This is a genomic window from Shouchella lonarensis (assembly GCF_900096965.1).
In the GTDB taxonomy this organism is placed as follows: Bacteria; Bacillota; Bacilli; order Bacillales; family Bacillaceae_D; genus Shouchella; species Shouchella lonarensis.
The window spans coordinates 1-112,374 of sequence record NZ_FMYM01000005.1; the positions used below are offsets into that span (position 1 = coordinate 1).

Annotated in this window: 128 protein-coding genes, 17 tRNA genes, 1 rRNA gene, 2 pseudogenes and 1 riboswitch (1 of these 149 only partly in view); of the genes and pseudogenes, 129 read left to right on the forward strand and 19 right to left on the reverse strand. The window is 42.7% G+C overall.

What is annotated here, in order from left to right; all coding sequences use genetic code 11:
* The 17 genes from rrf to BLT29_RS05855 form a co-directional block, all read left to right on the forward strand.
* Window positions 1-95: ribosomal RNA gene (gene rrf, locus BLT29_RS05775) — 5S ribosomal RNA — on the forward strand; the annotation flags it as partial.
* A gap of 9 nt (window positions 96-104) precedes the next feature.
* A tRNA-Ser gene (locus tag BLT29_RS05780) sits at window positions 105-198 on the forward strand.
* Window positions 199-233: 35 nt separating this feature from the next.
* Window positions 234-305: transfer RNA gene (locus tag BLT29_RS05785), tRNA-Glu, on the forward strand.
* 23 nt (window positions 306-328) lie between these two features.
* Window positions 329-404: transfer RNA gene (locus BLT29_RS05790), tRNA-Val, on the forward strand.
* 8 nt (window positions 405-412) lie between these two features.
* Window positions 413-489 (forward strand) — tRNA-Met (locus tag BLT29_RS05795).
* Window positions 490-519: 30 nt separating this feature from the next.
* Window positions 520-596: transfer RNA gene (locus BLT29_RS05800), tRNA-Asp, on the forward strand.
* A 19-nt stretch (window positions 597-615) separates the two neighbouring features.
* Window positions 616-691: transfer RNA gene (locus tag BLT29_RS05805), tRNA-Phe, on the forward strand.
* Between the two features lie 6 nt (window positions 692-697).
* Window positions 698-773: transfer RNA gene (locus tag BLT29_RS05810), tRNA-Thr, on the forward strand.
* 70 nt (window positions 774-843) lie between these two features.
* Window positions 844-928: transfer RNA gene (locus BLT29_RS05815), tRNA-Tyr, on the forward strand.
* Window positions 929-937: 9 nt separating this feature from the next.
* A tRNA-Trp gene (locus tag BLT29_RS05820) sits at window positions 938-1,011 on the forward strand.
* A 10-nt stretch (window positions 1,012-1,021) separates the two neighbouring features.
* Window positions 1,022-1,098: transfer RNA gene (locus tag BLT29_RS05825), tRNA-His, on the forward strand.
* A 4-nt stretch (window positions 1,099-1,102) separates the two neighbouring features.
* Window positions 1,103-1,178, forward strand: a tRNA-Gln gene (locus tag BLT29_RS05830).
* 5 nt (window positions 1,179-1,183) lie between these two features.
* Window positions 1,184-1,255, forward strand: a tRNA-Gly gene (locus BLT29_RS05835).
* Window positions 1,256-1,261: 6 nt separating this feature from the next.
* Window positions 1,262-1,335: transfer RNA gene (locus tag BLT29_RS05840), tRNA-Cys, on the forward strand.
* 20 nt (window positions 1,336-1,355) lie between these two features.
* Window positions 1,356-1,444 (forward strand) — tRNA-Leu (locus BLT29_RS05845).
* Between the two features lie 9 nt (window positions 1,445-1,453).
* Window positions 1,454-1,527, forward strand: a tRNA-Arg gene (locus tag BLT29_RS05850).
* 65 nt (window positions 1,528-1,592) lie between these two features.
* On the forward strand, window positions 1,593-2,147 hold the full coding sequence (locus BLT29_RS05855) for a hypothetical protein (protein WP_090775389.1): 555 nt from the start codon (window positions 1,593-1,595) through the stop codon (window positions 2,145-2,147).
* A gap of 54 nt (window positions 2,148-2,201) precedes the next feature.
* Here the strand turns inward: BLT29_RS05855 and BLT29_RS05860 are convergent, their stop codons facing one another.
* A complete protein-coding gene (locus BLT29_RS05860) occupies window positions 2,202-2,729 on the reverse strand; it encodes a shikimate kinase (RefSeq protein ID WP_090775390.1) in 528 nt (175 codons plus the stop codon).
* Window positions 2,730-2,961: 232 nt separating this feature from the next.
* On the opposite strand from BLT29_RS05860, the gene BLT29_RS05865 reads away from it, so the two are divergent.
* The 9 genes from BLT29_RS05865 to BLT29_RS05905 are packed head-to-tail and all read left to right on the forward strand — an operon-like array spanning window position 2,962 to window position 8,490.
* A complete protein-coding gene (locus BLT29_RS05865; protein ID WP_367576283.1) occupies window positions 2,962-3,240 on the forward strand; it encodes a YqhV family protein in 279 nt (92 codons plus the stop codon).
* A gap of 13 nt (window positions 3,241-3,253) precedes the next feature.
* Window positions 3,254-4,192, forward strand: coding sequence for a stage III sporulation protein AA (gene spoIIIAA / locus BLT29_RS05870; RefSeq protein ID WP_090775391.1), 939 nt, complete (start codon window positions 3,254-3,256; stop codon window positions 4,190-4,192).
* On the forward strand, window positions 4,189-4,701 hold the full coding sequence (spoIIIAB, locus tag BLT29_RS05875) for a stage III sporulation protein SpoIIIAB (protein ID WP_090775392.1): 513 nt from the start codon (window positions 4,189-4,191) through the stop codon (window positions 4,699-4,701). Before spoIIIAA ends, spoIIIAB begins: the two co-directional genes overlap by 4 nt.
* 38 nt (window positions 4,702-4,739) lie before the next feature.
* The gene (gene spoIIIAC, locus BLT29_RS05880) at window positions 4,740-4,946 is read left to right on the forward strand and encodes a stage III sporulation protein AC (RefSeq protein ID WP_090775393.1); all 207 of its coding nucleotides are present in this window, start codon (window positions 4,740-4,742) and stop codon (window positions 4,944-4,946) included.
* 25 nt (window positions 4,947-4,971) lie between these two features.
* Window positions 4,972-5,361: a stage III sporulation protein AD gene (spoIIIAD, locus tag BLT29_RS05885; protein ID WP_245701137.1), complete on the forward strand. Its 390-nt coding sequence runs from the start codon at window positions 4,972-4,974 to the stop codon at window positions 5,359-5,361.
* 23 nt (window positions 5,362-5,384) lie between these two features.
* Window positions 5,385-6,590, forward strand: coding sequence for a stage III sporulation protein AE (gene spoIIIAE, locus BLT29_RS05890; RefSeq protein ID WP_090775395.1), 1,206 nt, complete (start codon window positions 5,385-5,387; stop codon window positions 6,588-6,590).
* Between the two features lie 4 nt (window positions 6,591-6,594).
* Entirely contained in the window at window positions 6,595-7,236 is a 642-nt protein-coding gene (gene spoIIIAF / locus BLT29_RS05895) for a stage III sporulation protein AF (RefSeq protein ID WP_090775396.1), read from the forward strand.
* A gap of 15 nt (window positions 7,237-7,251) precedes the next feature.
* Window positions 7,252-7,911, forward strand: coding sequence for a stage III sporulation protein AG (spoIIIAG, locus tag BLT29_RS05900; RefSeq protein ID WP_090775397.1), 660 nt, complete (start codon window positions 7,252-7,254; stop codon window positions 7,909-7,911).
* Window positions 7,912-7,914: 3 nt separating this feature from the next.
* Entirely contained in the window at window positions 7,915-8,490 is a 576-nt protein-coding gene (locus BLT29_RS05905) for a SpoIIIAH-like family protein (protein ID WP_090775398.1), read from the forward strand.
* Window positions 8,491-8,645: 155 nt separating this feature from the next.
* Here the strand turns inward: BLT29_RS05905 and BLT29_RS05910 are convergent, their stop codons facing one another.
* The gene (locus BLT29_RS05910; protein WP_245701139.1) at window positions 8,646-9,107 is read right to left on the reverse strand and encodes a cupin domain-containing protein; all 462 of its coding nucleotides are present in this window, start codon (window positions 9,105-9,107) and stop codon (window positions 8,646-8,648) included.
* Between the two features lie 267 nt (window positions 9,108-9,374).
* Between BLT29_RS05910 and BLT29_RS05915 the strand changes: the two genes are divergently transcribed.
* The 15 genes from BLT29_RS05915 (at window position 9,375) to BLT29_RS05985 (ending at window position 23,869) form a co-directional block, all read left to right on the forward strand.
* Window positions 9,375-9,752 carry a hypothetical protein gene (locus BLT29_RS05915; RefSeq protein ID WP_245701122.1) on the forward strand — a complete coding sequence of 126 codons (378 nt, stop codon included), beginning with the start codon at window positions 9,375-9,377 and terminating at the stop codon, window positions 9,750-9,752.
* A gap of 74 nt (window positions 9,753-9,826) precedes the next feature.
* The gene (gene accB, locus BLT29_RS05920; RefSeq protein ID WP_090775400.1) at window positions 9,827-10,321 is read left to right on the forward strand and encodes an acetyl-CoA carboxylase biotin carboxyl carrier protein; all 495 of its coding nucleotides are present in this window, start codon (window positions 9,827-9,829) and stop codon (window positions 10,319-10,321) included.
* 16 nt (window positions 10,322-10,337) lie between these two features.
* On the forward strand, window positions 10,338-11,684 hold the full coding sequence (gene accC / locus BLT29_RS05925) for an acetyl-CoA carboxylase biotin carboxylase subunit (protein ID WP_090775401.1): 1,347 nt from the start codon (window positions 10,338-10,340) through the stop codon (window positions 11,682-11,684).
* 30 nt (window positions 11,685-11,714) lie between these two features.
* A complete protein-coding gene (locus tag BLT29_RS05930; protein WP_090775402.1) occupies window positions 11,715-12,107 on the forward strand; it encodes an Asp23/Gls24 family envelope stress response protein in 393 nt (130 codons plus the stop codon).
* 109 nt (window positions 12,108-12,216) lie between these two features.
* Entirely contained in the window at window positions 12,217-12,624 is a 408-nt protein-coding gene (gene nusB, locus BLT29_RS05935) for a transcription antitermination factor NusB (RefSeq protein ID WP_090775403.1), read from the forward strand.
* Window positions 12,625-12,643: 19 nt separating this feature from the next.
* Window positions 12,644-13,501 (forward strand): bifunctional methylenetetrahydrofolate dehydrogenase/methenyltetrahydrofolate cyclohydrolase FolD, encoded by an 858-nt coding sequence (folD, locus tag BLT29_RS05940; RefSeq protein ID WP_090775404.1) that lies wholly within the window; start codon window positions 12,644-12,646, stop codon window positions 13,499-13,501.
* Between the two features lie 41 nt (window positions 13,502-13,542).
* Entirely contained in the window at window positions 13,543-14,889 is a 1,347-nt protein-coding gene (gene xseA, locus BLT29_RS05945) for an exodeoxyribonuclease VII large subunit (protein WP_090775405.1), read from the forward strand.
* Entirely contained in the window at window positions 14,886-15,131 is a 246-nt protein-coding gene (locus tag BLT29_RS05950; RefSeq protein ID WP_437182626.1) for an exodeoxyribonuclease VII small subunit, read from the forward strand. The genes xseA and BLT29_RS05950 overlap by 4 nt, the downstream gene beginning before the upstream one ends.
* The gene (locus BLT29_RS05955; RefSeq protein WP_090775406.1) at window positions 15,128-16,006 is read left to right on the forward strand and encodes a polyprenyl synthetase family protein; all 879 of its coding nucleotides are present in this window, start codon (window positions 15,128-15,130) and stop codon (window positions 16,004-16,006) included. The genes BLT29_RS05950 and BLT29_RS05955 overlap by 4 nt, the downstream gene beginning before the upstream one ends.
* 145 nt (window positions 16,007-16,151) lie before the next feature.
* Window positions 16,152-18,038: a 1-deoxy-D-xylulose-5-phosphate synthase gene (gene dxs / locus BLT29_RS05960; RefSeq protein WP_090775407.1), complete on the forward strand. Its 1,887-nt coding sequence runs from the start codon at window positions 16,152-16,154 to the stop codon at window positions 18,036-18,038.
* Window positions 18,038-18,850: a TlyA family RNA methyltransferase gene (locus BLT29_RS05965; protein ID WP_218123998.1), complete on the forward strand. Its 813-nt coding sequence runs from the start codon at window positions 18,038-18,040 to the stop codon at window positions 18,848-18,850. Before dxs ends, BLT29_RS05965 begins: the two co-directional genes overlap by 1 nt.
* Window positions 18,851-18,861: 11 nt before the next feature.
* On the forward strand, window positions 18,862-20,568 hold the full coding sequence (gene recN, locus BLT29_RS05970) for a DNA repair protein RecN (RefSeq protein WP_367576284.1): 1,707 nt from the start codon (window positions 18,862-18,864) through the stop codon (window positions 20,566-20,568).
* 113 nt (window positions 20,569-20,681) lie between these two features.
* On the forward strand, window positions 20,682-21,968 hold the full coding sequence (spoIVB, locus tag BLT29_RS05975) for a SpoIVB peptidase (RefSeq protein WP_090775409.1): 1,287 nt from the start codon (window positions 20,682-20,684) through the stop codon (window positions 21,966-21,968).
* A 194-nt stretch (window positions 21,969-22,162) separates the two neighbouring features.
* Window positions 22,163-22,954, forward strand: a complete 792-nt coding sequence (spo0A, locus tag BLT29_RS05980) for a sporulation transcription factor Spo0A (protein ID WP_090775410.1) — start codon at window positions 22,163-22,165, stop codon at window positions 22,952-22,954.
* A 135-nt stretch (window positions 22,955-23,089) separates the two neighbouring features.
* Window positions 23,090-23,869 carry a hypothetical protein gene (locus tag BLT29_RS05985; protein ID WP_090775411.1) on the forward strand — a complete coding sequence of 260 codons (780 nt, stop codon included), beginning with the start codon at window positions 23,090-23,092 and terminating at the stop codon, window positions 23,867-23,869.
* Between the two features lie 22 nt (window positions 23,870-23,891).
* On the opposite strand, the gene BLT29_RS05990 is transcribed toward BLT29_RS05985, so the two are convergent.
* On the reverse strand, window positions 23,892-24,134 hold the full coding sequence (locus tag BLT29_RS05990; protein ID WP_090775412.1) for a DUF2627 domain-containing protein: 243 nt from the start codon (window positions 24,132-24,134) through the stop codon (window positions 23,892-23,894).
* 203 nt (window positions 24,135-24,337) lie between these two features.
* On the opposite strand from BLT29_RS05990, the gene BLT29_RS05995 reads away from it, so the two are divergent.
* From BLT29_RS05995 to BLT29_RS06045, 11 genes are all read left to right on the forward strand, one after another.
* Window positions 24,338-26,320 carry a sigma-54 interaction domain-containing protein gene (locus BLT29_RS05995; protein WP_245701124.1) on the forward strand — a complete coding sequence of 661 codons (1,983 nt, stop codon included), beginning with the start codon at window positions 24,338-24,340 and terminating at the stop codon, window positions 26,318-26,320.
* 185 nt (window positions 26,321-26,505) lie between these two features.
* A complete protein-coding gene (locus BLT29_RS06000; protein WP_090775413.1) occupies window positions 26,506-27,600 on the forward strand; it encodes a Glu/Leu/Phe/Val family dehydrogenase in 1,095 nt (364 codons plus the stop codon).
* Window positions 27,601-27,605: 5 nt separating this feature from the next.
* Window positions 27,606-29,027: a dihydrolipoyl dehydrogenase gene (gene lpdA / locus BLT29_RS06005; protein WP_090775414.1), complete on the forward strand. Its 1,422-nt coding sequence runs from the start codon at window positions 27,606-27,608 to the stop codon at window positions 29,025-29,027.
* A 59-nt stretch (window positions 29,028-29,086) separates the two neighbouring features.
* Window positions 29,087-30,046, forward strand: coding sequence for a thiamine pyrophosphate-dependent dehydrogenase E1 component subunit alpha (locus tag BLT29_RS06010; protein WP_090775619.1), 960 nt, complete (start codon window positions 29,087-29,089; stop codon window positions 30,044-30,046).
* The gene (locus tag BLT29_RS06015) at window positions 30,047-31,030 is read left to right on the forward strand and encodes an alpha-ketoacid dehydrogenase subunit beta (protein WP_090775415.1); all 984 of its coding nucleotides are present in this window, start codon (window positions 30,047-30,049) and stop codon (window positions 31,028-31,030) included.
* Window positions 31,031-31,041: 11 nt separating this feature from the next.
* The gene (locus tag BLT29_RS06020; protein WP_437182627.1) at window positions 31,042-32,310 is read left to right on the forward strand and encodes a dihydrolipoamide acetyltransferase family protein; all 1,269 of its coding nucleotides are present in this window, start codon (window positions 31,042-31,044) and stop codon (window positions 32,308-32,310) included.
* A gap of 145 nt (window positions 32,311-32,455) precedes the next feature.
* A complete protein-coding gene (locus BLT29_RS06025) occupies window positions 32,456-33,430 on the forward strand; it encodes a metal ABC transporter solute-binding protein, Zn/Mn family (protein WP_090775417.1) in 975 nt (324 codons plus the stop codon).
* 90 nt (window positions 33,431-33,520) lie between these two features.
* Complete coding sequence (locus BLT29_RS06030; RefSeq protein WP_090775418.1) at window positions 33,521-35,032, forward strand: coproporphyrinogen III oxidase; 1,512 nt, start codon at window positions 33,521-33,523, stop codon at window positions 35,030-35,032.
* A 33-nt stretch (window positions 35,033-35,065) separates the two neighbouring features.
* Window positions 35,066-35,494, forward strand: a complete 429-nt coding sequence (locus tag BLT29_RS06035) for a BrxA/BrxB family bacilliredoxin (protein ID WP_090775419.1) — start codon at window positions 35,066-35,068, stop codon at window positions 35,492-35,494.
* A 65-nt stretch (window positions 35,495-35,559) separates the two neighbouring features.
* Window positions 35,560-35,925 carry a hypothetical protein gene (locus tag BLT29_RS06040; protein ID WP_090775420.1) on the forward strand — a complete coding sequence of 122 codons (366 nt, stop codon included), beginning with the start codon at window positions 35,560-35,562 and terminating at the stop codon, window positions 35,923-35,925.
* Between the two features lie 88 nt (window positions 35,926-36,013).
* Window positions 36,014-36,086: transfer RNA gene (locus BLT29_RS06045), tRNA-Arg, on the forward strand.
* Window positions 36,087-36,136: 50 nt separating this feature from the next.
* On the opposite strand, the gene BLT29_RS06050 is transcribed toward BLT29_RS06045, so the two are convergent.
* Window positions 36,137-36,913 carry a Cof-type HAD-IIB family hydrolase gene (locus BLT29_RS06050; RefSeq protein ID WP_090775421.1) on the reverse strand — a complete coding sequence of 259 codons (777 nt, stop codon included), beginning with the start codon at window positions 36,911-36,913 and terminating at the stop codon, window positions 36,137-36,139.
* Window positions 36,914-37,100: 187 nt separating this feature from the next.
* Here BLT29_RS06050 and BLT29_RS06055 point away from each other — a divergent pair, with 187 nt between their 5' ends.
* From BLT29_RS06055 to BLT29_RS06065, 3 genes are all read left to right on the forward strand, one after another.
* Window positions 37,101-37,397 (forward strand): metal-sensitive transcriptional regulator, encoded by a 297-nt coding sequence (locus BLT29_RS06055; RefSeq protein ID WP_090775422.1) that lies wholly within the window; start codon window positions 37,101-37,103, stop codon window positions 37,395-37,397.
* Window positions 37,398-37,467: 70 nt separating this feature from the next.
* Window positions 37,468-37,698 (forward strand): copper chaperone CopZ, encoded by a 231-nt coding sequence (gene copZ, locus BLT29_RS06060; RefSeq protein ID WP_090775423.1) that lies wholly within the window; start codon window positions 37,468-37,470, stop codon window positions 37,696-37,698.
* A 180-nt stretch (window positions 37,699-37,878) separates the two neighbouring features.
* A tRNA-Val gene (locus BLT29_RS06065) sits at window positions 37,879-37,951 on the forward strand.
* A gap of 111 nt (window positions 37,952-38,062) precedes the next feature.
* On the opposite strand, the gene BLT29_RS06070 is transcribed toward BLT29_RS06065, so the two are convergent.
* Both BLT29_RS06070 and BLT29_RS06075 read right to left on the reverse strand, forming a co-directional pair.
* Window positions 38,063-39,244 carry a tyrosine-type recombinase/integrase gene (locus BLT29_RS06070; RefSeq protein ID WP_090775424.1) on the reverse strand — a complete coding sequence of 394 codons (1,182 nt, stop codon included), beginning with the start codon at window positions 39,242-39,244 and terminating at the stop codon, window positions 38,063-38,065.
* Window positions 39,245-39,258: 14 nt separating this feature from the next.
* Window positions 39,259-39,639, reverse strand: coding sequence for a helix-turn-helix domain-containing protein (locus BLT29_RS06075; protein WP_090775425.1), 381 nt, complete (start codon window positions 39,637-39,639; stop codon window positions 39,259-39,261).
* Between the two features lie 133 nt (window positions 39,640-39,772).
* Between BLT29_RS06075 and BLT29_RS06080 the strand changes: the two genes are divergently transcribed.
* From BLT29_RS06080 to BLT29_RS06230, 31 genes are all read left to right on the forward strand, one after another.
* Window positions 39,773-39,946 carry a helix-turn-helix domain-containing protein gene (locus BLT29_RS06080; protein WP_090775426.1) on the forward strand — a complete coding sequence of 58 codons (174 nt, stop codon included), beginning with the start codon at window positions 39,773-39,775 and terminating at the stop codon, window positions 39,944-39,946.
* Between the two features lie 389 nt (window positions 39,947-40,335).
* Window positions 40,336-40,518 (forward strand): hypothetical protein, encoded by a 183-nt coding sequence (locus BLT29_RS06085; RefSeq protein ID WP_090775427.1) that lies wholly within the window; start codon window positions 40,336-40,338, stop codon window positions 40,516-40,518.
* 3 nt (window positions 40,519-40,521) lie between these two features.
* Window positions 40,522-40,824 (forward strand): HNH endonuclease, encoded by a 303-nt coding sequence (locus tag BLT29_RS06090; RefSeq protein ID WP_090775428.1) that lies wholly within the window; start codon window positions 40,522-40,524, stop codon window positions 40,822-40,824.
* A gap of 112 nt (window positions 40,825-40,936) precedes the next feature.
* Window positions 40,937-41,275, forward strand: a complete 339-nt coding sequence (locus BLT29_RS06095; RefSeq protein ID WP_090775429.1) for a P27 family phage terminase small subunit — start codon at window positions 40,937-40,939, stop codon at window positions 41,273-41,275.
* Window positions 41,272-42,999 (forward strand): terminase large subunit, encoded by a 1,728-nt coding sequence (locus BLT29_RS06100; protein WP_090775430.1) that lies wholly within the window; start codon window positions 41,272-41,274, stop codon window positions 42,997-42,999. Before BLT29_RS06095 ends, BLT29_RS06100 begins: the two co-directional genes overlap by 4 nt.
* Window positions 42,996-44,222, forward strand: coding sequence for a phage portal protein (locus BLT29_RS06105; protein WP_218123999.1), 1,227 nt, complete (start codon window positions 42,996-42,998; stop codon window positions 44,220-44,222). Before BLT29_RS06100 ends, BLT29_RS06105 begins: the two co-directional genes overlap by 4 nt.
* A complete protein-coding gene (locus BLT29_RS06110) occupies window positions 44,185-44,763 on the forward strand; it encodes an HK97 family phage prohead protease (RefSeq protein WP_090775431.1) in 579 nt (192 codons plus the stop codon). The genes BLT29_RS06105 and BLT29_RS06110 overlap by 38 nt, the downstream gene beginning before the upstream one ends.
* A complete protein-coding gene (locus BLT29_RS06115; protein ID WP_090775432.1) occupies window positions 44,757-46,040 on the forward strand; it encodes a phage major capsid protein in 1,284 nt (427 codons plus the stop codon). Before BLT29_RS06110 ends, BLT29_RS06115 begins: the two co-directional genes overlap by 7 nt.
* Window positions 46,040-46,588, forward strand: a complete 549-nt coding sequence (locus BLT29_RS06120; RefSeq protein WP_090775433.1) for a hypothetical protein — start codon at window positions 46,040-46,042, stop codon at window positions 46,586-46,588. The genes BLT29_RS06115 and BLT29_RS06120 overlap by 1 nt, the downstream gene beginning before the upstream one ends.
* The gene (locus tag BLT29_RS06125; RefSeq protein ID WP_090775434.1) at window positions 46,578-46,856 is read left to right on the forward strand and encodes a hypothetical protein; all 279 of its coding nucleotides are present in this window, start codon (window positions 46,578-46,580) and stop codon (window positions 46,854-46,856) included. Before BLT29_RS06120 ends, BLT29_RS06125 begins: the two co-directional genes overlap by 11 nt.
* Window positions 46,843-47,175, forward strand: a complete 333-nt coding sequence (locus BLT29_RS06130; RefSeq protein WP_090775435.1) for a phage head closure protein — start codon at window positions 46,843-46,845, stop codon at window positions 47,173-47,175. Before BLT29_RS06125 ends, BLT29_RS06130 begins: the two co-directional genes overlap by 14 nt.
* Window positions 47,168-47,515 carry an HK97 gp10 family phage protein gene (locus BLT29_RS06135; RefSeq protein ID WP_218124000.1) on the forward strand — a complete coding sequence of 116 codons (348 nt, stop codon included), beginning with the start codon at window positions 47,168-47,170 and terminating at the stop codon, window positions 47,513-47,515. The genes BLT29_RS06130 and BLT29_RS06135 overlap by 8 nt, the downstream gene beginning before the upstream one ends.
* Entirely contained in the window at window positions 47,512-47,826 is a 315-nt protein-coding gene (locus BLT29_RS06140; protein ID WP_090775437.1) for a hypothetical protein, read from the forward strand. The genes BLT29_RS06135 and BLT29_RS06140 overlap by 4 nt, the downstream gene beginning before the upstream one ends.
* Window positions 47,826-48,413, forward strand: a complete 588-nt coding sequence (locus BLT29_RS06145) for a major tail protein (RefSeq protein WP_090775438.1) — start codon at window positions 47,826-47,828, stop codon at window positions 48,411-48,413. The genes BLT29_RS06140 and BLT29_RS06145 overlap by 1 nt, the downstream gene beginning before the upstream one ends.
* A complete protein-coding gene (locus tag BLT29_RS06150; protein WP_090775439.1) occupies window positions 48,413-48,769 on the forward strand; it encodes a hypothetical protein in 357 nt (118 codons plus the stop codon). The genes BLT29_RS06145 and BLT29_RS06150 overlap by 1 nt, the downstream gene beginning before the upstream one ends.
* Before the next feature lie 217 nt (window positions 48,770-48,986).
* Window positions 48,987-51,350 (forward strand): phage tail tape measure protein, encoded by a 2,364-nt coding sequence (locus tag BLT29_RS06155; protein ID WP_090775440.1) that lies wholly within the window; start codon window positions 48,987-48,989, stop codon window positions 51,348-51,350.
* The gene (locus BLT29_RS06160; protein WP_176763833.1) at window positions 51,343-52,047 is read left to right on the forward strand and encodes a distal tail protein Dit; all 705 of its coding nucleotides are present in this window, start codon (window positions 51,343-51,345) and stop codon (window positions 52,045-52,047) included. The genes BLT29_RS06155 and BLT29_RS06160 overlap by 8 nt, the downstream gene beginning before the upstream one ends.
* An 18-nt stretch (window positions 52,048-52,065) precedes the next feature.
* Complete coding sequence (locus tag BLT29_RS06165; RefSeq protein ID WP_090775442.1) at window positions 52,066-55,605, forward strand: phage tail protein; 3,540 nt, start codon at window positions 52,066-52,068, stop codon at window positions 55,603-55,605.
* Complete coding sequence (locus BLT29_RS06170; protein ID WP_090775443.1) at window positions 55,598-55,828, forward strand: hypothetical protein; 231 nt, start codon at window positions 55,598-55,600, stop codon at window positions 55,826-55,828. The genes BLT29_RS06165 and BLT29_RS06170 overlap by 8 nt, the downstream gene beginning before the upstream one ends.
* 76 nt (window positions 55,829-55,904) lie before the next feature.
* The gene (locus tag BLT29_RS06175) at window positions 55,905-56,318 is read left to right on the forward strand and encodes a phage holin family protein (RefSeq protein ID WP_090775444.1); all 414 of its coding nucleotides are present in this window, start codon (window positions 55,905-55,907) and stop codon (window positions 56,316-56,318) included.
* Window positions 56,318-57,346 (forward strand): N-acetylmuramoyl-L-alanine amidase, encoded by a 1,029-nt coding sequence (locus BLT29_RS13860; protein ID WP_281241404.1) that lies wholly within the window; start codon window positions 56,318-56,320, stop codon window positions 57,344-57,346. The genes BLT29_RS06175 and BLT29_RS13860 overlap by 1 nt, the downstream gene beginning before the upstream one ends.
* 151 nt (window positions 57,347-57,497) lie before the next feature.
* Complete coding sequence (locus BLT29_RS06185; protein ID WP_090775445.1) at window positions 57,498-58,001, forward strand: YqxI family protein; 504 nt, start codon at window positions 57,498-57,500, stop codon at window positions 57,999-58,001.
* Window positions 58,002-58,044: 43 nt separating this feature from the next.
* Window positions 58,045-58,449 (forward strand): hypothetical protein, encoded by a 405-nt coding sequence (locus BLT29_RS06190; RefSeq protein WP_090775446.1) that lies wholly within the window; start codon window positions 58,045-58,047, stop codon window positions 58,447-58,449.
* Between the two features lie 277 nt (window positions 58,450-58,726).
* Complete coding sequence (locus BLT29_RS06195) at window positions 58,727-59,206, forward strand: DUF1433 domain-containing protein (RefSeq protein WP_090775447.1); 480 nt, start codon at window positions 58,727-58,729, stop codon at window positions 59,204-59,206.
* 2 nt (window positions 59,207-59,208) lie between these two features.
* Complete coding sequence (locus BLT29_RS06200; RefSeq protein WP_090775448.1) at window positions 59,209-60,636, forward strand: hypothetical protein; 1,428 nt, start codon at window positions 59,209-59,211, stop codon at window positions 60,634-60,636.
* 5 nt (window positions 60,637-60,641) lie between these two features.
* Window positions 60,642-61,214 carry a T7SS effector LXG polymorphic toxin gene (locus tag BLT29_RS06205; protein ID WP_090775449.1) on the forward strand — a complete coding sequence of 191 codons (573 nt, stop codon included), beginning with the start codon at window positions 60,642-60,644 and terminating at the stop codon, window positions 61,212-61,214.
* The gene (locus BLT29_RS06210; RefSeq protein WP_090775450.1) at window positions 61,214-61,615 is read left to right on the forward strand and encodes a DUF5082 family protein; all 402 of its coding nucleotides are present in this window, start codon (window positions 61,214-61,216) and stop codon (window positions 61,613-61,615) included. The genes BLT29_RS06205 and BLT29_RS06210 overlap by 1 nt, the downstream gene beginning before the upstream one ends.
* 2 nt (window positions 61,616-61,617) lie before the next feature.
* Window positions 61,618-61,902, forward strand: coding sequence for a hypothetical protein (locus BLT29_RS06215; protein WP_090775451.1), 285 nt, complete (start codon window positions 61,618-61,620; stop codon window positions 61,900-61,902).
* A 91-nt stretch (window positions 61,903-61,993) separates the two neighbouring features.
* Window positions 61,994-62,845, forward strand: coding sequence for a hypothetical protein (locus BLT29_RS06220; RefSeq protein ID WP_090775452.1), 852 nt, complete (start codon window positions 61,994-61,996; stop codon window positions 62,843-62,845).
* A 713-nt stretch (window positions 62,846-63,558) separates the two neighbouring features.
* Window positions 63,559-63,966, forward strand: a complete 408-nt coding sequence (locus BLT29_RS06225) for a YqxI family protein (protein WP_090775453.1) — start codon at window positions 63,559-63,561, stop codon at window positions 63,964-63,966.
* Window positions 63,967-64,049: 83 nt separating this feature from the next.
* On the forward strand, window positions 64,050-64,514 hold the full coding sequence (locus BLT29_RS06230; protein ID WP_090775454.1) for a hypothetical protein: 465 nt from the start codon (window positions 64,050-64,052) through the stop codon (window positions 64,512-64,514).
* Between the two features lie 66 nt (window positions 64,515-64,580).
* Here the strand turns inward: BLT29_RS06230 and BLT29_RS06235 are convergent, their stop codons facing one another.
* Window positions 64,581-64,871, reverse strand: a complete 291-nt coding sequence (locus BLT29_RS06235; RefSeq protein WP_090775455.1) for a helix-turn-helix domain-containing protein — start codon at window positions 64,869-64,871, stop codon at window positions 64,581-64,583.
* 237 nt (window positions 64,872-65,108) lie between these two features.
* Here BLT29_RS06235 and BLT29_RS06240 point away from each other — a divergent pair, with 237 nt between their 5' ends.
* Window positions 65,109-66,290 carry an AimR family lysis-lysogeny pheromone receptor gene (locus BLT29_RS06240; RefSeq protein ID WP_090775456.1) on the forward strand — a complete coding sequence of 394 codons (1,182 nt, stop codon included), beginning with the start codon at window positions 65,109-65,111 and terminating at the stop codon, window positions 66,288-66,290.
* Window positions 66,287-66,460 carry a hypothetical protein gene (locus BLT29_RS13325; protein ID WP_176763834.1) on the forward strand — a complete coding sequence of 58 codons (174 nt, stop codon included), beginning with the start codon at window positions 66,287-66,289 and terminating at the stop codon, window positions 66,458-66,460. Before BLT29_RS06240 ends, BLT29_RS13325 begins: the two co-directional genes overlap by 4 nt.
* Before the next feature lie 545 nt (window positions 66,461-67,005).
* On the opposite strand, the gene BLT29_RS06245 is transcribed toward BLT29_RS13325, so the two are convergent.
* A complete protein-coding gene (locus BLT29_RS06245; RefSeq protein WP_090775457.1) occupies window positions 67,006-67,440 on the reverse strand; it encodes a helix-turn-helix domain-containing protein in 435 nt (144 codons plus the stop codon).
* Between the two features lie 373 nt (window positions 67,441-67,813).
* Here BLT29_RS06245 and BLT29_RS06250 point away from each other — a divergent pair, with 373 nt between their 5' ends.
* The 13 genes from BLT29_RS06250 to BLT29_RS14020 all read left to right on the forward strand — a co-directional run bounded on the left by BLT29_RS06250 (window position 67,814) and on the right by BLT29_RS14020 (window position 76,476).
* Window positions 67,814-68,086 carry a helix-turn-helix domain-containing protein gene (locus BLT29_RS06250; protein ID WP_090775458.1) on the forward strand — a complete coding sequence of 91 codons (273 nt, stop codon included), beginning with the start codon at window positions 67,814-67,816 and terminating at the stop codon, window positions 68,084-68,086.
* Window positions 68,087-68,144: 58 nt separating this feature from the next.
* A complete protein-coding gene (locus tag BLT29_RS06255) occupies window positions 68,145-68,717 on the forward strand; it encodes a host-nuclease inhibitor Gam family protein (protein WP_090775459.1) in 573 nt (190 codons plus the stop codon).
* A gap of 6 nt (window positions 68,718-68,723) precedes the next feature.
* Window positions 68,724-69,632, forward strand: a complete 909-nt coding sequence (locus tag BLT29_RS06260) for an AAA family ATPase (protein ID WP_090775460.1) — start codon at window positions 68,724-68,726, stop codon at window positions 69,630-69,632.
* Between the two features lie 22 nt (window positions 69,633-69,654).
* Window positions 69,655-70,092, forward strand: coding sequence for a DUF669 domain-containing protein (locus BLT29_RS06265; RefSeq protein WP_176763835.1), 438 nt, complete (start codon window positions 69,655-69,657; stop codon window positions 70,090-70,092).
* Window positions 70,093-70,190: 98 nt separating this feature from the next.
* The gene (locus tag BLT29_RS06270) at window positions 70,191-70,931 is read left to right on the forward strand and encodes a Rha family transcriptional regulator (RefSeq protein WP_245701143.1); all 741 of its coding nucleotides are present in this window, start codon (window positions 70,191-70,193) and stop codon (window positions 70,929-70,931) included.
* 70 nt (window positions 70,932-71,001) lie between these two features.
* Window positions 71,002-73,422 (forward strand): phage/plasmid primase, P4 family, encoded by a 2,421-nt coding sequence (locus BLT29_RS06275; protein WP_090775462.1) that lies wholly within the window; start codon window positions 71,002-71,004, stop codon window positions 73,420-73,422.
* Window positions 73,423-73,781: 359 nt separating this feature from the next.
* A complete protein-coding gene (locus BLT29_RS06280) occupies window positions 73,782-74,225 on the forward strand; it encodes a hypothetical protein (RefSeq protein WP_090775463.1) in 444 nt (147 codons plus the stop codon).
* Window positions 74,222-74,758 carry an ERCC4 domain-containing protein gene (locus BLT29_RS06285; protein WP_090775464.1) on the forward strand — a complete coding sequence of 179 codons (537 nt, stop codon included), beginning with the start codon at window positions 74,222-74,224 and terminating at the stop codon, window positions 74,756-74,758. The genes BLT29_RS06280 and BLT29_RS06285 overlap by 4 nt, the downstream gene beginning before the upstream one ends.
* Before the next feature lie 22 nt (window positions 74,759-74,780).
* Complete coding sequence (locus tag BLT29_RS06290; RefSeq protein ID WP_090775465.1) at window positions 74,781-74,972, forward strand: hypothetical protein; 192 nt, start codon at window positions 74,781-74,783, stop codon at window positions 74,970-74,972.
* The gene (locus tag BLT29_RS06295) at window positions 74,969-75,373 is read left to right on the forward strand and encodes a DUF3310 domain-containing protein (RefSeq protein ID WP_090775466.1); all 405 of its coding nucleotides are present in this window, start codon (window positions 74,969-74,971) and stop codon (window positions 75,371-75,373) included. The genes BLT29_RS06290 and BLT29_RS06295 overlap by 4 nt, the downstream gene beginning before the upstream one ends.
* Window positions 75,370-75,597: a hypothetical protein gene (locus BLT29_RS06300; RefSeq protein WP_090775467.1), complete on the forward strand. Its 228-nt coding sequence runs from the start codon at window positions 75,370-75,372 to the stop codon at window positions 75,595-75,597. Before BLT29_RS06295 ends, BLT29_RS06300 begins: the two co-directional genes overlap by 4 nt.
* Window positions 75,598-75,608: 11 nt before the next feature.
* Window positions 75,609-76,073 (forward strand): ArpU family phage packaging/lysis transcriptional regulator, encoded by a 465-nt coding sequence (locus tag BLT29_RS06305; protein ID WP_090775468.1) that lies wholly within the window; start codon window positions 75,609-75,611, stop codon window positions 76,071-76,073.
* A gap of 322 nt (window positions 76,074-76,395) precedes the next feature.
* Window positions 76,396-76,476 (forward strand): putative holin-like toxin, encoded by an 81-nt coding sequence (locus tag BLT29_RS14020; protein ID WP_367576287.1) that lies wholly within the window; start codon window positions 76,396-76,398, stop codon window positions 76,474-76,476.
* Between the two features lie 262 nt (window positions 76,477-76,738).
* On the opposite strand, the gene BLT29_RS06310 is transcribed toward BLT29_RS14020, so the two are convergent.
* Window positions 76,739-77,323, reverse strand: coding sequence for a hypothetical protein (locus BLT29_RS06310; protein ID WP_141769861.1), 585 nt, complete (start codon window positions 77,321-77,323; stop codon window positions 76,739-76,741).
* Window positions 77,324-77,823: 500 nt separating this feature from the next.
* Between BLT29_RS06310 and BLT29_RS06315 the strand changes: the two genes are divergently transcribed.
* From BLT29_RS06315 to BLT29_RS06340, 6 genes are all read left to right on the forward strand, one after another.
* Complete coding sequence (locus BLT29_RS06315; protein WP_141769862.1) at window positions 77,824-78,222, forward strand: hypothetical protein; 399 nt, start codon at window positions 77,824-77,826, stop codon at window positions 78,220-78,222.
* Between the two features lie 63 nt (window positions 78,223-78,285).
* Window positions 78,286-78,630 carry a hypothetical protein gene (locus BLT29_RS06320; protein WP_090775471.1) on the forward strand — a complete coding sequence of 115 codons (345 nt, stop codon included), beginning with the start codon at window positions 78,286-78,288 and terminating at the stop codon, window positions 78,628-78,630.
* A gap of 59 nt (window positions 78,631-78,689) precedes the next feature.
* Window positions 78,690-79,352, forward strand: a complete 663-nt coding sequence (locus BLT29_RS06325) for a DUF5819 family protein (protein ID WP_090775472.1) — start codon at window positions 78,690-78,692, stop codon at window positions 79,350-79,352.
* A gap of 26 nt (window positions 79,353-79,378) precedes the next feature.
* Window positions 79,379-80,773, forward strand: coding sequence for a DCC1-like thiol-disulfide oxidoreductase family protein (locus BLT29_RS06330; protein ID WP_176763836.1), 1,395 nt, complete (start codon window positions 79,379-79,381; stop codon window positions 80,771-80,773).
* A gap of 91 nt (window positions 80,774-80,864) precedes the next feature.
* Entirely contained in the window at window positions 80,865-82,073 is a 1,209-nt protein-coding gene (locus BLT29_RS06335; protein WP_090775474.1) for a transglutaminase-like domain-containing protein, read from the forward strand.
* 38 nt (window positions 82,074-82,111) lie between these two features.
* The gene (locus BLT29_RS06340; protein WP_090775475.1) at window positions 82,112-82,288 is read left to right on the forward strand and encodes a DUF4177 domain-containing protein; all 177 of its coding nucleotides are present in this window, start codon (window positions 82,112-82,114) and stop codon (window positions 82,286-82,288) included.
* Window positions 82,289-82,297: 9 nt separating this feature from the next.
* Here BLT29_RS06340 and BLT29_RS06345 read toward each other — a convergent pair whose 3' ends face one another.
* A complete protein-coding gene (locus tag BLT29_RS06345; RefSeq protein ID WP_090775476.1) occupies window positions 82,298-82,900 on the reverse strand; it encodes a CPBP family intramembrane glutamic endopeptidase in 603 nt (200 codons plus the stop codon).
* 110 nt (window positions 82,901-83,010) lie between these two features.
* Here BLT29_RS06345 and BLT29_RS06350 point away from each other — a divergent pair, with 110 nt between their 5' ends.
* The 4 genes from BLT29_RS06350 (at window position 83,011) to pabB (ending at window position 87,458) form a co-directional block, all read left to right on the forward strand.
* Window positions 83,011-83,517, forward strand: a complete 507-nt coding sequence (locus BLT29_RS06350; RefSeq protein ID WP_090775477.1) for an SdpI family protein — start codon at window positions 83,011-83,013, stop codon at window positions 83,515-83,517.
* A 14-nt stretch (window positions 83,518-83,531) separates the two neighbouring features.
* Complete coding sequence (locus BLT29_RS06355; RefSeq protein WP_090775478.1) at window positions 83,532-84,248, forward strand: nucleotidyltransferase domain-containing protein; 717 nt, start codon at window positions 83,532-83,534, stop codon at window positions 84,246-84,248.
* Window positions 84,249-84,267: 19 nt separating this feature from the next.
* Entirely contained in the window at window positions 84,268-84,885 is a 618-nt protein-coding gene (locus BLT29_RS06360) for an NUDIX hydrolase (protein WP_090775479.1), read from the forward strand.
* A gap of 515 nt (window positions 84,886-85,400) precedes the next feature.
* Entirely contained in the window at window positions 85,401-87,458 is a 2,058-nt protein-coding gene (gene pabB / locus BLT29_RS06365) for an aminodeoxychorismate synthase (protein WP_090775480.1), read from the forward strand.
* Between the two features lie 19 nt (window positions 87,459-87,477).
* Here pabB and BLT29_RS06370 read toward each other — a convergent pair whose 3' ends face one another.
* Both BLT29_RS06370 and BLT29_RS06375 read right to left on the reverse strand, forming a co-directional pair.
* Window positions 87,478-87,816, reverse strand: a complete 339-nt coding sequence (locus BLT29_RS06370; RefSeq protein ID WP_090775481.1) for a DUF3147 family protein — start codon at window positions 87,814-87,816, stop codon at window positions 87,478-87,480.
* Complete coding sequence (locus tag BLT29_RS06375; RefSeq protein WP_090775482.1) at window positions 87,801-88,211, reverse strand: MarR family winged helix-turn-helix transcriptional regulator; 411 nt, start codon at window positions 88,209-88,211, stop codon at window positions 87,801-87,803. Before BLT29_RS06375 ends, BLT29_RS06370 begins: the two co-directional genes overlap by 16 nt.
* A gap of 88 nt (window positions 88,212-88,299) precedes the next feature.
* Here BLT29_RS06375 and BLT29_RS06380 point away from each other — a divergent pair, with 88 nt between their 5' ends.
* From BLT29_RS06380 to BLT29_RS06405, 5 genes are all read left to right on the forward strand, one after another.
* The gene (locus BLT29_RS06380) at window positions 88,300-88,743 is read left to right on the forward strand and encodes a hypothetical protein (RefSeq protein WP_090775483.1); all 444 of its coding nucleotides are present in this window, start codon (window positions 88,300-88,302) and stop codon (window positions 88,741-88,743) included.
* A 161-nt stretch (window positions 88,744-88,904) separates the two neighbouring features.
* Window positions 88,905-89,636, forward strand: a complete 732-nt coding sequence (gene cas6 / locus BLT29_RS06385; RefSeq protein WP_176763837.1) for a CRISPR-associated endoribonuclease Cas6 — start codon at window positions 88,905-88,907, stop codon at window positions 89,634-89,636.
* 341 nt (window positions 89,637-89,977) lie between these two features.
* Entirely contained in the window at window positions 89,978-90,652 is a 675-nt protein-coding gene (locus BLT29_RS06395) for a response regulator transcription factor (protein ID WP_090775486.1), read from the forward strand.
* Entirely contained in the window at window positions 90,652-92,034 is a 1,383-nt protein-coding gene (locus BLT29_RS06400; RefSeq protein ID WP_090775487.1) for a sensor histidine kinase, read from the forward strand. The genes BLT29_RS06395 and BLT29_RS06400 overlap by 1 nt, the downstream gene beginning before the upstream one ends.
* 82 nt (window positions 92,035-92,116) lie before the next feature.
* Window positions 92,117-94,273, forward strand: a complete 2,157-nt coding sequence (locus BLT29_RS06405; protein ID WP_176763838.1) for an MMPL family transporter — start codon at window positions 92,117-92,119, stop codon at window positions 94,271-94,273.
* Window positions 94,274-94,578: 305 nt separating this feature from the next.
* On the opposite strand, the gene BLT29_RS06415 is transcribed toward BLT29_RS06405, so the two are convergent.
* The 5 genes from BLT29_RS06415 to BLT29_RS06435 all read right to left on the reverse strand — a co-directional run bounded on the left by BLT29_RS06415 (window position 94,579) and on the right by BLT29_RS06435 (window position 98,129).
* Window positions 94,579-94,950, reverse strand: a complete 372-nt coding sequence (locus BLT29_RS06415) for an iron chaperone (protein ID WP_090775490.1) — start codon at window positions 94,948-94,950, stop codon at window positions 94,579-94,581.
* 157 nt (window positions 94,951-95,107) lie between these two features.
* A complete protein-coding gene (locus BLT29_RS06420; RefSeq protein ID WP_090775491.1) occupies window positions 95,108-95,785 on the reverse strand; it encodes a hypothetical protein in 678 nt (225 codons plus the stop codon).
* Window positions 95,782-96,654, reverse strand: coding sequence for an ATP-binding cassette domain-containing protein (locus BLT29_RS06425; RefSeq protein ID WP_090775492.1), 873 nt, complete (start codon window positions 96,652-96,654; stop codon window positions 95,782-95,784). The genes BLT29_RS06420 and BLT29_RS06425 overlap by 4 nt, the downstream gene beginning before the upstream one ends.
* A complete protein-coding gene (locus tag BLT29_RS06430; protein WP_090775493.1) occupies window positions 96,651-97,028 on the reverse strand; it encodes a GntR family transcriptional regulator in 378 nt (125 codons plus the stop codon). The genes BLT29_RS06425 and BLT29_RS06430 overlap by 4 nt, the downstream gene beginning before the upstream one ends.
* Window positions 97,029-97,169: 141 nt before the next feature.
* The gene (locus tag BLT29_RS06435) at window positions 97,170-98,129 is read right to left on the reverse strand and encodes a phosphotransferase enzyme family protein (RefSeq protein WP_176763840.1); all 960 of its coding nucleotides are present in this window, start codon (window positions 98,127-98,129) and stop codon (window positions 97,170-97,172) included.
* 309 nt (window positions 98,130-98,438) lie between these two features.
* On the opposite strand from BLT29_RS06435, the gene BLT29_RS06440 reads away from it, so the two are divergent.
* The 4 genes and pseudogenes from BLT29_RS06440 to BLT29_RS13655 all read left to right on the forward strand — a co-directional run bounded on the left by BLT29_RS06440 (window position 98,439) and on the right by BLT29_RS13655 (window position 101,906).
* Window positions 98,439-99,905, forward strand: coding sequence for a SulP family inorganic anion transporter (locus tag BLT29_RS06440; protein ID WP_090775495.1), 1,467 nt, complete (start codon window positions 98,439-98,441; stop codon window positions 99,903-99,905).
* A 56-nt stretch (window positions 99,906-99,961) separates the two neighbouring features.
* Window positions 99,962-100,336 (forward strand): universal stress protein, encoded by a 375-nt coding sequence (locus tag BLT29_RS06445; RefSeq protein ID WP_090775496.1) that lies wholly within the window; start codon window positions 99,962-99,964, stop codon window positions 100,334-100,336.
* 229 nt (window positions 100,337-100,565) lie between these two features.
* Window positions 100,566-101,339, forward strand: a pseudogene (locus BLT29_RS13650) (peptidoglycan recognition protein family protein); the annotation flags it as partial.
* Entirely contained in the window at window positions 101,322-101,906 is a 585-nt protein-coding gene (locus tag BLT29_RS13655; protein ID WP_437182629.1) for a peptidoglycan-binding domain-containing protein, read from the forward strand. The pseudogene BLT29_RS13650 and the gene BLT29_RS13655, both read left to right, overlap by 18 nt.
* Window positions 101,907-102,042: 136 nt before the next feature.
* On the opposite strand, the gene BLT29_RS06455 is transcribed toward BLT29_RS13655, so the two are convergent.
* Window positions 102,043-102,597 carry a copper resistance protein CopC gene (locus BLT29_RS06455; protein ID WP_090775498.1) on the reverse strand — a complete coding sequence of 185 codons (555 nt, stop codon included), beginning with the start codon at window positions 102,595-102,597 and terminating at the stop codon, window positions 102,043-102,045.
* 203 nt (window positions 102,598-102,800) lie between these two features.
* Between BLT29_RS06455 and BLT29_RS06460 the strand changes: the two genes are divergently transcribed.
* From BLT29_RS06460 to BLT29_RS06495, 9 genes are all read left to right on the forward strand, one after another.
* Window positions 102,801-102,992, forward strand: a complete 192-nt coding sequence (locus BLT29_RS06460; RefSeq protein ID WP_090775499.1) for a hypothetical protein — start codon at window positions 102,801-102,803, stop codon at window positions 102,990-102,992.
* 78 nt (window positions 102,993-103,070) lie between these two features.
* Window positions 103,071-104,147 (forward strand): mechanosensitive ion channel family protein, encoded by a 1,077-nt coding sequence (locus BLT29_RS06465; RefSeq protein ID WP_090775500.1) that lies wholly within the window; start codon window positions 103,071-103,073, stop codon window positions 104,145-104,147.
* An 82-nt stretch (window positions 104,148-104,229) separates the two neighbouring features.
* Window positions 104,230-104,946 carry a 2,3,4,5-tetrahydropyridine-2,6-dicarboxylate N-acetyltransferase gene (dapD, locus tag BLT29_RS06470; RefSeq protein ID WP_245701127.1) on the forward strand — a complete coding sequence of 239 codons (717 nt, stop codon included), beginning with the start codon at window positions 104,230-104,232 and terminating at the stop codon, window positions 104,944-104,946.
* Window positions 104,947-105,012: 66 nt separating this feature from the next.
* Window positions 105,013-106,125 (forward strand): N-acetyldiaminopimelate deacetylase, encoded by a 1,113-nt coding sequence (locus tag BLT29_RS06475; protein ID WP_090775501.1) that lies wholly within the window; start codon window positions 105,013-105,015, stop codon window positions 106,123-106,125.
* 200 nt (window positions 106,126-106,325) lie between these two features.
* Entirely contained in the window at window positions 106,326-106,448 is a 123-nt protein-coding gene (locus BLT29_RS13100; protein ID WP_141769863.1) for a DUF3221 domain-containing protein, read from the forward strand.
* A 74-nt stretch (window positions 106,449-106,522) separates the two neighbouring features.
* A riboswitch (TPP riboswitch) is annotated at window positions 106,523-106,636 on the forward strand.
* A gap of 171 nt (window positions 106,637-106,807) precedes the next feature.
* Window positions 106,808-108,595, forward strand: coding sequence for a phosphomethylpyrimidine synthase ThiC (thiC, locus tag BLT29_RS06480; protein ID WP_090775502.1), 1,788 nt, complete (start codon window positions 106,808-106,810; stop codon window positions 108,593-108,595).
* 314 nt (window positions 108,596-108,909) lie between these two features.
* Entirely contained in the window at window positions 108,910-109,455 is a 546-nt protein-coding gene (locus BLT29_RS06485; protein ID WP_090775503.1) for a peroxiredoxin, read from the forward strand.
* Between the two features lie 73 nt (window positions 109,456-109,528).
* On the forward strand, window positions 109,529-109,987 hold the full coding sequence (locus BLT29_RS06490; RefSeq protein WP_090775504.1) for a TlpA disulfide reductase family protein: 459 nt from the start codon (window positions 109,529-109,531) through the stop codon (window positions 109,985-109,987).
* Window positions 109,988-110,039: 52 nt separating this feature from the next.
* Window positions 110,040-110,711 (forward strand): potassium channel family protein, encoded by a 672-nt coding sequence (locus BLT29_RS06495; protein ID WP_090775505.1) that lies wholly within the window; start codon window positions 110,040-110,042, stop codon window positions 110,709-110,711.
* A 23-nt stretch (window positions 110,712-110,734) separates the two neighbouring features.
* Here the strand turns inward: BLT29_RS06495 and rnjA are convergent.
* Window positions 110,735-112,374 (reverse strand): annotated as a pseudogene (rnjA, locus tag BLT29_RS06500) (ribonuclease J1); it runs 27 nt beyond the window's last position.

Consider the following 112,374-nt stretch of genomic DNA (forward strand, 5'->3'; position numbering starts at 1 on the left):
GTCACACCCGTTCCCATGCCGAACACGGTCGTTAAGCTCTTTTGCGTCGATAGTAGTTGGGGGCTTCCCCCTGCGAGCGTAGATCGGTGCCGGGTCATATTTATGGAGAGCTGTCCGAGCTGGCCGAAGGAGCACGATTGGAAATCGTGTAGGCGGTTTGAAACCGTCTCGAGGGTTCGAATCCCTCGCTCTCCGCCAGATAGTTTATACATAATAAGTCAATTTTTTATCGTGGCCCGTTGGTCAAGCGGTTAAGACACCGCCCTTTCACGGCGGTAACACGGGTTCGAATCCCGTACGGGTCACTTTGATTGTTTTATATGAATATGGAGGATTAGCTCAGCTGGGAGAGCACCTGCCTTACAAGCAGGGGGTCGGCGGTTCGATCCCGTCATCCTCCACCATATAGCGGCGCGGGGTGGAGCAGTCTGGTAGCTCGTCGGGCTCATAACCCGAAGGTCGGTGGTTCAAATCCGCCCCCCGCAACCAATTAAATCTTTCAATAGTAGTACTAATTATGGTCCGGTAGTTCAGTTGGTTAGAATGCCTGCCTGTCACGCAGGAGGTCGCGGGTTCGAGTCCCGTCCGGACCGCCATTTTTATAAAGAATTTATTGGCTCGGTAGCTCAGTCGGTAGAGCAATGGACTGAAAATCCATGTGTCGGCGGTTCGATTCCGTCCCGAGCCACCATGTGATGCCGGCCTAGCTCAACTGGTAGAGCAACTGACTTGTAATCAGTAGGTTGGGGGTTCAAGTCCTCTGGCCGGCACCATTTGCAATTACCTAGAAACGTATTGACTTTGGCATGAAAAGCATATACAATAGGTATTGTCTTTCCAAGTGGAGGGGTAGCGAAGTGGCTAAACGCGGCGGACTGTAAATCCGCTCCCTCCGGGTTCGGCGGTTCGAATCCGTCCCCCTCCACCATATGTTAATAGGGGCATAGTTTAACGGTAGAACTGAGGTCTCCAAAACCTCCAGTGTGGGTTCGATTCCTACTGCCCCTGCCAATTTTACGTGGCGGTTGTGGCGAAGTGGTTAACGCACCGGATTGTGGTTCCGGCATTTCGTGGGTTCGATTCCCATCAGCCGCCCCATTTTTGGGCCATAGCCAAGTGGTAAGGCAACGGATTTTGATTCCGTCATTCCCCTGGTTCGAATCCAGGTGGCCCAGCCATATATGCGGAAGTAGTTCAGCGGTAGAATACCACCTTGCCAAGGTGGGGGTCGCGGGTTCGAATCCCGTCTTCCGCTTTAGGTGGCGGCATAGCCAAGTGGTAAGGCACGGGTCTGCAAAACCCTTATCACCGGTTCAAATCCGGTTGCCGCCTCCAAATATTTTTGTCCTACATATGCCGGGGTGGTGGAATTGGCAGACACACAGGACTTAAAATCCTGCGGTAGGTGACTACCGTGCCGGTTCAAGTCCGGCCCTCGGCACCAACTTTATATGCGCCCGTAGCTCAATTGGATAGAGTGTCTGACTACGGATCAGAAGGTTAGGGGTTCGACTCCTCTCGGGCGCGCTGTTAGAACACCACTTTCTGTACAAGGTAAGTGGTGTTTTTACTATCATTAAGGAGAATATATAATGAACTATGTTGACCTGCATAAACGTTTCATGGATACGAACGTAATGACATTAAATCGTGAGCAATTGGAACATGTGTTGGAAACAAAGTTTCATGCACAAGAAATTCCTTTGTATAGCATTGATGAAATAGATTATTTAAATGATGAAGAAGTCAATGAAAAAGATATTTACAAACTATATACCATTACGGATAGAGCAGTGTTGGATGAAATTTATAGTTCAGAAGAGAAGCGGATGATGGCAGAGGATCTGCTCAAAGACAAGATCGTTGCAGTGTTCAATGATGTGAAATACGCTATTCATAAGTGGCAGAAAAAAGAAGTAACGTACGATCAATTAATTGATGAGCATAATCGGGGTAAACGCACTTCTATTGTGCTAGAAAGCAATGCAGAAAACGTCATTTCAAACTTCAAAGTATATGGCTTCTCGCGGTATTTGGTTGACTATTTAGTTGCACGCGTAGGTATACCAGAGATAAAATTTGGTGATTTAGATGATCGAAATTACCAATTCTACCTCGAATGCTTGAAGAAAAATAAGTTAATATAGTTTCATCAAGAAAAACCCGTATTGAATCGCGAAAAACGCTGTTCAATACGGGTTTTATATTTTTCCTCGACCCTCATATGCACGTCCAATCTCCATAACAGCTTCATTAATTGTAAGCTCATCTACACATAGTTGAAAATGACAATCACGATAAATCAGTTGCCTCTCCTCATATAAATTTCTCAACTCAAACAACGTTTTCTGTTGTAACAGGGGGCGGCTATCCATAAATGGTGTCATTCGTGCATACCATTTTTCAAACGACATATGTAAAGAGACAACAAAAGTATGCGCAAAACAATGCGCCCGCGCTTTTTCACTAAGAAATGCCCCTCCCCCAAGAGAGAGAATGGCTCGTTGCTGCTGATTGCATGCAGTAATGACTGTTTTTTCTTCTAACTCACGAAAAAAAGATTCCCCGTGTATCGAAAAAATGTCAGTAATTGGCATGATCATTTGAGACGAAATTTCCTCATCTGTATCAATAAAAGGGCGATGCATTTGCAATGCAAGCTGTTTGCCAATACTCGTTTTGCCGACGCCCATAAAACCGTTGAGTGCAATATGTTGATGTCCTTCCATCACGATGACCTCTCTTTCCCTCTTCAATAGTATACCAAATTAGATTGTTGAAAGGAGCGCTAAATGGTTCTGAACATGTCCCAAGACACATAAAGTGTAGAAAATCGGTCTTTTAGATCGCGTATACAAGGAATGAAGTATACTTCATTCACGTTTGCTTGTGCACTTCACAGCGCTACGCAAGCAAATGTGTTTCAACTCATTATACAGAAAGAAATTGAGGTGCATCTTGTTGGATACGTTTGTTGCAATCAAGTGGACATTAATCGTGATGGTATGCTTACGTTTATTATCTGGTTTCATTGAAGTGACGGCAGCTTTCCTCATGTTGCGCCTTAATAGTGTGGAAAAAGCGATTGCAATCAATGCAACACTCGCGTTAGTTGGACCGACGGTATTACTATTATCGCTTGGAATTGGACTAGCTGGGATTACTGGGAAATTGTCTTTAGCAAAATTTCTCCTCATTGGAGCAGGTGTGTTACTCATTTTCATTGGTATTCGGAAATAAAGGGGCTGACACGATGTTTAAAGATTTATTACGCATATTACCAGCACACATACATGGTCTAATTGAGACACTGTCAAAACCAGAGTTAAATTTGTTAGAAGAGATTCGTATACGTGTTCATCGTCCATTAGAGTTATTAATTGCGGGAAAGCCAGTTTATCCTAAGAAAAACAACAATCATTATGAAGTGACACTAGAAGATGCACAAATTGTGTTAAATCAGTTAAGCGAGTATTCGTTATATGCCTTTGAAGAAGAGTTAAGAAGAGGTTATATTACAATTCAAGGTGGGCATCGGGTTGGAATAACAGGAAAAGTTGTGTTAGAAAAAGGCGCGGTGCAAACGATGCGCTCAATTAGTTCATTTAACATTCGCATCGCGCGACAAAAAAAAGGGGCAGCAAAACATTTAATTTCAGATGTGTACGATCAGCGTATGGGTTGGCAAAACACATTGCTTGTGGGTCCCCCGCAAACTGGAAAAACGACGCTCTTAAGAGATCTTTCTCGGCATATTAGCGAAGGAGTGAAGGAAAGAAGAATTGCTTCGAGAAAAGTCGGAATTGTGGATGAGCGTTCAGAAATCGCCGCGTGTGTAAATGGCATTCCCCAACACGATCTTGGTTACCGGGCAGATGTGTTAGATCGTTGCCCAAAGGCAGAAGGGATGATGATGATGATTCGATCAATGTCACCAGATGTGCTAATTGTGGATGAAATTGGTCGTCAAGAAGATGTCGAAGCAATTTTGGAGGCGATGCATGCTGGTGTGGTGTTGATGGCGACTGCACACGGTGACTCTTATGAATCATTAATGAAGCGCCCGACATTTTCAGCGTTATTTCAGGCACAAGCATTCACGCGAATCATTGAATTAGGAAGAGATCCACACCCAGGTACGGTGAAGCGTGTGCGTCTACCGAAACAAGTAAAAGAGAGAATAAAACAATGAAATGGCTAGGCGCATGCTTCATTGTGCTTTGCACAACATTGTATGGTTTTCATAAAGCAAAAGCATTACGAGAACGACCGCAACAATTACGGCAATTACAAGTAGCTTTACGGTCGCTAGAAGCAGAAATTATGTTCGGACAAACACCGTTAGCTGAGGCAAGTGAACGTATTGCAGCGCAGTTATCTGAACCACTGTCTCAGTTTTTCCTCCAATTTTCATGTAAACTGCAGGAAAAGCACGTGACTGTTGCGACAGCATGGATGGAAAGTTTAGATGAAACGTTAAGAGAGACAGCGTTAAAACAAAGTGAGCGGGAGGTGTTGCGCCAATTTGGAACAACACTTGGAACAACTGATCGTACGCAACAACAAAAGCAATTAAAACTGGCACAAGTGCACTTGGAACGCGATGAGTTGGAGGCAAAAGATTTACAAGTACGTTATGAAAAAATGACAAAGATGCTCGGAATACTCGCCGGCTTATTGCTTGTTATTTTATTTTTATAGAAAGAATGGTTTGTTTATTGTGAGAGGGGGCGCAGGTGGTGATTTACGATGCAAATACGATTTTTCAAATTGCTGGAATAGGGATCGTTGTTGCCATGCTCCATACAGTCTTAAAGCAAATGGGGAAAGAGGATTGGGCTCATTGGGTCACTGTGATTGGTTTTGTTGTAGTGTTGTATATGGTAGCGACCATCGTGGATGATTTGTTTCAAAAAATACGTAGCATCTTTTTATTTCACCAATGAATACAAGTCGGGGAGGGGAGTTGCGATTGAAATTGTACAATTAGTCGGGTTAGGGCTGATCGCAACGTTCTTGGCCCTTGTTGTGAAAGAGAAACAACCAGTTTTTGCGTTAATGTTAACGATGTTTGCTGGCGCGTTGATTTTTTTATTTCTAATGGATGAAATTACGGCGATGATCGAACTGATCCAACAGTTAGCAGAAAACGCCGATATTCATATGGTTTATTTACAAACGATCTTGAAGATGATTGGCATTGCTTATATCACAGAGTTTGGTGCGCAAATTTCACGAGACGCGGGTCAAGGAGTCATTGCAACAAAAATCGAATTAGCTGGGAAAATATTCATCCTTGTGTTAGCCATTCCAATTATTAAGGCAGTCATTGAAATGATTTTAGCGCTGCTACCAACATAAGCGATGGAGAGAGGTGAAAAACAATGGAGAAACAAAAAGGTGTCATAATTGGTTTATTTCTTGCGCTCTTCTTATGTTTCTCCGGAAATGGTGTTGTTAACGCTGAGCCGTCGGTAGAAGGTGAAATTGAAGAAATGAGCCAAACAGAATTAGTAGACACACAAATCTCTCACTTGAAAATAGATGATATTCAGCAATATTGGGCAAAGGTTTCTAGTGAATATGGAGGTTTCTTACCAGAAAGCCAGAAAGGAAACTTTCTTGATTTTTTAAAAGGAGACAAGCAGTTCGAAATAAAGGCTTGGGTACTCGGGTTAGTCAAATTTTTATTGCATGAACTGGTTGTAAATGGAAAACTACTTGGAATGTTATTGTTGCTAACAGTTTTTGCTCATATTTTACAATCTTTTCAAAATGCATTTGAACGTCATACAGTGAGTAAAGCCGCTTATTTTGTGACGTTGCTCGTGCTAGCAATGCTTGCAATGAATGGTTTTCATGTTGCAATGACGTATGCAAAAGAAGCGGTGGATGCAATGGTTCATTTTACAATTGCTATGCTGCCTCTTTTACTTGCAATGATGGCTGCGCTTGGTGGATTGACTGCCTCTTCATTGTTTCACCCTGTCATCATTTTTCTCGTTCATACAAGTGGGCTACTTGTCAGTACACTCGTCCTCCCGCTCTTGTTCTTTTCCGCTGTTCTCGGTATTGTTAGCACGTTAAATGAGAGTTATAAAGTGACAAGGTTAGCAACACTTTTTCGTACAGCGGCAATTGGTTTGTTAGGGGTATTTATGACGGTATTTTTAGGTGTCGTATCTGTACAAGGGACAACGGCAGCGTCGGTTGACGGGCTCACCATTCGGACAGCCAAATTTATTGCTGGAAATTTTGTCCCTGTCATTGGTCGTATGTTTACAGATGCAACAGATACGGTCATGAGTGCATCGTTGCTCGTGAAAAATACAATTGGGATGGCGGGACTCGTCATTTTGCTAGCTATTTGTGCTTTTCCGGCAATGAAAATATTATCTATTGCACTTGTATTTAACTTTGCAGCTGCGGTGCTACAACCTTTGGGTGGTGGTGCAGTCATTGAATGTTTGTCTATTATTGGCAAGTCTATTTTATACGTGTTTGCTGCAATGGTGCTCATTGGTTTTATGTTCTTCTTGGCAGTGACATTAATGATTGCTGCGAGCAATATTGCATTTATGATGAGGTGAAAATATGGCGTTTATAAAAGAGTGGATCACCGCGATCATTTTAATTATTATGCTAGCCGCGATTTTAGAAATGATGCTTCCGAATACGGCGTTAAAAAACTATGTCAAACTTGTTGTTAGCTTAATGCTACTGTTGTTGTTGTTACAACCCGTTTTAGTGTTGTTTCAACGTGACATAGAAGAATGGCTGCCGTCTTTTATTGATGACACAGCCGAGCAACAAGCTTCTGTTGGTGAAAAAATAAATTCACAAAAAAAAGAGATAGAACAGTTTTATGATGCATATACATCTGAACAAGTGGCTGTCCAATTAAAAGAACAAGTCGCTCAAAAATTAGCCGAAACATATCAACTAGAAATTGACAATGTCATCATTGAGACAGAAGGAGAACAAGAAGAATGGAAAAGGATGGTGGTGACTGTTGGAACGGTACAAACCGAAGATGAGCCAGTAAACAAATCTTTTGTAGAACCGGTCAAAACGGTAACGATTGATGTTTCCAGTGAAAAGGATGTAACTGTAAGTGAGCGTGAAAAAGGTCTAGAAGATGAAGAAGTGAAAAAGTTTCTTGCAAAAGAATGGGACGTTCCTGAGACATTCATCACACTTGTTCAAAAAGATACCGCTCTGTCGTCGCATAGGTAAGGAGGGAAAAGATGAATGAAACATGAACGCAAAGATGATGATTGGTTCAAGAAATGGCTTGAGAAACAACCCCAGAAAAAAAAACGGACATTTTCACCTAAATATATTTTATTACTAGGGTGCGGAGGTGTATTTCTCATGATTGCTAGTCAGTTTTTTCAGCCAGAACAAGAAAAGACATTGCCAGTTATTCATGAAGAAGGAACAACTTCAAAAGAAGTTGAATCAGCACCTACGTTTGGACGTGAAGTTGAGAGCAATTCTATGACTGATTACGAGATGCGCTACGAAAATCAGTTACGAGAAATGTTAGAAGAGATGGTCGGTGTTGATGATGTCTCTGTATTTATCAATGTGGCAGATACAGAGAAACATATATATCAAAATAATGTGAATCGCAGCAGGCAAGATACGAAAGAAACCGATCGTGAAGGCGGCAGCCGTCAGGTAGAGGATGTCAAAGAAGAAGAAGCAGTTGTGATTTTAAGAGAGGGAGATAAAGAGAAACCTCTTGTGGTCGCGACAGAAAAACCAGATGTTGCGGGTGTTCTTGTTGTGGCGAATGGTGTGGAGAATGTGCAAGTAAAGGCGTGGGTGGTGGAGGCGGTAAGTCGTGTACTTGATGTCCCTGTGCATCGCGTCTCGGTTATGCCAAAAAAATTAAAGGAGGAATAAGCAATGGTGTTAAAGAAGCAAACGGTGTGGTTATTAACAATGTTAAGCTTGATGTTGGTGCTGGGGGCTTATTATGTTCTCCAAGAGCGTGGACCGAATTCTAGTTTAGTTGGTTCTTTAGAAGAGCAAAAGGAAAATGGAGAGGACACCGACGTAACCATTAATGTCGATGAAGAAGGAAACATTGCAGAGAATGATGCAGATATCATCTCGGATATTTCTGGGCACGTCAACTTTACAGAAGCAAGGTTAAAGATGGACGAGGCACGTTCCAAAAAAGCGGAGGAATACTCGCGTAAAGCCTCTGATGACCAAGCTTCTGCTGAGGAAAAAGTTGATGCTTATAACAAGTCGCTAGAGATATTGGCGATTAGTACCAACGAGGAAATGCTTGAATCACTTATTCGGGCAGAAGGATACCATGATGCGCTCGTCATGTCGCAAGAAGATAAGGTGAAAGTAATGGTGCAAGCAGAATCGCTTACACCGGCACAAGCACTTGATATTATGCAACTTGCGGAAGAACAATTACAAACGACGAGTGCAGTCTCAGTTCAATTTGAACCGATGTCGAAGTGACGACGGGAGTCGGAGATTAGAAAGAAAGTTTCATGGGACTTTGGTGACTGAATACGATGTATAGAACCAAGCCTTTATAGTGACCGGCTTGGTTCTTCTTTGTGTTGTTAAAATCACATTAATCATCAATAGAATAGGTAGAGCAAACGAAATAACTATTCTTCGGCTTCAATCGCAATCGCTTTTGTTTCATGGATAGTACCATACGGGTGTTCGGGTGGGGCATAGATTGCATAAATTTTGAGAGGATCGTCCCCCGTGTTGGTAATATTGTGCCACTTTCCGGCAGGGACCATAATTGCATAATCATCACGAGCATCCACTTGAAAATCTAAGTTTTCCTCACTGTCTCCCATTTGAACCAAACCCTGGCCTTCTTCTATACGGAGAAACTGATCCGTTGTTGGATGGACTTCTAAGCCAATGCTGTCACCAACATCAATACTCATCAGTGTTACTTGAAGGTAGGTTCCTGTCCATAATGCAGTACGATAAGTTTGATTTTTCTTTGTGGCTTCATCAATATTGACGACGAGTGGCATTTGTCCATAATCTCTGATGGTAATTCTGCCATGAAAATCACCATCACTTTGTTTTTCGTTCTGTTCAGAACCCATTCGGTACAATGAATCCCGCTGTTTGTTAAAGTATTCTTGGTACATATCTCTTCTCCTTTTAGTGTTTATTTTTACCCTATGCATCATTTTATAAAGCGTGATGATTTTAAACATTAGATTGGATGAGTGGTTTACAAAAGTGAAACACGCGTTAATGGTTGCATTATTGCTCTTTATTATTAAAAAATACTCGTTTGTTGCATATGCAATTAGACATGTTACATGGTATAATACAGCAGTGAAGATTGAAGTGAGGAGAGATATTTAATGGAATGGACGGATTTAACTGAAGGAGCGAAAGCAGTCCTTGAACAAACGAGAAATATTAAAAATGACCACATTCAAATCGTTGAATTTGAGGTGGGGTTTGCAGAAGAAGTAGAGGATGACGATGGTGATAAAGTGCGTGTATCCATTCAAGAAGAAGACTACGCATCTTTGAAGCGATATACGCTTGAAAATGAGTATGGTGAAAAGTATCATATGGCGCGTAATAAAAATATTGTTAAGATCATTTTACTTGAAGATGGGAAGATTCCTGAAAATTTATCAGAGTTCCCTGTGTTCCGCCAGTACCGCAATGTAGAACCTAAGAATGAGGCCATTGATCAGGAAATGGACGATTTAGGGATGGAAAACAAATAGCAGTGAGCTGCTAGAAGAAATCTCACTTTCACTTTTTTAACAAGAAAGTTTTAAAAGGAGTTGTCATATAACCAATGAAAATTGAAGATGTAAAGGACTTACTTACAGCGTTTGATGCTTCGTCTATAGACGAGTTGTCATTTGAGCAAGATAATATGAAGATTTCGTTGAAAAAACATGCACCAATTAGCGGACAAGCGGTGTCATCCATCATACCAATGTCGCCACAAGCAGCATCTCCCCCTGTGGCAACGCAAGAAGCACCACTTGCCTCGTCGGTGCAAAATACAGCAGACACTTCGGCGACAGAAGAAACAGACAACCGTCATTTGTTTACGGTTACTTCTCCTATGGTAGGGACATTTTATGCAGCGCCTTCTCCTGGGGCAGACCCATATGTGAAAGTGGGAGACACGGTCGATGAGGAAACGGTCGTTTGTATCGTGGAGGCAATGAAACTAATGAACCCAATTGTAGCCGATGTAAAAGGACGTATTACAAAGATCGTCGTTGAAAACGGTGAGTTAGTTGAATATGGACAACCGTTAATGATTGTAGAACGGACATAGTTGGAGGCGGGAACCGATGATGAAACGCATTTTAATAGCTAATCGTGGAGAAATCGCCGTGCGTATCATTCGCGCATGCAAAGAACTTGGGATTGAAACGGTTGCCGTGTATTCAGAAGCAGATGCAGAAGCACTTCACGTTCAGTTAGCAGATGAGGCTTTTTGTATTGGTCCGACCCCGTCAGCTAAAAGTTACTTAAATTTCACGAATTTGATGAGTGTGGCCACATTAACCGAAACCGATGCCATCCATCCAGGGTATGGCTTTTTAGCAGAGAACGCGGATTTTGCTGAGATTTGTGGAGATTGTAACGTTACGTTCATTGGTCCAAGTCCGTCTGCAATTAATCGAATGGGTACAAAAGATGTCGCACGTGATACGATGGAAGCTGCAGGTGTTCCCATTGTACCCGGCTCTAAAGGGATCATCGGGTCTATAGAAGAAGGCGCGCGTATTGCAGTAGAAATCGGTTATCCTGTGATTATAAAAGCAACTGCAGGCGGTGGTGGAAAAGGCATTCGGGTTGCCCGGAATGAAAAAGAATTACGGGCAGGAATTGAAGTAACTCAGCAAGAAGCTGAAACGGCTTTTGGAAATCCTGGGGTATATTTAGAGAAATATATCGAGGATTTCCGTCATGTTGAAATTCAAGTATTAGCGGATAACCACGGAAACGTGATCCATTTAGGGGAACGTGATTGCACGATCCAACGTCGTTTACAGAAGTTGTTAGAAGAAACCCCTTCACCAGCGATTTCTGAAGCAAAGCGGCAAGAAATGGGCGCGGCTGCTGTAGCGGCTGCCAGGGCAGTAGAGTATTCAGGCGCAGGAACAGTTGAATTCATTTATGACCATCATACAGGCGATTTTTATTTCATGGAGATGAATACCCGTATTCAAGTTGAGCACCCTGTGACAGAAATGGTGACGGGGATTGATTTAATAAAAGAACAAATTCGCGTTGCCGCTGGAGAAGTGTTATCCTTTACACAAGAGGATGTGACTTTTTCAGGTTGGGCAATCGAATGCCGCATCAATGCAGAAAACCCACTGAAGAACTTCATGCCATCTCCAGGGAAAGTTGTTGATTATTTAGCACCAGGTGGTTTTGGTGTTCGTGTTGATTCGGCTGTTTACCCAGGCTATGTGATTTCCCCGTTTTATGATTCCATGATTGCTAAAGTGATCACACATGGTGCGACACGTGAAGAAGCGATTGCCCGTATGAAGCGAGCGTTAGCCGAATTTGGGATTGAAGGCGTAGAAACAACGATTCCTTTTCATTTAGGCTTACTGAATCATGACGTATTTGTCTCAGGTAAGTTTAATACAAAATTTGTGGAAGAGCATGATGTGATTTGATCAGAAAATCGTAGTGGAGGGATGTTGACGATGGAAGAGCAATTGCTAGGATTAGAAGAAGAAAAAAGTGGTCTTGGTAAAGTAGAGATTTCTCCAGAGGTTATTGAAGTGATTGCCGGTATTGCGGCGCAGGAAGTAGAAGGTGTAGCCGGTTTGCGCGGGAACTTTGCTGCGGATGTTGCGGAACGCTTTGGGCGCAAAAATCACGGTAAAGGTGTGAAAGTAGAACTAGGTGATGATGGGATTACAATTGATGTTGCGCTAATTATTCACTATGGTGCAACAGTTCCGGAAGTAGCAAATCTTGTGCAGCTTAATATACAGCAAGCGTTAGAAACGATGACAGCACTTGAGCTAAAGGCCATTCACATACACGTTGTAGATGTACATTTTGAGCCAAAAGAAACAGCGGGCGAAGTCTGAATCGGAAGCAGCCGGCATTTGCCGGCTTTTTTCATGATCGGTCGAGTGTACATGACGGTCGAATGGTTTTACGCTATACTGAAGATAGAATTTGTTAAAGGAGTTCATTATGAATCGACGGGTAGCCCGATTGCGGGCCGTACAAACATTATATCAAGTGAATTTAATTCAAACGGACGTAGATCGTGCGATGAAAAATACACTCAGTCCAGAAGATGAGCCAAGTGCGTTTTTTGAAGAACTTGTCAATGGCACATTGGCGCATACAACGCAACTTGATGCATGGTTGAGCAAGAATATTAAAGGATATACACTTGATCGTCTAGGCTATGTTGATCGTGCGATTGCTCGTATGGCGTTATTTGAGATGCTGTACATTGAAGACATTCCATTCAACGTGACATTAAATGAGGCGATAGAACTTGCAAAGGCGTTCGGTGGAGAGGATGCTGGACGTTTTATGAACGGTGTATTGCATCATTCATATGAAATGGCTACACAAAAAAAGAATAATTGAAAAAGGGAGCGACCTACACATGTCAGCGACAATCATTGACGGGAAACAACTTGCACAAAAAAAAGGTGAGATGATTAAGACTGCACTCGAACGCTTAAAGACACAAGGGATCACGCCGGGACTTGCTGTCATGTTAGTAGGAGAAGACCCAGCAAGCGAAACGTACGTACGCAATAAACAACGAGCATGTGAACGGATGGGTATTCATTCTCGTCTTATTCGGTTACCGACGACAGCGACTGAACAACACTTACTTGATCATGTGGTACAACTGAACGAAGATCCACATATTGATGGCATTCTTGTCCAACTACCGTTGCCGGTGCACATTTCAACAGAGACAGTCATCCGTGCGATCTCACCTGAAAAAGATGTAGACTGTTTTCATCCGCTAAATGTTGGAAAGATGATTTTGGGGGAAACAGGATTTTTGCCGTGTACGCCACATGGCATACTCGTCATGTTAAAAGAAATCGGTGTAACATTGTCTGGAAAACACGTTGTTGTTGTTGGTCGTAGTCACATTGTTGGCAAACCGGTAGGACAACTTTTATTGAATGAAGATGCAACGGTCACATATTGTCACTCACGGACGGAAAACCTGTCTTCTTTTACGAAACAAGCGGATATATTGATTGTTGCAGTCGGTCGGGCGAACTTGATTACAGAAGCAGACGTCAAAGAAGGGGCAATTGTCATTGATGTTGGCATGAATCGTGTGAATAACAAGCTTGTTGGTGACGTGGAGTTTGCATCTGTCCGTGATAAAGCCGCGTTTTTAACACCAGTACCAGGTGGCGTCGGACCGATGACGATCACAATGCTGCTCGAAAATACGGTTTATGCAGCGACGAAAGCACGCGCAGTAATGGCCTAGACAATTTGTGTGGGCGTCCTAAGGGAGAGAGGACGGGAAAAATGAATCAGACATGGACAGTAAGTGACGTGTCTCGTTATATGAAAGAGTTGATTGAAGCAGATGCGTTCTTGCCCGAATTATGGATACGAGGGGAAGTCTCTAATTTAAAGCAGCATGCACGTGGACATATGTATTTCACATTAAAAGATAAACATTCTCGTCTACAATCCGTCATGTTTGCTGGTTACAATCGTTACTTACGTTTTACCCCAGAGAATGGGATGCACGTGCTTATTCGTGGTGAAATCAATGTATACGAGCCGTATGGACAATATCAATTGTACGCAAAAGAAATGCAACCAGATGGCGTTGGTGATTTACATGTCGCTTATGAGCAACTGAAAGGTAAATTAGAAGCAGAGGGTTTATTTTCAGAAGCACGAAAACGCCCTTTACCACGTTTTCCTTGCCATATTGCGATTGTCACCTCACGGACTGGTGCAGCATTGCAAGACATGTTGACAACGTTAAAACGGCGTTTCCCCCAAGTGAAGGTGACATTGTTTCCCACGCTTGTTCAAGGAACAGGGGCGCCTGCCTCTATTTGTCGCGCGATTATGCAGGCGAGTGTAGCAAATATATTTGATTGTATGATCGTCGGTCGAGGTGGCGGATCTATCGAGGAGTTATGGGCATTTAATGACGAGACAGTTGTGCGGGCGATTGCGGAAGCGAGCATTCCGGTTATTTCTGCGGTTGGACATGAAACCGATTTTACGTTAAGTGACTTTGTTGCTGATAAACGCGCAGCAACACCAACAGCTGCAGCAACACTGGCTGTACCAGATGTTGCCGAGCTCAAAGGGCAATTAGCAAGCTTGACTGATCGGTTATGTCGGGCAATGAAAGTACATAAAGAGCAGAGACGTGCGCAGCTTGAGCGGTGCGAACGTTTTTTGAAACGAATTAATCTGCGCCGACAGTTATGGCAAAAAGAGCAGCAGTTGGAGCAATTGTATGAACGAATGTTGTTAAATGGAGCACATTATGTTACGAAACATCGCCTTCGCTATGAATCACGATATGAGGCATTGCAACGTCTTCATCCTTCTTTTCGCCTTGCTAGGTTAAAAGAGACGTTAACAGGGCAAGAGCGTGCATTAAAACGGGCAATATCCAACCAGTTAAAAGACAAACGACAATATTTTGCAGCCACTGTGCAACAGTTAGAATTGTTAAGCCCGTTGCGTGTGATGGCACGTGGTTATACACTTGTTCATAAAGGCGAACAGCTCGTACGTTCCGTTGCAGATGTAGATGTGGCGGATGATCTGTGCGTGTCGGTATTAGATGGTACGCTGATGTGTAAAGTCGTCGCAAAACAAAATGATGGGGGTGAGAAATGATGAGTGAGAAGCAAGAACAAAAAACATTTGAAGCATCTATGACCGAGCTTGAGGATGTCGTTGAACAACTTGAGCGAGGCGAAGTCCCGCTTGAAGAAGCACTGCAAATGTTCAAGCGTGGTATGGCTCTTTCAAAGGATTGTCATGAAAAGTTACTAAACGTTGAGCGACAACTTGATCAAGTCATGGATGAAGATGGAGAATTAAGTGAAGTGGATTTGCAAAAGGGGGCAAACGGATGAATGTATTTGTGTCAGAAGTGAGACAACTAATAGATCGACACCTCCCTCACTATGTGCAGTCACTACAAGCGGAGCCACGTTTAAAAGAAGCAATGTGTTATTCATTGGAAGCAGGCGGTAAGCGCGTGCGTCCGCTTTTATTAATGGCGGTTTTAGAAGCTTATGGAAAGCCCATTTCAATTGGGCTTGAAGCTGCCTGTGCAATTGAAATGGTGCATACATATTCATTGATCCATGATGATTTGCCAGCAATGGACGATGATGACTATCGGCGAGGCCAATTAACCAACCATAAAATGTATGATGAAGCAACAGCTATTTTGGCGGGAGATGCGCTGTTAACACATAGTTTTGGCCTCATTGCCGATGCTGAAACAACGGAGATGACAGCGGAAATAAAGGTCGCACTCATTTCAATTTTCAGTAAAGCAATTGGCGCTCCTGGAATGGTTGGGGGACAGTTGGCTGATATGTTGGCAGAAAAAAAGTCGTTAACTGTAGATGAGCTGGCTCATATTCATCGTCGCAAAACAGGTGATTTACTCACTTTTTCAATTGTCGCCGGGGCATATATTGCAGGTGTGAATAAAGAAGACCGATTGTGTCTGGAACAATTTGGACAAGAGCTCGGGCTTGTATTTCAAATTAAAGATGACATACTCGATGTTGAATCAGATAGTGAAACGTTAGGTAAACCGGTGGGGAGTGATGAGACAAATTATAAAAGCACGTATCCGGGATTATTAGGTTTGGACGGAGCAAAAAAGATGCTATCCTACCATCATGAGCAAGCAAAAGGATATTTGCACAAACTAGGGCTTTCTGACACCATTTTAGGGGAAATTGCGGATTACTTAGTTGAACGATTGCATTAACACGAAAGGTTTTGCGTTAATGCTAGTATTCGCACTGTCTTTTTTGATATACTGGAGTTTAGGAAAAAAACCAGGTAGCATAGAAAGTGTTAAATAGCGCACGCTTCCAGGTCATGAACAGACTAGGAAAATGGGGGTTTCATCGATGAACCTTGAAGAAATCCAGAATCCGATGTTTTTAAAACATTATTCGAATAAACAGCTTGAGGAACTTGCAAGCGATATTCGTCGTTTTTTAGTTGAAAAATTATCGGTGAATGGCGGTCACATTGGGCCAAACTTAGGAGTAGTAGAATTAACGCTCGTGTTACACCAATTATTTGAGAGCCCAAAAGACAAATTGATATGGGATGTTGGTCACCAATCGTATGTACACAAGATTTTAACAGGACGAGCAAACCAGTTTGATACAATGCGTCAATATGAAGGGTTATGTGGTTTCCCGAAGCGATCAGAAAGTGAGCATGACGTATGGGAAACGGGGCATAGCTCAACATCATTATCAGCAGCAATGGGAATGGCGGCTGCCCGAGATTTAAAGGGTGAAAAGGAGCATATTGTTGCCATTATTGGTGATGGCGCGTTGACAGGTGGAATGGCGCTTGAAGCATTGAATCACATTGGGCATGAGCAAACGAATTTGATCGTCGTGCTAAATGACAATGAAATGTCGATTGCCCCGAATGTGGGCGCGTTGCATGGTATTTTAGGGCGTCTCCGCACGGCTGGTAAATATCAAAAAGCAAAAGAAGAATTGGAACACCTCGTTCGGAAAATCCCTGCTTTTGGCGGAAAGCTGGCTGATACAGCGGAACGGGTTAAAGACAGTTTGAAATATATGATGGTACAAGGGATGTTTTTTGAAGAGATGGGCTTTACTTATTTAGGTCCAGTGGATGGGCATGATTTTGCCGATCTTAATGATCAATTAAATTGCGCAAAGAAAATGTCCGGACCGGTACTCGTTCATGTCTTGACAAAGAAAGGCAAAGGCTATCGCCCGGCCGAAGAAGACGAAACAGGTGCATGGCATGGGACAGGTCCTTATAAAATTGAGAGCGGTGAAATGGTGAAAAAGTCAGGTCCACCAAGTTACCCTAGTGTATTTGCCAACACGCTCAAGAAGATCGCCCGTGAGGATGAACGCGTTGTCGCGATTACGCCAGCAATGCCAGGTGGTTCAAAACTAGACTTGTTTGCAGAAGAATTCCCTCACCGTATGTTCGATGTTGGGATTGCTGAGCAACATGCCGCAACGATGGCAGCAGGGCTTGCAACGCAAGGAATGAAACCAGTGTATGCAGTGTACTCAACGTTTTTACAACGTGGTTATGATCAAGTAGTGCACGATATTTGTAGGCAAAATTTGAATGTCGTGATTGCGATTGATCGCGCAGGGTTAGTTGGTGCAGATGGAGAAACGCACCAAGGTGTATTTGACATCGCTTTTTTGCGCTCACTTCCAAATATGGTGATTTTAAACCCACAAAATGAAAATGAACTGCAGCATATGCTTTATACGGCGCTCTGTTATGATGATGGCCCAATTGCAGTTCGTTATCCGCGTGGGAATGGCACAGGTGTAAAAATGGATGAGCAATTAAAGGTGTGGCCTATTGGAAAATGGGACGTGCTGCATGAAGGAAATGATGCAACCATCATTACATTTGGCACGATGGTACCAGTTGCGATACAGGCCGTTGCTCAAATCGAACAGTCAGGCACCCGTGTTCGTTTAATTAATGCGACGTCTGTAAAACCGCTTGATGAAGCACTCTTAATGGAAGTTGCCAGCGCTAATCACCCCGTTTTGACACTGGAGGAATCTGTTTTGCAAGGTGGATTTGGTAGTGCTGTACTCGAGTTTTTCCATGATCAAGGGTGCCAGGTTGATGTGAAGCGTCTAGGCATTCCCGATCGTTTCATTGAACATGGTCGTGTTGAGGAATTATACGAGGAAATTGGTTTGACATCACGTCATGTGGCAGATGCATTGGTAAGTATGCTACCAACGAGAAAGAAACGGGCGTAGTGAAAATGAAGAAAGAACGTTTAGATGTGTTACTTGTTGAACGAGGATTAGCTGAAACCCGTGAGCGCGCAAAGCGTGCAATTATGGCTGGGCTTGTATACAGCGATTCAGAACGTTTGGATAAACCAGGATTGAAGGTGGCGTATGATGCGCCCCTTCGGATCAAAGGACAAGTACTGCCTTATGTGAGCCGCGGAGGATTAAAGCTTGAAAAAGCGTTAGAAGTGTTTGATTTAGACGTTAATGGCAAGAGTGGGCTCGATATTGGCGCCTCGACGGGTGGGTTTACAGATTGCGCTTTGCAAAATGGGGCGTCACACATGTATGCCGTTGACGTCGGTTACAACCAACTTGCTTGGAAAATTCGACAAGACGATCGTGTGACAGTGATGGAGCGCGTTAATTTTCGTTTCTCCCGTCCAGAAGATTTTCACCCGTATAAAGTAGCATTTGCAACGATTGATGTTTCATTTATTTCTTTGCGTCTCATCTTGCCTCCCCTATTTGATATTTTAATGGAAAAAGGCGATGTGTGTGCCCTTGTCAAGCCTCAATTTGAAGCAGGAAGAGCTTTTGTAGGGAAAAAAGGGATTGTGCGTGATCCAAGCGTCCATGAACAAGTATTAATTGATATTTCCACATTTGCAGCTGAAATTGGATTTGACGTTGTTTCCCTCGATTTTTCACCCATCACTGGTGGAGAAGGAAACGTCGAATTTTTACTTCATTTAAAAAAAGGATCGGGAAAAATAGCTGTGCAATTAGAGAAAATCCAATCTGTGGTGAACTTGGCTGCACAACTTAGCAAGTAAAGGTGGCGATCATGATGTTGACGGAATTGTCCATTAAAAATTTTGCCATTATCCAGCAATTGACTGTACCATTTGAGCAAGGATTAACGGTATTAACAGGAGAAACAGGTGCAGGGAAATCAATTATTATTGATGCAGTTGGTTTATTGCTCGGTGCAAGAGGCTCGTCTGATTTTATTAGACATGGTGAAAAACGAGCGGAAATTGAGGGATTGTTTCATGTAGATGCGACTCATCCTGTCCATGAAAAACTAATGATCATTGGCATTGACATTGAGGAAGACATGTTAATTATCCGACGTGACATTACATCCGCAGGAAAGAGCATTTGCCGTATCAATGGTAAATTGACAACAATCTCTCAGCTCCGTGATGTTGGACAGTCACTCATTGATGTACATGGACAACATGAACACCAAACACTCATGCGTAAGGAAGAACATTTGTCATTGCTCGATCGTTTTGGTGGAGAAGAGTTGTCCACGACATTAAAAATGTATCAAAAGGAATTTAGGTGGATGCAACAGATAGAAGAACAGTATCGGACATTGAATCAGGACACACAAGCCATCGCACAAAAAATTGACTTGTACACGTATCAATCTAATGAGATTGCCGCTGCTGCTCTGACTGAACATGAAGATGAGCGACTGTTAGAAGAGCGTTATAAGTTAGCTAATAGTGAGAAGTTGATTTCTACATTGACAGCAAGTTATGAACAGTTGTATGGTGAAGGTCGTGGGTTAGACGCTGTCAGTAAAACACTGTCTTCTTTAGAAGAGGCGGCAAACATTGATTTGACGTTGCAGCCATTAGTGGAGCAAATTTCTACGAGTTATTATACGTTAGAAGAAGCCGCTTTTACACTACGAGAGGCGATTGATCAAGTCGATTTTCACTCTGATCGCTTAAATTTAGTGGAGGCACGCCTTGCCGAGATTGAGACGTTAAAACGAAAATACGGGGAATCTGTGTCAGAAATTTTGGCGCATGAAGTAAAAATTAAAGAAGAGCTTATGACATTGACAGATCGAGAAGACCATGTGGCAGCATTGAACGAGAAAAGACAAGCGTGTTACGAAAAATTAGCGCCATTGGCCGCACAACTAACAGAAATTCGTGAAAAAGTGGCAGCCAAATTGTCGGCTACAGTTTTTACGCAGCTGCAGCAACTATATATGGAAAAAGCGACCTTTAAAGTAAAGATCTCTATACGTAAATCCGAAAAAGCACTTGATCATTTTGGATTTAATGGAAAAGATCAGGTTGAATTTTTATTGTCAGCGAACCGCGGTGAACCACTTAAATCATTGGCAAAAGTTGCGTCTGGCGGAGAAATATCTCGAATGATGCTTGCTTTAAAGTCGAGTCTTTCTGCGAGCCAAGGAATAACTTCAGTCATTTTTGATGAGGTCGACAGTGGCGTGAGTGGACGTGTTGCACAAGCAATTGCTGAAAAAGTTTACCGGATCTCAATGGGTTCTCAAGTGTTGTGTATTTCGCACTTACCACAAGTCGCAGCAATGGCAGACCAACATTTATTTATTTCCAAAACGGAAATAGATGGACGGGTTGTGACCAATGTCAAGTCACTAACTGAGAAGGAAAAGATTGCAGAGCTGGCGCGTATGCTTTCAGGTACCAAGGTGACAGAAATTACACGCGAGAATGCAAAAGAGCTGTTGCAACAAGCGCAATTAAAAAAGGTTGTATGTTAGAAAAGCTATCCAGAATGGGTGGCTTTTTCTATGCTCCCCAGTTATAAATCTGATCACTGACGGCAACATTAATAGTACAGCCAGCATGGAGGTGTGGGTTGGGAGCTAGGGGAGTGAATGATTTGAAAATAAGGTATGTCATCGGTTTTATCCTTGCTGTGTGTATGATTGGACTTGCTTTTTCACCAGCGATAAAGCATTTTGTAGCGATTCCCACTTCTATGACGGTGTTTGAAGGTAGTGAGGAATTGTTAATGCACAACTTAGAGGGGATAGAGTCAAAAGAAACATCGTCAGCGATTGCATTTAAAAATCAAGGACATCGCACATATCTAAGTGGTGAAGAAGCAGGAAATAGTGAAGTGGTCATGACGGTCGGGAAGTGGCCAGTAAAGGCAATTGATGTATCTGTCTTACCAAAGATAGAAGTGGTCCCTGGAGGGCAATCAATTGGAGTAAAATTAAATACAGAAGGTGTACTTGTTGTTGGTCATCATTTGATCGAGAAGAAAGGGCAACAATTATCTCCAGGTGAAGATGCTGGTATAAAAGTTGGCGATATGATCACAAAATTAGATGGTGTACCTATACATTCCATGAATGAGGTTGCTGAGCTTGTTCAGCAAGCTGGTAAAGAAGAGAAAGACCTGAAGCTGGAAGTACGACGTAATCAAAAAACATTTGAGACGACGCTCACGCCAGAAAAAGCAACAGGTGATCACTTGTATCGGATGGGTCTTTATATTCGTGACTCAGCTGCTGGTGTCGGAACACTCACATTTTATGAGCCTAAAAGTGGCAAATATGGTGCGCTTGGTCATGTCATTGCGGATACTGATACACATAAGGCAATTACTGTCCATGATGGAGAAGTTATGCGTTCGTCGGTGACGTCGATTGAGAAAGGATTAAATGGTGAACCGGGGGAGAAATTGGCCCGTATTTCACAGGAACGCGATATTTTAGGTAACATAGAGAAGAATAGCTCATTTGGTATTTTTGGTAAATTGAACAAACGTGACCTAAAAAATGATATTGCAGATAAACCTCTGCCAATTTCCAGTGCTTCTGAAGTGAAAAAAGGACCAGCTCAGATGTTGACAGTTGTTGATGGAGAAAAAGTGGAGAAGTTCGATATTGAGATTGTAAATAGTATTACACAAGCAACACCGGCGACAAAAGGGATGGTTATTAAAGTGACTGATAAGCGTCTACTGGAGGAAACAGGTGGAATTGTACAAGGAATGAGCGGAAGCCCAATTATTCAAAACGGCAAGATCATTGGCGCCGTGACTCATGTATTTGTGAATGATCCGACGTCTGGGTATGCATGTCATATAGGATGGATGTTAGAAGAAGCAGGTCTTCATACAGGTCTTGTGCAAGCCAAAGCGAGTTAATCACACGCTTTGGTTTTTTTCTGTATCCAACATAGCGAAAAAATGAAGTGGCATGTGCCGGAATGTGAGGGAGAGCGGCTATTGCAACATTTTCTTGTTGAAAAACTACTGTTTTTAAAATAAAAAGAGGATTACATGCATCGATGTCGAATCTAAACAATACACAACAATTTTTAAAAATTGGAGGAAGAAATATGGAAAATATTACGGTATGTGTGGCAGACGATAACCAAGAGCTCGTCCAACTTTTGGTCGAGTATATTGAGACGCAAAATGATATGCAAGTTGTTGGCACCGCTTTCAACGGTAAAGAATGTTTAGAGGTATTGGAAGAAAAAAAACCTGATGTGTTGTTGCTTGACGTCATCATGCCCCATCTCGATGGTCTTTCGGTATTAAAACGGTTAAGTGGAAAAGCTGTACGACCGCAAACCATTATGTTGACAGCGTTTGGACAAGAAGACATTACAAAACGTGCGGTTGATTATGGTGCATCTTACTATGTGTTGAAGCCGTTTGATATGGAAGTGTTGATGGAAAAGATCCGTGAAGTGAGTGGGGTGAAGCAGTGGGTTAGGCCGCAAATGAGAGACTGGCGCCCAGCGATTACCCCAAAGGAGACGCCGAAAGAAATTAACCTGGATGCAAGCATTACGAGTGTGATTCATGAGATCGGGGTACCGGCACACATCAAAGGTTACATGTATTTACGTGAAGCAATCACGATGGTATATAAAGACATTGAGTTGCTTGGTTCGATTACAAAGGTGCTCTATCCTGATATTGCAAAAAAGTTTAACACGACCGCAAGTCGGGTTGAACGAGCGATTCGTCATGCCATTGAAGTCGCATGGAATCGCGGAAATGTTGATTCCATTGCAAATTTGTTTGGATATACCGTTAGTCAGACGAAATCAAAGCCAACAAATTCCGAGTTCATTGCCATCATTGCTGATAAATTACGGATTGAACATCGCGTAAGTTAAGTTTAAGGAGCACTCTAAGAAGGCGCACGGAGACGTGTGTCTTTTTAATGTTCAATCAAACCCAACTGTTTCCTTTTGCAAAGGTGTGTTTTTTTATCATATTAATAAATACTACACATAAGTGGAGGGGATAAAATGACAATTCTTTTCTTAACATTGCCGCTCATGGCACTTGTATTTATGTGGGGGTTTCGCGATGCGGGTTGGTGTAAAGCAGTGCGCCCGCACGAGTATTTGCCGTACAGCCTAGGTGCGCTTGTACTGTATGCGTATGCGGTATTATGTACGTATCCACCGACAGACAGTGCATTTTTTTCATATTTATCATTGAGCATTCTTGTTACATTGTGGCTGGTCGGTTTTTTATATGATTACTATGGAGAACGAATTGATCAGTTAAGCGGTCGTGTCCGCATATTTTATAGGGTTTCACGACTGTTAATAATGATTCTAATCGCTGCTGCTCTAATATACAGTTGGTTCGGGTTCAAAGAAGCTGGTTTTTTACAGATGGCGCTTGTATTTATGTTGCTTATTTGTTTACCACATGCAGTAGCTCAAATAGATACTGGCCCATTACGCTTATGGAAAGTAAGTATTTTTGTCATGATTGCTGTGTTCGCTTCCCTGCCGGTACCCGCTTTTGTAGAAGTTCTTTATGCGGTGACAGTATTTTATTTAATTTTTGTACTTGAAGGAGAGCATCAAGCTGTTTTAGGGATGAGTGGTTCATTTACGATTGGTGGTTTAATCGCATTGTGGATTGTCCATGCACTTTCTTTATTTGAACAATTTCTCGCGGGAATGCTTCTCATATTAGCGGTCGTTATTGGAAAACACATATTTTCAACGAAAGCAGTCATGAAAACATCATTCTTGCGCTTCGTTGATCATGTAGGAATTCGTAAAACTTAATCGAAAAAGGGTGATGGATCGTTTACTTTGTTCTCTTCAAAAACTTCGCAGCGACTTTCCCTCTTTTTTTGTCTCGATGGAAAATGAAACCAGCTATAAATGCAAGTCCAAGTAGAAAGAAAATGACGCCAGCGAAAAATTGTATCCAGAGAGAGGGGTACGGTGAAATAATCGTTGTAAAAAAGGCATCGCGCATGAGTTTAATACCATAACCACTTGCGATGATTGGAATTAGCAGTAAAATAAGTGCAATAACTCGCCCCATGGGAAAGTCCTCCAGTCTGGTGTCGTATTTTAGGTGATTAAATGTAAGGATCAATTTATATTTTAAACGAGTTTTTCCTCGTTGTATAGGTTTTGTGGTTGCATCATTGGCCAATTTATACGATACTTAAATAAGACATGATAGTAGCACGTAAGACCAAGTACTAAATCTGTCCTGTTCATAGTAGGAAGGAGGGAAGCACATTGAAGCGTGCATTGCTCATTGGTGAAGGGGCAGAGGTGAGAAACTTAGCTAAAAGTTTGCAAGCGACGAGTGCTGTTCATCTCAGTGGTGTTTTTACAACAGATAAAGTACTACAGAAATGGGCACAGTCTCATCAGCTTCAACTGTTCCATGACGAAAGTGCATTACATACTTGCCCTGTTGATGTATTCATTGCAAATGCAAATCAAGTGCATTCATTGGCAAAAGAGCATTGGTCATTTGAACAAGCATGGGATCTGATTTACAAGTCACTTGATTCAAGTACAATTGTGGAAGCCGCGTTGAATGCGATTCAAGATGGGATTATTACTGTAGATCGTTCGTGTCGCGTTGTGTTTATGAACGAGGCGGCGTCTAAGATGGCTGGTTTGTGTAGCAATGTGACGTATGGTGCGTCTATTCATACGCTTTTGCCTTCGAGTGGATTACCGCGCGTGATTGAAACAGCGACGCCTGAATATCATCAAATGCATACATTTGCAAATGGTACCACCATTGTCACTACCCGTGTTCCTCTATTTAAAGGAGAAGAATGTGCGGGTGCCATTGCTATTTTTAAAGATGTGACTGAAGCAAGACAATTAGGCGAGCAGTTAACGGATCTAAAAAGTATTCAAACGATGTTAGAGGCAATTATTCATTCTTCTAATGACGCGATCTCTGTTGTCGACGAAAATGGATTTGGTTTATTAATTAATCCCGCATATACGCGTATGACAGGCTTAGAAAAAGAAGATATCATTGGCAAACCGGCAACAGCAGACATTTCTGAAGGAGATAGCATGCATATGCATGTATTGAAGACAAAAAAAGCTGTGCGTGGGGCACGCTTGAAATTAGGTCCTAAGAAAAGAGATGTCATTGTAAATGTGGCACCCATTATTGTTGACGACACATTAAAAGGAAGTGTCGGCATCATACATGATGTGTCAGAGTTGACGGTGTTAACACAACAGTTGAGAAAGGCGAAGCAGCGTCTCGCCTCGTTGGAAGCAAAATATTCATTTGAAGAAATTGTTGGCGCATCACCAGAAATGCGTGTAGCAATTGAACAAGCAAAGCTTGGTGCAACGACCTCCTTACCTATACTATTGCTAGGGGAGACAGGAACTGGAAAAGAATTATTTGCGCACGCCATTCATCATGAAAGTGAGCGTTATGAGCAGCCCTTTATTCGGGTCAATTGTGCTGCTCTGTCAGAAACGTTGCTAGAAAGTGAACTCTTTGGTTATGAAGCGGGTGCTTTTTCGGGTGCACATCGACAAGGGAAGCGAGGTTTATTTGAAGAGGCGGATGGTGGCAGTTTGTTTTTAGACGAGGTGGGAGAACTGTCGCCCACGACGCAAGCAAAATTGTTACGTGTATTACAAGAAAAAGAATTTGTGCGTGTAGGGGGCACGAAGCCAATTCCCATAGATGTGCGAATCATTGCAGCAACCAATGTCAATCTTCAAAAGGCCATTGCCTGTAAGCAGTTTCGTGAAGATTTATATTACCGTTTAAGTAAACTGCCCATTCAAATTCCAGCTTTGCGCGAGCGGAAAGGGGACTTGCCTTTACTTGTACAACATTTACTTCAAAAACTAAATGCTGATTATGGTTATCAAGTACAAGCAATTGTGCCAAATATCATGAAAAAAATGGCACAATACCATTGGCCAGGAAATGTACGAGAGCTGGAGAACATTTTGGCACGATCAATGATTTATACAGAAGCGGGTGCGCGTCATCTTTCTCACGTTGATTTACCGGGTGAAGGAAAGGTGATACGCGATGCTTTGCCAGTTGACTTCGATGGAAACGGAACGAAAACGCTGAAAGAATTTTTATCAGAGAATGAAAAAAATTATATTGCGACCGTGTTAAAAGAAGTGAATGGGGTGAAGACAGAGGCAGCTAAAAAGTTAGACATCTCTGTACGCTCACTTTATTACAAAATGGAGAAGCACCATTTAGAATGATTTTGCTTGCAATAAATTGCGCGTGTGCAATTTATTGCAGTGAATATATAAAGATAAATGTGCCGTTGTTTATAAAGATCTGTCATATTGGTGACATTCAAGGTAATTGGCATTGTTTTTGCATGTGTTATGAGGAGGAGTGGCTGAGAAAGATACAGCAGCTGATTGAAGGGGGAAGTATAACGATGAATGTATTTTCAGGAATGATTGCCCATGATTATGAACAAGTCATATTTTGCCAAGACCGTACTTCAGGTTTGAAAGCGGTCATCGCGATCCACGATACAACGCTTGGACCGGCACTTGGTGGTACGCGGATGTGGAATTATGAGACAGAAGAAGCGGCAGTTGAGGATGTTTTGCGTCTTTCACGCGGCATGACATATAAAAACGCAGCCGCTGGTTTAAATCTAGGCGGAGGGAAAGCAGTCATTATTGGTGATGCCCGTACAGATAAGAACCCGGAAATGTTTCGCGCGTTTGGTCGCTATATTCAAGGGTTAAATGGTCGCTATATTACGGCGGAGGATGTCGGGACAACCGTTGAAGATATGGATATCATTCATCAAGAAACCGATTATGTAACTGGGATTTCACAAGCATTTGGTGCGTCTGGAAATCCGTCCCCGGTAACAGCGTATGGCGTGTATGTTGGAATGAAAGCAGCTGCAAAAGCGGGACTTGGTACAGAGAGCTTATCTGGGAAAACGATTGCTGTTCAAGGAGTCGGCAATGTTGCTTATCATTTATGTAAACATTTGCATGAGGAAGGCGCCCAATTGATTGTGACCGATATCCATCAACCGTCAGTGAAACGAGCAGTCGACGAATTTGGTGCGCGGGCAGTTGACCCGACTGAAATTTTGCAAGTTGATTGCGACATTTTGGCCCCTTGTGCCTTAGGTGGTGTGCTAAATGAAGACACATTGCCAATGATAAAGGCGAAAGTCATTGCTGGCGCGGCCAACAATCAATTGAACACAAATGAAGATGGCGAACGCCTGCAACAAATGGGCATTGCATATGCACCGGACTATGTCATTAATGCGGGTGGGGTCATGAATGTCGCAGATGAGTTAAATGGTTATAACCGTGAGCGTGCGTTCAAAAAAGTAGAGACAATCTTTGATAATGTATCTCGTGTGTTTGAAATTGCCAAGACAGAACAAATCGCAACATATCGTGCCGCTGATCGCATGGCTGAAGAGCGAATTGAACGGATGCGCTATTCAGGCGGAAAATTCCTGCAAAATGGATATCACATTTTGTCAAAGAGGTGAAATAAATGGCTGAAAACTATGATCTTGTTATTGTCGGCGGCGGTACAGGTGGTTACGTCGCTGCCATTAAGGCTGCTCAATCAGGACTAAAAACAGCCCTTGTTGAGCGAGAAGGGCTTGGGGGCACATGTCTTCATCGTGGCTGTATTCCAAGTAAAGCGTTGCTGCGCAGTGCCGAAGTATTCCGTACCGCGAAAGAAGCGCGTGCTTTTGGCGTGAATGTTGGCGATGTTTCTGTGGATTTTGCGTCTGTCCAAAAGCGAAAAGACGATATCGTCACCAAATTAGCCACTGGCGTACAATCATTAATGAAAAAAGGTAAAATTGATGTGTACAACGGAACAGGGCGATTACTAGGACCGTCCATTTTTTCTCCACTTCCAGGAACAGTCTCTGTTGAATCGGGGCAAGGGGAAAATGATATGCTGATCGGTAAAAATGTGCTGATTGCCACGGGTTCATCCCCACGTGCATTACCAGGGCTACCTTTTGACGGAGAATTCGTTTTAAGCTCAGATGACGCGCTTCGCTTACAAACGTTGCCATCATCGATTGTCATTGTTGGTGGAGGAGTAATCGGGATTGAATGGGCGTCGATGCTCGTTGATTTCGGTGTTGAGGTGACAGTCGTTGAATATGGCGCGCGTATTTTGCCAACTGCTGATGCGGACGTGTCAGTAGAAGTGATGCGACAGTTGAAAGAAAGAGGCGTGAAATTTTATACGAACGCCAGTTGCGATCCAGACGCGGTCGAGAAAAAGGATGGCAGCGTTCACGTGACCATCCAAACAAAGGATGCTACGCTGCCACTAGCAGCAAGTAAATTACTCGTTTCAATTGGACGTATAGCGAATGTTACAGGTATTGGCCTCGAAAATACCGATATTGTCGTGGAAAATGGTTATATTGGTGTCAATGACTATTATCAAACAAAAGAATCGCACATTTATGCAATTGGTGACTGTATTGGCGGATTACAGCTTGCGCATGTTGCTTCGCACGAGGGGCTAATTGCCGTAGCTCATATGGTCAATGAGTCACCTCAGCCATTACAGCTCGAGACTGTGCCGTCATGCATTTACAGCTTTCCAGAATCAGCGCAAGTAGGGTTGACAGAAGCGCAGGCAAAAGAGGCAGGTTATGAAGTGAAAATAGGGAAGTTCCCGTTTGCGGCAATTGGCAAAGCGCTCGTACAAGGGGAAACGGAAGGATTTGTGAAAGTCGTCGCAAATGCAAGCAATCAAGATGTACTCGGCGTTCATATTGTTGGTGCCCATGCGACAGAGCTCATTTCAGAAGCAGCGCTCGCCAAAGTACTTGATGCCGCACACTTTGAGGTTGGAGAAATGATTCATGCGCATCCGACGTTGGCTGAGGCAATTGGAGAAGCGGCGCTTGCTGTAGACGGACGCGCCATTCATATGTGAGAAAAGGGGGAAACAAGGTGGTTGAAAAAAGACATGAAGCATTGCAGTTAACAGATGAGATGGTACGTGACATGTATGAGACGATGTTGCTTGCACGGCGGATTGATGAGCGGATGTGGCTCTTGAATCGTGCGGGGAAAATTCCATTTGTTATTTCGTGTCAAGGACAAGAGGCTGCGCAAGTTGGAGCGGCTTTTGCGTTAAATCGCGATGAGGATTATGTTTTGCCTTATTATCGTGACATGGGTGTTGTGCTTGCTTTTGGCATGACGGCAAAAGACTTGATGTTATCGGGCTTTGCAAAAGCGGAAGATCCGAACTCAGGCGGCAGACAAATGCCCGGTCACTTTGGGCAAAAGAAAAACCGCATTGTCACAGGTTCATCACCGGTGACGACACAAGTGCCACATGCGGTTGGCATCGCCCTTGCCGCGCGTCTTGAACAAAAAAATATTGTTGCACTAACAACGTTTGGTGAAGGATCATCGAACCAAGGTGATTTCCATGAAGGCGCAAACTTCGCGAGTGTGCATAAGCTCCCTGTTATTTTCATGTGTGAAAACAATAAATACGCCATTAGTGTGCCGATCGAAAAACAACTGGCGTGCAAAAATGTCTCAGATCGGGCGATTGGCTATGGGATGCATGGCGTGACCGTTGATGGAAACGATCCACTGGCCGTTTATGAAGCAGTTAAAGCTGCTGCTGAGCGCGGGCGCAAGGGTGAGGGGCCAACTTTAGTTGAGACAGTATCGTATCGTCTCACACCGCATTCGAGTGACGATGATGACCGGGCGTATCGCACACGCGAAGAAGTCGACGCAGCAAAAGAGAAAGATGCGATCCATACGTTTGCCCGTTATTTATTGGAGAGTGGCACCGCGACAGAAGCGCAGTTAAAAGAGATGGATGAGCGGATTGCCAAGCTAGTCAATGAGGCAACAGAGTATGCGGAGAACGCGGCATATGCGGCGGTCGACACGCTTCATGCTCATGTGTATGATGAGGAGGCGAAATAAATGGCGGTCATATCTTATATTGAAGCAGTGACACAAGTATTGAAACAAGAGATGGAACGCGACGAGCGCGTGTTTGTGCTCGGTGAAGATGTTGGGAAACGGGGCGGCGTTTTCCGCGCTACCGATGGACTGTATGAGCAATTTGGCGAAGCGCGGGTCATTGATACCCCGCTTGCGGAATCGGCGATTGCAGGTGTGGGCATTGGCGCCGCGATGTACGGGATGCGTCCCGTCGCAGAAATGCAGTTTGCGGACTTTATTATGCCAGCAGTCAATCAAATTGTGTCTGAAGCAGCGAAAATTCGCTACCGCTCTAACAACGATTGGACGTGTCCAATGACGATTCGTGCCCCGTACGGCGGTGGGATTCATGGCGCGTTATACCATTCGCAAAGTGTGGAAGCGATGTTTGCCAACACGCCCGGGCTAAAAATTGTGATGCCATCGACCCCTTATGATGTAAAAGGACTCCTTGCTGCGTCGATCCGTTCTAATGACCCAGTGTTATTTTTCGAACATAAACGGGCGTACCGGTTAATTAAAGGCGAGGTACCAGAAGACGCTTATACAATTCCTATTGGTGAGGCCGATGTAAAGCGTGAAGGTGCCGATGTCACGGTCATTACGTACGGGCTTGCTGTTCACTTTGCTTTACAAGCAGCTGAACGTCTAGAAAAAGATGGGATTGATACACACATTTTAGACTTAAGAACGGTTTATCCGCTTGATCAAGAAGCGATTATTGCCGCCGCGAAGAAAACAGGAAAAGTGTTGTTGGTGACAGAAGATAATAAAGAAGGTAGCATTATGAGCGAGGTCGCAGCCATTATTGCCGAGCATTGTTTATTTGATTTAGATGCACCAATTGAGCGCTTGGCCGGCCCGGATGTGCCGGCGATGCCATATGCACCAACGTTGGAAAAAGAGTTTATCATTAGTCCAGACAAAGTTGAACGCGCGATTCGCGATTTGGCGGAGTTTTAAGGGAGGAATGTATGATGGCAACAACAATGTCCATGCCGCAATTAGGAGAGAGTGTGACCGAAGGAACGATCAGCAAATGGCTCGTCCAGCCCGGCGATCATGTGAATAAATATGACCCGATTGCTGAAGTCATGACAGATAAAGTAAATGCTGAAATTCCTTCTTCTTATACAGGTGTCATTCGTGAGTTACTCGTTCAAGAAAATGATACGGTTTCCGTTGGGACCGATATTTGTTCAATTGATGAAGAAGGCGCTGGTGAAAAACAAGCGGCAACGCCGGAGAAGAAGGCAGCGCCAGTGCAGCAAGCAGCTGTGAATACAACATCTGACACATCACAAAAAGCGCGCTACTCACCGGCGGTGATGCGTCTTGCCCAAGAGCACGGGTTAGATTTACAGACAATGACGGGTACAGGGCGTGGTGGACGTATAACGCGTAAAGATGTAGAAGCAATTATCGCGACAGGTGGACAGACGGCGCCAGCAGCCGCCCCAGCATCTACAAGTGAACCGAAGGCAGCTACACCGAGTGCTGCCCCTGTTAGCGCGCCAGTGTCGATGGCAGCAGGTGACATTGAGATTCCTGTTCAAGGCGTGCGTAAAGCTATCGCCGCAAATATGGTGAAAAGCAAAACAGAAGCCCCGCACGCATGGACGATGGTCGAAGTTGATGTGACCAATCTTGTCAAATTACGTGATAAATTAAAAGGGGCATTCCGCAAACAAGAAGGGTATAACTTGACGTTCTTGCCGTTCTTTATGAAAGCGACGGTCGAGGCATTAAAGCAATTCCCCCAAGTGAATGCAGCATGGCATGGCGATAAAATTATTCAAAAGAAAGATATCCATTTATCTATGGCAGTTGCAACTGATGATGCGCTGTACGTACCGGTGATCCGGCATGCAGATGAGAAAACTATTAAAGGGCTAGCGCGCCATACACATGAACTCGCACAAAAAGTACGTACCGGGAAATTAACGGGTGAAGACATGCAAGGCGGCACATTTACGATTAATAATACCGGATCTTTCGGTTCCATCATGTCACAACCCATCATTAATCAACCGCAAGCAGCGATTTTGTCAGTTGAGGCGATTGTGAAACGTCCGGTCGTGATGGAGACAGAAGCGGGCGATATGATCGCCATTCGCCACATGGTAAATTTATGTTTGTCACTTGACCATCGTGTGTTAGACGGACTTGTTTGCGGACGCTTCTTAGCAGCAATGAAAGAGCGCCTGGAAAACATGAATGAAGACAATGTGACGATTTATTAAGCGACAGAGGCTTGTACCTGCGATTTGCAGTGCAAGTCTTTTTTTAGTGTGCCACAAAAAAGAATCTTTACGGTTTACAAGTGAGGAGAGATGCGATATAATCAAACAGAGATAAATCGTAATGATTACGAATAGGGAGGACGTCATGAAAAAAAGCTTATTGATGATGGGTGTGGCACTCATATCGTTATCTGCTTGTGCGGAGAAGACAAATAACGCAATTGAAACGAGCACCGTAGAAGATCCAGAAACGTTAAAGATTTATACAACCATCTTTCCTTTGGCTGACTGGACAAAACGCATTGGTGGAGAATTTGTAGAGGTTGAAGCCATGATTCCAGCAGGAGCAGATGCACATACGTATGAACTAACGGCACAACAGATGGTTGCAGTTGCGGATGCGGATGCATTTATTTATAACGGAGCGGGATTAGAAGGTTTTGCTGAGAAGATTATTGAGGCTGTATCTTCTCATGATGTAGAGGTGGTGGCAGCAATTGAAGGGATTGATTTGCTGGCAGCTACTCATGACCATCACGATCACCATGACCATGACCATGTTGAAGAGACGGACGCACATACCGATCACGATGATCAAGATCCTCACGTATGGTTGGATCCAATTTTAGCGATGGACATGGCTAAAAATATAAAAGAAAAACTGATTACGCTTATGCCAGAACAAGAAAATGTCTTTACGAAAAATTATGAGCAGCTTGTGATTGACTTTCAAACGTTGGACCAGTCGTTTACACAGCTAATGGAAAATGCTAAGCAAGATACGATGATGGTGTCGCATGCTGGCTATGGCTATTGGGAAGAACGCTATGGAATTAAGCAGCTGGGTATTGCTGGGATTTCATCAACAAGTGAGCCATCACAACGTGAGCTTGAGCAAACCGTTCGGATGGCAAAAGAGCGTGATTTGTCATATGTTCTCTTTGAACCAAACATTTCTGATCAAGTAACGGAAGTTGTTCGAAAAGAGTTAGAATTAGAATCGTTGCCGATCTATAATTTAGAAGGGTTAACTCCTGAGCAGGAAAAAGCCGGGGAAGACTACTTTTCTTTGATGAAACAAAACATTCATACATTACGCCAAGTGTTAGGGTCAGACTAAGAAGATGCGCATACATCTTCTTTTTTCTTGACCACAAGAGGACAATTGGGTACACTAAATGTGATTTGGAAATAAAGGAGTGCACGCATCATGCTGGTACATATTCGCGGGTTGAATTCTTCTTATGAGCATGCGCTCTTTCATTTGTTTTCTCTGTTTTATGAGCAAGTACAGTTACAGTTTGTTGAGAAATTGGATGGTTTAACCCAAAATGCAACGCCATCATTAATGATGGATGTGCATATAACTGAAGACACGAAGGTGTCTCTCACACTTACAACAAGTTCTGGACATGCACGCACGATGAAAGGTACCTATCCGCAGAGTAGTGTATATGATACTTCGGACATGAAAAAGAAGGAGAAGCGGACAGTCCGTTTATTACTACTACGTTTGCTTGAAGCGTATACAGGAATTCATCAACCATGGGGCGTGCTTACAGGCATCCGACCAACCAAATTAATGCACCAAATGCGGCGGGCAGGTTTAACAAAAAAGGAGATTGAAACTGAATTGACTGAGGTATATGCTGTGTCAGAAGAGAAAATCTCCCTATTGTCACGTATTATGAAACGACAATTGTCTGTCTTACCTGATTTAGATACCCTTGACCGCGGGGTAAGTATTTATATTGGTATTCCATTTTGTCCGACAAAATGCGCCTATTGTACATTCCCTGCTTATGCAATTAACGAGACGGATGGCTCAGTTGCTTCATTTCTTGAGGGACTACATTATGAAATGTCTGAAACGGGAGAGTGGTTGCGTACCCGTAACATTGCCGTTACGACCATTTATTATGGTGGGGGTACACCGACAAGTATTACCGCAGAGGAAATGGATGCACTTTATGCCCATATGTATAAAGTTTTCCCGCATGCTGATCAGGTGCGCGAACTCACTGTAGAGGCAGGACGTCCAGATACAATTACCCCTGATAAACTTGAAGTGTTAAAAAAATACAATGTCGATCGGATGAGCATTAATCCACAATCTTTTACGAATGAAACGCTAGAAGCAATTGGTCGACATCATTCTGTAGAAGAAACGATTGAAAAGTTCCAACTCGCAAAAACACACGGGATTGAAAATATTAATATGGATCTGATCATCGGCTTGCCAGGAGAAGGCATTGCCGAAATGGCACATACACTTGGTGAGACAGAGAAGCTTCAACCGACGTCATTGACGGTGCACACCCTCTCATTCAAACGAGCTTCAGATATGACAAAAAATCGGTCAAAGTATCAGGTTGCAGGACGGGAAGAAATTAAAGAGATGATGGCGATGGCAAATGAGTGGATGACACGACACCATTACGAACCTTATTATTTGTACCGGCAAAAGAATATCCTTGGTAACTTAGAAAATGTCGGCTATGCCTGTCCAGATCGAGAAAGTTTGTATAATATTATCATCATGGAAGAATGCCAAACCATCATTGGACTTGGATGCGGCGCAGCAAGCAAATTTGTCAAGCCAGGAACAGGTAAGATCACGCGTTACGCCAATCCAAAGAACCCTCGCGCTTACCGAGAGAGTTATAAAGAATACACGATGAAAAAACTTACTTTACTCAGTGAAACTTTTGATTTACGATAGAAGGACAAGATACAACAGTAGGAGGAAAATCATATGCAACAGTTTAACTTTTATATGAATGATGTCGTTCAAGGTGCTCGTGACGAGATGGTGACAGCAGGTTACATGCAACTAGAAACACCAGAAGCGGTAGATGAAGCATTATCTAAAGCAGGTACAACTTTGGTTATGATTAACTCTGTTTGTGGCTGCGCCGGTGGGATTGCCCGTCCAGCAGCGGCGTACATGAAAAATTATGAAGTGCAACCAGACCGTTTTGCGACAGTCTTTGCAGGACAAGACAAAGAAGCGACTGCAAGAGCACGGGAGTATTTCAAAGGGTACGGTCCGTCGTCCCCATCTTTTGCACTTGTCAAGGACGGGGAAGTTCAAATGATGGTTGAACGTCATGAAATCGAAGGGCATGAACCAATTCAAGTCGTTCAAAAGCTTGAAAAAGCATTTGACACATATTGTAAGTAATCAGTCGATGAATGGCGTTGCCCTAGGGTGGTGCGCTATTAATAAAAATGAAGGAGACGTGTGGCATGCAAGCACAATACAATAAAATTCAGCAGTTTTTAAATATGGAAGAGGAAATTTCATTTAAAGACTTCCAAGCTTTTTATAAAGAGGTTGTGGACGAGCTAAGCACCATTCATCAAGGGATGGATGAAGAGACGCTCTGGAAAGCACTTTTTGTTGTTGAGAATATTATTTCCAATGCTGACGGTCGTGCAGAGGAAACGAAAGGCGCCGAGTCAAAAAAATATAGCAAAATGTCGCAACGCCTCCAATTATATGCGAAAAACTTTGGGATTCGCCTAGGTGAAGCAGGTTATACAGAAGAAGACATTAATGAGCGGTTTAAGCAAATGTTTGCCGAGGGAGAAGAAACAATCGCTGCAAAATAGTCATTGCAAGAAAAATAAGAGGAAGTTTCAATTGACAACTTCCTCTACTTATCATATAATCATAGATGTCGCTAGAAACTGACAGTAGGCGCCTATGGTGAAACAGGATATCACACGAGATTCCGGTTCTCGCGTTGTGGGTTCGATTCCTGCTAGGCGCGTCAAAAAAGCAAGAGGTTCCTGTTGGAGCCTCTTGCTTTTTCTTTAGAGATTAAGGTAACAACCCGACCAATTTTAGACCATGTACAATGCCATCATCATTCACATGCTTTGTGACATAACGCGCTTGTTGTTTTACTTCATCTGGCGCATTTCCCATTGCGACACTGTGAGGGGAGAATGCGAGCATTTCAAGGTCGTTCAATCCATCGCCAAAAACGTAGATATCTTCTTGAGAAAACCCACTACGCTTCATATATTGTGCAATGCCGTTTGCTTTTGACCCGCCTTTAGGGAGCACATCCATTGCAAAAGGATGCCAACGCACAAACGAAAACAATGGGAAGTGTCCAGTATATAAATGTTCTTCCTCCTGCGTACAGAAAAGCAACGCTTGATAAAGGTGGTTTGTTTCAAAATAGTTAGGGTCGTGGGAGGGTAAATCAACTTTAATGGATTGTATGCTTTCAATAATGTATGGATGGTCTATTTGATTTGCAGTAAATGTCTCCCCACCCATAAAGACAAGGGGATGGTGATGTGTAGAAGCAAAACGCTCTAAGTCGCGAAATGCGGTAGCATCGAGGATATTCTCGTAAATCAACTCTCCTTTATATACTACGTATTGTCCATTGAAACAAATGTAGGAATCAATCCCAAGCTCCGCGCGTAATTCTTGGAAAAAATAGGGCGCTCTTCCAGAGGCAATAGCAACTTCATGCCCTTTTTCTTTTAAAACACGAATCGCTTGCTTAGTGGAACGCGGGAGCTGTTTTTCATCGTCTAACAATGTCCCGTCAATGTCGAAGAAAATTAATGCTTTTTTCATGGAACCACCTCTAAGTGTCTTTAATAAATGGTCGAATTCTACTCCCAAACTGTACCTTACTATAACAAATATGTCAATATTTGTTGAAACGACCATTTTGCTAAATCATACGGGCGTCCTATTTTTACAGTGACGACGGATCGTAGTATACTGGAAAGACATAAAGAACATCCAGGAGGAATGACTTGTGTCAGATGTACAAAAAACAGTAACCCACCGCAATGATGAAGCGAAAGCACAGCTCCAAAACCGCTTAAAGCGGGTGGAAGGTCAAGTACGTGGCGTGCAAAAAATGATAGAAGAAAATCGTTATTGCGTAGATGTGCTCGTACAATTAGCGGCGATTCAAGCAGCACTAAAAAAGGTGAATATGCTTTTATTGGAAGACCATGCAAAGCATTGCGTCACGCATGCCGTTAAACATGGAAACGGAGATGAAGCATTAAGTGAACTTATGAATATCATTGCCCGTTTTTCAAAATAAACACTTCACATACCTGATTGGGGTATGTTAAAATGAACATGAGTCTAATGCAGAGAGGGGGGACGAAAGTATGGCTGCGACAACTGTACAAGTAGAAGGCATGTCTTGTGGCCACTGTGTAGCTGCAATTGAAAAGGCTGTAGGCGGATTGACGGGTGTGACACAAGTACATGTTTCATTAGAAGATAAAACGGTTGCTGTGACATATAACGAACAAGAAACAAACATTCAATCGATCCAAGAAATGATTGAGGATCAAGGATATGATGTACAAGACGACACAGGTTGTGGATGTTGCTAATACGTTGTGAGGGAAAGGTTATAGAGGAACATCTGTCGGTAACCTTTCCCGTAGAGAAGGAATTTAAAGAAGTTTAAAGGTCATTGCAATTTCTATTGACTTTTCAAGTGCATCCATGTAAAATAAGAGTGTCGGTTGAGTTGAATTACTGCCAGATAACATAGATACATAAAATAATAGGATCCGTTAGCTCAGTTGGGAGAGCGCCACCTTGACAGGGTGGAGGTCACTGGTTCGAGCCCAGTACGGGTCATCTCGGGAAACCCTTGGTAGAGCAGGGGTTTTTGTTATTTTAGGGACAAGTTCAAAAATGGATATTTTGTACATGACGCTAATGTTGACGCAAATTCTTTATATAAACATCCTAGAGCCTTTTAGAAAATAAATTATCCATGCTGTCAGCTGCACCTCGATCAGCACTTCTAAGTGCATGTCCGTAAATATCCATGGTTGTGTTTATTCTACTGTGTCCAAGACGTTCAGAAATGATTTTTGCGTGTATATTTTGAGCAATTAACAGTGTTGCAGATGTATGCCGGAGATCGTGCAGACGGATATGCCGCACATTAGCTCGTTTGGTAAAACGTCCCCACCAAAGAGTTGGTGTTGTGGGGTAAAAGTGTTTCCCGTTTTCATTACAAAATAACCATTCTCTTTCTTCCTCAGTCCACTTATCACCCATCCGAAACCGTTCTTTTTTCCAGTGTAATTTGTATTCTTTGAGTTCTTGTGCTACAAATTTTGGGATAGAAATCAAACGGTGAGAAGACTCATTTTTGGTAGATTTGATAACCGCGCCTTTACGCCCTTTAACAATGGCAGTATTAATATCAATTTCCATCTTTTTGAAGTCCACAGATGACCATTCTAAGCCAAGTGCTTCGCTACGTCTAAGCCCTGCTGTTAGGCATAAAGTTACAAATATCCTCCAGTGAGGCAATTGTCTTTGAACAGTTAAAAGCAAGGCATTCACTTCTTCTTCATCGTAAACGTTAGCCGCTTTTTTGGTTTTATTTTTCTCTATAGGCTTATCCACTTTTTCCATAGGGTCTGATGCGATGATTTCCCATTTGAAAGCATATTTAAATACGCTCTTTAAAGTGCGATATACGTCTATTTTAGTCGAGATTGCGAGGGGGTCGTCACTATTGTCTTTTCTCTTTAGATTGTTCAACAGATTAATAATATCTAGCCCTTTGATTTTATCAATCCTTTTTTGTCCTAGCGTGGGAAGGATATGATTTTGCAAACGATTTAAGTGATTTGCGATTGTGGTTTCGGATAAGCTATTTTCCGCAAAGTTTTCTGTCCACTGTTTCACAAACTCTGTAAAGCTCATTTTTTCAGGGTCAATATAGTTCTCGGATTTAACCAGTTGTTCGAATTTCGCGTACTCTAATTCCAAGTGTTTTTCTAATTGTTTAGGGGTCATCTTTTCTGTTACTTTGTAAGTCTTGTACTTGCGTGGATATTTCCCGCTTAGTCCTTGCCCCAAACTTACAGTGAAAAAATAAGTATTCTCTCCGCGTTTACGAATATTCGACATCTATATCATCCCTTTCAATTGTCTCTTCCTTCTACGAGCGCCTTCAAAAACATCACGACTAACTTTTTGTCGTCGTCAGTCAATTCATGTTCTCCAAAGACTACTTTCTTTTTGTGCAAAGTCGCTCCCAAGTCTCCTTCGGTGTATTTCTCATCCACGCTACTTAGTAAATCCCAATAACCAGCTTCATACATTAAATGTTGATAACTTACTCCCAGAGGTTCAGCAAATTTTTTTAGTTTTTTCAGAGATGGAGCACCTCTTTTTCCGTTCTCAATATTACTGATGTACGGCTGGGATACAGACACTTTTTCTGCTAGCTCGTTGACGGTCAGCCCAGCGGCTTTTCTTAGTTTCTTTAGGTATTGACCAAAGTCATGATCAGGTGTATTCATTTATTTAAGCTCCTTCAATAACGTTTGTTATATAAATATATCATAAAGGGTTGAAAAGGGGAAGAAGAAATGTTATTATATCTATAGATATTAAATAATAACTAACTAAACATAAATACTTGGGGGAATTACGATGCAAAAAATCACATTGACAGTAAAAGAAGTGGCTGAATTATTGGGTGTGTCTACCGCGACAATTTATACCTTGGTGCGTGAGGGACAGATTCCACATTCTCGAATTCGAGCAAAGATCATCTTTCATAAGGAATCAGTTGAAGCGTGGGTGAAGCAAGGAATAGCTATTTAAAATTGAATAGATGTTTTGTATGAAAAGAAAGCAACTGGAAAGAAAAAGGAAAGATAAAAGAAAGAATTGGGAAACGTCGTCGCTGTAAAATGCTGCTATACTATTAACATAGCGATCTCTACGAAAGATCGAATACGTTACAGCCGCGGCGTGTTATAATTAACACACACAACAACAACCGTGGACGGAGTGAGAGCATGAAGTTTTTAAGAAAGATTTTTAAAGTATTGCGTCTTGTTGGTGATGTAAAAGCCATAAAAAGCGGTACATATCCAAAACGCGTAGCTAAGCGGTCGGTTAGGCGATCCGCAAACCGTAAAATCAATAAACTATTCAAGTAGCATCCACGGATTATGTGGGTGTTTTTTATATGGTTAGGAGAGAGCAACATGATAAAAGTTATAGCGATGAGTGCGCTGTTTGCAACCGTCTTGCTTTGCGCATACAAGGTGTCTGTTTGGCTTGGTATCGCACTATCAATCGTGTGGACTATTAGTATAGTGGTGGCTTTGTGGTTTGAGTCGCAAGGCGGAAAGGTAAATGCGTATGAGCAACACGACCAAGGACGATAGGCTATGAGTTTTTATAGATCATCAGCGTGGAGAAGCAAGCGAAAGAGTGTGCTAAGACGAGACGTGTACCGCTGTCGAGAGTGTCAAAGATACGGCAAGACTACAGACGCAACGACGGTGCACCATGTCATACCGTTGTCTGATAGATACGATTTGAGATTGACAAAGGAAAACCTAATTAGCCTATGCAACGCGTGTCATGAGCAAATGCATGACCGGATAACCGACAAGCTAACCGATCTTGGTATGAGCTGGGTAGATAGATTAAGTAAGAGGATACAACACGACACACAAGACACAACATAACCCCGCCCCGTAACCCTTGGTACACAAGGCTTTAGGGATACCGATGAGGGGGAGCTTTTTCCAATAGCACGGGTATGGAAGAAAAATTCTGGAAATTTGGAGGTGAGAGAGTATGAACAAAGAAACAATCAAGGAACAAACAGTACAAAATATGGAAGCCTTAGGAATATATAAAGAACAGTATGATCGTATGATTGATGTATACGCGGAGCTAATCCACCAGTATTTGACCCTAAACAAGCAATTTGCAGAGAGTGGCTATCAATGCCAAGTAGGAACAGATTCAGGAGGGGCAAAAAAAGCGCCAATAGTCGCCACACTTGAAAACTTACGCAGGGATATTTTAGCTTATAGCGACCGCTTGTGTTTAAATCCGAAGGCAATCGAGACGGTGACAACGCAACAAAAAGGAAAATCAATGCTTGCCGAAGTGCTGGGTGGTATGAAATGAAGCAATACACGAACAAGCAAGTAGTGATCGAATATGCTCAAAGTGTGGTATCAGGCGAAAAGATAGCAGGTCAAGAAATCATACAAGCATGTGATCGGTTTTTGAATGATCTAAAGAATAATGATTATGATTTTAAGCCGCACGATGCCGAATTTGTCATTGCGGTAATAGAAAAAACCTTTACGCATGATCAAGGCGAGAAATTGGATGGGACACCTTTAATTGGTGAACCTTTTTTACTTGAGCCATGGCAAAAGTTTATCATCTATAATTTGCTGGCGTTTTATCACAAAGGAACGATATTACGACGGTACAAAGAAGCTTTTATTTTTATTCCACGTAAGAACGGTAAAACACGTTTTGTGGCGGCGCTTTCGTGGGCTTTAGCTTTACTGCACAGGCAGTCGGGATCAAAAATATACATTACAAGTGCCGTGTTGGATCAGTCCCTACAATCGTTTAACTTCATCAATTTTAATATTAAGCGAATGGGAGAAGAAAAGTCCTTCCGTATTTTGGACAACAACCAAGAGCATAGCATTAGTGGAGATTTGGGGGATGGATCGCTTTACATTAAAGCGTTGGCAGCTAACCCAGACAAACAGGATTCGCTAAACTGTAATATCGGCATTGCCGATGAAATCCACGCTTACAAAACACCAAAACAATATAATATCATCAAGGAAGCCATGAAAGCATATAGCAATAAGTTGATGATCGGTATTACTACGGCTGGAGATAATATGACAAGTTTTTGCTATCAAAAGTTGCAGTATTGTAAGAAAATCATAGACAAGGTTGTCACCGATGAGTCGTATTTTGTCTTTATCGCGAAAGCGGACGAGGGAGAACGGGGAGAGGTTGAATATACCGATGTTTTGCAACACGAAAAAGCTAACCCGAACTATGGCATAACGATCCGTCCTAAAGATATGAAAGATGATGCAATACAAGCACAAAACGATCCACAGCAACGCAAAGACTTTTTTTCTAAATCTCTAAACGTTTACACGTCCGCAATGCGGGCTTATTTTAATTTAGACGAGTTTAAAGCGAGCGACCGCATCTACTCGTGGACGATAGATCAATTAGCAAAACTACCGATCAAATGGTACGGTGGTGCTGATCTTTCTAAAATGCACGATTTAACAGCCGCCGCGCTATACGGGCACTATAAAGGAGTGGACATTATCATTCCGCATGGCTGGTTTCCTATCATTGCCGCCCGTCAAAAAGCAGAAGAGGACAATATACCACTGTTCGGCTGGCAGGAAGATGGATGGTTGACGATGTGTAACACGCCAACAGTTAATCATACGGACATTGTGAATTGGTTTGTTAAGATGAAAAGAATGGGCTTTAAAATAAAGCAAGTTGGCTTTGATCGCAAGTTTTCACGTGAATTCTTTATCGAGATGAAAAACAAAGGGTTTAAGATGGTCGACCAGCCCCAATATTTTTACAAGAAGTCCGAGGGTTTCCGTCGCATCGAGAAACAAGCAAAAGACAGGAAACTTTACTACTTGGGATCGCAAGCATTTGAGTATTGCGTTCAAAACGTCCACGCGATCGAGAAGACGGATGACATGATCCAGTACGAAAAAATCATGCCTAAGCAGCGTATTGATATGTTTGATGCGGCAGTGTTTGCGGCTATTCGGATGTTAGAGGATATGGAGACCAAGAGAGTGTCGGGCAGTTGGTTTGAGGGGGCAGAGAAATGATGAGATTGTTTAATAAAAAGCACTCCCGAAAGCGCAACTGCAGTAATGACCCTGTAGGGATATGGGTGCGTGGAGAAGACACCAAGAGCGCTATATTGGCAGGATATACCCCGCTGAACAAAAACGAGGAAGTGAGGAAATGCGTTCACAAGATTGCTGATCTAGTGTCCAGCATGACCATTATGTTAATGGAAAACGGTGAGGATGGTGACAGAAGGTTAAAAAACGAGCTATCGAAAAAGATTGACGTGTACCCCAGTCACTTCATGACGCGTAAAAACTTTGTTTATAAAATCGTGTCCGATCTGCTTATGACAGGAAATAGCGTTGTGTTGCCGCAAATGGCTGATGGGTTGCTGGATCATTTACACCTGTGGGATGCCGACAGTATAGCTTTTACGGGCGATGACCACGGGTATGCTATCCGCTATAAAAATAGGGTATTTGATCCTGATGAAGTTTTGCATTTTGTGCTTATACCCGATGCGACACATCCATATAAAGGTGTGGGATATGTTGACGCTTTGAAAGAGACAGTCACCACACTTGTACAAGCAACCGCTACAAAAAAAGCATTTATGCAGTCGGAGTGGAAACCGTCCTTGATTGTCAAAGTGGACGCAGATGTGGAAGAATTACAGGATCAAGAACAACGTGAAAAGATTTTAGACAGTTATATCCGCACAAGCGAGACGGGCAAGCCGTGGTTAATACCAAGTGGGGAGGTTGATGTTGAGCAAGTGCGACCTCTCACCTTATCTGATCTGGCTATACAAGAGTCAATCATGCTGGACAAAAAAGCTGTTGCTAGTGCGTTTGGCATTCCTGATTTTATGCTTGGTGTGGGTGATTTCAAAACAGAAGAATATAACAATTTTATTGCTACGACAATCATGCATATTGCCAAGATCATTGAGCAGGAACTCACTAAAAAACTTGTGTATAAAAACACGTGGTACTTTAAGATGAGCGCTAAGTCGTTAATGCAATATAATTTACAAGAAATGACGACACATGTAAAAGAGATGGTCGCGGGTGGAATGATAAACCGGAATGAGGGGCGTAACGTTTTTGATTATTCTCCTGTCGAAGGACTCAATGAATATATCGTCCTTGAAAACTATGTCCCCGTGTCTAAGGTAGGCGACCAAAAGAAACTGCATCAATATGGAAAGGAGGAAACCGATGAAGAGAGCAACGAGGGAAGTACAGACGACATTTAAAACAAGAATGAAAGGAGATACTCCCGATGGAATGATTATCGAGGGGTATTTTTTGTTATATGAGGACGAAACGGAGCTAATGCCGAATGTGCGTGAGATTTTGACACGTGGAGCGGCTGATGGGTCGCTAGAAGGCGATGTAAAAGCACTCTGGAATCATAGCGCGCAACATGTGTTAGGGCGTACAAAAAGCGGGTCATTAGAATTGCGGAGCGATGAGAAAGGTTTGTACGGTCGAATTACACTGCCCAATACATCCTATGGGCGCGATTTACATGCACTCGTGACACGCGGAGACGTTGATCAAGCGTCATTTGGGTTTACCCCCGTGGATGAGACGGTGGAAGAATTAGAAAACGGTGGCATGCGGTGGAGAATTAACAAACTAGATTTGCATGAAATATCCGTTGTGACGTTTCCGGCTTATGAAAATACATCGGTGCAGGCGCGCGCAAAGCAAGTCGAGCAGTACAAGCGTCGCGCGTTTGAGCAGAAACGACAAAAGCTAAAAAATAGACTGGAGGGCGATAAGCCATGTTGAAACAACTACGGTTACAAAAGACACTGGAGCAAAAACGCGAAGCACTTACTAAATATGAAGTGCGAGAAAAGGAATTGGAAGCGAAAGGTGACGAGTTGAAGCAGTCACTTGAGGAAGCCACAACCGAAGAAGATTTAAAGCTGGTTGATGAAAAGATTGACGAGCTAGATAAGGAAAAAGAGGACAACGAAAATTCCAAGAAAAAAATTGATGCAGAGATTGAAGCAATTGAAAAAGAACTTGCAGACGTAGAGGAACGGTCTAAAGCAAAAGACGCTACACGTGATAAGCGTGAAAACAATGCTACTGGGGGAGATGGAGACATGAACCGATTACAAGTGCGAGAGATGTTGCGTACAGGAGAATATTATAAAGATCAAGAGGTGAGGGAGTTTTACGAGCGATTTAAGCAATTGCGATCCGTAGCAGGGGGAGAATTAACGATCCCACATTTGGTTATTAATCGTATTATGGATATTTTAGGAGATTTTACGACGCTTTACCCGCTCGTTGAAAAAATTCGTGTAAAAGGCACGGCTCGTATGCTTTTTGACACGGACACAACCCCAGCAACGTGGATAGAACAACATGCGGCGATTCCTACAGGTGATGTGGGGACTGTGGTGCATCTGGATTTTGATGGGTATAAAGTTGGTAAAGTAGTTTTTGTTGACAATTATATGTTGCAAGACTCACTAATCAATTTAGATGACTACACTACAAAAAAGATTGCGCGGTCTATCGCGTTGGCTGTTGATGGAGGGATTGCCGCCGGAAAAGGAGCCGCAGAAAAACAACCGCTTGGAATTATTCCGGCGTTACCAGATTCTAATAAAGTAGAGGTTAACGCGGACGCTGATCTAGTAATTAACTTGCTAAAACAAGTAGGACGCATTGACACGGGGCTTGATCGCGTGGGGGAGATTGTAGCAGTTATGCACCGTCAAACATACTATGATCGTCTGTTATCATATAGTGTAAATGTTAACGCCACAGGAAATGTGGTAGGTAAACTCCCTAATCTAGGGCAACCGGACTTGGTGGGTTTGCGTGTGGTGTTTAATAACTTTATTCCACGGGATGCGGTTCTTTTTGGGGATTTTTCTAAGTACACACTGGTAGAGAGAGAAACAATCAGCATTGACCGTTCCGAGCATGTAAAATTCGCAGAAGATCAAATGGGATTTAGGGGGAAAGCGCGTTTTGATGGTAAGCCGACCAAGCCGGAAGCGTTTGTGCTAGCGGTGATTAAAAATGGAAATGGGGCGAAAGGTTAATGACTAGATTTAAAGCGGTTGTAAAACAAGCGGTTACTACTAATCGCCTTTTATCTGTTGTGCAAGAAGGCGGAATCAAATTGCAGATAACGCCCGCAGGAGGAACACCGGATTTTTATAGTACACGCGCTTTGGAAGCCAACGAAGAAATCACCGTAACTGTGAATAACGCTCCTGTGTGGGATGTTGAAGCCGGAGCGGATATTGCAGCAGGTGCAAACGTAGAAGCTGGAGAAGGTGGAACGTTGGTCACATCAAGCATCGGAAAGGGCATTGGTTACGTGCCCACAGGTGCAAAGGCTGGCGATGTCGTGCAGTTAGTGCGTCGTGGCGCTGGTGGAGCAGGCAAGGACGGCAGAGACGGTAAGGATGGTAAAGACGGTGTAAATGGTAAAGATGGCATTGACGGGAAGAACGGTGCTGATGGTAAGGATGGGAAAGACGGAAAGGACGGTGCAGCAGGCGAAGTTACAAAGGCGCAATTAGATGCTGCAATTGCCGCGGCGAAAGAAGCACTACGCAAGGAGCTAAAGGGAGATGGAGAATAATTTGCTTGATCTCTTAAAGCTAGACTTGGGCATTACGCACATGTTGCGCGATGCCTATTTTTTGTCTTTATTGGAGTCGTCACGGGATCAACTGAAAGCGCGTGGGATTACGTTAGATACAAGTGTTATAGATGATAAAATGTTAGTCGTCAACTATGCCGCGTGGACTTATCGCAAGAGGCAGACAGGCGAGCCATTATCACCACACCTCACACAACAAATTCGCAACAGGGTTGTAAAGGAGCGTGCCAAAGATGCCAAGCCTTAAAGCTAATGTAGGTGGCATGTCATTGGATGATATTTGTGATTTGATAACTGTGGATTACATCACCGACGATATACAACAAGAGATCAGTCAGGAGACAGCGCGCACGGTGTTTTGCATTCGATTAAGCGTATCGCGGCAAGAGTTTTATAATGCAGGTCAAGCGGGGCACAAACCAAGTATGACGCTATTAGTTGATAGCGATGAGTACGACAACGAGCAAAAATTTGTGTATCAAGACCAGACATATCACGTGTACCGCTCATTTTTGAGGCAGGACGGATACACCGAGTTATACGGGGAGGTTCGCACTGGTGATTGATGTAGCAAAAGAAATTACGCAAGCCTTAAAAGACTATACAACAGAGGTAGAAAAAGGACTGGAGAACGCAAGCGAACAAATTGCGAAAGAGACGGTTACACGGTTACGCTCAACTAGCCCAAAGCGACATGGGAAATATGAAAAAGGCTGGCGGCTTAAAAAGCTCAGTAAAGGTTATGTCGTGCATAACGCAACGCGCGCCGGACTTGCGCACCTTTTAGAGTTTGGGCACGCAACACGCAACGGAAGACGCACAGCGGCACAACCGCATATAAAACCTGTGGAAGAACAAGCAATCAGCGAATTTGAAAAAGCCGTCGTAAAGGTTATAAAAGGATGATGTTAGTAGAGCTAGCAAATATATTGAGGGGTACGGGTTATCCGGTGGCGTACCTGCAATTTAAATCAACCCCATCTATCCCGTTTATTGTTTATTACACGGAAGGAAGCAATCATTTTTATGCTGATAACAGTGTTAGAAAACGCACCTATGATGTGACTGTCGAGTTATATACAGACACTAAAAAGTTGGCAGCAGAAGAAAAGCTAGAAAATACACTTTTAGCGCACGGATTGCCTTTCTCAGACGTGGAAGTGTTTATAGAAAAGGAAAACCTTTACTTGAAAAAATATCAAATTGGAGTGATATGATGAGCAACAACAAAGTACAATTTGGATTGGAAAACGCCCATTACGCAACATTTAAGATTGAGGGCGGCAATGTCATTTATGATAAGCCAATCCCGTTGCGGGGATCGGTTGAGTTAAATCTTGAACCCAGAGGGGACATGGAGCCTTTTTATGCAGACAATATGATCTACTATTCAGCGCCCAATAACCAAGGTTATGACGGTACATTGACAATCGCTACTATTCCAGAACAATTTGCCATTGATTGCCTAGGAGAAGAAAAAGACATTGAAACTGGCACATTAACAGAAGTATCAAACGCCAAGCCGCAACCTTTTGCTCTTTTGTTTGAATTTGACGGCGACCAAAAGGCGACGCGGCACGTGCTATATCACTGTGTGGCTAACCGTCCTACGATGGGATCAGCGACGCGCACGGATTCAGTCGAGGTGAAAACAAATGAACTTACTTTTGTAGCAAGCCGCCGACTAACAGACAACAGAGTTAAAACAAAAACGCTTGGCAGCACGCCGGATGAAGTCTACAACGCTTGGTATTCCACAGTTTTTGACAAGGCGGTTCTTAAAAATGAAGGGGCTGAAAGTTGATGGAAAAGACACTAGAAATAGACGGTCGGAAAGTACGATTTAAGTCAACAGCGGCAACGACATTACGGTATAAAAAGCAATTCGGGCGGGAGTATTTTGCTGATCTATTGAAAATGTACCCGCTTGTAAAACTTCAAGAACAGGGAAAAGACATTCAAAATATGGAATATGAAGTGATGAAATATATTGATTTTGAAGTGTTGTACAACATCACGTGGGTGCTTGCAAAGACAGCAGATAAATCGCTATCCGAACCCGTGGAATGGCTTGACACATTCGATGAATTCCCATTGATGGAGATTTTACCGGAGTTACAAGAGCTAATTGAAAAGTCTGTAGGCACTAAAAAAAAGTAGAAACAAACGAAGAGTCGTGCGGTGATCCCCTAACTACTGATACTTTTTTATTTATGTGCAAAAAAGTAGGCTTGACGTTGGAGGACATGCATTTGATGACGGTTGGTATGTGTCTTGACTACATGGACGAGTATATTCAGCAAAATTCAGGTAAAACGAGAACACGCAAAGCCACACAGGCAGACTATGACAGCTTTTAAAGAATGGGGGTGAGTCTGTGAGCAAGCGCATAAAGGGTATTACAATCGAATTGGACGGGGAAACAAAAGGACTTGATAAAGCGCTGGGAGATGTCAATAAGCGGTCTCGTGATGTGAATAAAGAGCTTCGAGATGTTGAGAAACTTTTGAAATTTAATCCCGGAAATACACAGCTAGTAGCGCAGAAACAAAAATTGCTAGGCGAACAAGTGTCTATTACAAGAGATCGCTTGAAACAACTAAAAGCCGCGGAAGCAGAGGTGCAAAGGCAGTTTGAAAACGGGGAGATTGGCGAGGAACAGTACAGAGCCTTTCAGCGTGAGTTGGTAGAGACGGAAAGCAAACTAAAACACTTCGAATCCCAGCTACAGCAAACCCCGACCAAGTTTGAAAGATTTTCAACCGCCATGCACAAAGCCGGCGACAAGATGAAAGATGTCGGTAAAAAGGCAAAAGATACTGGTATGAGTTTGACTAAATTTGTGACAGCACCGATTATGGCAGGCGGCGCGGCACTTGTTGCGCTTGCGAAAGCGTCAGGAGAATCAGCCGACCGTATATTGGATTTAAGTGAAATCACAGGAATGTCTACGGATGCTATTCAAGAGTGGCAACATGTATCCACAGTTGCGGGAGTCGAACAAGAAGCCATGACAAAAGCTGTGGAAGGGCTAGTGCGCAAAATCCCACAACTTGAAGCTGAGGGAGGCAAAGCCACCGAAGCACTAAAAAAGATGGGTGTGTCCTACAGTGATCTCAAAAAGATGTCGCCCGATCAGCAAATTGACACGTTAATGAGATCATTGTCGCAAATGGAAGACCCGTTAGAGCGTAACGCTATAGGCTCACAGCTTTTCGGCGGTGCATGGAAAGATATAGCACCTATCCTTGGCATGGGTGCGGACGGAATCGAAAGAGCCAAAGAAGAAGCGCGCGAATTGGGCGTAGTCATGGGAGAAGACAGCCTAAACGATGCAAATAATTTTCGAATCGAATTAGATAAACTAACAGAAGTCTTTAAAAAGATGTTTATGCAAATTGGCGCAGACTTGGCACCGATGTTACGAGATACGCTAGCCCCTATTATTCAAGATACAGTTATTCCGGCGCTGCAAAGTATGGCGGAGAAGGTAAAAGAGGTGCTCGAATGGTTTAAAGAGCTATCCCCCCAAACGCAAACGCTTATTGTAGGTGCAATCGGTCTTGCGGCGGCGCTTGGTCCCTTGTTAACTGCTTTTGGTATGATGTCAATGGGTATGGGTTCAGTGCTCAAGATTATCCCAACACTAGTCATGGCGGTTGGATCGTTAGGAAAGGCGCTAATGTTTTTGGCAGTAAACCCTGTGGGATTGGTTATCACGGCAATAGGGCTATTGGTAGCAGCGGGTATTTGGTTATATCAAAACTGGGATACGGTAAAGGCAACAATTATCAACATATGGAATGTGATCTCAATAGCGGTCGGTAATTTTATAAAAGGACTCGTTGCAACTATTAAGAGTTGGTTTGGTAAGGCAAAGGAAATTATTGTCACGATTTTCACGGCTATTTCTACGTTTTTTAATAAGATATGGTCGGGTATCAAGTCATTTTTAGGCTCGATTGTGAGCGGTATTGTATCATTTTTTAGTCAACGTTTTAACAGCGTAAAGACAACTATCACTAACGTGTTTAATGCGGTAAATAGCTTTATACGGTCTATTTGGTCGGGCATTAGGAGCTTTTTTGGATCAATTGTATCTGGTATTGTTTCAACCGTAACGGGGCGATTTGGGTCACTCCTTACGGGCATTAGAAATACGATGAACAAGATTAGATCAACTATCAGCAACATCTGGAATAACGTTATGTCATTTTTTCGGGGCATCAACTTATGGCAGATCGGTAAGGACATTATAAATGGTCTCATAAACGGGATAAAATCTATGGCAAAAAAAGTGGTCAACTCTGTAAAAGGTGTTGTAGATGGAGCTATCCAAGGGGCTAAAAACCTACTAGGCATTGCGTCGCCGTCAAAGGTGTTTAAAAAGTTCGGAGAGTACACAGGGCAAGGCTTTGAACAAGGCATGACCGCAATGGTTGGTAAGGTTAAAAACGCGGCTGAAAAGATGGGAGATGCAGCATTTCTAAATCTACCGAAAGACCATGAGTACACCGCAAAAATAAACGCTAATACGACGACAAGTGGTGCAAGTGCTAGCCCACAGTTTTTGCTTGCAGAGATTGGAAAAATGCTCGCGGCGCAAATGCAAAGCAACCAAAGCGGGCAACCTATTTACTTAACCCTAGATGGTAAAGTCATTGCACAAAGCGTGGTCGGGGAGGTTACGAGGTTGCAAGATCACCGCGAATATAGACGTAGGAGGTCACCACGTGCGTAGCTCATTCACTTTTAACAATATACGCAAAGATAATATTTACTTACGAGATGGACGCGAGAGAGCACCATTTGCGCCGATCACACGGGATGTATTAAGCATAAACGGTTTACATCGGTTGCGGCATAGTAAACAACAATTGCGGACGATCACGCAACCGATTAGTTATGTAGTGGACGATGATGCTACAACGAGAAAAAGAGAGTTGTCAAGCTGGTTAATTACAGACGAACCTGCCCCGCTGATTTTTGACGATGAGCCGGATATAATCTATATGGCAATAGTAGAAAACACGTTAGAAGACTTTGAAGAAATGGCAGATCACAGAGGTGGAACAATTGAATTTTTGATACTCGATACATTGGGGGAAACTCAAACACTAACTGTGGGCACATCTTTTGTGGAGTACAATATAGGCGGTCAGTTGCCTGCAAACTGGACAAGTAAAACCATTTTTAATGAAGAAACAATAAATTACACACTAGAAAACAATGCAGGTGGGAAGATCGTACTAAATTATACGTTTGGCAAGGGTGATACATTAGAAATTGACTATTCCAAGCGTAAAATTGTTTTAAATGGCACAGTGAGAATGCCGTTACTGTCATTGTTTTCTAATTGGTTTGCGCTCAAGCCCGCGCGGATGAAGTTGAAAGCAAGCGCCGAAACACATATCACATACACAGAGCGATTCTATTAATGAACGGATGTGAACACAATGGCAGAGCTATATATATTTAGTCCAAAAGATGAGCTATTGACAGCAATTACAAAAGAAAAAGGACTCATCAGCGCAACGCTACGCGAAGAGCTAAACAAAGTACCCGATCAGCCGTTTACGTTTACAGTGTTAGCGGATGAAGCGGATGCACGCTATATTATGGAAGAAAATCAAGTCGTGGTGAAGGATAAGGAGAATGAGTTGCGCCTTTTTGCGATTAAGGAAATCGAAGACGTGCGTATGGAAGAAGGAACGGAAACCACGGCGATCTGTGAACCCGCCTACATGGAGCTAAAAGAACACATCGTAACGGACAAGCGCTTTAATGATCAAACAGCAGATGTGGCATTAAAAGCAGCTTTGGAGGGGACGAGATGGACGGGCAGTGTGGGTATAGAGTTAGGCAAACGATCCACAAACTTCTATTATGTCACCGCAATTGATGCCGTGTGGGATATTTTAAATGTTTGGGGCGGTGAGTTTAGGGACGCGGTGACGTTTGACGGCAATCGCATTACATCGCGTAAGATTTACATTGTACCTCGTCGCGGCGTGGATAACGGGAAACGACTAGAGGTGGACTATAATATAGAAGAAATTGAACGGCGTGTGTTATCGTATCCCGTTACGTCTTTATATGGACGGGGTGCGTCTTTAGAAACGGAAGGTGGCGGGGACACAAGATACATCGACTTTGCAGGTGTGGAATGGAAAAAGAGTAAAGGCGATCCCACAGACAAGCCAAAAGGGCAACGCTGGGTAGGTGATCCTACTTTACTGCAAAAGTATGGACGCAATCACAACGGCAAATTATTGCACCGCGCGGCAATCTGGCAAGACGGAGACATAGAGGACGCAAAGGAGTTACTAAAAGCCACGTGGGAGCAATTACAGGCTACCAAGCAAGTTGAAGTCAATTATCTTTTGTCGGTGCATTTATTGGAGTCGCTAGCTGGCTATGATCATGAGCGTGTCTCTTTGGGAGATACAGCGCGCGTCATTGATCGCAATTTTTCCCGACCAATTGAGGTGCAAACGCGAGTGATCGCGCTCGAATATGATTTGTTAGACATTGACAACACCGCCATTGTTGAAATGGGACAATTCCTATCACTCCACAGTTTTGATGACCGTCTGGACAAGATCGCTAATGAAATAGACAGCAAGCGTCGTTTGTGGGATACAAAGGATGGCGCGATTGATGCGAGTAAGTATCCAAACATTATACCTGATGTGCCAATTGTAACCACAGAAGGGCTATTTGCCGCGATCAAAATTGACTGGGATTATGATTATCTTGCGACATATGTTGCTGGCTATGAGGTGTATATTAGTGAAGTAAAGGGCTTTATACCGTCTCCCGAAACGCTCGTGTGGCGTGGTTACGGCAATAGCTACAGTTATCACGGCGAAGTCAATAAACAATATTATGTGCGTGTGCGGGCATTTAACTATCATGATAGGTATTCAGATTTTTCCGATGAATCCACTGCTTTGACGCAAAGAATCATCTCCCGTGAAATATTGTTTGGAAAAGAGCATGCCGAAACGTTACAAAAGTTATCGAAAACAGCAAAGCTGCTGGCTGATGAAACGATTGATTTTGATACGATTACAAAGGATGCTAGGGAAAAGATCAATGAACAAGCGCGACAATATACCGATGAAGAAATTCACGGAAAGGCAAAAGAAATTGAAGCGAAGCTATCGGAAACGATCGGCGTTGAAGTGCTAGAAAAAGCAGAAGAAAAACTAAAACAAGAACTTGCTGGTGTAGATGGAAAAGTTACGACTGTAAAAAATGAGATTGATAAGGAAAAAGATAGGGTATCACAAGCAATTGAGCAGCTAAGCAATGTCGATGAATCCCTATCTCGCACAACCACGACATTGACACAGCACGCAGAAGCAATTGAAGCACGTGCGAAGAAAGAAGAACTGAACAAGGTGACGGGCGAAGTCTCTAGTGTGAAGTCGCAAGTGAAAGTTGTTGCGGAAGGGTTAAAAACAAAAGCAGAAGCAACAAATGTGTACACGAAGAAAGAGACAGACAACAAATTAGGCTCCCACGTGGAAAAAACGATCTATGAAAAGCGGCAAACCACGTTAGATGCAACGATTGCTGGTATCCACGGCGTTGTAAATAAAACAACAACGGTTGTTGACGATCTAACGGGTGAAGTTAGCAAAGTAAAGTCAAATGTATCTACTTTAGAACAAACGGCAAAAGGAATCCATACCAAGGTTGATCAAGTAAAAAAAGAAAACACAGAAGCAATAAAAGCAGTCCAGTCCACACTTGACCAAACAGCTAATGCAATAGCCTTACGTGCAACTAAAACAGAAGTCAATACACTAACGAACCGTCTGTCACAAGCTGAATCTCAATTAACTGTACAAGCCAATGAGATAGCCGCAAAAGTTGAAAAAGACGGGCTCATTTCTGCAATTAACATGCAGCCGGAACGGATTAGAATTAAAAGCGAGTTAATAGAAATAGACGGAAAAACCCTCATACGAGAAGGAGCCATCGGGAAAGCTGCCATCGGTAAAGGCGAGATCACGGACGCGCATATAGAAAATGTCATCATAAAAACAGGGCAGATCAGAGACGGCGCAATTACAAACGCCAAAATAGGCAGGCTCGCAGTGGACACCGCCAATATTGCAAATGGAGCGATTACAGATTTACAAGTGTCTAATATCAATGCTAGTAAGATTACATCGGGGTATATAGATGCCGCTAACATCGCAATAATGGCTATGGGCAGTAATAGCAGCACTAGACAGGTTTTAAAAATGGATAAGGAGGGTCTGCATTCTTATGATAGCAATGGTAAATTGCGCATTTTGCTAGCGGTTAAAAATTACAAAGGCGGCAGCCCTGCTGTGTTGCGTTTTTTCGATGAAAAGGAAAGGAATATGGGTTATATCGGTGCAAACGCAGAAGAAACTTTTTCTATATATAGCGCAGGAGCTTCTCATTTCTTAACTGATCGGATTGCATCGCACCACGCTGATAAGTTTCATTTTTCGGTACATCGGGATAAAAGTAAAAACAAGAAATTTTGGGTCATGTACTCACATAAAAGCAGCAGTGGTGACTTAAACCCAAGTTTGTATCCAAGTCAGCACGCATATGGATACTTGGGGGTATCTGGCGAATGGATATGGGGATCATATATCGTCCACATGAACTACAAGAACCTTCATAAAGATTCGTCACGAGATAAAAAAGAAAATATACAAGGTGTGGATATTGACTATTATTCATCCGTTTTTGATCAATTAAATTTTGTGACATATCACTACAAAAATGATGCGGAAGAAGAAAACCCTGCAACGTTTGTAAGGAAAAATTTAGGTTTGATCTATGAAGAAAGCCCCAAAGAAATCAAGATAAGCGACGAAAACAAAGGAATAGCTATGGACGATCTCACTGCACTAATTGGCATCAAAGTGCAGCAGCAGAACGCTAAAATTAAAATGCTGCAAGAAGAACTGATTGAATTAAAAAGGAGCGTGCGGAATGGATAGAACTGAACAGATGGGACAATTGACAGAAGAAGAAAAAATGCGTATCGAACTAAGCAATAAAGCGCGCATTACAGAGCAGCTTGCGGCGAGGTTAGGACAACGCGAAATAGAACTTGCAGAATCGCAAACAAGATGCGAAACTTTCGCGGCGGCGTTCGAAGAAGTACAGAAGGAACTACAAGCGTGGAAAGATGGCAGTAAGGGAGGTGATTGCCGTAACTGAGTAATGCAGATGATGCATATGAGACCGTTGCGGTCTTTTTTTATGTCTAATTTTAAATAGGAAAGGATTTGAGTAAATGGAGCACGTATCATTATTTTTAAACATGGAAAATTTGGAGGTAGCGCGCCTATATTTATTTGGTAGCGTGAAGTTTTTGGACTTATTACTTGTTGTTATGGCACTTGATATTATAACAGGTGTTGCAAAAGCGATTAAGAATGGCACCCTGTGGAGCCGAACGAGCCTGTTTGGGTATACACGTAAGCTGTTGGTCTTGGTTGTCGTTGTACTGGCAAACGTCGTGGACAAGGTGTTAGGCATGGGTGGCGCGATCACATATGCGACTGTAATCTTTTACATCGTCAACGAAGGACTGAGCATTTTAGAGAATCTCGCTCAAATGAATGTTGTTGTTCCTAAGAAGCTAGCTGGAAAGCTCCAAGTGATGGAGACAGAAGCGACTAAAAAAGAAACAGGGGGAAACGAATAATGCAGATTAAAAAGGATTTTATTAAAGTAGGTGCGCGTATCCGTCCACAAACAAAGATCAAAGCCACACATATCACAGTACATGAAACAGCAAACACTGGAAAAGGTGCAAATGCCGCAACGCACGCAAGATACTTGCATAACGGTGCTGGTGGTCGGTCTGTTAGTTGGCATTTTACGATTGACGACACCGAGATTATTCAGCACTTACCTGTGGATGAAATGGGTTGGCATGCAGGGGGCGAGGGGAACCAGAAATCAATTGGTGTGGAATTGTGTGTTAACCAAGACGGGAATTTTAACAAGACAAAAGAAAATGCAGCTTGGTTGGTTCGATATTTAATGAAAGAACTTGGTATCACGATTGATTGTGTGGTTACTCATAAACATTGGACGGGTAAAAATTGTCCTACTCGATTGCTTAAAGAATGGTCTGCTTTTAAACAGCTAATTGCAGGGGAAGAGCCGTCAAAACCTAGCCCACAGCAACCGCCTAACAACAGTGACAGCATCGGCACGGTAACGGTTAAAGCGGCGACACTATGGGTGTATGATCGTCCGGCGTGGGATGCAAGACACAAGACCGTTAAAGCAGGGGAAGTGTTTACGGTTACGCGTAAGCTAGATGTGGGTGGCTATGATATGTACCAGCTAAAAAGCGGACTTTATATCACCGCAAGTACCAAATATGTAGACTTTAAGCCGAATGGGAGCGGCAAGCCTATCGCAACAGCAAGAAAATCCACAGTAAGACAAGCAAGTGCAACTGCACAGAAGCAAACTAGCTTGACCACACAAACGCTACGCGCACGCCGACCGTATCCACGTGGAGAGCATGTCCGACGAGTACAACAAGCGCTGGCAAAACTGCATTACTACCCCGACAAAGGCGCAAAAAATAATGGGGTAGATAGTGTATATGGTGCCATGACGGCGGACGCGGTACGAAGGTTCCAGAGTATGCATGGGCTAGTGCAAGACGGTGTATATGGTTTAAAGACGCGCGCTAAAATCCTGTCATTACTATAGGAATAATATAGGATTTATGTTGAAATTGGTCTAATTTTGTCTAGTGTAATTTTTGTTCAAAAAAGTCTGCTTTTTATGTTGTTCATCTCCTTTTGATATGATAGAATGATAGAGCACCATGATAAAACATATTATACGAGGAGATGACAACATGAAGCAAAAACTTTCAAAGCTTATCAGTGCTACTGTTGCAGCTACATTGATTGCAACTGGGATTGGTTCTACTTTAGCAACAAGTAAGGCATCGGCAGCTACGCAAGGAACGGTTTCTCAACCATCTTCTACTTTCACAATGTCTACAAACTTTGAGCAATTAAAAAATGGTCATTCTGTTGATCGGGTTGAGCAACAGGGCGTTAAAGGTTGGATTGCGAAACAAGCGATACAGCTTCTTGCTTCCGCTATTCGTAATGGTGGAAAAGAGGTTTCAAAACTTGTTGGTTACCTCGATAAAGGTGCTGCAAAGGCTTTTAATAAAAATTCAGGTAAGATTGCCAATGAGTTAGATAAGATAGCAAAAATTCCTGATGTGACAGCTAATATGGTGAAGGATAAGCTTTACACTTTCTTGACAAAACAATTGAAAATGAAGGGCGGCGATGCGATGCAAATTGCTGATGCCGTTAAAGCAGTTGTGAACTGGCTTATCTTTTAATTAAATACGGGGGATTCCTCCATTTAAAAGGGGTATGTTTAGAATGAGTGAGCAACAGCAAATTCAACAGCTAAAGGAACAGGTGGAATTTTTACAAGAAGCAGTCCAATTTCTTTCGTTTTCTAAAAAGACGGACGAGAAATATGCTTTTTGGAATTGGCTTGTTCAAAACAACGTTTTTGGTGAATCTAGAATGAGACTAGATGCCCTTATGTTTATCTTAAATGAACGATTACAAGGGGAGCCTGTGTCAAAAAAAGACTTTCCACGTGTTTCTAGGGATTTACTTTATAAAGAAGGTTCTCCCACACGTGAGGAGGTCAAACAGTTGTTCATGGAAGCATTGGATACTGAAAATGAAGCAATGATTGATGATCTGTTTGAATCTTTACAGAGTCAAGGAATTCAAAGCGGATTAACTGAGTTATACTTTTCTAAATGTGTTTGAGCTTGAATTTTTAAGCTGGCGCTTTAATCAGCGCTGGCTTTTTTATGCCCTGATATGTCTAATATTTCTTACTAATAGTGTCTTTCCTACTGAACGAAAGGAATCGACTTTTAAAGATAGTAAACAACAATATATGCTATCGGTGTCGATAAATGATGACAAAAACAGTGCCATAGATACTCTTTTGCAGTTGATAGCGCTTGCGCGGTGCGCTACAATAATGTTAAGGATAACGCGCTTTGTAAACACTTACAGAGGATAAGAAGCGGGGTGGGTCATGAGTAAAAAGAAACTGTATATTTTAATTGCGGTTGTTGTGTTTCTGTTGTTAGGGTGGTTTTCGGGTTTTTTAAAGGCGTTGACATGGCATTTATGGCTTGCTTATGGGGTTTATTATGGCATTGTAACTGGAATTATTGTCATTGCTTTTACTCTGTGGTTAACGAGAAAGATGTGGGTATGGTTGCCTATAGCTATCATTATTTTGCTATCAATTGGAGGATGTTATATGCAAGAAGATACGGATATGAAGAGAGCGGAAGAAGTAGCCAAGTCTTTTTTAGAGGAAAATTACATGGGTGTTGAAAGTATCAAGGTAACAAATAAGGGACGAAACCCCATGGGGCATATTTCGGTTGGTGGTTATGTTAATGATGCTCCTGAAATGAATTTTGGTGTGACTATAAATGATGAATTTGAAGTGAGTGGCGTTACTGAATCTAAGGTTTTTTTGGAATGGAATAAGGAGGACGAATAGATATGAGTAATAAAAAGTCAATTGGCGCGACTACTGATGCAGTATACCAACATCTTTCAAGTGTTACTTATAATAAAGGCGATGACAGTCCTTATGAGGTTGGTAAGTCGCTACGAATTCGTACAGATAAACCGGATGGTTCGTGGAGCTACGAACGTTGGGAAGTGGTCGATATAATCCAAAATGACACACACGATGTCCACGCAATCGCGGTAAAAAAGGGTGACGAAGTAGTCATCTCTTACCGTGGCACTGATGCAACTACTGATTCTTGGGCACAGTCGTACCGTAACAACATTAAGAGTGCACCTCCCCGAGAAGATGTTGGACATGATTTGCGGAATGCTCGACGTAAATTACAGGGGAAAGAGCCAATAGAGAGAACAGAAGAGCAAAAAAGAGACAATCCGTATGATGTAGCAAATAATTTCGCCAATCAGGTACACAAAAAATATTCAAATTCAAGAATTACTGTCACCGGACATTCTGAGGGTGGAAGAAAAGCGTTATATGTCCATGTGAATAACCCTAATATTGCCAGTGCTACTACATTTTCAACCCCATCTGCATACGATCTATTTACTGCTGAACAAAAAGAACGCATCAATGCCGGAGATTTCGATAAATCTATCAGGCAATATCGCGTGGATTGGGACTTTTTAGGAAACCTGCAAACATGGTGGAATCCAAAAATAGGAACTGAAATAAAGCTCGACACTGGAAGTATGAACATGTATGACAACCATTTGCCTAGAGCATACGATAAATTTTTTGACGATGAAGGCATGATCCTAGACGGTATCGCGCCCTACGACGGTTATCACCCTGATATTAGCCCAACTGGAGCACGTAACATGATGTGGGCTGGCATGAATTCGCCACGGACAGGCTTTGCGTGGGGCGTTTTAGGTACTGCCTTAGGTGGTATCGGTTTTCAATCAGGAATGTTGCAGGCGGCTATCAACATGATGTATCCACGGTATATGACTTTTGATATATTGACAGGATCATATGCGTTTGAGCGCGCAATGTTTATGATGTCAAATTCTGGTGCAAGTAACGTGAATATAATGCCTACCATATCTAAAATGCTGGCGAATGATCCCACTCTATATGACCGAATCCGAAGTGTTCTAGGTGGAGGAATGGGCGGCTCGTCTAGTCATATTCTAGCTAATGTACAGATTCTAAATGATTTCCACATGTTAATTAGGTGTTTGGAAAGCATTACTCCTCCTGCAAGACCGGGACATTTTATTAAAACTAAGTCGCCAGCACTCACTGAACTTTTGAGTATAGGCAATGAGTCTAGTCATTTAGCGAAAGTGTTTTTGACACGCTTAATTGACGGGGCGCACAGGGAAGTAGCAGCGCTCGAAAAGTATTGGGATAAAGATAAAGAACTGGCGGCAGCGCTAAAGTTAGGGTGAATAAGATGTTAACGTTTGATTTTGCAGAAATACATGACATGTTAGGTTATGAGATTGTTCGCCGACAACATTACATTGAAGCGTTGTCCGTTGCAGCAGGAGCCATGGAGAGAATAGCCAATTGTGAGGACGTTTTACAGGGTCAAGGTGGAGACGGCGTGCGTGCACTGTATGTGCAAGTAAAATTACCCGCAATTAAGAAAGTAATAGACTTTAATCATACCTACATAGAAGTATTGAGTAGGGCACAATACCGCTTAGCCGATCTTGATAATAACAATGCATTGTGGGATGAAGAATTTATCACGCATGATCTAAAAAATCAAGTGTCTACAATCAATAGAGAAACACGGGAATTAGAGCGGGGCTTTAAACAAGTCTCACTGTTTGTCTCTGATCTTGTCTCTCTTGGTCATCTGAACGCTCAAAACGTTTATCAAACATCCGGTGAAGCGCGTGACCGAATTAAAAAGCTGAGTACCTTAATGGAAAACTTTGAGAGTACTGTGTGCAGCTTGAACGCTGTTTTACGGGATCGTTTACATAGTGCGAGAGCGGCGAAAGGGGGCATCCGGTAATGAACGAGGAAGCTATGCGAGCAAAAATAAGAAATAACAGCAGTAGGATAACAGACGAAAGAATAGCCCTAAAACGGCTTCAGGGCGATGAAGAACGACTGATAGGCGCGCGCCGGACTTTAGATCAGTGGATAGAAGAGGTAAGAAGTCAATCCTCTCTGGTATGGAAGCCTCAAATTGACCCGCGTTGGAAAGGGAGAGAAGCATTTTATTATCAAGACGATGTGCGTATGAGGTGGCAGGATAACCAGCAGAAATTAAAGTATCAGTTTGAGGACGCACAAGGTAAAATTGATTCGGCGTTAAGTCGTGTAAGAACAGATATAGCAACAAAATCTAAGCAAATTAGTCTGCTAAGTGCAGAAATAGACTCGCTCTACTGGTCATTAAGGATGGTGTAACTGTGGATTCTAAGCCTAAATATGATTATGACCCAGAAAAAGCGATAGAAAAGCTTGAAACGGCGTACAAGCAATTTGATGAGATGATAAAGTTAGACATGTTTACACCGCATATGGTGGAGTCAGCCAAAGAGGCAGGTATTGAGCCGCCCCGTGTTCTTTTGGATATTGATGCAATGGCAGCAGAATTTAATCATGATGTAGTAAATTTTGTTGAGAATGCAAAAATCAAAATCCGCGCCAAGCAAAAAGAGTTGCGTGAATATCTGGCGAATGAAAGTGACTAGGTATAGCCCTGTCTTGGTGAGAGAAGGCTAGGTGCTGTACATATGGAGGTAAACGCGTTAAAAATTTATAGAGAAGGAAGGGGTAATCAATGTGGATGTTGAACAAGAAGTGAAGGACTTATTAAGGCGTATAGAGAATAGAACTAAATTTACTACCATTTATATGTGGTTTACAGAGATTTGTCATACAAAAGAGGGAAGGGAAAAGAGGATTGATATTTGGGTGGAATATATACGCATGGCTTGTTGGCAATCTATATACTTTCTCTTGTTGATTTCCTTTTGGTTTAAATTTAGTGGAATTATTTTCTCCTATATTGATGGAATGAAATCAGCTATTGGACTAGTAATATTATTTTTTGTCATTCCTGTTGTAATTCCAATTGCTATATTAATTAAACGTAGTGATACACTTGTCTGTTCGGCATATAACATTACGGGCGAGAAATTAAAGAGCAAATTAGACTGTTTCAAAAAAAAACTAGCTGAAGAAGAGATAAATAATTGGTTGAATAATCCAAAGGTGAATGAGTGCATTGTACGTAAGCATGCTCTTCCAATTGTGGAGAGGAAAATAGAAAGGGAGATAAAAAGAAAAGAAGAGAAATCTGTTTCAGCTTTTTTATCAAGTATGATCCCGCCTGCTGTAATTGCCTTCTCTGTTGCGTTTGTTACTTTTATATTTGATATGGGGAAAGTACAAATGTTGAACGATCCCGAAGAAAAAGAAAAGCTGAATGATCCTACTTTTGTGGACGTGATTGTCTCTTCTTTTATGATATACTTTTATATTATATTTGGGATGATGGTTTTTTTGGGAGGAGTTATTCATTTTTTGCTATTGCCTATGCGGCAAAATGGACCTAAAATGCGTAGACTGATACTACTGAAAAAGATTCTCTCTATGTATTTAGCTAAAAAAGATATGAATCGTATAATATGAGAAAGAGAATTTGCCTTGTTTGGCGACAAAACTAGACATATACAACAGGCGGGAACGTGCTATAATACAAGCGTCACCGCCTAGGTGATTTACGGTATAGGGAGGGCTTTTGCCCTTCTTTTTTATTTTGATAGGCAGTTTGTTGCGCTAGTAATCCCATTGTGCTATAGTAAATTTACATCACATCACCTTTTTCATATATGAATGATGTATTCATCCAGTAGGACTGCTCCTTGTTGCAAGGGGTGGTTCTTTTTGTTTATCGTCAAATAAATTCAGATTTATCTAACCTGTTAGTACCTTATATGATTACTGTGAGATGGTCACAAAATTAACCAAACGAACAAAAAAATTTACGACTTTATACGATTAAGAAATACAATTAACACCTATAAAATGCTTTTTTCATCAAAAAACACTACTTTATCTTAGGTTATTATGTGTTTTAAAGTCGTAAAAAGAAGATAACTTATTGTAGACATTGATCAATATTGTGCTAAACTTGCATTATAGAATAACTCATTGTTAATGAAGGGATGCCTATTCGTTACTTTTGCGTTAATTATATACTTTGTTTAGGGGGTGGTCAAAATGGTGTAGATTAGGAAGTTCGTGTGCATACATTAAATTTTGGAGTTTGTTGACGTTGTGATTCTTGTTGTGGTATTATTTTGATACCATGACAAACCTATAATAAGGGGGAAATTTTGCTCATGGCTATGAAATCGTTTTTAGCTGCTTTGTCAGTTTTGGTAATGTTTATGTTGGTTGCTCCTTCCTTTGCATCCGCTTCCACGGACGGTGTCCCGAACATGGAGTTAAAAAAGGACTTTGATGATCTCGGGAAATATGATGATGATATTATTGAAGAGCAAGGCTGGAAACTTTGGACGATTAAACAGGCGTTAAGGCATGGAGGAGATATTCTAAGTAAAATCATCAAACCATTGAGCAAAAAGAATGCTAATCTGGTAAAAAAGTATTCTAAAAAAATGGCTGATGGTCTGGATAAATTCTCAACGAAATCTGAAAAAGCGATAGCTACAGGATTCGAGAAGGTGGGAATTCCTAAAAATGCCGCAAAAACCTTGGCAAAGATTGTAGCTGGGTGGATTTTGTAAACTGTTAATAGAGAGCGTCCTGTTCTAAAGGGCGCTTGCTTTGCTTAACATATATACATAGTAAACGGAAGGGGAGAACAAAAATGTATAAAAAAGTAATTGGATATACGGCGGTACTCGCGGCAATTATATTGATGTATGTTGCAACTATTTTTCTCGCGGGAACGTTTTTCACCTTTATTCCGTTTCTTGCGATTGAAGTAGACTCGTTTTTCTCACTGTTCTTTTTCAGTATTTTTATTGTCTTGTACGTTGTTGTTGCTGAGATTGTAAACATTTTTGTGCGTGTTTTTGATTCTTTTGGTATAGATTGGTTGTCAAAAACATTTAGTAAAAATGGAACGGGTATATATATTCATGGGGGACTATCTTTCATATATATATATATCATAGAAATAAATTTTGACGGCGTAAGAATTCCTGTCTATTCTCTTGTGCTCTTACACTTATGTTTGATGTTAGGGGTTTATTTCTTCTTTAGGAGGAAAATAAATGATGATATTGAATCAGATGACATGGAAGAAGAAAGGCATCAGATGAACAAATAGGAGTACTCCCCCTTGCAAAAGAAATTTTCTAGCAGGGGGGATTCTTTGTTAATGGCTGAAATATTTCTATTTGTAGCGCAGAAACGCTAAATATTCACGTAACAATCTGTTTTCTTCTTCTGTAAGCTGCTCGTCTGCCAAAGGAAGGGTGGCATTAACAGTACGACCCAATAAATAATCGGCTGAGACGTTAAATGTATCACAAATTTTTATTAATGTAGATGTATCAGGGTTTCGGTTACCTGTCTCGTAACCCGACACAGACACCTTTGTTACTCCTAGCATTTGCCCAAGTTGTTCTTGTGTCAGTTTCCTTTTTTTTCTAAGTGCACGCAAGTGATCTGGTTTTATAGACATATGCAACTTCCTTTCGTATCAGCGTTTTTTGTGAGTCACCCAAAATTAAACTATTTGTATACCATTATACACCAGTCGCGGTAATTTTTTTATCTAAAAATAGCATTTCGTCTTTAAACGACAGAACAATACAAAACAAGGTTTTTTTCGCCGAAGGATTACTCTTTATAACGGCGAATAATAAACGAACGGGGATCATTATGAGATCTTTGTAAAAATTTGTAAGGGGGAAGAACGATGTCCAAAGATGTAAAAGCCGTAGAATTGGATACGGTGCGTGATATTACAGACAAAACGCGTGAATTGCTTGAATCAATTGGTCTGTGGGGGAAAGCTGATGCATGGACACCAGCAATGATGTGGCATTTAGCTAAAGGAGAAAATAGCGATGGTATAAAGATGCGTGATCAGATATGCTTTGAGCAGGTTATACTTGCTACCAAAAGAATGGTGCCGGAACGAATGATGGATTTAATGAATGAGTATATATGCGCTTTGGATCGAGAAAGTCGTGACCACTTGAAAGACGCAATGGAATATGCGACATTGTATAACCAAAAAGAGGTACTGCGGAAAATAATTGAGCGGAACCGAAATGATGTGCACTTAGAAGAGTGGCTAATGGTATATAGTTTGTTGTTAGAGGTTCTGGAAGGGAATTTGTCCTATAAAGGGATTATTAATAAGTCGCGCGATCTTGTGGGGCATGTATTTGACACGGTTTTAAAGACGCGGCTTGAATTATTAGAGGTTTATGCATATGAGCGGCTTGGATACACCGAAAAAGCCACATCTCTTATTGACCATCTTCCAGAGAAATTTTTACGCATTCAGCAAGGTTTCACGAAAAGTGTATTAGCCAGTCGTGCTGCTTTATCAATGGCAAATTGCTTGTTGTTTGTTAAAGGTGATTCAGAGAGAGCGCACCAGCAATATCTGTCTGCCGTGAAAAATGACTCCCCATCTGAAGTGATGCTTGCATACGTCAATCATGGATTAGGGTTATCCACACTTTTTTTTGAGGATGGACGTTGTTTGCAGTATATAAGAAAAGCTATATCCCATGCGAAGCAGGCGGGATTAACAGAATATGCTGAGATGTTGGAGAGGGAAGACTATCCTTTTATACGGAATGTTCAAGGGGAAAAATTTGACTTGACTGGGGTTGTACAGGAAGAGAAAATCCACCAATATATTGTTCGCGGTAATAGTGAAGAAGCATTGCGATTGATTGAGGAAGTGGAAAAACAGGGTAAAGATAGCGCTTTCTTGACATATTATAAAGGTAAAGCGACTAAAGATAAGTTTACCTTGGCGCGTGCCTTAGAACGGTTCGAGGTTGAAAGCAAACTACACTTGTTGCCGCTTGTTAAACGAGAAATTGGAATTCCTTTTAAAAAAGAGGAGGATGTGTCGTGAAAAATATGAAGAGGCTCAAGATACTTGTTGTTGGTGCTGTTGCCCTAAGCGCTGTTGTCGGTGCAAGTTTGAGTGGAGTTGTGGAGCCGCTCGGGCATAATGTTCCAGGTGCCGCTTCCACAATCGGCGTTGAAGGCGTAAAATCAGATGGGCACAATGTGCCTGGGTAATTGTTATAAACAGTTTCAATTTATGGGGGCTTCCCGCCCTCTTTTTTTTATCCCTATTTTACATTTATTATTTTTTAAACCATATTTTAGCGCGATAATGTACACTTTAGTGTACTGTAAAACATGTAGTCTGTATGATATAATTCGGGGAGCGGTTAATAAGCTAATTAATGAATATTCATTCCTACATTTTTTCATTATTCTTCATTTTGTAGTCATCTAGTAAGATACATACGGAAGGAGATGGAAAAGGATATTGCTTGAAACAAGAACGTGGGTTCTGTATAATGGTAGATGGTAGTATGAAAAAGGCGCTCCCTGCACAGGAGCGTTTTAAAAAGCGTTAAATGAACCAATAGGGGCGTTCCTTTCGAGGGGAGCGTTCGACTTAATAACTGGGGGCGTTCCATATGAGGGGCGCTTGAAGAGAATAAATGGAGGTTTGCACCACATGGAAAAAGTCATCATAGAGGAAGCTATGGAAATCACGGACGTATTAAAGAAGTTTTCTTCCACGTGCGAGGTGGAGGACATTTTATCAAAAGTTATTGCGAGTCATCAAGATTAGGTTTTTCAGACACGGCTTTCTCAAATGCTTTACGTAACTCTTTTATAAATATCTTTTTTTGTTCTTCGCTCAACGCTTTTCCTTGATGGGCGAAGGGCATTTTTAGTATTTCTTCGTCTGTTAATTGATCAAACTCGATCCTAAACCTTTCAGCATTTCGCTTGGAGGTTTCTTTATATTCTTCTGTCATGTCCCAGTACCCGCACACAGCCATCAATTCTTTATACGTTGTTGTTGTCAAAAGTGTAGATAGGGTTTTGACGGCTTCTAGGCTTGGCTTTCTTTTTTCTTTTTCAATGTTAGATAAAGTCCCCTTATGGATTCCAGACGCTGTTGAAAGGGAGGTTATTGTTTTGTAGCCACTTTTTTTTCTATGTGTTGCAATGAAACTGCCGTAACTCATGTTTTGCATTGTTCGATCATCTCCTATGACTTGTGATGGTTGTGGTCTATTTAACATATACAAAAAACAGAAAAATTTCCTCTAGTCTCATTTCTTTTGGAGCGTACAATAATAAAAGTAACTAAAATTGCATTAAAAAGTAACTAAAACTATATAACAGTATACCAACGGGGTTGCCTGTTTGCAACATTTTTTATTTCTGATGATACATTCAAAATAGCCGTAACCATTGGTATGACGGGAAATAAGCAAGCGTCTAAAAATTAAATAGGACTTTTACGGACATTTAAAAAAAGAGGGTTGCAAATTAGCAACCAGTCGTGCTATAATTATAATATCAAGTCAAGAAGTTGATTGAAATTGTTTTTTGGGGGTTTAAAGGGTGTCAGAGCGAGGTGTGAGACTAGATGTAAAAAAGCTAAAAAAAATCGCGCGGGCTAAAGGATTAATGAGACTGTGTGAGATAAGCGACGCTATAGGAGTTCATAGATCTCAAATATGGCGGTACAGCTTGCCGACTAATCACAAAGAATACAGTTCACCAAGAGGTCGCGTTATTGCTAAGATATTAGATTCATTTGATGCATCGTTTGAAGACGTGTTTTTTTTAGAAGAAATAGTTGCAAATACGCAACACCCAAAGGAAGCATTATGAAAGTAGAAGCTAACAAAAATGAGAAGTTAATTTTATATATTAGTTGGGAGGGGAAAGCATGAATGATCTACAAACAAAGGAATTGCAGGAAATTGAAAGCATTGACTTTATCGGCAACGAGCAAGAAAAAGAACGCTTTAAAATTACCGATCAAGCAAAATTGAATTGGGCGTTTAGGAAATTAGCCGTGCTTGATGAAAAGGAAAAAAGTGTGGAGGAGATAGCCGCTCAAGAGATGGAACGGATCAAAGAATGGAAAGAGTCGGAGCTTGCGCCTGTGCGTGATAAGCGGGAATCTCTTGAATCCTTGGTACAGGAATACCACAGTTTGGCACTGAAATATGATCCCACAGCTAAGACCCTAAAAACTCCACATGGTCGATGCAAAAGCATCACCCGCAAACCAACACCAATCGCGGCAGACAAGTACAAGCTGTTAGAGCATGTTAAGACGGCGGGCGCGACGGAATTTGTAAAGGTGAAGGAAGAAGTCAAGTGGAGCGACTACAAGAAATTATTAAATGTGGTCACGGTTGGCGGAAAAGAAACGGTCATTGACGAAAACGGGCAAGAGGTTGCAGGCGTAACTATCCAGCCCGAAACAACGACTTACAAGATAGACTTGGGGTGATAATACATGTTTGAAGTCCATACGGCACGCAGGGAAAAACAAAAAGCTATTGTGGGATTGATTGGCGCGAGCGGATCGGGCAAAACAGCAGGTGCGTTATTGCTTGCATTAGGTATGATGCGCGCTGCCTACCCAGATGCGGAAGAATCAACATTGTGGAGCAAGATTGGTGTGGCAGATACGGAGCACAAGCGAAGTAATCAATATGCCGACGTAAGTTTTGGTCAAGAGCGCATAGGTGGGTTCCAATATGTTAATTTTACGCCACCTTACAATACTGATAACTATATAGCCGCGGTTGAGTCGCTAAAAAAAGCAGGTGCGGAAGTAGTGATTATAGATAGCCTTTCCCATCATTGGTTTGGTGAGGGCGGGGTATTAGAGCAACACTCAAAAATGGGTGGGAACTCTTTTAAAAATTGGGACAGCATGAGTGAAGAAATCAAGAATCTTATAAAAATGTTGACGCATAACAATGTGCACATTATATGTACCTTACGCACCAAGCAGGAATATGGAATAGAAATGAATGAACACGGACGCATGCAGCCTGTCAAATTAGGGACAAAGCCAATTCAAAAGGCAGAGCTAGAATATGAATTCATGCTCAACTTTTCGCTAGACATGAACAACAAAGCTACAGCAACCAAAGATAACACGATGCTATTTAAAGATGAAGGAATGCGATTGTCTCCAGAAGTTGGAGAAAAGCTATACAAATGGCTTGAGCACGGTGTGGACGTAGCCGCAGAGGAGGAAGAAGAACGGCAAAAGTTACTCCATAAGATTGATGTCATCGTGACAGTTGAGGAGGACAAGCGAAAAATTCTAGATCAGATCGAGTTTAAAATGGGTAAGAAAGTAGCAGAATTCGAGCTTAAACACGTGAAATTGGCTTACGAACGACTACAATAAAATTAATATTGGGGGAATTATGATGTTTTTGAAAGTGAATCACAAAGCAGGTAGCGACAACAAAATAAAAGCAGGCGAATATGAGGTAATCGTCCATAATTGTGAAAAACGCCGAACGCAGAATGGTAATCCGATGGTTTCAGTGGATTATGAAATCCGTGAAGATGTTAACCAAGAGTACGGCGGGCAGAAAATCCGGTTTGACAACTTTGTACACACGGCAAAGACTGAATTCAGGTTTCAGCAGTTGTCACGTGCGGTACGTCTAGAGGACGGCATGCCAATTGAAACGGCAGATGATTGGATAAAAGCGGTAATGGGCAAACCGTTGCGAATTAAAGTGACCGTGCCGAAAAACGAAAAAGGGGAAGATGGATTCCCAGAGGTCAAGGAATATATGGAATCTCAAGCAGCACCTCCTGCACCTGTTAACGTTGGTCAGGGCGACTTTCCTTTCTAATTATCCGATCAATTGAGGGGCTTCGGCTCCTCTCTATAAAAAAGTGCATGGCTAATCTGGATTCTAACAAAAATCGGAAGGGATGAAATGAATTGAAAGTGATCGAGCGAAAAGGTCAGTTGTGGGTTGATAGTCGCGATGTGGCAGAAATGACTGGGAAACGTCATGACCATTTAATGCGGGATATTGACGGGTATAAAGCGATCATGGAGCAAACCCCAAATTTGGGGGCTGCTAGTTTTTTTCAAGAAAGCAGCTATAAAGCGGGTGCAGGGAAGAACTATAGATGTTATCTACTTACCAAAAAAGGTTGTGAAATGGTTGCCAACAAATTGACAGGAACAAAAGGTATCAAGTTTACTGCTGTCTATGTCAACGAATTTGAAGAGATGAAAAATCAGCTAAAAACAAAGGCTGCTCATGAGACACCGCAGACGCTCCCCGATGCGCTACGTATGGCAGCCGATGCAATAGAAGAAAAACAGAAGCTACAAATTGAGAATGCGGAGATGGAACCGAAAGCGTCCTACTTTGATAAAGTGATGCAAAGTGAATCGCTGTTGACGGTATCACAAATTGCGAAAGACTACGGCATGAGTGCGCGACAGCTTAATAGTATCCTCAACGAATTAGGCGTGCAATACAAACAGAATGGGTGTTGGTTGCTTTATGCCAAATATCAAGACAAGGGGTATACACAAACCAAGACGGAAATTATTTATGGTCAGGTTGTACTGTATACCAATTGGACGCAAGAAGGGCGCTGGTTTATTTATAACCTGCTAAAGCAAGAAAAGCACTTGGTGCCATTGATGGAAAGAGAAATAGAATTTGTATGAAGTCAGGAGTAATTTTTATAGCCAAAGCATAAGGCGCTTGTTTATCTACATAGGCGAGGGGAGGTAAAGCATGTATAACTTTACAAGTATACCGGACGAGCTTAAACAATGCCCACAGTGGGTGCTATGGCGCAAGGTGATCCCCAAGAACGAAGATAAGCCACGTAAAGTGCCGTTTCAGGTGAACGGTGCACATGCCAAGCCAAATGATCCAGAGACGTGGACAATGTTTACGGACGTGGTGCAAGCATATAAAAATGGCAGCTTCGACGGCATCGGGTTTGTGTTTACTGAATCTGATCCGTATGTGGGTATCGACATAGATCATTGTATAGAGGGTGATGTATTTAGTCCTCTTGCTCACGACATAGTGTACAAGCTCAACAGTTATACGGAGCGTTCGCCTTCGGGCACGGGGCTACACATTATTATAAAAAGCGATCTAGTTATGGGAAAAAGAAATACGAAGCAAGGCGTAGAAGTATATTCGCATGGCAGGTACTTTACGTTCACTGGAAACGTAGTGAATGCCGTAGATGTGGAAGAGCGCACGGACGAGATTAAAGCTGTTTTGGATGCCTATATACCGGACAAACAATCCAAGTATCCACAATTTGTGCAGAGTAATTCACACAATCCACAGCCTAATGCATTGTATGCCAATCTTAATGACCAAGAGTTACTAAATAAAATGTTTAGCAGTGCTAGAGGTGCGGCCATAAAGCAATTGTTTGACGGTCACCTAATAAATGATGATCACTCTGCTAGTGATATGGCGTTATGTAACCACCTAGCATTTTGGCTGGATAGAGACGCGGCACATATGGACGCAATATTCCGTCAATCGTCATTGATGAGGGACAAATGGGACGAGCAACGAGGGGACAACACATATGGTGCGTTATGCATCCAAAAAGCTATATGTGAGTGTAACAAGACAATCAGTGAGTATAAGCAGGAGAGACAACAGGAGAGAGCACAGACAGCACAAACAACAAAGCAGGGCTATGCAGGGACTGCACCGGATGCACAAAATCAGCCACAATTTAATTTTACGGAGCTTGGAAACGCAATGCGAATAAAACACCATCAAGGGCACCGCATCAGGTATTGTGAGGAACTCGAATGGATGATCTGGAACGGTAAAAAATGGCGGCGGGATCGCGCGGGCAAGATGCGCGTTATTGCGTCGGATGTTCTTGGTAAATTGCACGAAGAAGCCGATAAAGTGCAGGACGAAAAAGAAAAGATAAAAGCAAAAAAGTGGGCTATGAGTTGCGAGTCACGCAAGGTAATTGATGCTAGCATTGATCTGCTTAGCTCATATGTCCCTGTTGAAAAAAGAGAATTTGACCAGCACGAAATGCTATTAAACTGTTCGAATGGTGTAGTTGATTTGACAACGGGAGAGGTTAAACCGCATGATAAAAATCTTTACTTAACACAAATGACAGATGTTGAATATGACCCTGATGCCATATGTCCTACGTGGTTGAACTTTCTAAAAACCATTATTGTGGACAAGTCAGGGAAGACGGATACTGAAACGCTAGGCTACTTACAAAAAGCGTTTGGCTATGCGCTAACTGGTTCTACAAAAGAGCAATGCATGTTCTTTTTCCACGGTGGGGGCAAAAATGGTAAAAGCACGTTGGTGTCCACTTTGCAGGAAGTGTTAGGCGACTACGGCAAACAAGCGGATTCCAAGACATTTGTCAAGAAAAAGCACGAAGGAGTAAGCACCGATATAGCTATGTTGGACGGAAGTCGATTTGTGGCAGTGTCAGAAAGCGAAGAAGGGCAACAACTAGACGAATCGTTAGTCAAACAATTGACGGGAAGTGATAGTGTCACGGCGCGATTCTTGTTTAAAGATAACTTCACGTTCAAACCATCCTTCAAAATCTTTTTTAGCACTAACCATAAACCCATTGTGAAAAATGATGACGAGGGAATATGGCGGCGGGTACATTTGATCCCATTTAACGCATATATACCGCCGAAAAACCGTGATTTTGATTTACCTCAAAAGCTAAAGGCAGAGTTATCAGGCATACTTGCTTGGATGGTGCGGGGGGCGTTGAAGTGGCAGAAGGAAGGCTTGGAGAAGCCGGAGATGGTGGAGCAGTCCACACGTGTGTATAGAGAGGAAATGGACATTTTAGCGCCGTTTATAGATGAGCTATGCATAAAACACACCGAAGCAAAGATAGAAGCGAAAGCGTTACATGGGCACTATAAAGATTGGTGTTTTAAAAACGACGAAACGTTAAAAGCAACATCTAGCCAAAAATTTTACCGAATGCTGGAAATGCGCGGATTCAAGAAAGAACGTGGAAACTACAATAAAATGTATTTTTATGGAATTGGATTGAAGAAAGACTACATTCAACTTGTCAGAGATCAAAAAAGTAACACCAAAAAAGAAAAAAGTAACACAAAAAGTAACACCGATCGGACATTTATTGAAGTGAAGCTAGACGGATTGTGAACATGCTAATCCCAATAGCGCCAAGGGTTACAATGATAATTTTTAATGTGCTTATTATAGTCAGTGTTACTTTTGTTACTTATGTTACTTTTTTTCTAAGAAAGTCCTATAGAGATTTTATATACAGGGGTTATGTAGTACGTCCTACTGTACTATAGAGAAACTAACTTATCGGCAAAAAAGTAACATTTGTAACACCAAGTACCTAGAACCCTTGGTATATAAGGGATTTGTGGGAATGGAAAAAGTAACACTGAAAATTAAAAAAGTAACATGGTGATCTTGAAACCATTGATATATAAAGGTTTTTCGGGGATTGAAAAAGTAACATCAAAAAGTAACACGAGGAGGGCAGTAATATGCATCCCAGTAAAATCATCAACTCTGTGGGAGTGGAAGGCGGGTCAATCGAGTTGGTTAATGGTGGAATAGAGATCGTAAATTCTAGTCGCGTGAGTGAAGCGTTGAAATCATGTGTTGCTGAAAATAAAACGCGGATCGCTAAATATTTGCGGGGCGATTACTCACCTGAAAAGGCAAAGATAGATTATGTGAATGATAAGTTGGTGGATTTTATGACTAACTATGAGGTCGATAATCCGAAAGCTATTGACGAGTTTTTGAGGGCAAATGAAAAAGTGATAGCGCTAATCATTGAGCGCATGCAATTACTCTATGACAAGGGTTGGCAACCTGTGGAATCAACATCGAATTATGAGCACGATAAGACGGACAAGCTGGCGGCAGAAATTTATCAACGCGCCGTCGACTACGGCAACAGCAGGAAAAGGAGGGCGGGATAGTAGTGCTCACGTACCGTTACAGTAAAAGCGAGATAGAAAGGATCATTGAAACGATTGTGATCACTGTTGACACACGCGAGAAGAAAAATGAACACATTCGGGAGTATTTCGCATTAAAAGGAATTCCTTTCGTGAACAGGACAATGCGTACAGGAGATTACGGCTGCTACATACCCGCAAATGAGGACATGGGCATTATGCGAGACTTGCACGTTAGCGGATGTGTCGAGCGAAAAGCCACGGTCGATGAGCTTGTAGGGAATTTCTCTTCCAAAAATCGTACAAGGTTTGAAAATGAGTTAATACGAGCGTCACGGGCACCATTTACGTTATTAATAGAAGACATTGAAGGTTATCGGAAAATTTTAGAAGGCAATTACAGGAGCCAATACACACCGCAAGCGTTGCTGGGCAGTCTAAAAAGTTTTGAAGCACGGTACGGATTTACAACGTTTTATATTGAGCCTGCTTTAACAGGCAATTACATTTACCACCACTTCAAATACCTTGTTAAAGAGTTACTAAAATCCTAACAACAAAGGAGACATGGAAATAATGAAAGCTGATCCGCAAATTTTAGGACTGAGCCTTAAAAGTATTGATAAAGGCGCTTTAGTCGAGTCAATCAGGGAGAAGGAAGCGCAAGGCTGGGAGTGTATCACTCCAATTCGTGAAAAGGGTCTTTACTTCAATGCAAAAATGATTTGTCGTAGGCAACAACTGTGGAATAAGGAGACAGCGCAATGAAACATGATCCAGTGCGACCAACGTACTACATGGGCACGATTGAAACACTAGCTTATATGGAAGATAAAATGAGCGCGGAAGCGTTCGAGGGATTTCTTGCGGGAAATGTAATCAAGTATATCAGTCGATACAAGCATAAAAATGGTGTGGAGGATTTGCGCAAGTGTCAAGTGTATCTGGCAAAACTAATCGAGCAAAAAGGGGGACAACGGACAATGAATAAGAAAATTGAGCGAGTACAACAATTCTTGGAAACGACAATCAAGGTGCAACATGAGCAATTATATAAAAATGGATTCAAAAAAGAGTGCGAGCTTGATCATATGGACGGATTTATGTTGGGTCAGCTAGAACTGGCACGGGAGATTTTAAGACGCTTAGAAAAGGAAGAGACAAAATGAGAAACGATGAAAATTCACTCAACGAACTAAAAATGGTGATGCTCCATTACCAAGATGACTTGAACTTTGTTATGGAAAGCATTGACATGGAGATAAATAATTGTGAAAGGCTAGGCACGGACGACACACTTTATCAACATGAACGCGCGTACCACAAAGGACAACTTGCGATGGTTGAAGAGGTTCTAATTTTGACCGAACAGATGGAGCGAGGAATAAGATAGGGGTGATGGGAATGGTTGACTTGCACAAATTAGACTTACCAGATTTAGACAAACAGGCAACAAGAAAAGAAATTGAAGATGTGTTTGAGCAGTATCGTTTATATAAACATTTTGATTACGAAGAGCGTCAGGTTGGTACAACATCGTTTCTAAAAGATATTGTTGTTAGCCAGAGCGGGACAAGTGATCAAACCGCAAGCATTGCAATTCATAATGTAGATACTTCTGTTGATCGAGAAAGATTTTGCGAAAAGGTAGAAAGAGCGGTACAACGATTGCCCGAGATGGAACGTTTTTTAATCGAGAAGAGATATATGTCATCAGATGCGGAATATTTGACAGACACCAAGGTTTATAATTATGTATTTGATCCACCAATCGGTGTGAAGTTTTACTATAAGTTGCGCTGGAAGGCTTTCTATAAGCTGGCACTGGCGTTGGACTTGGATGTGGTGAGTGAGTCGGGGAACAATTGACTTTGACGCAAATGTTGACGCAAAAATTGACGCAAAACCTTGATAAACTAGCATAAAATATAGAAAGTGATTTGCATGATTAGCTGATTTATCAAGGTTTGGTGATACTGCATTATAAAAGAGAACACGGGCTATTTGATATTGACAGGGTGGAGGTCACTGGTTCGAGCCCAGTACGGGTCATCTCGGGAAACCCTTGGTAGAGCAGGGGTTTTTGTTTTAATCGTTTGCAAAGATAATTTCACTGTGCTATACTGGCGGTGCAATAACATACGGGTCTTTAAGGGTGGTAGCACTTCCCATAGAAGGGAGGTGTTGCGTGATGACAACATTTGAAGCGCTGATGCTTATGTTTGTTTTTGGCGGTTTGATTGTGTCAATTACATCGCGAGACAAGAAATAACCACCCTTAAGCGCTGCTAACGTAGTAGGGTGGTTGTGTACCTCAAATTAAGCGGCTGTCCCTCTTAGGGAGTCCGGTTATTGCAGACCATGGGTGTTACTAGCACCTGTGGTCATTTTTAGTTTATGCATCTCTTGAGTTCAGTATACATGCAGTGTGTGGGATACGTCAACTGTATTTCCGGTGTGCAAAAACTATATATTTTGATAGTGCTTACGTCATGTGTGTTATAAGTGAAAACAAAGCCTTCTCAATATGCAAGCTAATGTTGTTTTTCCTTATTTAGAAAGATAGATGGATTTTCTTCTGCATCTGTACGTTTTATAAGTGCTTCTTTTAAGTTTGGGAATCTTCCTAAATAGATCTTTTGTCCCCCTATGGTTGCATAGGCGTCCCATGTGTTTGTAGGTTTGTGAAAATACACCCCTCTAATAGCAGTGGCAATGGGGGTATTTGGATCTTTTTTTCTTGTTCGTTTTTGATCTTTGTGGTGATTGGACAGTGATTTTTTTGGTCCCCTTTTTAAACAACCACAGGATTTGGTGTTGCCATTCTTTAAGCTCTCTCCTCGCACATCAACACGGTTTCCACATTGACATTCACAACGCCAGTATACGCGACCGTTGCGTCTTTCCGCTCGTTCCAACACAGTAAGCTTGCCGTATGCCCCTCCCCGTAGGTCCTTTATTCGATTACAGCCACATGATTTGCTATTTCCAGCCATAAGTCCTTTCTGGGCGACTTCTCGTTCGTTACCACATGCGCATTTACATAACCAATATCGATCTTGTTTACGTTCAAGGGCTTCTTTTAGAACAGTCCACTTCCCAAATTGTTTACCTGTCAAGTTGACTAATTGTTTTTCGTTTAGTCTCTCTTGAAGAAGACACCCACAAGACTTGGTTGTTCCTCCTCTGAGAGATGTTTGTAAGACTTCCTTTTTTTTTCCGCATATACATGTACAAATCCATACACGGGCATTCTCTCTCTGAGGTGCTTCTGTTAATACTGTGAGTCTACCAAATTGTTGTCCAGTTAGATCGATCTTTTTTCGTATCATATTACTCACCTGTCGTAATACCTCTCACTTGTTTTTGATGAACACATTGTACCATGCTGCTGTTAACGCTGTCAAAAATTGAGAAGATGTGCATAGCTAGTTCGTTTCAGCAGATTTTTTGTCATAAAGAATAATATTATATAAAATAATAAATAAAAAATTTACTTTGTGGCAGGAAAATGTTCTTTTATAGCGAAATTAATTAGTGGCGTAGTAAGTGCCAAAGAACTAATCCATATTTAGAATCTTAAAAATGGATGGGGGGATGTGGTGAAGCGTTTCATTTGGTGGCAAATTTCGTAATATTGCTTTACCTAGAATTAACAGAAAGGTGGCGGAAGAATGAAAAAAAATTGTTAGCTGCAATCTTAGGTGTAGGTGTTGCTTTCGGTACGATGATTGGTTCTTCAGCAATGGCAGGTCCTCCTGCTGGACAAGAAGGGAAAGTATTGGCGGTGGAAGTTAGTGAGCGCGAGGTGGAGCCCGGTGCGATCCCAACAGTCATTGCGGCGCCGCTTGTTGTCAAAGCAGCAAAAGTTGCCGGAGGGGCGTTTGTAGCTGGTGTGACGGGCGCTGCAGGCGTGGACGCTTACAACTGGGCTAAAGGGAAATTGGCTGGAGAGCAACAGCCGGTTATTAATGCCCAAGCTGATTATGAGCAGGTGAAAGTGGCGTTTGATCAGTAAGAAAGTTTGGGGAAGCAGTCGCAAACTTGTAAATTTAACAGTGGAAAAGGGGACTGGTTGATCATGAAAAAGAAGCTACTTGCTTCAGTGTTAGGCGTGGGGGTTGTTTTTGGATCAATGATTGGTTCTTCGGCAATGGCAGGTCCTCCGGCGGGGCAACAAGGTGAGGTCATCACCGTAGAGGTGAGTGAGCATGAGGTAGAGCCAGGAGCTGTGCCGACATTACTTGCAGCCCCAGTTGTTGTAAACGCAGCAAAAGTTGCTGGCGCCGCATTTGTGGCTGGTGTTACAGCAGCAGCAGGTGCTGATGCATATAACTGGGCTAAAGGAAAGCTGTTCGGTATTACACCAGGAATTGAAGGTGTCGAAGCAGACTATGAGCAAGTGAAAGTGGCGTTTGATCAGTAAAAGTCGTAGGGAGGGCCTTTTTGGCCTCCCTTGATTGATGATTGAAAGGGGAATGATCTATGGTAAAAAAGGTGATCACACTTGGAATGTTACTAGTATTTTTCTTTCATTTTGCGAACACAATTTTGTTTAATAGCCCATTAAATCCAGTGAAAGCAAAGTATAGTCAACATGTCTTTCAATATATGGACCCGTTGTTTATGCAAAATTGGCGTCTGTTTGCACCAAATCCGGCGACGAATAACAATGATTTTTATGTGCGGGCCAAGCTAAAAGATGGTGATGAGGTGCAGGTGACAGACTGGATTGATTTAACCTCACACATGATTGAACGTAATCAAGCTAACCGTTTCACCCCGTATAATCGGATTGTGCGTATCCAGCGTGGGGCTGTCACAATGATGGGTGAAGATGATGATTTGCTTGTAACACTACACCGCAAATCTGACCAAAATGAAGAAGCAAAACAAACATTAAATGATCTTGAAAATGAAGAGAGGATGACGGAGCGTCAAGCGTTCGCGGACAAATTACTGACACGCTACGCCCAAGCTTATTTAAGGAGCTTATACCCGGAAAAAGAGCTCGTTGAAACGCAAATTATGTTACTTGATACAAAGGCCGTTCCTTTTTCTAAAAAGGATGATGTTCACTTCGAGCGTGAGCAGAAGGCTTATGAATTCACATGGCAACCAGCTCAAAAGGTCACCCCGATGTTTTAATTTAACCGTGTGAGGAGTTGATGAATGTGTTTAATCGTATTGCACAATGGAATCAAACGCAACATATGTTAATGGGGGCAAGCTTGCTTCGGATTGCTTACGGGACGATTTTACTGTACATGTATTTGATGCACTATGCACAACGCGCTTTCCTTTGGGGCCCGCATGGGATTTACACATTAGAGGATTCGCGAGTGGATGCGTGGTTTAACACAAGTTTTTCTTTATACCATCTGCATGCGTCACCATTATATTTTGAAATCATTTTTCATGCCGGGATTCTTGTGACGTTGTGGTTTATCATTGGGTATAAAGGACGCATAGCTAGTATTGTTCAGTTCATTTTTGCGTGGTCTTTATTCGCGAGAAATAGCGTCATTTTAGACGGTGGCGATAACATTATGAGTTTGCTGCTTGTCTATCTTTTGTTTGCGAATATGACAGCTTATTTTTCGGTCGACAGTTATTTAAAGCAACGCCGAGGTGAGCCAACGCAAATTACAGTGCCTCCTGGTTTTGCGCATATGCGTATGCGTAACTTGTTTCATAACTTAGCTATTTTGGCGTGTATGTTGCAAGTGTGTATCATGTATTTCACATCGGGTTTGCACAAAGTCATGGGAGAGCTTTGGCAAAATGGGACAGCGATTTACTATATTTTGCAAGTGAATGAATATACCCATCCATTTTTCCAGCAACTCATCTCTTCTTCGGAATTGCTCATTGTTGCCGCGACATACGCGACCATCGTTGTGCAAATCGCTTATCCTTTTTTGCTCGTCAACCATCGGACGCGGTATGTCGTGATGGCAGGTGTGGTTGGTATGCACGTAGGGATTGCAGTGGTCATGGGTTTATTTACTTTCTCTTTTGTCATGATCGCAAACCAGTTGTTATTTTTGCGTGACCGTGAGTACAACGCAATCTCTCAATTTACAAAACGTTGTGTAGAAAGGATCAAGCAGCGATGGCAGCGCAAAAATGAGCAAGTGTCTGATCCGGTACGAGAAGGGGTCGTATCTGCCAAAATCAGTGTTTTCTATGATGGTTGGTGTCCGGTTTGTCGCAAAAGTATGACAAGGTTACAGAAGTGGGACCGCAGCAACCAACTAGTTTTCCATTCTTTCCGGGAAAAAGAAGTATTGACACGCTATCAGCTCGATTTTGAGCGCGCCGAAAAGCGAATGATTACGCGGGAAGAACGTAGTGGACGTATGTATGAAGGGATTGAAAGTGTATGGCTCATTGCGCGGAAACTGCCTGTTCTTTGGCTGTTTGTGCCAGTCCTATGGATCGCGATGGTGCTCGGGTTTGGTCAGCGAATCTATGATTTTCTTGCGGAACGGCGCGCGATTATTCCAGTTGGCAGTTGTGAAGAAGAAGCATGCGAATGGCAGGAATCAGAGCGCCACATACCGTAATATAACGAAACAAGAGGCTCATACTTGTAGGTAGCTGCAATGTGTGAGTCTTTTCATGCGAGTGAATCAACTCAAGAGATGAGGGAGCCGATTGAAAACATTTACATATAAATTTGTCTTTCAAAACCGTCGCAGTCATCAGATGAAATTGTGGTTGTCTGACTTGCCTATTCACCCCCATCAGACGACGAATGTTTGCCTAGAAAATAGAAAAGCGGACGAAATCGTGCCGGTCGACATCGCTGGCAATCGTCTTTCTTACTACGCGTTGGCACCAGGAGAAACAATTGAAAAGGTATATGAAATCACGGTCAAAACACGTGACGAAGGACATGATATCCCGACCTTGTCGACGGAAGAACGCAATTATTATTTGCGGTCATCTACTTTTATACAAATTAATGAAGAGATTTGTCAGTTGGCGAAAGAAGTCTGTGCAGAACTCATCGCAGATGAAGAAAAAGCGCGGGCGTTATTCGACTATGTGCGATTAAGCTTTCACTATAAGCACCCACCAAAAGAGCGGGGCAATTTGGCATTCTTACGGTTGAAGCAAGGCGATTGTGGGGAATTCTCCTTTTTGTATGCCTCGCTTTGTCGTGCTGTAAACATTCCGTGCCGGGTTGTGTTTGGCGCGTGGGCAGTTGGGAAGGGCCTTCACGCTCATGCATGGAATGAAGTTTACTTGGAAGAGAGTGGATGGGTGCCAGTCGATTTGAGCATGGCAAACTTAAGTAAGCGCGAGTGGTGGAACAAGTTTCTTTCTCCGTGGCCTTTTTTGAAACCAAAAGCGTATTTCGGTCGTATAGAAGAACAGCGGATTATTTTTTCAATTGAGACAGAACATGATCCGATGGGGCGTTATCCGGATAGTGAAGAGCGTAACAGCGTCACTTTCCCAGTGAATAATTGTCCTCTTTCATGGGGGCGGGGGTTGCTTAATGGGAAAATTCCTTATTTACAACCGGTGTATTTTTATGAGGAAGAGCCACTCAAGATGCCACTTGGCAAAGATTATGTTGGTTCATGGACAATTTATGAGCAAGGAAAACAAAAAGGCTTGCAATTTATAAAAAATGTTGCAAGAAAGTGTTTTCTTATTGCGGCAGTGTTGGTCGCGATCACGTACATACTTTCGTGGATCACGCCGTTGCAAACATATACGTCGCTACCCTTTTCTGTTTGTTTGCTTGCTGCGAGTGTGTTTTCGGTGGCAGCAATTATGCGGCGCGAGAACCGCGTTCTCTATGTAGGCGTTTTAAGCATTTGTTTGCTTTTTCTACTGTTGCCTGTATTATAGCGAGTCATTATGAAGTTGGATAAAGGAGGGAGAACAACATGCAATATAAAGTTGAGATAATCCAACCAAAATTGAGTGGCAAGAAATTAGCGATCAATATGGAAGATCTATTAAATGAACATGCGCAAAATGGGTGGACGCTTCATTCGCTTGTGCCACAAGTGTCTACCTTTGGTGGGGTAGATCATTATATTTGTGTTTTGCAAAAAGGGTGAGATGTCGTGTTATATTAATGGAAATAAGACGAGCAGTAAAATATTAAACAACAAGTGAGAAATGATTGGCGGCCAAATAGACTTCGTATGTATGAAGAGCCAACCCCAGCCAATTCCACACACAAATGCAGCGGTGGAAAGTAATACATTTCCCGAAGCGAGGTGGGCGATGGCGTACAACGCGGCAGCAATCACCACTTTTGAAGCAACCGACCATTGGTAAGGGAATTTGTTGATCACATAACCACGCCAAAAAAGTTCCTCCGCTGGGATAATGAGGATAAATAACAAGGCAAAATGCCAATTCTCTGTTGGACGGACGGTTGAATAAAGCCGCTCTAATGCGTCTAGTAGCGGAAGGCCTGTTGTAATGATGAGTAATTTTCCAATCGCAAAGCAGATGTATAGCAGGATAGCCGTGAGACTTGCGACTGTCACATGTATCAACGTTGGTCGCCTGCGCATAGGAATATGACTAGAGATGAGCGCAATCGTTGCAAGCAGTGTGAGTGTGAGGGGCAGTAAAAGCCAAAAGTCAAGTGGCTGCCAAACGAAGCTAATGGATAACATTATTGTGGCGAGGATGAATATGGAGATGAATGTGAATGACATTTGTTTCCCCCCTTTTTTTAATGTCTTATCTTATTTACTATACGAAAAAGTGGTGTAAGAAGGCAATAGGTTGGCGGAAATGAAGTAACAAGGTAAAGGAGGAGATCCTGGTGCCGAAACATTATGAGATACTAGAGAAAACAAAGGTGCCAATGACAAATTTTGAAAAGGTTGGTTATACCGTTGCGGCCCTGATACTTGTTGTCATGTGGATAGGATTAGTCGTTTGGCTACCGTATTTACCAGAAGAAGTCCCTCGTCAGGTGTCATTTACAGGGGAAGTTTCTTACGATTCAAAGAAGATGCTATTGTTTCTCCCTAGTATCGCATCATTGATGTTTATTATTATAGCGCCAATGCGGTTCGCGGTCAGCATGATGAACTTTCCGGTCCGGGTGACAGAAGAGAATGCAGCGGTGCTTATTCGTTATAACCGTCATTTAATGGTACATACGCTGTTATTAGTGATCACTTTATCTGTAATGATTATACTCGCGAGTATCGCTGTTGGCTATGGTTGGGGGGCATCCCTCCTTCTTCTCAGCACTTGTCCATTCTTTGTCTGGATCATCGGAGTGTTAATCTATTATTATAAGAGAATGAAACAGGTAGGTTAAGGAGAGAGAAGCGAATGTCTGATCAACAAAGAGTAGCAGCAAAAGAAGCAGCAATGCAATTTGTGGCACAACACTTCCCTCATTGTTACGGCGCTATCCTTGCTGGTAGTGTTGTAACCGGACAAGCGACAGCGACATCTGATCTGGACATGGTCCTCTTTGAGGAAGATGCGCAGTCATCTTATAGAGAATCACTTGTGGCTTACGGCTGGCCGGTAGAAGTATTCGTGCATAACTTACATTCATATAAGGAGTATTTCGCGTCTGATGTTAAGCGAGCCATGCCGTCATTGCCGATGATGGTTGCACACGGGCTTGTGTTAAAAGGGGCAAGCGAATTAGCGCCGATTCGTGCGGAAGCACAAAATATACTGACCGGTGGTCCGGCGGCGTGGTCAGTAGAAGAGGTGCGAGCAAAACGTTATTTTATCACCGATGTGTTAGATGACTTTATTGGTTGTCATAACAAAGGTGAAGCGATATGTAGCGCGCAACTGTTATTTACGCGGTTGGCAGAGTTTGTCTTAAGGACAAACCGCTGTTGGATTGGCGACGGAAAATGGTTGCTGCGCGCGCTTCGTAAGTATGACGAGCCATTTGCACATGACTTCGTAGCTGCGTTTGAGCATTTTTATAGTACGGGTGAAAAAGAAGCAGTCATTGCTTTGGCAGAGCGCGTATTGGCTCCGTATGGTGGACGGTTATTTGCGGGGTTTTCGGTTGGGAAGTGATGAAAAGGAGGGGGAAAGTTTGAGCGATCAATGGTTGACGTGGATCAAGCAAATACAGGCGTTAGCACAATCTGGCTTGCATTTTTCAAAGGACGTTTATGATCGTGAACGTTACGAGACATTACGCGCGTTAAGTTATGAGATGATGGCAGCATATGCACATACAGAAATTGGACACATAAAGAATTTGTTCGTAAATGAAGTAGGGTATCAAACGCCTAAAGTTGATGTTCGCGCCGTTGTCTTTCAAGAAAATAAACTATTGATGGTGAGAGAGACGCATGATGGGTGTTGGGCATTGCCGGGAGGTTTTTGTGACGTTGGCTTGTCGGTAGCAGAGAACGCCGTTAAAGAAGTGGGAGAAGAATCAGGTTACGAGACAGCGCCAGGAAAGTTACTCGCGTTGCTAGATATGAACAAGCATCATCATCCACCGCAACCATTCCATTATTATAAAATCTTCATTCAATGTCATCTCATAGGCGGAGAAGCAGTCAAAGGCATAGAAACGAGCGATATTGGCTTTTTCACCGAGGACCAACTACCGCCGCTTTCATATAGAAGAAATACGACGGCGCAACTCGCAATGTTATTCGAATTTTTACGTGATCGACATAAAGAAGTGATCGTCGACTAATCAATATGTAAAATGATTGACGGAGTAAAAATGGTAGATTAAACTTGTATGTAGTAGGATAGCGGGTAAACTCAAGGTGGCCTAAACCTCCCTGCAGAGGGAGGTGTTGCGTCATGATGGAGGAATTAAGGTCGTGGGTTGAGGTCTGTCTCAAGGTTGCGAAATTCGTTCTCGAAGTCATGAAGTCGAAGAAAGACGACAATACCCACCGTTGAGTTTGACAGGCTCCGACCGGTGGGTATTTCCAACACTTGCAGGGCGGTCGCTCTGACCGCGTCCTACGACCGCTGGTTCATCACCGGCGGTCATTCTCATTTTATGCATTGCTTGACTTCATTATACATACTGTGTATCTGTCATGTCAAGGTACACCTTTAAATGGCATCAGGAGGTCTATGAGGGTTCTCATAAAATAGAATATCTATCCAATAGTATACGTTGCGAGAAAAACGCGCGCGCTTTTGATAGAATGGCGCTATACACATTAAAATAAAGGAAATCATACAGGTGATCCCATGAGAACATTATTAATTGACAACTATGATTCTTATACATATAACATTTATCAACTAGTTGCTGAAGTGAGCGGAACGGAGCCGGTTGTTGTCAAAAATGACGCGTGCAGCTTTGAAGAACTAGCGGTACATACCTTTGATCAAATCATTATTTCCCCAGGACCGGGGCGACCAGAGCGGGCAGTCGATATGGGCTTGTCAAAAGAGGTAATCGAAAAAGCACGTGTACCGGTTTTAGGTATTTGTCTCGGGCACCAAGGGATTGCCTATCACTTTGGTGCAAATATTGTTCACGCACCGGAAGTGATGCACGGGCGCTTGTCGCCCATTTATCACAATGACGATCCGCTTTTCCGAGGGATTCCACAAGGAGCAGAAGTCGTTCGTTACCATTCCCTTGTTGTGGAGCAAGAAACGATTCCTAAAGATTTAGAGGTCATCGCGTGGACAAAAGCGCACACGGTGATGGGGTTGCGTCACAAAACGTTGCCGCTATGGGCAGTACAATACCATCCAGAGTCGATTTGTACAGACAGTGGTAAACGTCTGCTCACTAACTTTTGTGATTTAACCCGGTCTTTTCACAGAAATAAAGTAGCGGCAAAGTGTCAGCCGCCCAAAGTGGACCGGTCGCCGTCACTCATCCAACCGTCATCGGCTTTCCAAGTTACGGTAAAAGAAATGCCTTTCCACCGTTCGGAGGCTGTGTTCCAAACGTTGTTTTCGAAAAGCAAGCACGCTTTTTGGCTTGATAGTAGTAAAACGGGTGACGCGGCGCGTTATTCCTTTATGGGTGATGATGCGGGGCCTAATAGCCATGTTGTCACATATGATACGTCGACCGGTATATTAAAGTTCGTTTTTAAAGATAGAGAGGAAACGCGTCAAGAAAGTATTTTCTCTTATTTAAAAAGGCAACTGCATATGTTGAAAAGTCATGATGAGTGGCCTTTCCCTTTCCATTGCGGATACGTCGGCTATTTTGGCTACGAACTAAAAAGAGAATGTAACAACGTCACCAATATTTATCAGGCCGATACACCAGATGCCGCATTTTTATTTGCGGATCGTATGCTTGTTTTTGATCATGTTGACGAAAAAATGTACGCTGTTTGTTTTTCTGGAAAAGAGGATAGGACATTACGAGAAGCGTGGTTCTCAGAGATTGAGAATCATCTTCAAAATTTGAAAGACCCGCGCACACAAACGAAAAAGGGAAAGCCTTTGTCGACCACCTGCAACAAAAGTTATCAGCAGTATTGTGCTAATATCGAGAAGGTCCAAGCCTACTTAAAAGACGGGGAGACATATGAGTTGAATTACACAACGAGACTACGGACGAATCTTGACGTTGCGTCACTTGATTTGTATCAGCATTTACGGAGAGTTAACCCGGCTCCGTATGCGGCATATATGTCTTTTAATCGTTTGTCCGTGTTATGCTCTTCACCAGAGAAATTCATCACAATTGATCGGCGTGGGCACGTTTGTACGAAGCCAATTAAAGGGACGATGCGGCGTGGCTCGTCACCTGAAGAAGATGAACAATTGAAAAAAGCGCTGGAAACGAGTGAAAAAGACCGGGCTGAGAATTTAATGATCGTCGACTTGTTGCGAAATGATCTAGGGAAGCTATGTCAAGTCGGTCAAGTACGCGTCCCGCAACTGATGGAAGTTGAAAGTTACCAAACGGTTCACCAACTCGTATCAACTGTTACCGGGATATTGAGAGACGGCGTAACCGCAATAGATTGTATTCAAGCGACATTCCCGGGCGGATCCATGACCGGTGCGCCAAAGGTGCGGACAATGTCATTAATTGATTCATTAGAAGGAGAGTCAAGAGGAATTTATTCAGGTGCAATCGGTTATTTCAGCTTAGACGGGACAGCCGACTTCAACATCGTGATTCGGACGATTGTGCTTGAAGAAGGTCGTGCCACGATCGGCGTTGGTGGTGCGGTGACTGTCCAGTCTACCGCAGCAGGAGAGTACGAAGAAATGTGGCTAAAGGCGTCGGCGCTCGTGCAAGCAATGGAAGAAGTGTCTTGTAAGTGAAGAGACAACAAGAAGGCTGTTAATGAAAGACTTGTTGTAGCCATGTTTGTACACATAAAAAGGTCAGCCAAGTCGCGGCGCCGATCAGGATTGCAAGCCAGACTGGTGCCCCTTGCTTCATCGTGATATAAACGGCAAACAACAACGCAGCTGTTGCAGGCAAACCAATCAAGACCCCTAGTGTAAATTGATTGAGGTGCGCACGCGTCTCTGACTGGATTGTCAGCCAAAATAAGCTAAGTAAACTGACAAGGGGCAAGGCAGCAATGAGCCCACCGTAAGTTGGGGAACGGCGGCTGATCTCGGTAATAACGGCAATGATGACGGCCGAGACAATGATTTTCAGGAAGAAAAACATCGTTTCGCCTCTTCACTCAGTCGCTTCAATGCGTGCGCAGCCATATCTCGTTCTTCCGTACTTAAATGGGCTAAAACGATTGCGAGTTTTGTTTCGTCTAAATGTGTATGTCGCAATAATGCCTTTTCTCCTCGTGCAGTTAAAGAAAGAAGCACTGTTCTTTCATCATGAGTTGCGCGAATTTTTGCGACGTAGTCTTTTTTTACAAGCCGTTTAATGTGTTCTGATGCTGTATTATGAGAGATCTCTAAAAACGAAGCGACATCACGCACGTTTGCAGCAGGTGTCTTACTAATATGTTGCATGAGTCGAATCATTTGGTGGGTAAGTTTCTCTTCTCCGTGGTGGTAATGTAGATAATAATAAATGTCTGTCCAATAATCATTAAGTGTCATGTTGATGATACTCCTTTTATGTCGCTCGGTAAGAATATATCTTATTATACGATATAATGTCTTTTATATCAAGAAAGAGGTGTGAAAAATGAAGGCGATGATTGTCGTTACGTTATTTTATTTGTTCATTGCAATAGGATTAGAAGTAAATGGTGTCCAGATAATTGGAGAAAACGCCTTATTTGTTGTTGGTGTCAGTCTTGCGTATTTATGGGCGATTGTAGGCGTGGTATATGGATCTACCTATCTCAGAAAAAAGCGTGCTACATCTCGTGAAACCTTCTTGACAGAGGTTGCGGCCACGGCAGAATCTTCTCAAGCGAACAGTATGGAGTTTATGTTGTATGCAATTGGACTTTTGTTCTTCGGTGGGTGGTTTCTTGCATCCTTTTTAGGAGTAGAGGCATTTGTTGCCTATGAATCATGGGAAAAGCTTATGAAATGGCGGTATTATGTGCCTCTTTTTGCGCTTGGTTATTTTGTGGTGATTGTGGGTTTTTATCGGATTATAAGGAAACTATTTCACAAATAGGGAGAAGAAAAATGACCCAGAAGCAAACACGGGCAGAGAGCAAGGCGTATGGAATTTATAAAGTTTATGTAACAATTTCCTGCACGTGTTGTCATGCACGAGGGGGGTATGTTACTGTAAAAGTGGATGAACACTCATTCATAAAGGACAGGGGTGAGAATATGAGGATTGCTGTGACTTATAATGTGAAAGAGTTGCCAGTGGGTTATCGGATGCTTGTGCTGAGCAGCATTAAAGAAGCTTTGAAATTAGGCGATAAAGCTTATTTTGAGCGGTTGTATGCGAGTAAGGAACGTCAAGCAAAACCTTTTTCCTTTGCCACATTTTTAAAAGAGTTTTCTTATGAGGGTGAAAAAATATCGTTATCAGAAATGACAGTTACAGTCAGTTCGCCTGATATGGAATTTTTGGTCCATTTGTTTAATGGCTTGCAACAAATGAAGTGCTACAAGATGAGAACAACGGAGTGGCATATGCGGGAGATGAAGTGGTTGAAAGAAGTTGACATCCAGCGGGAGACAGCATATTTTCGAACAATGGCACCGTTATTAGTTGAGGACCGGTTTGGGCGCCCAATTCACCCGGGAGACACAGCATATATAGAAGAATTATGTTATTACGCAATCACAAGAATTGAAGCGTTAGCGGGACGCAAGCCGTATCGCAGCATTTCAATTACACCGGGAAGGCTGAAGAAAAGGGTGATAAAAGAAAGCAACACAACATTTCGGGCACAAAGGTCAAATAAACATCTCATGTTCACTGCTTATCATGGCACATATAAAATCTCTGGTCATCCTAAGGACTTACAATTATTGTACCAAGGAGGACTAGGTCGTCGGGTTTCTCAAGGGTTTGGATTGCTAGAATATGTCGGAGAGAAAGGTGCTTGATTGAAGGTGTTGGTTTAATCCGTTTTTTATTCCATCATCCTGAAGAGGAGGACACAAAGATGCGAGTATGTGTGTGTTTATGTTCGGAACATTTACAAGAAATCTTAAAGTATTATTGTGGTTATTTATTGGAGTATGACGATGTCTCCGAACGTGCCCCGAGTCGGGTGCAGTGGGGTGATCCTTTGAGCGACTTTGTCGCTCCCAATTTTTATTTGAATGTAGTGGGTTATAAGCTAAGTTTCTGAGTCTGAACATTGGCATTTGTCATCGTTTCATTGTAAAGTATTTAGTAAAAATATAAGTGTGGTTGGCTGGTGGACAACAGGGGTGGATGCTTTATGAACCGAATTTTAATTGTGGATGATGATGCACATACACGACAGCTGCTTAGTCAGTATTTAGGTGAAGCGGGTTATGCCACCGATGACGCGTGTAATGGGGCATATGCGCTTCAGTTATTAGAAGCGCGAGATTATGCACTGGTTGTGTTAGATGTGATGATGCCGGAAATGGACGGATATGAATTGATGAGACAGATGAGGGGGCAGTTTGATTTGCCGGTGCTGATGCTGACGGCGAAGTCGGAGCTTTCGGATAAGGAAAAAGGATATCAGCTCGGGATTGATGATTATTTGGTAAAGCCATTTGAATTAAAAGAACTGTTATTTCGCATTCAAGCGTTGTTACGGAGGAGTGGACAAGGTGGTGACAAGGTCATCAAGCTTCGTGGTGTTGTCATTAATCAAATGAACTATGAAGTGCAAGTGAGCGGCAAAACGCTTTTATTACCGTTAAAGGAGTTTGACTTACTATACACACTCGCTGCAAATGCGGGGCGCACGTTAACGCGTGAGCAGTTGATTCATCATGTGTGGGGTAGCGGATATGATGGCAGTGATCGCACTGTCGATGTGCATGTAAAGCGATTGCGTGAGCGGTTTGCCCCGATGACAGATGATTTCTCAATTAAAACAGTGCGGGGGATTGGCTATATGCTTGAGGTGCAATCGTAGTGCGGTCGTTATATGGAACATTTGTCGTGGTGACGCTTGTTGTGATGTTAGTGAGTGGTTTGTTTGCCTTTCTCTTGTCAAATGTATACTATCAACATGCATTAAAGCAACAAAACAATGATAAATATATTGAGACGGCAGAGGAGATTACAAGAGAGTTAACGTCGCAAACAGAGGTAAATATTGATGCGTATTTGGCGTTTGTGGCGCGGATTGGCTATCAACTGCATCTTGTGCGTGAAGACGGGGACGCATCTTTTTATGGGGAAGACTTTCGTGACGTAAATTTAGGTGAGGACACAATCGCGCATGTGCTTGCAGGAAATGTCTATCACGGTATGGCTGAATTTCCGAAAAGAACGTTTGTGACAGGTTTTTTTGCAAATGAGCTGAAAAATAGTGTTGGGGTGCCGTTCACTTATGAAGGCGCGAAATATGCATTGTTTTTGCGCCCCGATTTGACTTTTCATTTTAATGAAATGCGGCATTTATTTGCTTGGCTTATTGGTTTGACTGTGCTATTCAGTTTGGTGTTTGAATTGATCCTCGCAAAATATGTTATTCGACCGGTGTCCCAATTAAGCGAAGCAACGAAAAAAGTACAACAAGGAGATTTCACGCTACAGTTGGATGTCAATCGGAAAGATGAAATGGGCGAGTTAGCGGAAAGTTTTCAGCAAATGTCAAGTCAGTTGGCTAAGCTTGAAAACATGCGCAATGAATTTATCTCCAACATTTCTCACGATATTCGTTCACCGTTATCCAATATTAATGGCTATATGGAGTTGTTAGCGAAAGACGACGTGTCTTCATCAGACAAACGAACGTATGTCGCGATTGTACGAGAAGAATGTGAGCGTTTGTCTAATTTAACGACGCAATTATTATTGTTGTCATCACTCAATCAAATGACGGATATGTCCGCAAAAACCTCTGTTGATGTAGCTGCCCAAATCAAGTCGTTAGTGAAAAAGTACCAATGGAAGTTGTTTGAACGGGAGATCACAGTACAATATGAGCTAGCAGATGGCCTTGATTACGAAGGGAAAGAGCCGTTGTTGCTCAGTGTTTGGGATAATTTGTTTAGCAATGCCGTAAAGTATAACCGGCACGGCGGCAATATTTTTATTACGCTTGAGAAAAAAGCAGGCGCGATTGAAGTGTCTTTTCGAGATACTGGTGTCGGATTAAGTGAGGAACAAGTGGCACGGATCTTTGAGCGCTTTTATCGAGGCGATGCCTCGCGGACAAAAGAAGTGGAAGGATCAGGTTTGGGACTCGCGATTGCCGAAAAGATTGTGTCGCTACATGGTGGGGAAATTTTGGTCGAGAGTGAAATGGGGATCGGGACAACGTTTATTGTCCGGCTGCCGCTTCAGTAACAACTGTTACCGTCTATTCATCGTCTGTTCATATTTCTTGAGTAAACTATTATGTATGAATGTGATGGGGAAGGTGAGGCGTGTGAACAAGTTAACAAATATGTTGGCGAGTAAGCGTGGAGCGCTTTTGGTGCTCGTTGGCTGGCTTGTGTTAATGATGGTGCTCACGATGGTTGCACCGTCTGCGAAAAAGGAAGCAACGAGCATTTCCAGTTCGGGGTTGCCGGAAGGTGCGCAGTCGCTTGTAGGGGAGGCGCTCTCTTCTCGTTATTTCGATGAGCAAGAAGGCGTCCCAGCATTATTTGTTTATCATGCGGAACGTGGCTTAACAGAAACAGCGCTCGCCCAAGTTGCCACATTCACCGCCGATATTGGTGAGAAAGGTTGGCCGGAAGTAGCGGCGGTGCTGCCGTTTGAACATATGCCGGACGAAATACAGGCGCAATTTTTATCGGATGATCAGTCCACGCTCGTGCTCCCGCTCTTTTTACAGGAAGGGCTTGAAAGTAGCGTATTGAGTGAAGTACTCACAAAGCTGGAGGGTCATTCAAAAACATTTATTGATGCAAATGATGTGACGTTATATGTGACCGGACCAGCTGGGATTGCGACTGATGCGACCGCGATTTTTGCAAATGCCGATTTGACGTTAATTTTCACAAGCATTGCGTTAATCTTTGTATTGTTGATCGTCATTTACCGCTCACCGATTTTGGCGATACTCCCGCTTGTTGGTGCGGCAATTGTGTATCAAGTGATTGACGGCTTGTTAGGCATCGTTGCTAAAACTGGAGTGGAAATTGAGACGCAGGCGCTCTCAATTATGTCAATTTTATTATTTGCGGCGTTAACCGATTATGCGCTGTTCATTGTGTCACGGTTTCGGGAAGAGCTACAGAAACAGGCGGATACATCTCGCGCGATGAAAAAAGCGCTCAACGGTGTCGGGAGTGCGATTTTCTTTAGTGGAACGACGGTTATCGCGGCGTTACTCATTTTGTTTGTTGCGACATATGGTGTGTATCGCAACTTTGCACCCGTATTTTCAGTGGCGATGGTCATGATCTTACTTGCCGGTTTGACGTTGTTGCCCGCACTGTATGTGCTTGTCGGGAAACGCGCGTTTTGGCCGTTTATCCCAAAAGTAGGCCCGTCTCCGGCTTCGGCGAGCAAAATTTGGGGACGGATTTCAACGTTTGTGACAAAGGCACCGATGGTGAAAGGGATCGTTGTGCTTGTCTTGTTTTTAGTCATGGCTGTCAATGTCACACAAATTCAGTTCTCCTTTAACTTAATGAAGTCATTCCCAGAAGAAACGCCGTCACGGATAGGGTTAGAAGTAATGGAGGAGAAGTTTCCCGCTGGCGCTTTTACCCCGACGACAGTGACAGTTGATGCACGTGAAGGAGAACGGTTAACAGAAGAACGATTGTGGGCATTGCATCGTGCATTGGCATTACAACCGGGTGTACGGGAAGTGGATGCACCGATCATTTCGGAAGTTGAGCCGAACGTGGCGACGTTGGAAATGCGCTTTGAGAACGATCCGTATGATGTACAAACACTAGCGCAACTAGGAGAAGTCGTCGAGCAAGAACAGGTGTTGCTGGCGGAAGCAGGTCTCGCTGATACGCGAATGTATTTTTCCGGTGAAACAGCTGAGCAAGTCGATATAAGGCAAGTGAATGAGCGTGACCTGTTTGTGATTTTACCGCTCGTAACACTCGTCATCATGCTGTTATTAGGTATACAAACAAAATCGCTCATCGCCCCACTTTACATGATGTTTTCGATTTTGTTATCGTACGGGGCGTCGCTCGGTGCGAGCTACTTTATTTTCCAGCATATGCTCGGGTATGACATGATGAGTTACCGCATCCCACTGTATACGTTTGTTTTTTCAGTTGCACTTGGGGTGGATTACGCCATCATGCTTGTGACCCGAATTCAAGAAGAAATGCGTGCGCATCCATTGAAAAAAGCGGTACAGATCGGACTGCACACCACGGGCGGAGTCATTTCTTCAGCGGGTCTCATTCTCGCAGCCACTTTTGCGGTGTTAATGACGCAGCCGCTCCTGGAGTTGTATATGTTTGGCTTCATTGTCGCGCTTGGGGTATTGTTAGACACCTTTGTCGTACGGACGGTTTTAGTACCGGCGTTAATGATCCAATTAGGGAAATGGAGCTTTTGGCCGCGGAAAAATGCTGGTGAGCGTGTCGATGAGAAAAGTGTATAAGTAGTGAGAGAAAAAACGCTTGAGTGAGGAGGCTTGAGCGTTTTTTGGGAAGAAGTCAATTGTTATAATCCAGGCCTCTATAAAAAAGAAGCTATTAGTAGAGGGGATGTTGTTAACTCGGTGGAGGAAGTTCACAACAGAGAAAACAGAACAATTCATCGATAATTTTTCTGATAGCAAAAAGGATTCTATACGCATAACCGGTTATACAATAGAAGGAGATCAGATTAATGTTTGGGTTCTCTAAGAGAAAAACGTTTGAGCGATTGATAGCTCAAACGTTCTTTCTTGGGTGAAAGCGAACGTTATTTCCGCCAGAAAGTCGTGCAACCTTCTTTTTCGGCTATATTAAACGCAATCATTTTCTCAAGCAAGGAGAAATCAACTGGACCAGCCCACGGAATACGCACCAACTGTTTAGTGTGTTCATAGCCAGCTGCCACAATTGTATCGGAAAAATGATCAATCCCTGCTTGTTCGGGGGAGGCAGCTAGATGATGCTTTGATACGCTAAAACCAATAATAAAGGTACCGTGATCGGTAAACATCGGTTGGTTCCATTTGAATTCCGGCACTAACTGTGGAAATGTTTTCTTAACCCAATGTAAAACTTCTTCTATTCGCGCGCGATGTTCCGGTTTTTCAATACGCGCTAAAAATTCCGCGAAAACGTTCATGTTGTTGCCTCCTTGTAAAGGTGCTTAGCGGTTTTTTGAAATAGCACCTATTTCCCTATACATATCGTAACAACTTAAAACTGATATGACAAGCAAAGAGAAATGCTCGACTAAAGAAAATCGAGCGTGAAAGGTTGACGTGCACTTCTCCATATATTCATTGATGAGAACAATGCAACCGCATCTTTGTCGCAAAACGATAGGTGAGGAAAATAGACGTGGCAATGAGTACGATGCTGGTCCCTACAGAGAGCAACAGAGAGGGTTCGATCCGCGGAAGACCGAATACAAGTGGAAAAGGTTCTCCCCATACGTAGTCAAAGAAGGTTATGAATCCATGTCCGCTGACGATAAAAATGATGAAGACCCACCAGTAGTGATGAAGAAAACGGTAATAACTTGCACTAATGGTTGTGCCAAGGAAATACAGCAAGCAACCTTTCAAGAAAAACGTGATCATGAGCGTCAAAGCTTCACCGTTTAAGTGCAGCATCGTTGCTTGTGTAACTGCTTCGTGTGTAAGATGCCAAATAGTAAAGAAGACCGTTAAAGTCGCATTAAATATGAAAAGCGCTTGGGTAATCCCGATAAAATAATCACGTCGCGCCACACCTCGGAGGACATAAGCTTGCACCGCGCTGCCCATTGTGAGTAGTCCAAGAATCAAATTGTAAATCGTCGTTGTTTGTAAGGCAGCGTGCAGGGGCACTTGTTGTGTATTATCGAGAAAAAGATAAGCGCCATAATAAACGATAACAAAAATTGGGATAGCCCAAAAGGCTGTGTATAAAAAGTAGCCAAGCATTTGTTTTCTTACTTGTTGGATCACATTCATGATGTCTCCTCCTTTGTCAAATGAATAAACAATGACTGTAGCGTCATCGGTCCGATCTCTAAGTTTTGCGCGCACGCATCTGCTTGTTCTGCTTCACTGAGTGGCGTGTAAATCATCGCTGATTTTGTATTCCCCAGTTGTTCGGTTTGTAACACGTGTTTCCCATCGATAAAACGATCGACTTCTGTACCTTTGCCAGTAATGGTTGTGCCTCGCGCTAATAAGTCTTCTGTTCGCTCATGTAGGAGGAGTGAGCCTTGCTTGATAATCAGCACTTCTTCAAATAAGGTATCCATCTCGGAAATGAGGTGTGTCGACAGGATCATGGTCCGTGGATGAGCCATGTAATCTAACAGTAATTCTTTGTAAAATAAATCCCGTGTCGGTGCGTCCATCCCTAAATAAGATTCATCAAAAAAGGTTACCGCGGCTCGGCTGGCTAAGCCTAAGATCGCGGTGACGACAGCGGTCATGCCGCGTGACAAATCTTTGATGCGCCCTGCCGGATCAAGCTGGAAGCGCTCGAGTAGTTGTAAGGCATAATGATGATCGTAATGTGGCCGAAAAGAAGCTTCATGTTTGAGCCATTTTTCTAATGTGCGCTCTTCGGTTCCTGAGCTGAATACTTCTGGACGCACAAAGACCATTTTTGTCATCGTCTGCGTGTTTTCAAACACGTCTTGCCCATCAACCAAGATGTGCCCTGTTGTTGGTTGTTGAAAACCGGCGAGCAATGATAAAAGAGACGTTTTTCCAGCTCCGTTTCGCCCGAGTAGTCCGTAAATCTTGTCTGTTTCTAAAGTAAAAGAAATGTTTTTCAATGCTTCTTTTTCCCCGTACTGCAGGGAAATATTTTTAGCTTCGATCATGCGTCATCCCGTCCTTTCAGTGTCATCATCATGTCATGTATGTCGTCAATCGATAGGTCAAGCTTCTCTGCTTCCTTCATTAAGTTTGCTACGTGTTCTTCTTTGAAAAGACGTCGGCGATGGAGAAGTAGTTTTTCACGTGCGCCAGATGTCACAAACATGCCAATCCCACGCTTCTTGTAAAGAATCCCGTCATCCACGAGTTGATTGATTCCTTTTAAAATCGTTGCGGGGTTAATTTTGTAATGAAGTGCGAGTTGATTCGTCGACGGTGCTTGTGCTTCTTCTTGTAAGGAACCATCGATAATCGCATCAGCGATCATTTCTTTTACTTGGAGGAAAATCGGTTTTTTATCATCGAATGAAGGACGCATGTATTCACCTCCATCTGTAGGTTATATGGTTAGTTAGTTATGTAACTAACCATATAACAGGCAAAGGAAATTGTCAACAACATTGTGATTGAATGCATAAAAAAACAGCCAGCCTGTTTGAATCGGGTTGGCTGTCGTCATCTAACGAGGTGACCAGACAGGCTTTTCAATTAAAATTTCTTGTTCTTGTTGGCTGAGAAAGCGCTTTAGTTTCGGTGTTAGGCGCTTTTCATCTAAGTTCGTGCGTAAGTAAAGGTGGGAAAATAGCCTGCGATAGTTCAGGAGAGTAATAAGCCGTTCTTCTAGTAGGACGGAATCAGGGTGTGCGGTCTTGTAGCCTGTGTGTAAGCCTGTCCATAAATCGTGCGCCAAAGCATTCCGCTTCTCTACCTCTTCGCGCGGGAACACATCTAACGTGTGATAAAGGGCGATTGCTAAATCGTAAAGATACCAATGTTTTTCTCCGTCTCCGAAGTCAAAGCCGGTGATTTTCCCGTTATGCCAATGAAAATTATGGGCGTGAAGGTCACCATGGATGACGCCGTAGTCCCTTTTATCGCGGGACCAAGATTGTAACGTGTCTAACGCCTTCATCCAGTGTGCATGGAGTGGGTCATCACGGTCAGGTGTCAAAGAATCCCACCATGTATGCTTGTCAAAATCGGGGAAGTCAGGTAATTCTGTTGGCACATGAAATTGCCGCGTTTCGCGGTGAATGGCACCTAAAAATGCCCCCCATTGTGTAAATAAATTGGCGTGTGGTTCCCACTCTTGAATCATATTTGGTGGTGCGCCAGCGACTTTTTGTGCGGCGGTCACGATGAATGGTTGCTCCGCTGTTTCAATCGTTTCGATCCAATGATTTGCGTGAGAACGGATCGGACAAGCGAGGGAGAGGCCACAGGTTCTGAGATGTTGTATCCAAGCGATTTCTCTCTTGCTGGCAAGTAGTTGTGTTACTGGAGAAAATTTGAGTACAATCCCTGGTTCAGGAAGTGGAGAGAGAAAGACATTTTGATCAAAACCTCCTAATGGTTCAATTGATTCAGGGTCAAGAGAAAAACGGGTTGCAGCTTCGTTCAGTACAGATGTGGGAATCATCATAGCGCTCCTTTTCCTGTTTTTTTGTCAACATAAGTCGTATAGTGTAAGTGTATCATAGCAAGTTAGGAAGGGGTATTCATTACGCTTGTCTCACTTAAAACTTGCAAAATTCTATCATTTGTGGTAGAATGCTTGAGTCTTATTTTCCAGTTAAAACATAGTCACAGATAAATAGAAAACTCCGTGTCTCTTTTCCATCAAGAGGATACATAACAAACATAGAGACATTTCTTTGTGAGGGAGAGTGACTTTTGTGAGAGTCAAAAGTCATGACATTTTATAAAGAAAAAGGAGCTGGAGAGAAATATGCAATTAAGTAATACAAGTTGGAAACAACAATGGTTTGGCAACGTACGCGGAGATGTGCTGGCAGGGATCGTTGTCGCGCTCGCATTAATTCCCGAAGCGATTGCGTTTTCAATCATCGCGGGTGTTGATCCAATGGTTGGGTTATACGCATCGTTTTGTATCGCGATTGTCATTGCGTTTGTTGGTGGGCGACCAGGTATGATTTCTGCGGCGACTGGGGCAATGGCACTAGTCATGGTGACCCTCGTGGCCGATCACGGGCTAGAGTATTTACTGGCTGCAACAATCTTAACAGGGATTTTACAAATTTTGTTCGGTGTCTTTAAATTATCACGAGTGATGAAGTTCGTGCCGCGTTCAGTGATGGTTGGCTTCGTCAATGCGCTCGCGATTTTAATTTTTATGGCGCAACTGCAACATTTTGTCGATGAACCGTGGATCATGTACGGGCTTGTGGCGTTGACACTCGCGATCATTTATTTATTCCCGCGTTTGACAAAAGCAGTGCCATCAACACTTGTGGCCATTATTGTCGTGACAGCGATTGTGTTGTTCTTTAATATCGGCATTCGTAACGTTGGCGATATGGGCGCATTAACACAATCATTGCCGATGTTTGCGTTACCGAATATCCCCTTTAACTTAGAAACGTTATGGATCATTTTCCCATATTCGTTAGCTTTAGCAATTGTCGGTTTGCTAGAGTCATTACTCACAGCAAACATTGTCGATGATATGACAGATACAGATAGCAATAAAGATCAAGAGAGTCGCGGACAAGGGATTGCGAACATTGTCACTGGATTTTTTGGTGGGATGGCTGGTTGTGCGATGATTGGTCAGTCGGTCATTAATGTGAAGTCTGGTGGACGAGGGCGTTTGTCTGCACTAGTGGCCGGTCTGTTCTTGATGTTTCTCATTTTGGTACTCGGAAACATTGTTGTACGAATTCCGCTCGCAGCACTAGCGGGGGTCATGTTCATGGTGGCGATTAGTACATTTGATTGGCAGTCACTAAAGAATTTACATCGCGTACCACGGACAGATGCACTTGTGATGGTGGTCACTGTAGCGACTGTCGTCATCTCACATAACTTGGCGTATGGTGTATTTGCCGGAATTTTACTCAGCACGGTGTTTTTTGCGGTAAAAATGTCGAAGGTACGTGTGAAGTCTCGTCTGGATGAAACGACGCGCACACGTTATTACACGGTGCATGGTCAGTTGTTTTTCGCCTCGGTGACAGATTTTATGGCGCAAATTGATGTGACCGAGAAGGTTGAAGCGGTGGAGCTTGATCTAACGCATTCACACCTTTGGGATGACTCGGCGATTGGCGCGTTAGACAAGTTAGAGATGAAATTTGCACAAACCGGCGTTTCCGTCAAGTTTAAAGGATTAAATGACGAAAGCTCGAAATTATTAAGTGAGATTGGTGGTTTATCCAATCAGTCAGGACATTAAATGTGACGAGTGAAGCGGAGGAACATAGATGTTTAAAAGAGTGTTAATCGCAACAGATGGTTCTGGAGCAAGCAGTACAAATGGTGTTTTCTTATCGCGCGCATGTGCAAATGGATTTGGTGTATTGCATTGATGGTGAAACATCGAAAGCAGATATGTTGCGTCACGGTGATGCAACGACAGCTGATGTCAAACGAAAAGAAATGTTTGCTGAGAGCTTATCGTACTTGGCAGCGCAGCAAATGTCTTCCCAAAGTATATTTTTACACGGTGCATCTGCAAAAACAATTTTAAATTATGTGAAGGAACATCCGTACGACTGTGTTGTTGTTGGGAGCAGGGGACGAAATGAGTGGCAGATGCTCGTGCTTGGTAGTGTCAGTCATAAGCTCGCAAAGTATGTAGAAGTACCATTGCTAATCGTGAAATAAGAAGGGGATCACCGCATGTCGGTGATTCCTTTTTTAGAAGGAAGAAAATAGTGGAGTGGCGAATATGATTTTAGATGGTTGTTCTATATCTGCAGTTGGACTTAGGTGATCGTTGACTGTCGTCTGAATGATGACATATTTGGTTAAAGGCCGTGCCGTTTATATAACGAGAGAATATAGTAATCGTGTAGGTGCTCTTTTTAAAATCAATATGGAGGAGGAGAACGTGATGTCTGTTGGTGAATCTTTTGAGATCATTCAAGATTTTATTCCTGTTGGAAGAAGTAATCGACCGGGATATGCGATGAATCCACGCTATATTACAGTTCATGAGACGGGGAATACAACTGTAGGTGCGAATGCAGAAAGGCACGCTGCATATGTGAAAGCAACGGGCCGTCTCGTTTCATGGCATTTCACGGTTGATCAAGGGCGCACAATTTATCAGCACTTGCCGTTAAATGAGACGGGTTATCATGCAGGTGATGGAAATGGACAGGGGAATCGAAACAGTATTGGAATTGAATTATGTGTCAATCGTGACGGGAATTTCTCACAAACACGCGTCAATGCAGCGAAGTTGATCGCACATTTGATGGAAACGCATAATATTCCGCTGGCAAACGTAAGAACGCATCACAGTTGGTCGAAGAAACAGTGTCCAGCAAATCTATTAAATGATTGGCCTCGTTTCTTGCAACAAATTTCTGAGGCAGACGAGCTTGATTTTGAACAACCTCATGTACCAGATCGACCTGAGGTACCTGATCAGGACGATCCGCCTGATGGTCAACGTCGTGTTTTACGTCTACAAACACCGTATATGCGAGGAGAAGATGTGCGCGAATTACAGTCAGCGCTTGTGCGAAACAATTTTTATCCGGATCGTCATGGACCAAATGGTGGTGTAGACGGCGTTTTTGGTCCAAAAACTGAGAATGCAGTTCGGCGTTATCAAATCATGAATGGATTAAAGGTTGATGGGGTGGCTGGAGCAGAAACATTTGCTTCACTTGGATTGAGTGATGCTGTCGGTGATGATCAACCGGACGGAGGAGGGAGTGAAACGCCTCGCGTATTACGTTTACAAACACCGTATATGCGAGGAGAAGATGTGCGCGAATTACAGTCAGCGCTTGTGCGAAATAATTTTTATCCGGATCGTCATGGGCCAAATGGTGGTGTAGACGGTGTTTTTGGTCCAAAGACTGAGGATGCAGTTCGGCGTTACCAAATGATGAATGGGCTGAAAGTAGACGGAATTGCAGGACCAGCAACACTTGCCTCACTGAATTTAACTAGTGCCAATGACCGTAAAGAAGATGAGGTACGACAGCCTCGTCGCGTGTTACGCTTGCAAACACCATACATGCGCGGAGAAGACGTCCGCGAATTACAGTCAGCGCTAGTAAAAAGTCACTTTTACCCAGATAGAAGTGCAGCTAGCTACGGGATAGACGGCATTTATGGTCCGAAAACATCGGGTGCGGTTCGACGTTATCAAATAATGCATGGCTTGAAAGTTGATGGGATTGCGGGTCCCGAGACGTTTAAATCGCTTCGTTTGTAACGCGCTACGATACCTAATATCATTACGAATGTGTTAATATTATGAAAACAAAATGGGTTTTTGTCCTGCGCTTCTAATAGATGATGGTTGTCATGAAAAGAAAACGACAGCGGCGACACTGTCGTTTTTGTACATATTACTTTCGTTTCCGTAATATAGCAAACAAGAGCAATGCTCCAATGAAGATAAGCGCGCCAATAACAGAAGTGGTCAGAATGGTATTTGATGATGTTTCTTGTTTTTCGGTTTCAGGCTTGTTCTCTGTTTGTTGTTTTTCACTTTCTTTTTTGGCGGCTTCTTCAGCTGCGGCTTCATTTTCCACCGCGTCATTCGCTGCGACCTCGAAAGAAAATTCACCCTCAATTGCATGAGTATCATCACCGACATTTTTCCAAGTAACATGGTAGTTCCCTGATGGAAGTGGTTTTTCAAGTGTTGCAGTCATGGAACTGCCTTCTGTTACAACAGAATTAACTGGCATCGTTTCATCTGTTTTTTCGTCTGTCACTGTGACATCTCCTGTGCCGATTGCGCCATCAAATGTAATCGTAATTTCAGTTATAGTTTCTTCAAGGACATCACCATCTGCTGGGGTGGAAGATTTGTAATGAGAATGGGCAAGCATGGTGTTCGGCAATGTTACAGCTGAACTCATAAAAATTAGCAATAGTAAAGTAAAAAAACGTTTCATGTTTTTAGCTCCTTTATTTTTATTCACGATGTAAATATAACAGAAAAATGTGTGCGCGTGGTGAAATATCGATTTGTTTATGATTTGTTCACATATTTCTTTTATGATGTTCTCCAATTTGATAAGATAACCAATATTTGCAGGATTTGAACGGTCGAAAAGTGCACAAAATAACGTTTAAAGGAGAAAAAGGAGTGCACAGGATGATGAGGAAGAAGCAAGTAGCAATTTGGAGTATAGTATGTAGCTGTATTGTTGTTTATATGTATCGAATGTTCTCGCATGTTCGATTCCAAAAACCTGTTCAGCATCTGTTTTCCAGCAAACCAACCACAACACAGCCATTATCTGATGCATCTCATATGGGGAAATGGTTGCAACTATTGTTACAATAGCTGAAAGTGGTGGTTCGTGATATGATTAAAAGGAGTGAATAACGTGTTTTAGTAAGTAAGGGGAAGGAGGGGACGACGATGGAAATGATCGATCGTGTCATTCGTTGGGGAGTGAGTATACCATGGCTCCAGTTGCTCATGGCACTCGGGATTTTTTTGTTGTTTTTATTGTTTCGGAAAATATTTACGCGTTATGTGTTCAAAGTTATCTTAGCTTTTTCTCAAAAGACGCATGTGTCGTTATTTACACAGTTATTGCTTTCGTACAAGAAGCCAATGCGACTTTTTTTTGTTATTATTGGTGTAGATGTTGCCTTGCGGTCTATGCATATCGTGGTTACAGGTCATCCGATTTATAAGGCTAGCTTGATCATTTTGTTAGGCTGGGGTCTCTATGAGTATGTGTCTACCCACGGTACGTTTATGGCATTCGCGCAACGAAAATTTAATGTTGCTAAAGAGCATATGATCATCCCATTTGTGTCAAATGTGTTGCGTTTTGCTGTGATCGCTCTCACCGTTGTTGCCGTATTAGCCAGTTTTGGTGTGGATATTAATGGGTTTGTGGCTGGTCTTGGTTTAGGTGGACTTGCGTTTGCTTTAGCTGCCCAAGAGACAGTTGCAAATTTCTTTGGTGGCATTGTCATTATTACCGAGAAGCCATTTAAAAAAGGTGATTGGATCAAAACCGCGTCAGTCGAAGGCGTTGTGGAAGATATTACGTTCCGCAGCACGCGGGTGCGAACATTTGCGGATACGCTTGTGACGGTACCAAATAAAACATTATCGAATGAAGCCATTACAAATTACTCGGAGATGGGGATGCGCCGGGTGGATATGACGATTGGTGTTGGGCAAGATGCAACGCGTGCTGCGTTAGAACAGTCAGTTAAGGCGATTCGTCAAGTGATTTTGACGCATCCAGGGGTTGTATCTGACACAGTCATGGTCCATTTTGATGCATTCGGTGAATCTAGTTACAATATTTTTGTTTATTATTTTACAAAAACCGTTGCGTGGACGGAGTGGCTCACTATAAAAGAAGAGATTAATTTTGCTGTGCTCGATATTTTAACGGAAGAAGGCGTGTCCGTATTGCGTCCGATTGCCCTCCACCAAAAAGAACATACAGAAGAGCGGGATTCAGCTCGTTAAAAAAACGTCGATTGCAATTTAGCGCGTAACCTTTTAAGATGGATAATGAAAGTCTAAGGAGAAACTAGAGGGGGATATATAGATGATGAATGCAAATGAAATTATTTCATTTATATCGAAAGCGGAGAAAAAGACACCGGTAAAGGTACATATGAAAGGGAAGCTTGCAGGCATTGATTTTGGCTCGGATGTACAAGCTTTCTTGGAAGCAAAGACAGGTGTCGTTTTTGGTGAATGGCAGCATGTACAAGCGGTACTTGAAAAATACGCCGACCAAATTGAAGACTATGTGGTTGAAAATGATCGTCGCCATTCGGCGATCCCATTGCTTGACTTAAAAGGCATTGAAGCACGAATTGAGCCAGGCGCCATTATTCGCGACCAAGTCGAAATTGGGAAAGGCGCGGTCATCATGATGGGCGCTACTGTTAATATCGGTTCGGTTATTGGTGAAGGCACGATGATTGACATGAATGCGGTACTCGGTGGTCGGGCGACAGTCGGGAAAAATTGCCATATTGGAGCCGGTGCTGTCTTAGCAGGTGTGATTGAGCCACCTTCTGCGGATCCGGTTCGAATTGAAGATGGTGTAGTTGTTGGCGCCAATGCGGTCATTTTAGAAGGTGTCAAAGTCGGTGAAGGCGCAGTCGTTGCCGCTGGTGCAATCGTGACAGAAGATGTACCTCCGCGTACAGTTGTTGCGGGAATGCCAGCGCGCGTGTTGAAAGAAATTGATGAGAAGACAAAAGGGAAAACCGAGATCCGTCAAGAATTACGGCGCTTGAATGAGGACGAGTAGTATGAAAGATACTGGGCTAGCATTTACTCATTGCTAGCCCTTTGGTGTTGCAAAGGAGGGGATCGTTTGGACTGGAATAAACTGAGGCGCGCTTTTCACCGTATTCCAGAGCTTGGTTTTTGTGAAGTGAAAACGCAGCAACTCATCCTTGACACGATTGCTAACATGCGACAGACTCGATTGACCGTGCAGACATGGAAAACGGGAGTCATTGTCCGTGTTCGCGGAAAGTCAGCGTATACGGTCGCTTATCGTGCGGATATGGACGGTTTGCCGCTATCTGAGGAGACAGGCTACGAATTTGCTTCGATCCATAAAGGGACGATGCACGCATGTGGACATGATTTCCATATGACGATCGCGCTTGGGATCTTAGCGCACTTTAGTGAAGTAGAACCACCGTGTCAGCTCGTTTTTATTTTTCAACCAGCAGAAGAAGGGCCCGGTGGCGCAAAACCGATGCTCGAAGAAGGTGTGCTAAAAGACTGCTGGCCAGATGAAATGTATGCGCTGCATATTGATCCAACATTGCCAGTCGGGACGGTGTCGACGAAACCGGGTTTGCTTTTTGCGCACACGTCTGAGCTATTTATCGACTTTCATGGACAAGGCGGGCACGCGGCTTACCCGCATAAAGCAAATGACATGGTCGTCGCTGCTGCTCATTTTGTGACGCAATTACAAACAATTGTCGCGCGAAACATTGACCCACTCTCTAGCGCTGTTGTTACGATTGGCGTCATTCAAGGTGGAACGAAGCAAAATGTCATTGCCGAGACCGCGCGGATCGAGGGGACGATCCGCACACTATCAGAAGAGGCAATGGAGACGGTGAAGTCTCGGATTGTTGCACTAACAAAAGGGATAGAAGCGGCTTTTGAATGCAAAATGATGATTGATTATGGGGCCAATTATTGCGGCGTGCACAATGATGCAACACTCGTGAGTGATTTTCGCTCCTTTACCGAATCGGCAGCGCAGATGACGTATCACGAGGCAACCGAAGCAATGACGGGTGAAGATTTTGGCTACTTTTTAAATGAAATACCAGGTTTGATGTTTTGGCTCGGCGTCGATAGCCCGTACGGTTTACATGATGTGCGACTTGCGCCAAAAGAAGAGGCGATTGAGGTGGCGATTCGGCATATGACGGGGTTCTTGGAATTGAGAGGGAAGTGAGCAGGGGGCTGTTAGAGCAGCTCCTTGAAATTTCTGTTTTCAGTATTAACTAGATGAGAAAATTTCATTAATTACTGTTGACACGGTCGTTTATATTAATTTATCATGATGATGAAGACGTGGTGTGTTGTTTATATTTTGGTTTCGGATCATATGGTAGCGCTTTCAATATTAAGCATCCCAATGCTTGGGAGGAGCATATGTTTTGTAAATTGGAGATGAATCAAAAAGTACGAATTCATGCGGATATTTTACTGGAATCATATCCAGGTCAAACCTATGCTTACTATATTGAGATCATTGACGACGATGACGAGTCTTAATATTGCGGTGTGTGAATGAAACTGCGAAATCTATTTCCCCTTTCATCCGCCGCTCATTATGTTATAATAAACCTATCAACAACTAGGGGAGCCCATCTTACTTGGGCTGAGATGGAAACGATTTGGTTTCTAAACCCTTTGGACCTGATCTGGATCATACCAGCGTGGGGAAGTTTACATCATGTCTACATCATCTATAAGCTCGTGCTTATCTAGCTTGTGATGTGATAAATAGACGTGTCTTCTTACATGAGTCGGGGTCCGTTTCTAGGATTGCGGCTTTTTATTGATGTTTTTTACCTCGTGGTGGTACTAGGTCTCGTCCTTTTATTTTTAGTCTAAAAGAGGAGATGTGTTGTATGAAACAAACACCAGCTGTAACGAATGACATGTTGTCAATTATGAAAAATTTTTCTGGGAGCAAGAAAGTGTATGTGGAAGGGTCTCGACCGGATATCCAAGTGCCAATGCGTGAAATTGAATTGAGTCCAACGACAGGGTCATTTGGCGATGAAGAAAATGATCCTGTTCGTGTGTATGACACAAGTGGCCCGTATACTGACCCGGATTATGATGTGGATGTCGAGAAGGGCTTACCGGCATTAAGGCGTTCGTGGATTTTGGAACGTGAAGATGTGGAGGAGTATGAAGGACGAGGAGTCAAACCAGAAGATAATGGCTTCGGTGCACAAAAACCTGTAGAGCCCGCGGCATTTGCTGGATTGAAGCGGAAGCCACTAAGAGCGAAGAAAGGAAAGAATGTCACACAGCTCCATTATGCGCGACGAGGGATCGTTACACCGGAAATGGAGTTCATTGCGATTCGCGAAAATATGGATCCTGCTTTTGTGCGCGATGAGGTTGCAGCAGGACGAGCAATTATCCCGTCCAATATTAACCATCCTGAATCAGAACCGATGATTATTGGCCGCAATTTTCATGTGAAAATTAATGCCAATATCGGTAACTCGGCGGTCACGTCGTCGATTGCTGAAGAAGTAGAAAAGATGACGTGGGCAACGCGTTGGGGTGCCGACACGATGATGGATTTGTCAACGGGGAAGAATATCCACACGACACGAGAATGGATCATTCGTAACTCAGCGGTACCGGTTGGCACAGTGCCAATTTATCAAGCGTTAGAGAAAGTAAATGGCGTTGCCGAAGACTTAACATGGGAAGTGTATCGGGACACGTTAATTGAGCAAGCGGAGCAAGGGGTCGATTATTTCACGATTCATGCAGGCGTATTGTTGCGTTATGTGCCGCTCACAGCGAAGCGATTAACAGGCATTGTGTCGCGCGGGGGTTCAATTATGGCGCAATGGTGCTTGTATCATCACAAAGAGAGCTTCTTATACACGCATTTCGAAGAGATTTGCGAGATTATGAAACAGTACGACATCGCCTTTTCGTTAGGGGACGGGTTGCGTCCAGGTTCGATTGCCGATGCGAACGACGAGGCGCAGTTTGCCGAGCTCGAGACGTTAGGAGAATTAACAAAGATTGCGTGGGAACACGATGTACAAGTGATGATTGAAGGACCGGGGCATGTGCCGATGCACTTAATCAAGGAAAATATGGACAAGCAGCTAGAAATTTGCCAAGAAGCGCCGTTTTATACGCTCGGACCGCTTACGACTGATATTGCACCGGGGTACGATCATATTACATCAGCGATTGGTGCGGCAATGATTGGCTGGTATGGTACGGCGATGCTTTGTTATGTGACACCGAAGGAGCATTTGGGTTTGCCGAATAAAGATGATGTGCGCGAAGGCGTCATTACGTATAAAATTGCGGCACATGCGGCGGATTTAGCGAAAGGACATCCCGGTGCAGCAAAGAGGGATCATGCGTTATCAAAAGCGCGGTTTGAATTCCGCTGGCGTGATCAATTTCGTTTGTCGCTTGATCCAGAGCGCGCAGAGTCGTTTCATGATGAAACATTGCCAGCAGAAGGGGCAAAAACGGCGCATTTTTGCTCGATGTGTGGACCGAAATTCTGTAGTATGCGTATCTCGCAAGATATTCGTAACTACGCGCGTGAGCATAAGTTGGACACGAAAGAAGCCATTGCACAAGGAATGGCGGAAAAGGCAGAGCAATTTAAACAGGCAGGTGGAAAAGTTTATATTAAGGAGTAGGAAAATAAAAACTGTCGGGGCAATAGAAGTGCGACAAAAAAAGACATGAATAGTAACGGGATGAAAGAAGCCGGAATATGAGTGGACTCAAGGAAAGCATATATATGCTTTCCTTGAGTCTGATTCCTCACAACTAAATTCTGCAGATAGAAGTATGCATATGTCTAGCGATTCTCATTTGGTTTTTGATATAATGAAAGGTGTAGGCAATGAAATATTAGAATTAGTTTAAACTAATTCTAATATAATATTGACTATAAATTAGAAACCTTATATAATGAGGGTGTACCATCATTGAAGGGAGAAATTTGACGATGACAGAAAAGCGTATGGTTGCAAAGCAAGCACCTCGATTTGAAATGGAGGCTGTTCTGCCAAATAAAGAGTTTGGTAAAGTAAGCCTCGAAGAAAATATGAAAAACGATAAGTGGACAGTGCTCTACTTTTATCCGATGGATTTCACGTTTGTATGTCCAACAGAAATTACGTCATTAAGTGACCGTTACGATGAGTTTGAGGATCTTGATGCGGAAGTGATCGGTGTTTCTACAGACACAGTTCATACGCATAAGGCTTGGATCAACACACCGCGTGATGCCAATGGTCTTGGTGAGTTGAAGTACCCACTGGCAGCGGACACAAATCATGCAGTTTCGCGCGAGTACGGTGTCCTCATTGAAGAACAAGGAATTGCTCTTCGCGGTCTGTTCATTATTAGTCCTGAAGGTGAATTAATGTATGCTGTTGTGAATCATAACAACATTGGCCGTGACGTAGATGAAACGTTACGAGTGCTTCAAGCATTGCAAACAGGCGGTTTATGCCCGGCAAACTGGAAGCCTGGACAAGCAACGCTATAAATTGTATGTTTAAAGAGGGCTAACGTGAAATGTCGTTAGTCCTCTCACTTTCATTTGATAAGGGGGAAAAGACATGCCGTTAAAATTACGGTCACCGATGCCAGAACTAACAGGTGCAACGACTTGGTTAAATGGAGAAGTGAAGAGGGAAGACCTTGTCGGTAATAAACCAACATTGATTCACTTTTGGTCCATTAGTTGCGGATTGTGTAAAGAAGCAATGCCCGATGTCAATAATTTTCGCGATGAGTACAGTGACAAATTGCATGTTGTTGCAGTGCACATGCCTCGGTCTGAAAAAGATTTGGATCTTGATGAAGTGAAGCGTGTGGCTGCCGAACATGATATTACGCAGCCTATTTTTGTGGATAATGACCATAAATTGACCGATGCATTGGAGAATGAGTACGTTCCTGCATATTATGTTTTTGACCGCGAAGGGCAACTACGTCATTTTCAAGCAGGCGGTGGAGGCATGAAGATGCTGACAAAACGTGTCAATCGTGTTTTAGGTGTGAAAGAAGACAAGTAAATACTTGGAATGTACGTAAATCCTTTTGTCCTCTTTGCGGTTGGAGGAAATGATGAGACGACCATTTGTTGTCATTGGGTTGGGTAGGTTTGGTGGAAGTGTAACACAAGAATTAATAAGGCAAGGAGCGGAAGTTTTAGCGATTGACCGAGATGATGCTAAAATTGAAGCATTTCGTGAGCATGTTACGTCTTCAGTTGTAGCTGATGCAACGGATGAGAAAGTACTGAAGGAATTAGGTGTTCACGAGTATACGCATGTGATTGTTGCGATTGGTAATGATATCGAAGCGAGTATTTTGACAACGTTGTTACTGAGCGAGTTGGGTGTTCCTGATATTTCTGTTAAAGCACAAAATGACTATCATGCAAGAGTGCTAACGAAAATAGGAGCTGACCGCGTTTTACATCCAGAGCGTGACATGGGTACACGTCTTGCTCATAATTTAATGTCAAAGAACATCATTGATTATGCTGAACTCTCAGGACAGCTTAGTGTCATGGAAATGACAGTCGATGAACACAAATGCGGAGGCACAATTGGCGCATTGGAACTACGGAGAAAGTACCATTGCGCCGTTGTAGCTGTGTGTCGTAATGGGACATTTTTTTCTTCACCACCGATGACAGAAGTTATCAAAAAAGGTGACATCCTGGTTGTCCTCGGTCTAACAAAAGATGTCTATCAGTTAGAACAAGCAATGGCACATAAAAAAGAAGGCTAACTATCGCCTTCTTTTTTATGTGTTTATACTTCCATAATGATAGGTAAAATCATTGGTTTTCGTTTGGTCCGTTCGTACAAGAAAGGACCAAGTAGGTCAGATATCTCTTGTTTAATCTCAGCCCATTGAGAAGTTCTTTGCTTCATGACCTGTTGTAAATGTTTCGCGAGTAATTTTTGCGCTTCATGAATCAGATCACCTGATTCACGCATGTATACAAAGCCGCGAGAAATAATGTCTGGTCCAGACATTATTTTAAATGCTTTCATGTTCAGGTTGACAACGACAATGACAAGACCTTCTTCAGACAAGATGCGGCGATCACGTAAGACAATATTGCCGATATCGCCAACACCGCTGCCATCAACATAAACAGAACCAGAAGGAATCTTACTAGAGACACTGGCTTCTTCTGGATGTACCGCTAATACATCGCCATTATCCATTACAAAGCAGTTTTCTTCTTTGACGTCACAGTCTACGGCTAATTTGACGTGGTTTTTGAGCATACGGTATTCACCGTGAATCGGCATGAAGTACTGTGGGTTCATGAGTCGAATCATTAACTTTTGCTCTTCCTGCCCCCCATGTCCCGATGTGTGAATATTGTTAAGCGAGCCGTGAATGACATTGGCTCCAAGGCGGTAGAGTTGGTTAATGGTCTTTCCGACACTCAGTGTGTTACCAGGTATAGGAGATGAAGAGAAAATCACTGTGTCGCCAGGAATGATTTGGATTTGTCTGTGTGTCCCAGAGGCGATGCGTGATAATGCAGCCATGGCTCTCCTTGGCTGCCTGTGCAAAGAATGGTGACTTCGTTTTCAGGTACCCGTTTTAAATGTCCAGGTTCAATGAATATACTTGGTGGTGCTTGGATGTAGCCTAGTTCTTGACCAATCGAAAGCGCTTTTTCCATGCTGCGACCGAACACGCATATTTTTCTGCCGTGCTTCTTAGAGGATTCCACAACTTGTTGCAGGCGATGAATGTTTGATGAAAATGTAGCAAAAATGATTCGACCGTCCACTTTTCCAAAGATTGTATCGATGCTTTCCCCGACTTTGCGCTCCGACATTGTGAAGTCAGGGATTTCACTATTTGTGCTGTCAGAGAGTAGGCAGAGTACACCTTCTTCACCTATTTTTGCCATCTTTGTTAAGTCAGCGGGTTCGCCTACTGGGGTAAAGTCAAACTTAAAATCACCTGTATGAACGATATTTCCAGGTGGGGTCTTTACAACAATTCCGTAAGAATCAGGAATACTGTGAGTTGTCCGGAAAAAAGAGACAGATGTTTTTGTAAATTTGATGACATCATCTTCGCTGACTTCATGCAACGTTGTTTGACGTAATAATTTATGCTCTTCTAGTTTACCGCGCAATAGACCGAGCGCTAGTTTACCGCCATATACATCAATATTTAATTGACGTAATAAGTAAGGAATACCACCAATATGATCTTCATGACCATGTGTAATGAATAGTCCTTTAATTTTCTCTTGGTTTTCTTGCAAATAAGTATAGTCTGGAATAACATAGTCAATTCCGAGCAACTCATCTTCTGGGAACATAATGCCCGCATCAATTAAAATGATTTCGTCTTGGAACTGGATGCCATACGTGTTTTTCCCAATCTCACCGAGCCCACCAAGGGCAAAAATAGC

What these genes read in the sequence shown, in the direction of transcription:
- pabB (WP_090775480.1), top strand. Translation starts at nt 85,401, where the DNA reads ATGAGAACATTATTAATTGACAACTATGATTCTTATACATATAACATT.
- BLT29_RS06210 (WP_090775450.1), top strand. Translation starts at nt 61,214, where the DNA reads ATGAACGAGGAAGCTATGCGAGCAAAAATAAGAAATAACAGCAGTAGG.
- BLT29_RS05910 (WP_245701139.1), bottom strand. Translation starts at nt 9,107, where the DNA reads ATGGGTTCTGAACAGAACGAAAAACAAAGTGATGGTGATTTTCATGGC.
- BLT29_RS06445 (WP_090775496.1), top strand. Translation starts at nt 99,962, where the DNA reads ATGGTTCTGGAGCAAGCAGTACAAATGGTGTTTTCTTATCGCGCGCAT.
- spoIIIAB (WP_090775392.1), top strand. Translation starts at nt 4,189, where the DNA reads ATGAAATGGCTAGGCGCATGCTTCATTGTGCTTTGCACAACATTGTAT.
- BLT29_RS06280 (WP_090775463.1), top strand. Translation starts at nt 73,782, where the DNA reads ATGCATCCCAGTAAAATCATCAACTCTGTGGGAGTGGAAGGCGGGTCA.
- BLT29_RS06095 (WP_090775429.1), top strand. Translation starts at nt 40,937, where the DNA reads ATGAACAAAGAAACAATCAAGGAACAAACAGTACAAAATATGGAAGCC.
- BLT29_RS06380 (WP_090775483.1), top strand. Translation starts at nt 88,300, where the DNA reads ATGAAGGCGATGATTGTCGTTACGTTATTTTATTTGTTCATTGCAATA.
- BLT29_RS06355 (WP_090775478.1), top strand. Translation starts at nt 83,532, where the DNA reads ATGTCTGATCAACAAAGAGTAGCAGCAAAAGAAGCAGCAATGCAATTT.
- BLT29_RS06325 (WP_090775472.1), top strand. Translation starts at nt 78,690, where the DNA reads ATGGTAAAAAAGGTGATCACACTTGGAATGTTACTAGTATTTTTCTTT.
- BLT29_RS06020 (WP_437182627.1), top strand. Translation starts at nt 31,042, where the DNA reads ATGATGGCAACAACAATGTCCATGCCGCAATTAGGAGAGAGTGTGACC.
- spoIIIAE (WP_090775395.1), top strand. Translation starts at nt 5,385, where the DNA reads ATGGAGAAACAAAAAGGTGTCATAATTGGTTTATTTCTTGCGCTCTTC.
- BLT29_RS06455 (WP_090775498.1), bottom strand. Translation starts at nt 102,597, where the DNA reads ATGAAACGTTTTTTTACTTTACTATTGCTAATTTTTATGAGTTCAGCT.
- BLT29_RS06190 (WP_090775446.1), top strand. Translation starts at nt 58,045, where the DNA reads ATGAGTGAGCAACAGCAAATTCAACAGCTAAAGGAACAGGTGGAATTT.
- BLT29_RS05860 (WP_090775390.1), bottom strand. Translation starts at nt 2,729, where the DNA reads ATGGAAGGACATCAACATATTGCACTCAACGGTTTTATGGGCGTCGGC.
- BLT29_RS06185 (WP_090775445.1), top strand. Translation starts at nt 57,498, where the DNA reads ATGAAGCAAAAACTTTCAAAGCTTATCAGTGCTACTGTTGCAGCTACA.
- BLT29_RS06105 (WP_218123999.1), top strand. Translation starts at nt 42,996, where the DNA reads ATGATGAGATTGTTTAATAAAAAGCACTCCCGAAAGCGCAACTGCAGT.
- BLT29_RS06345 (WP_090775476.1), bottom strand. Translation starts at nt 82,900, where the DNA reads ATGTCATTCACATTCATCTCCATATTCATCCTCGCCACAATAATGTTA.
- spoIIIAG (WP_090775397.1), top strand. Translation starts at nt 7,252, where the DNA reads ATGAAACATGAACGCAAAGATGATGATTGGTTCAAGAAATGGCTTGAG.
- BLT29_RS06420 (WP_090775491.1), bottom strand. Translation starts at nt 95,785, where the DNA reads ATGAATGTGATCCAACAAGTAAGAAAACAAATGCTTGGCTACTTTTTA.
- BLT29_RS06080 (WP_090775426.1), top strand. Translation starts at nt 39,773, where the DNA reads ATGCAAAAAATCACATTGACAGTAAAAGAAGTGGCTGAATTATTGGGT.
- BLT29_RS06295 (WP_090775466.1), top strand. Translation starts at nt 74,969, where the DNA reads ATGAAACATGATCCAGTGCGACCAACGTACTACATGGGCACGATTGAA.
- BLT29_RS06085 (WP_090775427.1), top strand. Translation starts at nt 40,336, where the DNA reads ATGATAAAAGTTATAGCGATGAGTGCGCTGTTTGCAACCGTCTTGCTT.
- BLT29_RS06485 (WP_090775503.1), top strand. Translation starts at nt 108,910, where the DNA reads ATGACAGAAAAGCGTATGGTTGCAAAGCAAGCACCTCGATTTGAAATG.
- BLT29_RS06230 (WP_090775454.1), top strand. Translation starts at nt 64,050, where the DNA reads ATGTATAAAAAAGTAATTGGATATACGGCGGTACTCGCGGCAATTATA.
- BLT29_RS06465 (WP_090775500.1), top strand. Translation starts at nt 103,071, where the DNA reads ATGGAAATGATCGATCGTGTCATTCGTTGGGGAGTGAGTATACCATGG.
- BLT29_RS06175 (WP_090775444.1), top strand. Translation starts at nt 55,905, where the DNA reads ATGGAGCACGTATCATTATTTTTAAACATGGAAAATTTGGAGGTAGCG.
- BLT29_RS06150 (WP_090775439.1), top strand. Translation starts at nt 48,413, where the DNA reads ATGGAAAAGACACTAGAAATAGACGGTCGGAAAGTACGATTTAAGTCA.
- BLT29_RS05905 (WP_090775398.1), top strand. Translation starts at nt 7,915, where the DNA reads ATGGTGTTAAAGAAGCAAACGGTGTGGTTATTAACAATGTTAAGCTTG.
- BLT29_RS06075 (WP_090775425.1), bottom strand. Translation starts at nt 39,639, where the DNA reads ATGAATACACCTGATCATGACTTTGGTCAATACCTAAAGAAACTAAGA.
- BLT29_RS06425 (WP_090775492.1), bottom strand. Translation starts at nt 96,654, where the DNA reads ATGATCGAAGCTAAAAATATTTCCCTGCAGTACGGGGAAAAAGAAGCA.
- BLT29_RS06030 (WP_090775418.1), top strand. Translation starts at nt 33,521, where the DNA reads ATGCTGGTACATATTCGCGGGTTGAATTCTTCTTATGAGCATGCGCTC.
- BLT29_RS06140 (WP_090775437.1), top strand. Translation starts at nt 47,512, where the DNA reads ATGATGTTAGTAGAGCTAGCAAATATATTGAGGGGTACGGGTTATCCG.
- BLT29_RS13100 (WP_141769863.1), top strand. Translation starts at nt 106,326, where the DNA reads ATGTTTTGTAAATTGGAGATGAATCAAAAAGTACGAATTCATGCGGAT.
- BLT29_RS06265 (WP_176763835.1), top strand. Translation starts at nt 69,655, where the DNA reads ATGTTTTTGAAAGTGAATCACAAAGCAGGTAGCGACAACAAAATAAAA.
- BLT29_RS06255 (WP_090775459.1), top strand. Translation starts at nt 68,145, where the DNA reads ATGAATGATCTACAAACAAAGGAATTGCAGGAAATTGAAAGCATTGAC.
- BLT29_RS06025 (WP_090775417.1), top strand. Translation starts at nt 32,456, where the DNA reads ATGAAAAAAAGCTTATTGATGATGGGTGTGGCACTCATATCGTTATCT.
- BLT29_RS06435 (WP_176763840.1), bottom strand. Translation starts at nt 98,129, where the DNA reads ATGATTCCCACATCTGTACTGAACGAAGCTGCAACCCGTTTTTCTCTT.
- BLT29_RS06235 (WP_090775455.1), bottom strand. Translation starts at nt 64,871, where the DNA reads ATGTCTATAAAACCAGATCACTTGCGTGCACTTAGAAAAAAAAGGAAA.
- BLT29_RS06015 (WP_090775415.1), top strand. Translation starts at nt 30,047, where the DNA reads ATGGCGGTCATATCTTATATTGAAGCAGTGACACAAGTATTGAAACAA.
- BLT29_RS06460 (WP_090775499.1), top strand. Translation starts at nt 102,801, where the DNA reads ATGATGAGGAAGAAGCAAGTAGCAATTTGGAGTATAGTATGTAGCTGT.
- BLT29_RS06170 (WP_090775443.1), top strand. Translation starts at nt 55,598, where the DNA reads ATGGATAGAACTGAACAGATGGGACAATTGACAGAAGAAGAAAAAATG.
- thiC (WP_090775502.1), top strand. Translation starts at nt 106,808, where the DNA reads ATGAAACAAACACCAGCTGTAACGAATGACATGTTGTCAATTATGAAA.
- BLT29_RS14020 (WP_367576287.1), top strand. Translation starts at nt 76,396, where the DNA reads ATGACAACATTTGAAGCGCTGATGCTTATGTTTGTTTTTGGCGGTTTG.
- BLT29_RS06120 (WP_090775433.1), top strand. Translation starts at nt 46,040, where the DNA reads ATGACTAGATTTAAAGCGGTTGTAAAACAAGCGGTTACTACTAATCGC.
- BLT29_RS06495 (WP_090775505.1), top strand. Translation starts at nt 110,040, where the DNA reads ATGAGACGACCATTTGTTGTCATTGGGTTGGGTAGGTTTGGTGGAAGT.
- BLT29_RS06115 (WP_090775432.1), top strand. Translation starts at nt 44,757, where the DNA reads ATGTTGAAACAACTACGGTTACAAAAGACACTGGAGCAAAAACGCGAA.
- BLT29_RS05930 (WP_090775402.1), top strand. Translation starts at nt 11,715, where the DNA reads ATGGAAGAGCAATTGCTAGGATTAGAAGAAGAAAAAAGTGGTCTTGGT.
- BLT29_RS06200 (WP_090775448.1), top strand. Translation starts at nt 59,209, where the DNA reads ATGAGTAATAAAAAGTCAATTGGCGCGACTACTGATGCAGTATACCAA.
- spoIIIAA (WP_090775391.1), top strand. Translation starts at nt 3,254, where the DNA reads ATGTTTAAAGATTTATTACGCATATTACCAGCACACATACATGGTCTA.
- BLT29_RS06040 (WP_090775420.1), top strand. Translation starts at nt 35,560, where the DNA reads ATGCAAGCACAATACAATAAAATTCAGCAGTTTTTAAATATGGAAGAG.
- BLT29_RS06440 (WP_090775495.1), top strand. Translation starts at nt 98,439, where the DNA reads ATGCAATTAAGTAATACAAGTTGGAAACAACAATGGTTTGGCAACGTA.
- copZ (WP_090775423.1), top strand. Translation starts at nt 37,468, where the DNA reads ATGGCTGCGACAACTGTACAAGTAGAAGGCATGTCTTGTGGCCACTGT.
- BLT29_RS06240 (WP_090775456.1), top strand. Translation starts at nt 65,109, where the DNA reads ATGTCCAAAGATGTAAAAGCCGTAGAATTGGATACGGTGCGTGATATT.
- recN (WP_367576284.1), top strand. Translation starts at nt 18,862, where the DNA reads ATGATGTTGACGGAATTGTCCATTAAAAATTTTGCCATTATCCAGCAA.
- BLT29_RS06395 (WP_090775486.1), top strand. Translation starts at nt 89,978, where the DNA reads ATGAACCGAATTTTAATTGTGGATGATGATGCACATACACGACAGCTG.
- accC (WP_090775401.1), top strand. Translation starts at nt 10,338, where the DNA reads ATGATGAAACGCATTTTAATAGCTAATCGTGGAGAAATCGCCGTGCGT.
- dxs (WP_090775407.1), top strand. Translation starts at nt 16,152, where the DNA reads ATGAACCTTGAAGAAATCCAGAATCCGATGTTTTTAAAACATTATTCG.
- BLT29_RS05855 (WP_090775389.1), top strand. Translation starts at nt 1,593, where the DNA reads ATGAACTATGTTGACCTGCATAAACGTTTCATGGATACGAACGTAATG.
- BLT29_RS06290 (WP_090775465.1), top strand. Translation starts at nt 74,781, where the DNA reads ATGAAAGCTGATCCGCAAATTTTAGGACTGAGCCTTAAAAGTATTGAT.
- BLT29_RS06130 (WP_090775435.1), top strand. Translation starts at nt 46,843, where the DNA reads ATGCCAAGCCTTAAAGCTAATGTAGGTGGCATGTCATTGGATGATATT.
- BLT29_RS06145 (WP_090775438.1), top strand. Translation starts at nt 47,826, where the DNA reads ATGAGCAACAACAAAGTACAATTTGGATTGGAAAACGCCCATTACGCA.
- BLT29_RS06000 (WP_090775413.1), top strand. Translation starts at nt 26,506, where the DNA reads ATGAATGTATTTTCAGGAATGATTGCCCATGATTATGAACAAGTCATA.
- BLT29_RS06320 (WP_090775471.1), top strand. Translation starts at nt 78,286, where the DNA reads ATGAAAAAGAAGCTACTTGCTTCAGTGTTAGGCGTGGGGGTTGTTTTT.
- BLT29_RS06035 (WP_090775419.1), top strand. Translation starts at nt 35,066, where the DNA reads ATGCAACAGTTTAACTTTTATATGAATGATGTCGTTCAAGGTGCTCGT.
- BLT29_RS05950 (WP_437182626.1), top strand. Translation starts at nt 14,886, where the DNA reads ATGATGAGTGAGAAGCAAGAACAAAAAACATTTGAAGCATCTATGACC.
- BLT29_RS06275 (WP_090775462.1), top strand. Translation starts at nt 71,002, where the DNA reads ATGTATAACTTTACAAGTATACCGGACGAGCTTAAACAATGCCCACAG.
- lpdA (WP_090775414.1), top strand. Translation starts at nt 27,606, where the DNA reads ATGGCTGAAAACTATGATCTTGTTATTGTCGGCGGCGGTACAGGTGGT.
- BLT29_RS06090 (WP_090775428.1), top strand. Translation starts at nt 40,522, where the DNA reads ATGAGTTTTTATAGATCATCAGCGTGGAGAAGCAAGCGAAAGAGTGTG.
- BLT29_RS06430 (WP_090775493.1), bottom strand. Translation starts at nt 97,028, where the DNA reads ATGCGTCCTTCATTCGATGATAAAAAACCGATTTTCCTCCAAGTAAAA.
- BLT29_RS06010 (WP_090775619.1), top strand. Translation starts at nt 29,087, where the DNA reads ATGGTACGTGACATGTATGAGACGATGTTGCTTGCACGGCGGATTGAT.
- BLT29_RS06125 (WP_090775434.1), top strand. Translation starts at nt 46,578, where the DNA reads ATGGAGAATAATTTGCTTGATCTCTTAAAGCTAGACTTGGGCATTACG.
- xseA (WP_090775405.1), top strand. Translation starts at nt 13,543, where the DNA reads ATGAATCAGACATGGACAGTAAGTGACGTGTCTCGTTATATGAAAGAG.
- spoIIIAF (WP_090775396.1), top strand. Translation starts at nt 6,595, where the DNA reads ATGGCGTTTATAAAAGAGTGGATCACCGCGATCATTTTAATTATTATG.
- BLT29_RS06110 (WP_090775431.1), top strand. Translation starts at nt 44,185, where the DNA reads ATGAAGAGAGCAACGAGGGAAGTACAGACGACATTTAAAACAAGAATG.
- BLT29_RS06070 (WP_090775424.1), bottom strand. Translation starts at nt 39,244, where the DNA reads ATGTCGAATATTCGTAAACGCGGAGAGAATACTTATTTTTTCACTGTA.
- nusB (WP_090775403.1), top strand. Translation starts at nt 12,217, where the DNA reads ATGAATCGACGGGTAGCCCGATTGCGGGCCGTACAAACATTATATCAA.
- BLT29_RS06165 (WP_090775442.1), top strand. Translation starts at nt 52,066, where the DNA reads ATGGCAGAGCTATATATATTTAGTCCAAAAGATGAGCTATTGACAGCA.
- cas6 (WP_176763837.1), top strand. Translation starts at nt 88,905, where the DNA reads ATGAGGATTGCTGTGACTTATAATGTGAAAGAGTTGCCAGTGGGTTAT.
- BLT29_RS06195 (WP_090775447.1), top strand. Translation starts at nt 58,727, where the DNA reads ATGAGTAAAAAGAAACTGTATATTTTAATTGCGGTTGTTGTGTTTCTG.
- spo0A (WP_090775410.1), top strand. Translation starts at nt 22,163, where the DNA reads ATGGAAAATATTACGGTATGTGTGGCAGACGATAACCAAGAGCTCGTC.
- BLT29_RS06205 (WP_090775449.1), top strand. Translation starts at nt 60,642, where the DNA reads ATGTTAACGTTTGATTTTGCAGAAATACATGACATGTTAGGTTATGAG.
- BLT29_RS06300 (WP_090775467.1), top strand. Translation starts at nt 75,370, where the DNA reads ATGAGAAACGATGAAAATTCACTCAACGAACTAAAAATGGTGATGCTC.
- BLT29_RS06370 (WP_090775481.1), bottom strand. Translation starts at nt 87,816, where the DNA reads ATGTTTTTCTTCCTGAAAATCATTGTCTCGGCCGTCATCATTGCCGTT.
- folD (WP_090775404.1), top strand. Translation starts at nt 12,644, where the DNA reads ATGTCAGCGACAATCATTGACGGGAAACAACTTGCACAAAAAAAAGGT.
- BLT29_RS06415 (WP_090775490.1), bottom strand. Translation starts at nt 94,950, where the DNA reads ATGAACGTTTTCGCGGAATTTTTAGCGCGTATTGAAAAACCGGAACAT.
- BLT29_RS06340 (WP_090775475.1), top strand. Translation starts at nt 82,112, where the DNA reads ATGCAATATAAAGTTGAGATAATCCAACCAAAATTGAGTGGCAAGAAA.
- BLT29_RS05955 (WP_090775406.1), top strand. Translation starts at nt 15,128, where the DNA reads ATGAATGTATTTGTGTCAGAAGTGAGACAACTAATAGATCGACACCTC.
- accB (WP_090775400.1), top strand. Translation starts at nt 9,827, where the DNA reads ATGAAAATTGAAGATGTAAAGGACTTACTTACAGCGTTTGATGCTTCG.
- BLT29_RS06490 (WP_090775504.1), top strand. Translation starts at nt 109,529, where the DNA reads ATGCCGTTAAAATTACGGTCACCGATGCCAGAACTAACAGGTGCAACG.
- dapD (WP_245701127.1), top strand. Translation starts at nt 104,230, where the DNA reads ATGATGAATGCAAATGAAATTATTTCATTTATATCGAAAGCGGAGAAA.
- BLT29_RS05915 (WP_245701122.1), top strand. Translation starts at nt 9,375, where the DNA reads ATGGAATGGACGGATTTAACTGAAGGAGCGAAAGCAGTCCTTGAACAA.
- BLT29_RS06050 (WP_090775421.1), bottom strand. Translation starts at nt 36,913, where the DNA reads ATGAAAAAAGCATTAATTTTCTTCGACATTGACGGGACATTGTTAGAC.
- BLT29_RS05985 (WP_090775411.1), top strand. Translation starts at nt 23,090, where the DNA reads ATGACAATTCTTTTCTTAACATTGCCGCTCATGGCACTTGTATTTATG.
- BLT29_RS06305 (WP_090775468.1), top strand. Translation starts at nt 75,609, where the DNA reads ATGGTTGACTTGCACAAATTAGACTTACCAGATTTAGACAAACAGGCA.
- BLT29_RS06260 (WP_090775460.1), top strand. Translation starts at nt 68,724, where the DNA reads ATGTTTGAAGTCCATACGGCACGCAGGGAAAAACAAAAAGCTATTGTG.
- BLT29_RS05990 (WP_090775412.1), bottom strand. Translation starts at nt 24,134, where the DNA reads ATGGGGCGAGTTATTGCACTTATTTTACTGCTAATTCCAATCATCGCA.
- BLT29_RS06225 (WP_090775453.1), top strand. Translation starts at nt 63,559, where the DNA reads ATGGCTATGAAATCGTTTTTAGCTGCTTTGTCAGTTTTGGTAATGTTT.
- BLT29_RS13860 (WP_281241404.1), top strand. Translation starts at nt 56,318, where the DNA reads ATGCAGATTAAAAAGGATTTTATTAAAGTAGGTGCGCGTATCCGTCCA.
- BLT29_RS06100 (WP_090775430.1), top strand. Translation starts at nt 41,272, where the DNA reads ATGAAGCAATACACGAACAAGCAAGTAGTGATCGAATATGCTCAAAGT.
- BLT29_RS06245 (WP_090775457.1), bottom strand. Translation starts at nt 67,440, where the DNA reads ATGCAAAACATGAGTTACGGCAGTTTCATTGCAACACATAGAAAAAAA.
- BLT29_RS06375 (WP_090775482.1), bottom strand. Translation starts at nt 88,211, where the DNA reads ATGACACTTAATGATTATTGGACAGACATTTATTATTATCTACATTAC.